The organism is Vibrio sp. RC2502, from assembly GCF_054850435.1.
The window spans coordinates 807,402-922,744 of sequence record NZ_CM141453.1 but is presented as its reverse complement, the minus strand read 5'-3'; the positions used below and the strand labels follow the sequence as shown (position 1 = coordinate 922,744).

The window sequence follows — 115,343 nt, the reverse complement described above, 5'->3', positions numbered from 1 at the left end:
GTCAGATCATTGGCGTTCTCTTTTACCTGCCAATCAGAATCAGCACGCCCTTGAGCAACATAACTAAAGCCCCCCATGTCCAACCCGTCAGTACGCATCGATTTCAACTCAATCTGTACGGCTTCACCAGAAGCAGCACCGATTTGAAAAGACGATTTGCCGAATGTGCCATTCAACAGTTTGCGTCCACCAAAAGATGTGGTTTCCGCAATGCGGTTTAACTCATCGTTTAACGCGGTGACTTCTTCTTGCAACGCCGTACGCTCGGCTTGGCTGTTTGAGCCATTAGCCGACTGAAGCGACAAGTCACGCATACGTTGCATGATGTTCGTCACCTCATTCATCGCGCCTTCTGCGGTTTGCATGATAGAGATGCCATCATTAGCGTTACGAACCGCCACATCCAAACCACGCATTTGTGATTGCAGACGATTGGAGATTTGCAGGCCTGCCGCGTCATCTTTTGCGCTGTTAATACGCTTCCCTGAAGACAAACGCTCCATGGATTGATTCAGCATATCCGTTGCACTGGTCAAATGACGTTGTGCGACAAGTGCTGCAACATTGGTATTAACGGTGATAGCCAAGAGACACAGACTCCAAATAAATTAAGGCTTTGGATACTTATCGACCAAGCAACAGAAAGGTTTAGTGTTTTTTTATGAAAAGTGATGTAGTTACGCATTTCCTGACGAGACAGCGAATAGCAAAAAGCCTAGTGATGGCGCACTAGGCTTTGCATTTATGAGCAAAGACGACTCAGATTATTTTCTTACTTCGCTGCTTGAGTTGGCCGCAAGAGTAACTGTCACATAACTCACTCGTTGTCCGTTAACGTGCTTGTGCTCAGCAGGAACAGACTGCCCATCAACAACAAGCGTCGGGTAATCGCCATAGAACCAAGCTTCCCACTCTAAGTTTTGCTCAGAGGTATTGGTTAGCGTCGACCGTTCTAATCCATCATGACGCAAAGTTAGCTCGTGCTCTCCCATCGGAAGCTGCTCAACTTGAAGCCAGTCAATATCGGTTGTTAGATGTGACGCGGTTACAACTCGATGGTTTGCCGCATCAGGCTTGATGCCCATCAACCCCTCAATGGTATTCGAAATAAAGGTAAAAGAGATTTCAGGATAGTCACCGTTAGCACCTTGAGTTGGACGCTCATGGGGCTCGTCTTTGATATCCATGATGTACTGCATCCACTTCCATGCTTCCGCATTACGATTGTAAGGGAAGTAGGTTTCAGGGATATAAGTGTAAGCCTCAATGTTGTATGGCGCTTCCGGCGTACTTCCAATTCCATCACCCAGATTTTCTGCAATAAAGTCTAAGTAGCGGTCGTTACGTTCCCCAGGTTCAGTAATCAGCTTCATTGGCATGAACCAACTGTTTTCTTTACCGAAGTCATTCATACGGAAACCATCACGCTGAACGATGTTAACGTAGTTATCCAATGGTTTATTTGGATCCGCAATACTCCATTCTTCATTAAAGAAGTCTTTAAGTTGCTGTGCTTTCTCTTGCCAAAGCGCCGCCTCGCTGTACTCTTCACGAGCCCCAAGCATTGCAGCGTACGCGACCGTCGCTTGGTATTGAGAGCCTATGCCATCACCGGCTTCGATTGGGAATTCGCCACGCTCATTGTAAGTTGCGGAGCCTTCAAAAATACCACCATAACCCTCGGCAATACCGTTAGGATCTTGATCGTCGTGAAGCGCGATATAGTCCGTTAGAACCTTGGTGTAAAAACGCCATAAATCTGGGTCTTCAATGTAACGCTTGTCTCCTGTCCATTGATATTGTTTCCATGCTTTTTCTACAAACTCAAATTGCGCAGGGACTTCACGTACAAACCAGTTGTCATCTTTGTAGTCAATGGTATGTGGCGTGCCATCAAAGTTAACCGCCCACAAGGTATACCATTTTCTCGATTCCGTGGAATGCTTAGCGAAGGTCTTAAACATCGAAAAGTTTTCGGCATCTAGACCTGCGATTTTGGCTCCGCTAGCTTGATGTAAGAAGTCACGAGAGTAGAAAGCCGTTCGGTCAAAATAACCAGCCCAGTAAGATGGAATGTAGTCTGCGGTGCCATCACCATCATTATTGTTCTCATCACGGTTAACCAGATCATGCTGCCCCGTCATAACGAAGCGACGTGTTTTATCAATTGCCCATTCAAACGAATCTTGAAGCTTCTGATTGGACGAAGTGACGACAACCTGCTTCTCTTTTTCAATCGCCGTTAATGTCCATTTTTCTTCTTTACCATTTGCATCTGTTACTACCACTTGCACTGGTTGAGTAAAGTCCACGACTTCACCCACATCCATGCTTGATCGGCTTTGTTCAGAAACCAAAAGTGTACTCACCGTTATGGCACTTAAATCGGTGCCATAAGGGACTTGGAACTCGACGGTTCGCTGAGCTTTATCAATGCCCGTCACACCGACCTGTTGCTCGGCTTTAAATTGGATGATTTGATTAAAACTAACAGGCTGGCTCTTGTTCACTCTTACCAAAGACACACTGTCGACGCTCACCCCACCGACATCAGATCCTGTAAACCAGACTTTAATTTGCTCGCCTTTCTCTAGTGGAATAGCTGGCAGAGTATTTGGCTTATATATTTCACCCTCTGTATTTTCGTCTTTGGTTTTTTCAATCGTCTGGCTGACTAGAACCTCATCGGTCAGATTACTCAAGCCAAGAATGGCGTCATCACTTGGGCTGCTTATGTAGGCGGATAAATCATAAAAACCCGTCTCAGGAATAGTGACTGTTTGGCTTACATGATGGTTAGTTCCGGTGGCAATCCTCGCCATCGACTCACCAACATAAGCGTCTTCATACTTCACATTGGCAAACCAGTAGCTCCATCCTAAACCGTCATTTTCAAAGGTAGAATTTGAGACAAGGTTGTCGCCTTTCGAAGAATCATCATCAGACGAGCTATTACAACCGGACAAAGCAAGGGCGACAAGAATCGCTGAAGCAAGTATTTTCAGTTTCATTTTTTTCTCGTTCGTAGGGATAGCGTGGTTATTGGATAACATTTATTCGGGATGCTGCCGGCGACATGAAATAAAGACGCCGGCATGTTTATTGTTAATTTTTAATAGCTATAAGATGCGTTAAACCGCTTGAATGGATTCTGGAGAAACTTTCGTTTTCTCGTCAGAATCGTTGGCTACGATATGGTCGTATTTCTCGGTCAGATGATCCTGAATTTTTTGGTGGTAAGCACCGTTGAGTTTGTAGAAGCGGAAGTACACAACCAAAGCAATAGCGAAGAAGAACGCAGGCAAACCAACCATGATGCATTGCATGCCAAAAACGGTTTCAGGGCTTTGTTCCATGTTCGGTACATAATCCACTGCAGTCAGTGCGATACCAATGAAGAAAGCCGCAAAAGCTGAACCTGCTTTAACCACCAGCGTTTGTACTGAGTACGCGATACTCTCGCAGCGTGAACCTAGCTTGTACTCACCGTAATCCACTGTATCCGCCACCATAATGACGTTCAGTACCCAAAATAACGCCGTACCAATTTGCAATAACACGCCCGCTGTAGAAATCAGCAGAATACTCTGTTTGTCGTACATGCCTACGTAGATAAGAACTGCACTGCCTAAGATTGGGAAGCTCGATGCACACGCCCACAGCACTCGACGTGAGAACATTTGCGCCAATTTAGGGAACAACACCAATGTAATTAGGTTCGCGATACCAGCGTAAGCCATGTAGTAAGGGAAAAGTTCCTCATTTCCGACCACATAGGTGAAGTAGTAAACCGCAAATGCTGTGATGATGTTGGTAGCGAGGTTGTATGACAGTGCCATACAAAGCACACTCGTTAGCTGGTCATTTTTGTAGATAAGCGAGAGGAGCTTCTTCAGCGAGACCTTTTCTTCAGGTTTCGTCACGTCAAGGTTGCTAGTTGAGTAACGCTCTTTCACGTTACGTAGCGTGATATACGTTGAGACTAGGAAACAACCGACAAGCAAAATCGCAAACACTTGGAAGCCAAATCCTTTGTCGTCCCCACCGACATAATTCACGAACGGCATTGCGATTGCGGCGGTAACAATCCATGCAAGGCTAGCGAAGAATCGAGGGTACGGTACAAGCTCTTCACGCTCACGTTTGTCCAGAGTGAGTGTCGGAACCAGTGACCAGAAAGGAATATCCATTAAGGTGTAGGTCATGCCCCACAAAATGTAAGTCACTGCTGCATAAGCAATAAGCCATGGCCCCTCGATGTGATGCGCACTAAACAACATGAGCAACACCACTGAGTTGGTGATGGTGCCAATTAAAATCCAAGGTTTAAATTTACCCCAACGTGTGCGGGTGTTGTTCACGATCCAGCCCATGATCGGGTCATTCACTGCATCCCAAATACGCGCAATTAAGAAGATGGTTCCCACCACGGCAGCCGAAATACCAACAACATCGGTGTAGTAGAACATCAGGTACATGTAAACGATGGTGATAGCGAAGTCTTTACCAAATGCGCCAAAGCCGTAGCTTAGCTTGGTATTCATAGAGATACTCATTTGTTACTCCTTACGCCCCCTCATCGAGAAGGCGCAGTATATTCACGTTATTGTCGTTTTTATTGATATTGGTTTTGTGATTCTGGACTTACTGATGCACCCATGCTGGCAACCAACCTTCGTGTGCTTCGATCAAGTCATCAACAAGGGCATAAATTTCTTCAATTCCAAGCACTGCTGCTGTATGCGGATCAAGCATGGCAGCATGATAGATACGATCTCGGTTTTCAGTGAGGATGGCTTCCGTCAGCAGAGTCTGAACATTGATGTTGGTCTGCATTAATGCCGCTAAGTGATTTGGTAGTCGGCCTGCTTTGATAGGTTGAACGCCATTTGCGTCGACCAGGCAAGCTACCTCCACACAACAACCTTGTGGCAAGTTGTCAATTAACGCTTCATTCTTCACGTTGCCGTAGATAACACTTGGCGTGCCTGTCCAAATCGAGTTCATGATGGTGCTCGCGTATTCATGCGACTCTTTGACAGTGATTTGCTCCGCGTTTTTGAAGTCTTCGAGGTCTTTTTTCCAGTCTGCAATTTGTTCTACACAACGTTTAGGATATTCATCAAGTGGCACTTTATAACGTTCAATCAGATCTGGGCGATTTGGTTTGATGAAATATGGGGTGTATTCAGAAAAATGTTCCGAAGATTCAGTCACAAAGTAACCCAACTTCTTAAACATCTCGTAGCGGACTAGGTTGGTACAGCGACCATTGTGGTGCAGACCCGGCTTCGGCGCTTTGCCTGATTCAAATGCCTCAAGCAAATCAGGATAAATGTCGACATACTCCCCCTGCTCGTTTTTCTTTTCGAACGTCAGGTAATAAGCCATGTGGTTTATACCAGCACAGGTGTAACGAAGGTCTGAATATTCGATATCAAGGTCGCGAGCGAGCTCTTCCGCCGTCCCTTGCACGGAATGGCACAAGCCCACTTGTTTGATGTGAGGGTATTTCTCATACATGACCCAAGTGTTCATCGCCATTGGGTTAACGTAGTTGAGCATGGTGGCATTTGGACACACTTCAGTCATGTCTTCACACACGCTCCAAAGGTGAGGAATAGTGCGCAGTGAGCGCATGATGCCGCCAGGACCTAAGGTATCGGCGATGGTTTGCTCCAAACCGTGACGCTTACAAACCTCAAAGTCCGTTACAGTGCATGGCTCATACCCACCGATTTGGAATGCGATGACGACAAAGTCTGCGCCTTGCAATGCTTCTTTTTGGTTTAAGTGACAAGTGATCGTCCCCGTCGCACCGGATGATTCCATCAACTTGCTTACTACTAGGTGTGATTCCTCCAAGCGGATTTCATCAATATCCATCAAGGCAATTTGCGCCCCTTTGAAGGCCGGCTTATGGAACACATCGCCAAGAATGTTCTTCACAAAAATCGTAGAACCCGCACCGATGAATGTGATTTTAGGGCTTTTCATAGTTGAATCCTTTTTGCTTTCATACTTTTGTTTCGATGCATTTAAGTTACACCTGTCGCAAGGCCGAATTCGTCTCAGATAAACCAATCACTCTCCCGTTTCCTAATATTTAAAATCAACCAATAAAAAATCTTAGGAAATGGGATATTTTTGTGTAAATCACGGATAAAGAAGGTGGAAAGATACGCTGAAGCTTGCTAGCACGGCGATTTAAGTCACATAACCAAAATCTTATAAAACAGAGTAATCGGTGTTTTTGAAGCTGTTCTGAGTTTTGTTTCAACAGATTTAGTACAAAGAACTTATACAGTTTCCTAAGAGGTGGGCGATGGCGAAGGTAGAGTCCAAGGCAGAGTTAGATCCATTGAAAGTCGTGATTCAAGATAAGTATTCTTCCGAAACGGTTTCTGTAAGCCCACTTTCGCTGTACTCATCTTATGAAAAAATCGATATCGAGCTCAGGCCGCCCCACTCTATGCCGGGTTATCACTGGCACGGACAAGTAGAGGTAAACATTCCTTTTGGCGATGATGTTGAGTACATCATTAATGGCAGCCCAGTGGTGGTGAAAGCAGGCTCGATAGGATTGTTTTGGGCGTCAGTTCCTCATCGGCTCACCAATCCGGGCAAAAGTCATAATATGGGGATCATCAATATTCCGATTCACCACTTTATGTCTTGGACGCTCAATCGAGACTTCGTCAATCAGATCACCCATGGTTGTGTGCTGCAATCAAACGCCAGTTCATTAGTCAGCGAGTTTGAGTTAGCACGCTGGGCAGAAGAAATAAGCCATTCTTCGGAAAGTCGCCAGCAATTAGCGATTGATGAAATTGGCTTGATGTTAAAAAGAATGTGTTTAGATGGCTGGCAACAACTGAGTATCAATCGACAAGAGAAGTCGAGCAAGAAAGGTGTCTCCAAACACTCACAGTTTTACGTCAGTCAAATGCTGGAATACATTGCCACCCATCATAACCAGCCGATCACGATAAAAGACATAGCAGAGCACATTGGGCTGCACACTAACTACGCGATGAACGTGTTCCAACGAACCATGCAGATGACCATCAAGCAATACATCACGGCAATGCGGATTAACCACGCCAGAGCGCTGTTGAGTGATACCGACCGAACAATTTTAGATATCGCGTTAACGGTAGGTTTTAATTCTAGCAGCCGATTTTATGAGACTTTTCAGAATGATATTGGTGTAACGCCAACGCAATATCGCAAGAAGTCACGCGAAGATCATCGCTGGAGCAGTCACAGTACCAGCCCACTTTACGAACTAGAGAAAGGCGCCATTGATGGCAAAAGACCACTGACAGTCAGTTAGTCTTATCAGGCAAGAATGAGGGGAAACAAAAAAGGCAGATCACTCTGCCTTTTTAATCATTAGAGGGTTAGCGAAGAATTACTTAATCGCCAATTCCGCTAGCATTTCTTGTGAAGGAGCGAAGAAGTACGCACCTGTTACTGCTTTAGTGAAGCGAAGCAGTTGGTCTGTTTTACCGTCGGTTACACCGTACATGCTCTCTAGCATCACTTTGATATTGTGAAGTGTATTGCAGTAAGAGATGAACAACAGACCGTGCGCACCAGTCACAGTGCCGTATGGCAAGCTATGACGAACAATCTTCAAACCTTTGCCTTCTTCTTTAATATCAACTCGACCAACGTGAGATGCTGCCGGTACATCTTCTAGCTCGACTGAATCTGGTTTGGTGCGACCAATAACTTTCTCTTGAGCTTTGATATTTAGGCGATTCCAAGCTGGCAAGTTGTGCTCAAAACGTTGAACCATAACATAGCTGCCACCAGCATATGGGCCATCTTTTACCAATGCTACGTCAGCGCGAGCGTCCCCTTTCGGGTTTTCTGTGCCGTCGATAAAGTCCGTCATGTCACGTGCATCTAGGTAGCGGTAGCCGTAAGTTTCATCCACGACCGTCACATCTTCTGCAATATCGGTTAGGAATTTGCGCAATACGTAAAAGTGCAAATCGTGGCGAGTAGAATGGCAGTGAATAAGCACATCAACATCTGTTGTTGGCGCAATAATGTCGCCTTCACCAAGTTGCGGGAAATCAATCAGCTCTTCTGGTGCGTTAATATTTAGGTGCTGCCAGAATGATTTGGTGAATGCGATGGAAATCGTCAGATTAGCGCCCGGTTGACTGTTGTTTAAGTCTTTAACCAGCTCAGGAAGCGCTTTCAGTTTCGCCAATACGTTTTCACGGTTTTGGTTCACTTTTAGTTGAGTGTACAGTGCAAATGGCCCTGCTTCTGGCACGATCGCCGTTTGAGCTTGTGACATTGAGGTATCCTCTATACTTTGCCCCATTGCGGGAAATTATTGTTTTTAATTTTTTGAAGGCTGTTTCGCATCGTGCTCAAGTTGTGGCACGTTAAAACAGTCTTTTACCCATCTTCCGTTGAGAAGATAGATCATAAACCAAGTTAATAAGGTGATGGTTAGAGCATTTGCCCAATTGAATACACCATGTTCTAGGTACACATGATACATGGTCTGAGCGAGTTGAATACCGCACAAGATCAAAGTCATCTCACGGCCATATCGCGTTATTTGATTTACCCAACCACGATCTGGGTGACGCAATCCCATCAGCCACATCAATAACAGGCTTGGAATACCAATCGACAAACCTAAATACAACGTGCTGGAATCAGGATAGACAATGGACAAAAGCTTGCTGCCGCTTTCTCGGCTGACACCCGCCATTGCAAAAACCACCCAAGAGCGAGCCAGAAACATCCATCCTAGCCAAACAAGAATAGGCGCTTTCAAAAATCCATGAGCGTCATATTGGTCAAATGAGTAGCGCACAATATCGTCTTCTTAGTTTCATAAAAACGCCACTTTAACCGATCGATTCAGAGTTGCAAGCAAGCAAAGATGAGAACTAAAGTTCATTTCATCATCTTACGCAGGTAAACTAAACGCAGATTTACAGTGACGTCGATGAGAAACATGAAAAAAAGACCCCCTGCAACCCCAGTTCCTTCTCTAGAAACTCAAACCGAAGCCATGAAGATCGCAAAAGCGACACAGAAACCGGGTCAAACGAAAGAACAAACCAAACTGATTGCTCAAGGTATCGAAAAAGGCATCGCTCAATACAAAAAACAGCAAAAAGAGCGAAATCGTCAAGCAGACAAAGCAAAGAAAAAGCAACAGCGTGAAAAACTGCGCCAGCATGAAGAAGATGTTATCGAGTCAGATAACATCACGGATGATACGCCAAACCACTCCCCAAGTAAGCTGCCTTGGGCGCTACTTGCGTTAAGTTGGATTGGCTTTGCGGCTTACATTATGTTGAGTAAATAACGGATGAAACAGGTATTACTTGGATTTTTTGTCGTACTTCTCTCTGGTTGTACGATGCCTTCTCACATGACTCATGCTCAAAGCCAAGATGTTCATATTCGCATTGACGGTCAGTTCAACCCTGAGCGATGCGAATACAAAGGTGAAGTCACTGGAAGCGAGGGCCATTGGTATAACTACATTTTCATGACCAATGACGCGATGATGCAAGGGGCGATGAATGATTTAAAAAACAATGCTGCGGCCATTGGCGCGGACACTGTGTTCATGGTTTCTCCGCAAGATTTCATCACCTCATTTAGCGTGCTGGGTTCTGCTTACCTCTGCAATGAGTGACGCCTAGATATGAAAAAAGCCAGCGATTGCTGGCTTATGCACGAAATCCAAGACTGCTAGCGATATCTCTCTCCCGATCTAAAACCCATTGGCTATCAAAAGGTCCCCAATCCGAAAGTTGGTAATAGCCGTCATTATGACGTCGGCCATCTTGAACGAATATGAGTTCAATGCCGATCCCCGGTAATGCCTTTAGTACATCTTGAATTGTACGACGAGGCCACCCCGTTTTTTCGATCAACTTTGGCACATTCGGCCTTTCTAGGTTTTCCACCAACAAGGCCAAATATAGCCGCCTTGCAAAAACAGGACTCAATTCCATTGACACCTCCTAAAATTGTGCTGAATCATTATTTCGTTTTTGCCAAGTAAGATGTTGCGTTTGATCAATAACTCGACTTTTCCACTTGATTTAGGCGTTTTTTTATCCGCTTTATGCCAAATTAAGTTCTGTTTTGGCATGTGAGACCAGTTATCCACTTCTATATGAAAATTATTCTCCACAGCGTTTTGTCAGTTTGATTGCTTCTTGATAGGATGCTGAATCAGCCAAGAAATACCTCCCCAAAGCGCGTTGCGCTCTAGAGAGTAAAAACAGAATAAAAAAGGGAAACATTATGACAATTACCATGTTCGGCATTCCAAACTGCGACACCATCAAAAAAGCAAAGAAATGGTTGGAAGCTGAAAACATTGCGTTTGATTTTCACGACTACCGCAAACAAGGTATTGATGCTCAAATGGTGACTGAATTTTGTCAGGCGCTAGGCTGGGAACAAGTTCTCAACAAACGTGGCACCACGTTCCGCCAACTGACTCAAGAACAAAAAGACACGCTTAACGAAGAAAATGCTATTGCGCTGTTGGTTGACAACCCAGCGATGATTAAGCGCCCAATTCTGAACGTAGACGGCCAACTACATATCGGTTTCAAAGCAGACCAATACGCTACGATTTTTAATTCATAAATGTAAGGAAGACTCAAGGATGACAGACAGTCCAGTACTGGCACTTGCAAAAGACCTGATCAGCCGCCAGTCCGTAACACCTGAAGATGCAGGTTGTCAGGACCTAATGATCGAGCGTTTAAAAGCGCTCGGTTTTGAAATTGAAGTTATGGTGTTTGAAGACACCACCAACTTTTGGGCGCGTCGCGGTAACGAAGCGCCATTGTTTGCTTTCGCAGGTCACACAGATGTCGTACCCGCAGGCAAGCTAGAGCAATGGGATACACCACCGTTCGAGCCAACCATCATTGATGGTTACCTTCATGGTCGCGGTGCGGCCGATATGAAAGGCTCTTTGGCGGCGATGGTAGTGGCCGTTGAACGCTTCATTGCCGAGCACCCAGATCACAAAGGCTCGATTGGCTTTTTGATCACTTCTGATGAAGAAGGCCCTTTCATTAACGGTACCGTTCGCGTCGTAGAAGCGCTGATGGAACGTGGTGAGAACATCGACATGTGCATCGTTGGTGAGCCTTCTAGTACAGAAATTGTGGGTGATGTTGTGAAAAATGGTCGCCGTGGTTCGATTACCGGAGACCTAACCGTAAAAGGCACACAAGGCCATGTGGCCTACCCTCACCTAGCCAATAACCCTGTTCACGCATCGCTACTTGCCATCCACGAACTGGCAACAACAGAGTGGGATAAAGGCAATGATTACTTCCCACCAACAAGCTTCCAGATTCCCAATGTTTCTGCGGGTACAGGGGCTTCCAACGTGATTCCTGGCGAATTCAACGTTCAATTCAACCTACGTTTTAGCACCGAACTGAACAATGACATTATCGTCCAGCGCGTAACAGAAACACTGAATAAGCATGATCTCAACTACGATCTACATTGGACATTCAACGGCGACCCGTTCTTAACGGACACAGGTGCCCTACTTGATGCTGTGGTCGCTGCAGTAGCGGAAGTGAACAACACCAAACCAGCGCTGCTCACAACGGGTGGTACGTCAGACGGGCGTTTCATTGCTCGCATGGGCGGTCAAGTTGTTGAGCTTGGACCTGTCAATGCCACGATTCACAAAGTGAATGAGTGCGTAAAAGTGGACGATCTTGAGAAGTTGACTGACATGTACGAAAACACCTTAAAACACCTACTCGCGAAGTAATCGCACGTAGTTAACCCATTGATGAGCATACCATGACTCCTGCGCAACTCACCGGAACGACCGATTCTCACCTTCAATCAACCATGGTTGGTCAGAAGGCTTTTTTAATGCATCCCGATGTCGCGAACGATCTGATCAATATGATCGAAGCAGCAACAAAAGCGGGATTTAAAATGGAAATTGCCAGTGGCTTTCGAGACTTTTCTCGCCAGCGAGCAATTTGGAATGGGAAGTTCGAAGGTGAGTTGCCGATTTTAGATTCTAACTCGCTGCCTTTAAATAAGGCTGCGTTAAGTGACGAAGAAAAACTAAAGGCCATTCTTCGCTGGTCGGCTTTGCCAGGAGGAAGTCGCCATCATTGGGGATGTGATTTCGATGTGTATGCTCGCAATTTACTTCCACCAGACACCAAGTTGCAATTGGAACCTTGGGAATATTTAGAAGGTCATCAGCTGGCGTTTTATTGTTGGCTAAAAGATCACATTGATGAGTTCGGCTTTTTCTTCCCTTATCTGCAAGATTTAGGTGGCGTCGCCATTGAACCTTGGCACATTAGCCACAAAGCCATCGGTCAACAATGTGCTGCTCAACTGAACGCCGAAATGCTAAAAGATGAGCTGGTTCGACAAAATCAACAACACAGCATTGCAGGGCTAGAATCGATACTGAATAATTTAGATAGCATCTTATCTACCTATATTCGCAATATCACCCCACCACCGGAGGCGTTATGATCGAATTTCTTACCAACCCTTGGGTGATCATCATTGTGGTCTTGAGTGTGATCATCGGGAACATTGCCGCTCTGAAGTACACCGCCAAAATGAAGTTCAACCAGATGGATAAAGGTCGCAAGAACGATTTGGATCGTCTAAATGAGCTAGATAAAGAACGTTACGGCGACGATGAAAGTAACAAGCACGAACAAAAATAAGCGGCTTTTTAGTCGCTCTTGCTAATTGAGTTAAGCATCAGAATGCTGTGATTTGGACTGTGCTCCGAGCAACGAAAAACGATCAAAAAAGGGACCGAATGGTCCCTTTTTAATTCAACTATCTAACTTACTCTTTCACCACCGCACCAAGGACTGGCACCAGTGATTTCAAGAACTCTTCTTCAACAGGTTTGCCTGATGAATCGGTAATGTTGATAGAAGTGCGGTTGCCCAAGTCCCCTAGCAAGAAGGTGTATTTACCTGCTTTTAGGTCGACTGGTTTCACGCCAATTTCATTCCAGAACTCATCATCTGGAGATGCATACTTCGCTGTTACCGTACCTTGTGACTGGCTGCGCTCTTCAATCGTGAAGCCCATCTTAGGTAAAATGTTCGGTAAACGCTGCCACAATACATTGTATTGCGCACGAGCGATGATAACAGGCAGACCACTGCGGTCTTTGCCCATCGTGACAGGAATCTGTTTCACCAACTCTTGAGCTTTACGCTGCGCTTCTTCACGAACTTCTTGATCGTAACGAGCCGTTACTAAGTTAGTCATGAACACGTTGTAACGCTCGCGGTTAGTCGCAGTCACTTCCTTAACTTGATCGCCTTCACGCCAGTCAATTAAGCTCACTTTGAAACCGTGTCGGCCATTTGCTTCTGCACGAGAGATCTCGTATCGGCTACCAATTTCTAGCTCTTCGTCAGGAGAGTTCCACGTTACCCAACCTGTCTCGATTCGAGAATCGGTTTGGCTTTCCACTGGAATTTTTCTTGCTTCAACCATGCCTTGCACAGTTTGCCAAACTTTATCTAGCTCATCTTTGCGCAATAGCCAAAGTGTCACTTCACCGTTACTACTGCGATCTAGGCGCGCACCAGGAATCAACTCAAGTACTTGCTGAGGTGGACGGATATCAACCGACTTCCCTAAGCCACCCGCATAATTGCCCTGAGGGATGTCATAGTTTGGGTAGAACTGAGGTTGAGCTCCTTGCGGAACGTTCCATGCTTCTAGAGCTGGTGTGTTCAAATACTCGAAATCGTCTTTTGCTTGACGACGTTGGTTGGCACCACCTGAACAGGCAGTCAATACGAATACAGCTAATGAACTTAACACTAACTGGCTTGAAAGCTTCATCTATACTCCTAAAACACTGAGGGCTTAATCGCCCCCAGTATGAACTTCAATCCTAGTAAATACCTGCGTCTGTCAACGCCTGTTCCACGATCGGCTGCGATTTTTCAGAAAGTGCGGTTAAAGGAAGACGCAAGCCACCTTCTTCAATCAAACCCAGCTTATGCGCTGCCCATTTTACTGGGATCGGGCTTGATTCAACGAATAGGTTTTTATGCAGAGTCATCAAACGTTGGTTAATGATTTCTGCCTCTTCGAATTTACCTTCACTTGCCAAATGGAACATGTCTGCCATGTCTTTCGCTGCAATATTGTTCGTTACCGAGATAACACCATTGCCGCCTAGTTTCACGAATTCCAAGCCCGTCGCATCATCACCACTTAGTAAGATAAAATCTTCGCCACAAAGTTCACGGTGAAGTGCAATTCGGCTCAAATCGCCCGTCGCATCTTTTAGAGCAACGATATTATCAAGCTTTGACAAGCGTGCCACTGTCTCAGGTTGCAGATCTACGGCAGTACGACCCGGTACATTGTACAAAATTAGAGGTACGTCACTCGCTTCTGCGATCGCTTTGTAATGCTGGAACAAACCTTCTTGTGTTGGTTTGTTGTAATAAGGCGTCACACTCAAGAAACCTGCGATACCAGAATCCGCGAGTAATTTGCTAAATGTCACGGCTTCGTGGGTTGCATTTGCACCCGTGCCGGCAATCACGGGGATGCGACCGTTGGCAAACTCAACAGTTTTATTAACGACCTTTACATGCTCTTCAATGGTCAGTGTCGCTGACTCACCTGTCGTGCCTACTGCCACAATACCGTCTGTACCCGCTTCGATGTGGTACTCCACTAGCTTTTGTAGACCGTCGAAATCTACTTCACCATCTGCTTTGAATGGTGTAATCAGCGCTACGATACTTCCTGAAAACATGTTTATCTCCCTCATTTAACTCTTTCTGCATGGTACTGTAATGCGATTGAAAAACACAAGAGCGTAAACTCGCTTACAAAGTACAAATGAATGAATAATTATCAGTTGTTAGAGGTCTAGCAACTTAATTGCGCAATTTGGTCTTATTCCCAGCAATTTTGATAATCGTCTTGGTTATCTGGTTCTGTGCCTTAGCAGCCTGAAAGGCTTGTTTTAGCGAGAATGACTTGGATATGTGCCCTTTAATTATCTAGGCGACAGGCCACGGGTAACTTCACCAAAGAATTTTTGCGGCCTATTGTTACGCTCAGAAATATACGCTTTAGCGACATTTATCAAGTCAGGTTTTAGTGAATAAAAAGGCTAGTTTAGCGCCAAATAAACCACTGATAGAGGCTCGCAAAGTTTTCACTGCTCATATTGTACTTATTTTCGGCATTTTCCCTGCTCGATGGCCTTCTGTGTCCCAGTCTACCCCATACTCACTGCTTAGCACTTCACCTTTTTTAATCTCAATTATCCTGCGAACTAAAAAAAGAACTCACTCGATATTTCTCTTCGATATCTGTGCTAACATCTCTCTATTGAAGAAAGGACAAGAAGCTTATTTATGAAGCAACATCTGGTACTTACAGCAGTTGGAACGGATCGTCCGGGCATTTGTAACCAAGTGGTTAAGCTCGTGACTCAAGCTGGTTGTAACATCGTTGATAGCCGCATCGCTATCTTTGGCAATGAATTTACTCTGATCATGCTACTGACTGGAAATGCCAGTCACATCACTCGTGTTGAAACACAGCTGCCACTATTAGGGCAAGAACATGACCTAATCACCATCATGAAGCGAACGTCTGCGCATGAGCTGCTCGACAACAGTTACACGATGGAAGTCTTTATCGAATCTGAAGATCGCCCAGGACTGACAGAGAAATTTACTCAGTTCTTCGCAGACCAACAAATTGGCTTAGACTCGCTCAGCGCACAAACCATTAGCAAATCCAAACTGCAACTTGATGCTGACCAATTTCATATTGCGATCACCGCATCAGTCAGTGCCGATTGCAACCTGATGCAATTACAAGAAGATTTCGATGAACTTTGTAAGTCGCTCAACGTACAAGGTTCTCTGAATTTCATTAAAAACACACTATAAAGTAAAGGAAATTATAATGAATACGCTGACAGCAGGCTCGCCAGCGCCAGCCTTCTCTTTGCTCGACCAAGACGGCAATACTGTTACTCTTGATGACTTTAAAGGCAAGAAAGTCCTTTTCTATTTCTACCCAAAAGCCATGACTCCAGGCTGTACCACGCAAGCAAAGGGCCTGCGTGATGTAAAAGCAGAACTAGATGCGCACAACGTGGTTGTTCTGGGTGTCAGTATCGACCCAGTTAAGCGCCTAGGAAAGTTCATTGAACGTGATGAGCTAAACTTCACGCTACTGTCTGACGAAGACCACGCTGTTGCTGAACAATTCGGTGTGTGGGGCGAAAAGAAATTTATGGGTAAAGTTTACGATGGCCTTCACCGCATCAGCTTCTTAATTAATGAAGAAGGCGTGATTGAGCACGTATTCAACAAGTTCAAAACGAAAGATCACCACGAAGTGGTTCTGAACTACCTAAACGAAAACGCCTAATGCGAGCTCGTTTAGAGTCATACGTTAAGAGTTAACGTTCTAAGAATCGAAAAAGCCCAGCATTGATTGCTGGGCTTTTTATTCAATCGAATAATCACTGAGCTTTGCTCAATGTCGAACGCGTTACTCTTGGACGGGTTCGCTCTCTTCGGTGCTTGGTAGCGCATTCCAAACGGCTTTCACTAACGTCGCTAATGGGATCGCAAAGAAGACTCCCCAGAATCCCCATAAACCGCCAAACACCAGTACCGCAACAATAATCGCAACCGGGTGAAGGTTAACCGCTTCTGAAAATAGAACTGGCACAAGCACATTACCATCTAGCGCTTGGATGATGCCGTAAGCCAGCAACAACCAGTAGAATTGTGGCGTCATGCCCCATTGGAACAAACCAACAATCGCAACCGGTACGGTTACCGCAGCTGCACCAATATATGGAATCAATACCGACAAACCTACAGCAACGGCCAATAATGCGGAGTAACGTAGGTCTAGAATCGCGAATGTTACGTAGCTCACGCCACCAACAATCAAGATTTCCAGCACTTTCCCGCGAATGTAGTTCGAGATTTGCTCGTTCATCTCGTGCCAAACTTTGTTCGCCAGCTTACGGTTTTTCGGCAAAATGCCGCTCGCCATTCTAAGCATTTCTTCTTTGTCTTTAAGTAGGAAGAAAATCAGCAGCGGCACCAAAATCAAGTACACCGCCAATGTGGCAATACTAACTAACGATGCAAGTGAGCCTTTTACCACGCTTTCACCCAAACCTAGTGCTTGGTTTTTCGCGTTGGTCACGACGGTTTCTACAATTTGTAGGTTCGCCAGTTCCGGATGGCGCTCAGGCAACGTCATGATGAACTTTTGCAGCCCGTTATACATGTTCGGAATATCGTTGATTAAGTTACCAACCTGAGTCCAGATCGTCGGAACCAAGCCAAATAAGGCGATCAACATGATGCTGATAAAAATCAGCAGAACAATAATCACTGATAAGGTGCGAGGCACACCCATACGCGACAATTTAACCACTGGCCATTCTAGGAGATATGCTAATACGATCGCCACCAGCAATGGCGCAATCAAATGCCCAAAGAAGTAAATGGTGATAAAACCAAACAGCAAAATGGCGACAAGGCTTACTGCGTGGGGATCTGAGAAGCGGCGTTGATACCAACGACTTACCATTTCGAACATCTTATGCGGATTCCTTATTGAAAACAGTCAATGTGTAGTGCTCTGGTGTAGATTGGCAATCAACCACGTACCCTTGGGTACGAAGGTAATTCACAATGTCTCGTTTAGAGCTGTTATCCACCACTTGAATGACAAGGTGATGATACTGCAATTCTTCATCCTGAAAGACCTCAGCAGCGTGACGCTTGGCAAGTAACAGCGCCATTGGGCAGCGTTGCTCGCGCAAATCAAGTAACATGGATTCCATTGTATTGCTCTGCACTTATGATAGGGTTGTATTGTAACGGCTTTTTGAGCTGGTGCTAGCACTTCTGACATGATTTGACCGCATGCTGAAATGACTCGGATATAAAACAATTTACGAAACCAATTCATTTATTTTTGGTCTTAGTGCTAGCCTATTCATCCTAGAGGATGACCATAAAGTATAGTGGTGATGTTGTGAGGTACTCGACCTCCAACCACGTACTTAGGTATTTTGGAGAATCTTTAAACCGTATGTTAAAACGCACTCGCTCGCTCGTTTGTTTGTGCCTTGCCGCTGCAATCAGTTCACCAACAACTTACGCCAATAGCATCGACTTGCCTGATATTGGTACGGCAGCTGGCGGCACGCTTTCTATAGACCAAGAGTTGATTTATGGCGACGCGTACATGCGCATGCTCAGAGCCAGTAAGCCTATCGTCAACGATCCGGTCATCAACGAATATATCGATTCCCTCGGACACCGCCTCGTGGCCAACGCGAACGATGTAAAAACGCCGTTCCACTTCTTCATGATTCGTGATCGTAATATCAACGCCTTTGCCTTTTTTGGCGGTTACGTTGCATTGCACTCAGGGCTATTTCTTCATGCTCGTAGCGAAAGTGAACTCGCATCCGTTGTCGCGCACGAAATTGCACACGTAACACAGCGCCACCTAGCGCGCAGTATGGAAGACCAGGCAAGACGCTCTCCAGCGACTTTAGCCGCGCTTGCTGGTGCATTATTACTTTCGATTGCTTCACCAGAAGCAGGCATGGCAGCGATTACCGCCGCAACAGCAGGCAACATGCAAAGCCAAATCAACTACACTCGCTCAAACGAGAAAGAAGCCGACCGCTTCGGCATCGCAACCTTGGCGAAAGCAGGATTTGATGTGCAAGCAATGCCGCGTTTCTTTGGCCGTTTAGCCGATGAATACCGCTACGCGAGCAAACCGCCACCAATGCTACTGACTCACCCTTTACCAGAAGACCGTGTAGCAGATAGCCGTCAACGTGCACAAGCCTATCCCCCAATGCGCATTGCACCTTCTATCGATTACCATTTGGCGCGCGCGCGCATTGTGGCGCGATATGCCGGTATCGACGGACAAGCCGCACTAGGTTGGTTTGAGCGTACTCAAAAGAAAGCTTCAGCGGACATCATGCCGTCATTTGATTACGGCCGAGCGCTGGTTCATCTGGACAACAAACGCTTATCACAAGCAGAACCGATTTTGAAAAAACTGTTAGCGCAAGATCCGGGAAACCCATTCTATTTAGATGCAATGACCGATCTATACATCGAGAAAAAACAGCCACAAAAAGCCGTTGAGTTGCTAAATAGCGCGCTAAAGCGTAATCCTCAAAACAAAGTATTAACCATTAACTACGCCAACGCGTTGCTTGAAGCAAACCAAAATGATCAAGCGGTGCGTACGCTTCAGCGTTATACACACGATAACCCAGAAGATAGCAATGGCTGGCAGCTATTATCGAAAGGCTATCATGCCCTTGGACGTAGTGATGAAGAGCTTGCAGCTCGCGCGGAAATTCTGGCACTAAGAGCAAACTGGAATAAAGCGATTCAATATTACAGTGAAGCAAGTAAAATGGCCGAATTGGGTAGCTTAGAACAAGCGCGATACGATGCTCGTATCGACCAACTCATGATCCAACGAGATCGATTCATGGCATTACAATAACGAAATGGAGAAAACCATGTCAGTCGTGATTTATCACAACCCACGTTGCTCAAAGAGCCGTCAAACTCTTGAGTTACTTGAGCAAAATGGTGTTACACCGGAAGTCGTAAAATACCTAGACACGCCACTAAATGTGGATGAACTAAAAGCGCTATACGCTCAACTCGGTTTCTCATCAGTACGTGAAATGATGCGTACAAAAGAAGACGTTTACAAAGAACTTGGCTTAGGCGAAGCATCAGTAAGTGATGAACAACTGTTCGAAGCGATGGCGCGAAACCCAAAATTGTTCGAACGTCCCGTTGTTGTAGCAAACGGCAAAGCTAAAATTGGTCGCCCACCAGAGCAAGTGTTGGATATTCTATAAATGGATTGCCAGATCCTTATTTTGTACTTCAGCCGTCATGGCTCAACAAAACAACTGGCAAGACAGATAGCAAGAGGAGTCGAATCGACTCCTCAATGCCAAGCAATTTTGCGTACAGTTGAAGAATTGTCACCTCACTCACATACCCCTTCCGATCCAATTGTTACTCTAGAGGAACTGAAAAAGTGCGACGGTCTAGCGTTCGGTAGTCCCGTTTGGTTTGGCAATATGGCAGCACCTTTAAAGCACTTTTGGGATCAAACCACCCCTTTGTGGGTTAGCGGTGACTTAATCGATAAGCCAGCTTGTGTATTTACCTCATCATCTTCGATGCATGGTGGTCAGGAGACCACACTTCAAAGCATGATGACGCCACTACTGCATCACGGGATGATGGTACTTGGTATTCCTTACGCTGAACCAGAGCTGCATTCGACCCAATCTGGTGGCACGCCCTACGGTGCCAGCAGTGTAGGACACGAACCAAGTCTCACAGCAGAGGAGACTCGTCTGGCACAACAATTAGGTAAACGACTAGCAACAGCAGCGTTAAAGCTCAAAGCTTGTCACTAATACCAATATTAATAATCAGTAGAATTGGTATCAATTCAAGGATAGAGAATCGATGTCTGACTCTTTCGAAGAACAACCACCTCTTGGTGCTCAAGCAAAAACGTATCGCTACCTCGCTTTGTTCGGCAACTTAGCTTTATTAGCATGGGTCGCGATCTGGCAACTCGCTTTATCTCCTCATCCTCATCTGAGTAGCACAACACTCGCGATTGCATGGTGTATTCCGTTATTGCTACCGTTACCTGGCATCTTAGCGGGCAAACCTTACACGCATGCGTGGGCGAACTTTGTCTTGATGCTGTATTTCTTGCACGCCCTCACTATCTTGTACGTGGACGGTGGTGAACGGTGGTTGGCAGCGGTTGAGCTGGTGCTTACCTCTCTTGGTTTTGCTGGCAATATTTTGTTTGCTCGTGCTCGAGGAAAAGAGCTAGGCCTTAAACTCAAACGCTTGTCACAAGTAGAAAAAGAAGAAAAAGCGAAGTTCAATAAGTAACTTCTCTGATTCAAAAACAAAAAGAGTCGCAATTGCGACTCTTTCTTTATTCTATGCCCAAACGCGGATTAACTTTGCGAAGTAGAATTCCACTCATAAATCAGATCGTATTGATCTTGCACTTGAGGAATCACAACAGGCTGTTGTACTTGCGCTGCTGGCACAGTTTCCTCAACGGCTTGAACCACCGTTTTTGGTTGCCCTTCTACAGCTTGAGCCTCTGAAGGTAGAGTTTCTACCGATTGATCTTCCGATGGCGTCACTTCTTCAACGTCACCGAGTGGATCTTCAAATTCCATCAATTGTGAGATAGACGAAGCCTCTTGCTCAAATGCTTGTTGTGAAGCAAGCAAATGAATAGTCAGCGTTAACTCACTGCCTTGTACACGCTTGATTTCTGTGCCCGCCACTGAATTCAATTTGGTAAGTGCATTTTCTAAACGGAAGAAATCAGCAGCAGACGTTACATTTAACACTTTCACGGTCACAGCTTTAGAAGACTTGCCTGAGACAACAACGGCGTTTTTACTTGCGTAGTAATCAGCAATACCATCCACCATTGCGGAAATAGCGTCTGCACCGGTTGCCGACCCGCTGCGTGGAGAAGTTTGCGCATCAATAATCTTTGCAGGCGCTTGGTCATACAAAGTCCAACGAATTTGCTCGCCTTGCGCACGAATAATTAATACCGCGTCCGCTGGGTAACGCTGGCTGGCTTGGCTAATCGGTTCAATGAAACCGCCCCAAAGATCAGACGTGTTCACGCCCGTGACGTCGTCAAAATCCCCAACAGGAATCGTAATTGGAAGGCCACGAGCTTCCGTTGCTTTTTTCAACGCAGCAACGTTGGCAGAATCAGAATGTTCCCATGCAATTGCGCGGTCGTAATCTTGCTCTTCCACCAGCCAAACCAAAATATTGGCACGATTCGGTGACCATGAAGGCAACTGAGCTTGAGTCAAAAGCGATTGAATTTGCCCACTGTTAAACAACATTTTAAGACTTGCTTTGCCTTCAACTTGGCTTTTCCCAAGCTGAGAAATATAGCGAGAGCTAGAACTCAGCGCCTTTTGGATAACAGGGTTGCTTAGAGAAGATTGAGAACCAGTCGCTCGAACAATCACATCTTTCATACCTTGTTCACGAGCCGCAGACTCACCGTCGTTCTGCTCACTGTCGATAACCACTTCGGCACGATAGATATCTACCTGAGTTAATGCATACACCGGCAGGGACAACCAACCGATCAGTAAGAGAGCTAAATAGCGCATAGTTTTCATAATCCTCTAAACAAGAACCCGCATAATAAGCAACTATCAAATCTTGAGCAAGGCGCGTACTGAGTGAATTGTTTGTAGTTTGACCAAGTTAATGCCGTTTTTTGCATCACTAGGTGATTAATTAACGTTACCCCATCAACATGAACTCATATCGATGCATATTGAAAGACATAAAACCTGATATTCATTGCTCTTGAAGCTTCATTTTAAAGAGCGCTTATTAGATCACAGCACATCGATATTCTTTGAATGGCTTAATTTGGACTCGTAAAATCGTCCATTTTGCAAGCAACCAACTCTCAAAACATTCGTTTGGGTGATAAATTCATTCGAAAGTTTGATCTAATCAACGTTGCAAACGATTGCAGGATGATAGAATCCGTCGGATTTGTCTGCGTATCTTTGAAATAGGGAATTATTATGAAAAATGCGTTACAAGGCGCTCAAATGCTCTTTGTCGCTTTTGGTGCTCTCGTGCTCGTGCCGCTTCTGACTGGTCTCGATCCAAACGTAGCCCTCTTTGGTGCCGGTGTCGGTACTCTCCTCTTCCAATTAATCACTAAACGTTCTGTCCCAATCTTCCTTGCCTCTTCTTTTGCGTTTATTGCTCCTATTATGTTCGGTATCCAAACTTGGGGTATTGGTGCAACTATGGGTGGCTTGATGGCGGCAGGTTTGGTTTACGTTGCACTTGGCGCGATGATCAAAGTGCGTGGTGTAGGGTTTATCCATAAGATTTTGCCACCGGTTGTAGTTGGCCCAGTGATCATGGTTATAGGCCTTGGCCTTGCGCCAACGGCAGTTAACATGGCGGTAGGTAAAACGGGCGACGGTGCGGTTCAGTTAGTAAATGGCGATGCTGCGGTCATTATCTCTGCGGTTTCGCTGCTAACGACGATTGCACTTAGCGTGTTCGCAAAAGGGTTCCTAAAACTGGTTCCTATCGTGGGTGGTATTTTGGCGGGCTATTCAGTATCCCTATTCTACGGTGTGGTTGACTTTACACCTGTGGCTCAAGCAGCTTGGCTTGCAATGCCCAACTTCACCATGCCTGAGTTCAACATCAACGCGATTCTATTCATGATCCCAGTTGCAATCGCTCCTGCGGTAGAGCACGTGGGTGACATGTTGGCTATCTCAAATGTAACGGGTAAAAACTACCTGAAGAAACCAGGCCTACACCGCACTATCGCGGGTGACGGAATCGCGACAATTGCAGCATCAATGGTTGGTGCGCCGCCAAACACTACTTACAGTGAAGTAACAGGCGCGGTAATGCTGACCAAAGCTTTCAACCCAGTGATCATGACTTGGGCTGCCATTACCGCTATTGTTCTTGCGCTGGTAGGTAAGCTAGGTGCGATTCTGCAAACCATTCCTGTGCCAGTAATGGGCGGCATCATGATTCTTCTGTTCGGTTCTATCGCAACCGTCGGTTTGAATACGCTGATTAAAAACAACGTTGATCTACACAAGTCTCGTAACCTGGTGATCGTTGCAGTAACACTGGTATTTGGTATCGGTGGTATGGCTTTCGGTATCGGCGAGTTCAGCCTACAAGGTGTAAGCCTATGTGGTATCGTGGCAATCCTTCTTAACCTAGTGCTGCCACACGACCTTGGTGAAAACCACGTGGTTGATAACGCTCAAATGGAAGAAGAAAGCGCGAAGTAATTCGACTGCGCGACTTTTAAGTGGCGCACTTTAACCTTTCTAAATAAATAAACAGCAACAAAAAAGGCTTGGTGAAAACCAAGCCTTTGTTTTATTCGGAGTAACTAATTACTTAGTACCGAAAATCTTATCACCTGCATCACCAAGACCAGGAACGATGTAGCCTTTGTCGTTTAGCTTCTCATCGATTGCCGCAGTGTAAAGCTCAACGTCTGGGTGCGCTTTTTCTAGTGCTTCAATACCTTCTGGAGCAGCAACTAGAACAAGAACTTTAATTGACTGACAGCCTTTCTCTTTTAGTAGGTCGATAGTTGCGATCATAGAACCGCCAGTTGCTAGCATTGGGTCAACAACTAGAGCAATACGCTCATCAATGTTAGACGCTAGCTTGTTGAAGTAAGGTACTGGCTCAAGTGTTTCTTCATCACGGTAAATACCAACAACACTGATACGAGCGCTTGGCATGTGCTCAAGAACGCCATCCATCATACCTAGACCTGCACGTAGGATTGGCACTACTGTTACTTTTTTACCTTTGATTTGGTCAACTTCTACCGGACCGTTCCAACCTTCAATGGTTACTTTCTCTGTTTCAAAGTCTGCTGTCGCTTCGTAAGTAAGTAGGCTACCGACTTCTGTCGCTAACTCACGAAAACGCTTTGTGCTGATATCACCTTCTCTCATTAGACCAATTTTGTGTTTTACAAGAGGGTGCTTTACTTCAACAACTTTCATGTCCATCTCCGGCTATAGTTGGCAATATTTAAACAAACCTTCAGATTATACATGATTTTCACAGGGATTTCAGGATATATCACTAAAGAAAAAAACCGACGCAAACGTTTGCTATCTGTATTTAACCACTGGTAGAATAGCGCCGTTTTCATATCCAACTTAAATACCGAGGACTTCCCTGTGAGTGGTAACAACTCTTCTCTTAGCTATAAAGACGCTGGTGTCGATATTGATGCAGGCAATGCGCTTGTAGATCGTATTAAGGGTGCGGTGAAACGTACTCGTCGCCCTGAAGTGATGGGTGGTATCGGTGGTTTTGGCGCTTTATGCGAATTGCCAACCAAATACAAACAACCTGTACTGGTTTCTGGTACTGACGGTGTAGGCACAAAACTTCGCCTAGCACTGGATATGAACAAGCACGACACTATCGGCATCGACCTAGTGGCAATGTGTGTAAACGACCTAATCGTTCAAGGTGCCGAGCCCCTATTCTTCCTAGATTACTACGCGACTGGCAAGCTAGATGTAGACACAGCAGCAGACGTGGTTTCTGGTATTGCTGATGGCTGTGTTCAAGCTGGTTGTGCACTTATCGGTGGTGAAACCGCTGAAATGCCAGGCATGTACGAAGGCGAAGACTACGACGTTGCGGGTTTCTGTGTAGGCGTAGTAGAAAAAGAAGACGTGATTGACGGCACTAAAGTAGCAGCAGGCGACGCACTGATCGCTGTCGGCTCAAGCGGTCCACACTCAAACGGTTACTCACTGATCCGTAAGATTCTAGAAGTTTCTGGCGCAGATAAAAACGAAGAGCTAGCAGGTCGCACTATCGGTGAGCACCTACTGGAACCAACGAAGATTTACATCAAATCCGCACTTAAGATGATTGAGAAACACGATATCCACGCGATTTCTCACATTACGGGTGGTGGTTTCTGGGAAAACATCCCTCGCGTACTGCCTGAAGGCACAAAAGCCGTTATCGACGGTAACAGCTGGGAATGGCCAATCATTTTCAAATGGCTGCAAGAGAAAGGCAACGTTGAAACGCACGAAATGTACCGTACGTTCAACTGTGGTGTTGGTCTAGTCGTTGCACTACCAAAAGACCAAGCAGACGCGGCGGTTGCACTTCTTAAAGAAGAAGGCGAAAACGCATGGGTGATTGGTGAAATTGCTCAAGCAGAAGCAAATGAAGAGCAAGTTGAAATCAACTAACTTGTGAATCACGCTAAAAAATAAAATGAATGAGGACGCCACGTCCTCATTCTGCTATCTGGAACATCGAAAACCATTCTAATAGTAGGTAATTTATAGAACCTACAATATCAAGGCAGTCCCAACATCATGAAAAACATCGTGGTCCTAATTTCAGGTAACGGCAGTAACTTACAAGCCATTTTAGAAGCTTGTGAAAACAACATGCCTAACGCACACGTTGCAGCAGTATTTTCTAATAAATCTGACGCATACGGTCTAGAACGTGCAAAACAGTTTAGTGTTGATGGCCACTTTGTTGACCCTAAAGCGTTCGAGTCACGCGAGGCATTCGATGCCGAGTTGATGCAACAAATTGACAAGTATCAGCCCAATGTTGTCGTTCTTGCTGGGTACATGCGCATTCTTAGCGGTGCATTTGTTTCGCACTATCTCGGTAAGATGATCAACATTCACCCTTCTCTTCTACCTAAATACCCGGGTTTACACACCCACCAGCGCGCGATTGACGCCAAAGACAAAGAGCACGGTACAAGTGTTCACTTTGTCACAGAAGAGTTAGACGGCGGTCCCGTAGTTCTTCAAGCAAAAGTGCCAGTATTTGAAGATGATGATGCAGCAGCACTCGCTGCGCGTGTACAAACTCAAGAGCACACCATTTACCCTATCGTGACTAAATGGCTCGTTGAAGAGCGTTTAATCATGCAAGATGGCAAAGCTTGGTTAGATGGCAAAGAACTCGGTCCTCATGGCTACGCAGCCGCTGAAGAAGAATAAGTACTTTTTAACGCAAAAAAGCCTGGCAATGCCAGGCTTTTTATTTTACGAGTCAGAAATTACCAACCAGTTACTTCACGTAGACCTTGACCGATGTCTGCTAGAGACTTAACTGTCTTAACGCCTGCCGCTTCTAGTGCAGCAAATTTATCTTCAGCAGTACCTTTACCACCAGAGATAATCGCACCAGCGTGGCCCATACGCTTACCCGGAGGAGCAGTTACACCAGCGATGTAAGAAACAACTGGCTTAGTTACATTCTCTTTAATGAACGCCGCCGCTTCTTCTTCTGCTGTGCCACCGATTTCACCGATCATTACGATCGCTTCAGTTTCTGGGTCTTCTTGGAACAGTTTTAGAATATCAATGAAGTTTGAACCTGGGATTGGGTCACCACCGATACCAACACACGTAGACTGACCGAAGCCTTCATCTGTAGTTTGTTTAACTGCTTCGTAAGTTAGAGTACCAGAGCGAGATACGATACCTACTTTACCTTTCTTGTGGATGTGACCAGGCATGATACCGATCTTACACTCATCTGGAGTAATAACACCCGGACAGTTAGGACCGATCATACGAACGCCAGTTTCTTCTAGCTTCACTTTCACGTCGATCATATCTGTTGTAGGAATACCTTCAGTGATGGTTACGATTAGCTCGATACCCGCATCAATCGCTTCTAGGATCGCATCTTTACAGAAAGGTGCTGGAACGTATATTACTGTTGCAGTTGCACCAGTCGCTTCTACTGCTTCGCGTACTGTGTTGAATACAGGTAGACCTAGGTGAGTTTGGCCACCTTTACCTGGAGACACACCACCTACCATTTGCGTACCGTATGCGATAGCTTGCTCTGAGTGGAAAGTACCTTGACCACCAGTGAAACCCTGACAGATTACTTTAGTGTCTTTGTTAATTAATACAGACATTATTTAGCCTCCGCAGCAGCAACAACTTTCTGAGCAGCATCCGTTAGCGACTCAGCAGCAATGATATCAACATCAGAATTAGCAAGCACTTCGCGACCTAGGTCTGCGTTAGTACCTTCTAGACGAACAACAACAGGTACGTTTACACCTACCTCTTTAACTGCACCGATAATACCTTCTGCGATCATGTCACAACGAACGATACCACCGAAGATGTTTACGAGTACCGCTTTCACATTGTCATCAGATAGGATGATCTTGAATGCTTCAGCAACGCGTTCTTTAGTTGCGCCGCCACCTACATCTAGGAAGTTCGCTGGTTTGCCGCCATGTAGGTTTACGATATCCATCGTACCCATTGCTAGGCCTGCACCGTTAACCATACAGCCAACGTTGCCATCTAGTGCTACGTAGTTCAGTTCCCACTGAGCTGCGTGCGCTTCACGCTCATCTTCTTGTGATGGATCGTGCATTTCACGTAGCTTAGGCTGACGGTAAAGTGCGTTTGAGTCGATGTTGATCTTACCGTCAAGACATAGCAGGTTGCCTTCAGCAGTAATCACAAGCGGGTTGATCTCTAGTAGAGCAAGGTCGTACTGAGAAAACATAGTGCCAAGACCCAGAAAGATCTTAACGAATTGTTTGATTTGGTCACCTTCAAGACCAAGTTTGAACGCAAGCTCACGACCTTGGTAAGCTTGAGGGCCGACTAGTGGATCGATGGCTGCTTTGTGGATTAGCTCCGGCGTTTCTTCCGCAACTTTTTCGATTTCCACACCGCCTTCTGTAGAAGCCATGAAAACGATCTTACGGCTAGCACGGTCAACTACCGCACCTAAGTAAAGTTCGTTGGCAATGTTTGACGCTTCTTCAACAAGGATTTTTGTAACTGGCTGACCATTTGCATCTGTTTGGTAAGTTACTAGATTTTTACCTAGCCACTTTTGCGCAAACTCTTTTACACCTTCTTTAGTGTCGTGAAGCTCTACGCCACCCGCTTTACCGCGGCCACCAGCGTGAACCTGACACTTGACTACTTTCTTTGCTGTGCTGATACGGCCTGCTGCTTCAAACGCTTCTTGTGGTGTATCACATGCGTAGCCTTCTGGCACAGGCAAACCGAATTCTGCAAACAGCTGTTTGGCTTGGTATTCATGCAAATTCATTTCGATATTCCGTTTGTTTTTCCCTTGAGGGATTTATTATTTCCATAACGCTGCAGTCTTGGCTGCTTGTACGTCTGTAGGGTCTTCTCAAGTAAATCACTGAGTGATTCAAATGAAGGCCAGACGTTGAGCTAGTCTAGCCATTGAAATTTTCAACGTCTAGCCACCCTAGGTAACTAGACGTTTTAGCGATATTAAACGTCTAATAGGAGACGCGCTGGATCTTCTAGTAGCTCTTTAATCGTTACTAGGAAGCCAACTGACTCACGGCCATCGATCAAACGGTGGTCGTAAGATAGCGCTAGGTACATCATCGGTAGGATTTCAACTTTACCGTTTACAGCCATCGGGCGTTCTTGGATTTTATGCATACCAAGGATTGCCGATTGCGGTGGGTTGATGATAGGCGTAGACATTAGAGAACCGAACACACCACCGTTAGTGATAGTGAAGTTACCCCCCATCAACTCATCTACTGTTAACTTGCCATCACGACCTTTGATCGCTAGCTCTTTGATGCCTTTTTCAACATCTGCAAAACCAAGCTTGTCACAGTCTTTTAGCACTGGAGTTACTAGACCACGTGGCGTTGATACCGCCATGCTAATGTCAAAGTAATTGTGGTAAACGATATCATCACCATCGATTGATGCATTTACTTCTGGGTAACGTTTTAGTGCTTCTGTCACTGCTTTCACATAGAAAGACATGAAGCCAAGACGAATACCGTGACGCTCTTCGAACTGGTCTTTGTATTGCTTACGAAGATCCATGATTGGCTTCATGTTCACTTCGTTAAACGTCGTTAGCATTGCGGTGCTGTTTTTCGCTTCCAATAGGCGGTTTGCAACCGTCTTACGTAGGCGAGTCATTGGCACACGCTTCTCACTACGAGCGTTTGCTGGTGCTTCAACTGCTGGAGCATCAGCTTTTGGAGCCGCTTTAGCGTTTGCTAGATGCGCTTCGATATCTTCACGAGTAATACGACCGCCAACACCAGTACCTTTAACTTGGTGTGCTTCTAGACCATGTTCCGCAAGTAGACGACGAACGGCAGGGCTAAGTGCATCATTGCTTTCTTCAGTCAGTGTCGCTTTGTGACGCTTATCTGGAGAAGCTTCTGTTGCTTCTGTTTTGTCTGCGGTTGGCTCGCCCGCAACAGCGCCGGCTTTCAATTTAGCAAGAAGTTGCTTTGAAAGTACCGTAGCACCTTCTACTTCAAGAATGGCTTCTAAAACGCCGGCTTCTGGAGCTGGCACTTCTAGTACAACTTTGTCAGTTTCAATATCAACCAGAACTTCATCACGCTCTACGGTGTCGCCTGGTTGTTTGTGCCATGTCGCCACGGTTGCATCAGCAACTGATTCAGGTAAATCTGGAACCAGAATTTCAATTGTCATATCTGTTTCTTCCTTTAACTTCTAGTTCTTAGTCCGAAGTTTTTGAGTTCACGTTCAGAGCGTCTTCAACCAACGCTTTTTGTTGTTTCAAGTGCACCGACATGTAGCCAACTGCTGGCGAAGCAGAAGCTGGGCGACCTGCGTATTTAAGATCTGCACCTGCAGGAATAGCGGCACGGAAGTTATGTTGACTACAGTACCAAGCACCTTGGTTCTGAGGCTCTTCCTGACACCACACGAAGTCTTCAACGTTAGTGTATTGAGCAATAGCTGCTTGTACTTCTTCCATCGGGAATGGGTAAAGCTGCTCAATACGCACGATTGCTACGTCTTCTTGCTCATTGTTGCGACGCTGCTCAAGAAGGTCGAAATACACCTTACCCGAACAGAACACGACGCGTTTCACTTTGCTTGGCTCCAAGTTATCCACTTCAGGGATCGCTGCTTGGAACGTACCTTCTGCAAGGTCTTCTAGAGTCGAAGTACAAAGAGGATGACGAAGCAATGATTTAGGCGACATTACAATCAATGGTCGACGCATTGGGCGTACTACTTGACGACGAATCATGTGGTACACCTGAGCTGGCGTTGACGGTACAACGACCTGCATGTTTTGCTCAGCACACAATTGAAGGTAACGCTCTAGACGAGCAGATGAGTGCTCCGGACCTTGGCCTTCGTAACCATGAGGCAGAAGCATCGTCAGGCCGCACAAACGTCCCCACTTTTGCTCACCAGACGAAATGAATTGGTCAATAACCACTTGTGCGCCGTTAGCGAAGTCACCAAACTGCGCTTCCCAAATGGTCAAACCGCCAGGTTCAGCTGTTGCATAACCGTACTCAAATGCAAGAACAGCTTCTTCCGACAACACAGAGTCAAAAACTTGGAAAGGCCCCTGCTTGTCATGGATATTCGCTAGCGGGATGTAAGTGCTTGCATCTGATTGGTTGTGAAGAACTGAGTGACGATGGAAGAAAGTACCACGACCTGAGTCCTGACCAGAAATACGGATACGCTTACCATCGTCTACCAATGTCGCGTAAGCCAATGTTTCAGCCATACCCCAGTCAATAGCCTTCTCACCTGTCATCATTGCTAAGCGATCGTTGTACAGCTTGTTTACTCGGCTTTGCAGCTTGTGGCTTTCCGGGTACTGACACAAACGATTACCTAGTTCGACAAGGCGTTGCTTATCGTAGGTCGATTCCCATTGCATATCCCACTCGTGTCCCAAGTAAGGAGACCAGTCTACAGAATGCAATGCCATCGGACGCCACTCTTTCACCACGACTTCACCGCGGTCAAGTGCATCACGATACTCGTTCACCAACTGCGTTGCAGTTTCAATATCCGACTCATTCTTATCAATCAGAACATCGGCGTACAGTTTACGAGGAGTTGGGTGCTTTTTGATTTTTTGGTACATCAACGGCTGAGTCGCGTTCGGTTCATCTGCTTCATTGTGACCATGACGACGATAACAAACCAAATCAATCACGACATCACGCTTGAACTCGTTGCGGTAATCCAATGCAATGCGAGTAACAAAAGCAACCGCTTCTGGATCATCGGCGTTAACGTGGAAAATCGGCGCCTGAACCATCTTAGCGATGTCAGTACAATACATGGTTGATCGAGTGTCACGCGGGTTAGACGTTGTAAAGCCAACCTGGTTGTTTACAACAATACGAACCGTACCGCCAACGCAGAAACCACGAGCAAGTGACATGTTGAACGTTTCAGCCACTACACCTTGGCCAGCAATCGCAGAGTCACCATGAATAGTGATAGGAAGAACTTTGCTGCCGTGGTTGTCACCCAAACGGTCTTGGCGTGCACGCACGGAACCGATAACCACTGGGTTTACGATTTCTAAGTGAGATGGGTTAAACGCAAGCGCTAAGTGAACATCGCCACCTGGAGTTGCGAAGTCTGCAGAGAAACCCTGGTGGTATTTAACGTCACCGGTACCCCACGTTTCATCGTGCTTACCCGCGAATTCATCAAATAGATCTTGTGGTTTCTTACCCAGTACGTTCACCAGCATGTTCAAACGACCACGGTGAGCCATACCAATAACCACTTCACGCATGCCACTCTTACCCGCATGACGAATCAGTTCTTTCGTCATTGGGATAAGCGCATCACCACCTTCTAGAGAGAATCGCTTCGCACCAGGGAATTTTGCGCCTAAATAACGCTCAAGGCCTTCCGCTGCAGTCAACTCTTCAAGGAACGTGCGTTTTTCATCTTGGTTGAATGATGGCTGGCCTACGACAGACTCAAGACGTTGTTGGATCCAACGCTTTTGCTCTGTGTCAGTCATGTGCATGTATTCAGCACCGATGGAACCGCAGTAAGTTTTCTTGAGGGCTGCGTAGATGTCTTTCAACTTCATGGTTTCTTGCCCAACAGCAAAAGAACCTACGTTGAAAGTTTCTTCGAAGTCGTCTTCGGTAAGATTATGAAATGCTGGGTCTAGCTCCGCCACAGGTGGACGTTGCCACAGACCTAGTGGATCCAATTCTGCAGCCTCGTGTCCGCGGAAGCGGTATGCGTTGATAAGCTGTAGAACTTTTACTTGTTTTGCATCGACATCTGGATCACTAACTTGGACATTGTAATGCTTTGTTTCTCTAGCGAGTCGTCGGAAGTAGTCACGGACACGTGAATGCGGCTGTTCTGCCACTTCTTCTGATGGCTTAGGCAAGCCCTCAAAAACACGTTTCCACTCCTCACTTACCAGATCGGGATCACTTAGATACAGTTCGTAGAGGTCCTCTACATACGTTGCATTGGCGCCAGCCAAGTGTGAAGACTCGAGCCATGCCTTCATCACGCCGTTGTGCATATTTTCCCTTAACCAGTAGTTTTCACGTTTGCTTCGGTCTTACGCCGAGCTAATAAAAGCCGACCGAAATAGCCGGCAATTTTAGTATCCTTTTACTCGTGCTTGGAGGCTGCAGCAAAGTCAGTACGTTGCGTGCTCACTTTACTGCAACTTTATGGCTTGCGAGTAATTAAACCGAGCGATTCACCAGCATCGACTTAATGTGACCGATGGCTTTCGTCGGATTTAGTCCCTTAGGACAAACACTTACACAATTCATGATGCCATGGCAACGAAAAACGCTAAATGCATCATCAAGATCAGACAAACGTTCATCTGTTGCCGTATCTCGGCTATCAATCAACCAGCGGTAAGCCGCAAGTAGGCCTGCAGGGCCAATAAACTTATCTGGGTTCCACCAGAATGACGGACAAGAAGTTGTACAACATGCACACATGATACATTCGTACAATCCATCTAAATGCGCACGCTCATCTGGAGATTGCAGGTTCTCGCGTGATGGCGGTAGAGCACCGTCATCAATTAAGAAAGGCTTAACTTTCGCATAGTTATCATAGAACTGCGTCATGTCAACGATAAGATCGCGCACTACAGGTAGACCCGGTAGAGGACGAATGACGATCTTGTCACCTTGTAGAGCCGATAATGGAGTGATACATGCCAGACCATTTTTGCCGTTCATGTTCAAACCATCAGAACCACACACACCTTCACGACAAGAACGACGGAATGCGATGCTTGGATCTTGCTCTTTTAGCAGAATCAATGCATCAAGCACCATCATGTCTGAGCCTTCGTCTACCTCAAGTGTGTACTCTTTCATGTAAGGCTTAGTATCTACGTCCGGGTTGTAACGGTACAAAGAGAAGTTCAGTTTCATATTCATATCCTCCCTTAGTATGTACGTACTTTCGGTGGGAACGCGTCACGGTGTACTGGCGTCATGTTTACATCACGCTTAGTCATCGCTTCGGTTTCCGGGTTGTAGATAGAGTGGCATAGCCAGTTCTCATCATCACGATCAGGGAAGTCGAAGCGAGCATGAGCACCACGGCTTTCTGTACGGTAGTTTGCTGCAACTGCTGTTGAAAACGCGGTTTCCATCAGGTTATCTAGTTCTAGACACTCAATACGTTGCGTGTTGAACTCAGAAGATTTGTCGGCTAAATGAGCATCTTTCAGACGTTCACGAATTACCTTCAACTCTTCTAGGCCCGTCGCCATTGCATCACCTTCTCGGAATACCGAGAAGCTGTTTTGCATACAGCGTTGTAGGTCTTTACGGATTTGTACTGGATCTTCGCCACCAGTGCTATTTTCCCAACGCATAGTGCGCGCTAGAGAAGCTTCGATGTCTGATTCAGTTGCAGGGCGAGCTTCAACTTGAGCAGCAAGAGTCTCACCTAGGTGTAGCCCTGTTGCACGACCAAATACCACCAAATCAAGCAGTGAGTTACCACCTAGACGGTTTGCACCGTGTACAGACACAGAAGCAATTTCACCACAAGCGTATAGACCTTGAACTTCCGCTTCGCTGCCATCCGCAAGTTGCTTAATCGCTTGACCAGAAACTTGAGTTGGAACACCACCCATCATGTAGTGACAAGTTGGAATTACTGGAATTGGTTCTTTCACTGGATCAACGTGTGCGAATGTACGAGACAGTTCACAGATACCTGGCAAACGTGATTCAAGTACTTCTTTGCCAAGGTGATCAAGTTTCAACTTGATATGTGGACCCCAAGGGCCATCACAACCGCGGCCTTCACGGATTTCAATCATCATAGAGCGAGCAACAACGTCGCGACCAGCAAGGTCTTTCGCGTTTGGAGCGTAACGTTCCATAAAGCGTTCGCCGTCTTTGTTTAGAAGGTAACCACCTTCACCACGACAGCCTTCTGTCACAAGAACACCCGCGCCAGCAATACCCGTTGGGTGGAACTGCCACATTTCCATGTCTTGCATTGGAACGCCTGCACGAAGTGCCATACCAACGCCATCACCCGTGTTGATGTGCGCGTTAGTTGTCGATGCGTAAATACGACCTGCACCACCAGTAGCTAGAATTGTTGCTTTCGATTTGAAGTAACAGATTTCACCCGTTTCCATACAGATCGCAGTACAACCCATGATTGCGCCATCTTGGTTTTTCACAAGATCCAAAGCGTACCATTCAGAAAAGATGGTTGTCTTATGTTTGACGTTTTGTTGGTAAAGCGTATGAAGAAGAGCGTGACCTGTACGGTCTGCTGCAGCTGCTGTGCGCGCCGCCTGCTCACCACCAAACTCTTTTGACTGACCGCCGAATGGACGTTGGTAGATTGTACCGTTATCAAAACGAGAGAATGGAAGACCCATTTTTTCTAGCTCGATAACTGACTCAGGACCATTTTTACACATGTATTCAATCGCGTTCTGGTCACCAATGTAATCAGAACCTTTTACTGTGTCGTACATGTGCCATTGCCAATCGTCCTTATGCGAGTTACCAAGCGCAACTGTGATACCGCCTTGAGCAGATACAGTATGAGAACGGGTTGGGAATACTTTAGACAACAAAGCACAAGAAAGGCCTTGTTCCGAAATTTGTAGTGCAGCGCGCATACCTGCACCACCAGCGCCGATTACTACGGCATCAAACTCACGAACTGGAATAGACACTTACGCACCCCACAGAATAAATAGACCAGAGAAGACATAACCGAATAAAACGGCAATCACACCAAGTTGAAGTGCTCCACGAAGTTTCGCGCACTTAATGTAGTCGGTGAACACTTGCCACATACCGATCCATGCATGAACCAGAACAGATGCAAGCGCCAACATGGTGAAGACTTTAGTGAAAGTACCACCAAAGAATTGGGTCCATGATGCGTAAGAGATATCTGAAAATGCACAGAAGCTAACCAGATAAATCGTGTATAGCGTCATAATGATGGCTGTTGCACGAATCAGTAGGAAATCGTGTACACCATTACGACCAAATGAAGATACGTGTTTTACCATACCAAGATCCCCGCCAATAGTGATAATACTGCAGTTGCACCAAAGGCAACTTTCGCGCTCATCGCGCCTGAATCTAGTTCTTCAAAATGACCTAGATCCATCAGCAAATGACGAATACCACCAGCGATGTGGTAGGCAAGTGCAGTCAGGATACCCCACAGGATGAATTTTACGAAGAAGCCATCAACGATATCTGCGGCTTCCATAAAACCCATAGGGGATGACAGAGAAATGGACAGTAACCAAAGTAATATACCCACCGCAACAAACGTAATTACCCCAGACACACGGTGCAGGATCGATGCGATTGCTGTGATAGGAAAGCGAATGGTCTGTAAATCTAAATTAACAGGTCTTGACTTTCTTTCTTTCACGGGCTTGCTCACTCAGCTCCATTGAGCATTTATTGTTATAACCAATTTCAGCTTCCAAACGTACAAAAGTTAACATTTGATTAACAAATTATCGCAATAAGCTCAGAGATAATTGTAAACACTTTGTTAACAACCGGAGTCCACAAACAAACCTCACTTTTGTTTCTAGCCCCGAATTTATAAGGATTTAACTAAAATTTTCTTTGCCAATATACGGCGAGCAACATTCTAATACAATTGGTGTAACAAATTATGCTACATAGAACAGATTTTTAACGATTTTCATGAGAAAAATCATAACAAGTGCACACAAAGATGGAGAAAAATTGACTTTAAGCTTTAACAACAGTACAAAAATGGCACATAAACATCCTGGACGGATTAAATAATAAACAAAGGAGATTGTTATGGCGGATAAGAAAGCGACCCTTCATGTTGAAGGTCAAGCGCCAATCGAACTGCCAATTATGGACGGTACGCTAGGTACACCTGTAATTGACGTTCGTAAACTGGGAGCCAATGGTTACTTTACTTTTGACCCAGGTTTTCTTGCCACTGCATCTTGTGAATCATCAATCACTTACATCGATGGCGGCAAAGGTATTCTTTTGCACCGCGGTTACCCGATTGATCAATTAGCCAATAACGCAGATTACCTAGAAGTATGTTACATCCTTCTTTACGGTGAAGCCCCTACCCGAGAACAATACGAGCAATTCAAAACGACAGTTACTCGTCACACAATGGTACACGAGCAAATCGCAAGCTTCTTCCATGGCTTCCGTCGTGATGCTCACCCAATGGCAGTAATGTGTGGTGTGGTTGGTGCTCTTGCTGCCTTCTACCACGATTCACTTGATATCAATAACGACGAGCACCGTGAAATTGCGGCCTATCGTCTGCTATCTAAAATGCCAACTCTGGCTGCAATGTGTTTCAAATACTCTGTTGGTCAGCCATTTATCTACCCACGCAACGATTTGAGCTACGCGGAAAACTTCCTACACATGATGTTTGCTAACCCATGTGAAGAGTATGAAGTGAACCCTGTTGTTGCTCGTGCGATGGATAAAATCTTCACACTTCACGCAGATCACGAGCAAAACGCGTCGACATCAACAGTCCGTTTAGCAGGTTCTTCTGGTGCAAACCCATTCGCATGTATTGCCGCTGGTATCGCATCACTTTGGGGCCCAGCTCACGGTGGCGCAAACGAAGCATGTCTGAAGATGCTAGAAGAAATCGGCAGCGTGGATAACATTCCAGAGTACGTGGAACGTGCGAAAGACAAAGATGACCCATTCCGTTTAATGGGCTTCGGTCACCGTGTTTACAAGAACTACGATCCACGTGCGACCGTAATGCGCGAAACATGTCACGAAGTTCTAAAAGAGCTGAACATTAAAGATCCTCTGCTGGACGTAGCAATGGAACTTGAGCGTATCGCTCTTTCTGACGAATACTTTGTTTCTAAGAAACTGTACCCGAACGTAGATTTCTATTCAGGTATCATTCTGAAAGCGATCGGTATTCCTGTATCAATGTTTACGGTTATCTTCGCGATTTCTCGTACTATTGGTTGGATTGCCCACTGGAACGAGATGCACAGCGACCCACTAAACCGTATCGGTCGTCCACGTCAGCTTTACAAAGGCGAGACGCAACGTGAATTTTCGCCGCTTCATGAGCGCGAATAATCATTACTAGAGTTATCAGATAAACAAAAGGGTTGAGATGTTAGTCTCAACCCTTTTTTAGTTTTAACGATAAAAATACACGCTACACTGGATTATCAATATCCACAAACTCGACATCTAAACCGTATTCATCGGCTAACCACTTACCAAGTGCTTTGATGCCATAACGCTCTGTTGCATGGTGACCCGCAGCAAAATAGTGGATATCCATCTCACGAGCGGTGTAAGTTGTTCGCTCCGAAATTTCGCCAGAAATGAACGCATCTAATCCATGCTGAACCGCAAGTTCAATGAAATCTTGTCCACCGCCAGTACACCAACCAACGGTTTCGATCATTTTCTCCGCATTATCTGGAGCGATATGTAGAGGCTCTCGATTAAGTGCTTGGTTGATCTTGCTCGCAAATTGAGAACCAGTCATCGGTTTTTTCAAGCGTCCAAATAGGGCGACAGACTGCGGATGACCTTCTAACCCACCGTCGATTTCAATATCAAGAAGACGAGCAAGCTCTGCGTTGTTGCCAAGTTCAGGATGAATGTCGAGCGGTAGATGGTAGCCGTACAGATTAATGTCACTTTTAATTAGGCTACGAATGCGCTTACCTTTCATACCGCGAATGGGTTCTGGCTCCCCTTTCCAAAAATAACCATGGTGGACCAATAACGCATCGGCTCTGAGTTCAATCGCTTTATCAATTAATGCTTGAGAAGCAGTTACTCCAGTAACTACGCGCTTGATCTGTGGACAGCCTTCAACCTGTAAGCCATTTGGCGCGTAATCTTTAATTAACTCGGGCGAGAGTTTGCTGTTGAGAATCTTTTCTAACTGTAAATTATTCATTATCACTTCCAATTTCGAGCGAGTACCTCAAAGTGTATATCGAACTATGACACTGATGCTAGCTACCCTATTCTACTAACCAAATTTAGTTACAATAACGAGGCTCGCTGCTTTATCAACATCACTAAGGAATCAGGATGAATCAACTGCAACGTCTTTATCAATGGATCACCTCTTCTCCTCCTCTTTTTCAGTTGCTCCCTCCTTTTGCTACATTGGAAGACTTATCGATTAAACCTCTGGATGAATCTGAAGAGTACCAAGGGAACCCGAGACTGGGTTTTTTGTATCAGCATTTATGTACCGCTGCACTTGCTAATTCAGAACAATATGAAATTCTTGCAGAAGAAATTCAACTCAACGATAGCGACGGAAAAACCATTGGTGCGATAGATCTCATACTCAAAAATAGAACATTGGACCAACTAGAACATTGGGAAGTAGCGATTAAGTTTTATCTTTTACATGAAGGTGTTTGGTATGGCCCTAACGCGCACGATCAATTGCATACAAAACTGGATAGAATGCTCTCCCACCAATTGAAAATGAGCGAAAGGCCTGAATTTAGACAAATGCTTCCTCTGGATCAGTCTCCAAAGGAACGCTTGTTAATGCAAGGGCGACTTTACATCAATCCATTTTCTAATGAAGTACCGCCGAAAGAGTGCTTAGGCTTTGCTCTCAATCCAAGCCAAATCAGTGGATATTGGTGTTATCAAAGCCAATGGAGTTTGATCAATAAACCGCTTTACCACTTAAGCAAACCCAACTGGGCTATTGGTACGGATGATTTTTCTCAGCCGATTGAAAAACCAATGGAGCGATTTGAGCATGCACAAACAGCAGATGGCGAGTTCTGGTTTATCGTGCCAGATAATTGGCCACAAAATCCAAAGGCTCATAAATAGAGAGTTAACGACTAGTTGGAAAAAAAGGCGACCATCTGGTCGCCCTTTTGTCAGAGTAGGTTTAATTACAAACCTGCAGCTGCAAATACTTGATTCACAATCTCTTGTGCTTCAGCTTCAATTTGTTTTAGGTGTTCTTCACCCTTGAAGCTTTCACAATAGATTTTGTAGATGTCTTCCGTACCCGATGGACGAGCAGCAAACCAACCATTTTCAGTCGTCACTTTCAATCCGCCAATCGCCGCACCGTTACCAGGAGCGTGTGTTAGACGCGCCGTAATCGGATCACCTGCCAGTGTTTCTGCTGCAACCATTTCTGGCGACAGTTTCTTCAACACATCTTTTTGAGGTCCATTCGCTACCGCTTGAATACGATTGTACTTAGACTCACCGTGTTTAGCGGCAAGCTCTTCGTAGTACTCTTGTGGGTTTTTACCCGTTACCGCAGTAATCTCAGCCGCTAACAAACATAGTAAGATGCCGTCTTTGTCTGTTGACCATGGTGTTCCATCTTTACGTAGGAAAGAGGCACCAGCGCTCTCTTCACCACCAAAACCAAACTTGCCAGTGTAAAGGCCATCGACAAACCACTTGAAGCCGACAGGCACTTCACACAGTTCACGACCCAAATCGGCTACTACTCGGTCGATAAGTGCACTTGAAACCAGCGTCTTACCAACCGCAACATCTGTACTCCACGCATCACGATGACGGTATAGGTAGTCGATACAAACCGCTAAGAAATGGTTCGGGTTCATCAAACCTTTCGGCGTCACGATACCATGACGGTCATAGTCTGGATCATTACCAAACGCAAGATCGTATTCATCTTTCAGGGCTAGCAGACCAGCCATTGCGTATGGAGAAGAACAGTCCATACGAACCACGCCGTCCTTATCAAGCGACATGAACTGGAATGATGGATCAATCGCTTCGCTGACCAAGGTCAGATCTAAGTTGTATGCTTGGCCGATTTGACGCCAGTAATCAATGCCGCTGCCACCAAGTGGATCCACACCAATTTTCAACTTCGATTTCTGGATCGCTTCCATATCGATAACATTTACTAAGTCATCGATGTAAGGCTTCACCAAATCCATCTCTACGAATAGCTCAGATGCTTTCGCTTCTGCTAACGCTAGACGCTTCACATCTTTTAGGCCACCAGCAATGATCTCGTTCGCACGATCTTCAATCGCTTGAGTCAATTCTGCTTCTGCTGGACCGCCATGTGTTGGATTGTACTTAATACCGCCATCTTGTGGTGGATTATGAGACGGTGTGATAACGATGCCATCCGCTTTCTCATCATGCTTTAGATTGTAAGTTAAGATAGCGTGAGAAACGCCTGGTGTTGGTGTGTAGCCATTATCCTGCTGTACGATGACTTTTACACCATTCGCAATCAAAACTTCGATTACGCTTGAAAACGCAGGTTCTGACAACGCGTGGGTATCTTTGCCCACAAACAACGGCCCTGTAGTCCCCTGCTTGGCACGTACTTCTGCAACTGCTTGTGCGATAGCAAGAATGTGGTTTTCATTAAAAGTTTGCTTGTCTGCTGTGCCACGGTGACCAGAAGTACCGAATTGAACCTTATGTTCCGCATTATTAGCATCAGGCTGAAGTAAGAAGTAGTTAGCAACTAACGCTGGAATATTATGGAGATCTTCCTGCTGCGCTTTTTGCCCAGCACGAGGGTGCATAGCCATGTTTGACATCCTTTCTTTTAAAAATAATAAAATTACAAAAAAGCCTCATAATATCCGCTAACTGCGACGCATTATGAGGCTTCTATCAGGTTTCTTAGATTGAACCTGTTACTTTTTCTATCAAGTCAGGTTGGAACTCCATGTGCGTCATCACTTGTTCAACCATTTGTCTCTTACGACTGGTATTGTTGTTTGTGATAACCCAAAACGGCGTACCTGGAATGGCTTTAGGCTTGGTGGTGTTACCATTGGCCAGTAAGGTTTCTTCATTGTCTGCAAAGTAAACGCGTTTGCGTCCCTTTACGTTTGTCGCTTGTGCGAAGCCTTCTGGATTTAACTTATGTAAGGTCGATAGTACTAACATAAAGCGATCAATCGCTTTTTTTAGACCGGCAAACTCATCAGAAATTAGCAGCGAACGCATCTCTTTCACTACATCAATAGATTCTGCTTTGCCCGCATCTTTACTTACTACAATCCCTTGTGGCTTCTCTACTGCTGGTGCCGATTCTGCTACCTGCAACTGACCATCAAGGTTTAAAAGGCGTCGCAAAATATCCGAGGCGCTTTCACCGATATGCTTAGTTTGGCTAGCAATGTAACGGTATAGATCCTCATCAACCTCAATTGTTTTCATTCGCTTTTCACATTCTCAATGTTTAAACTCTGGGGGATTATAACGAGATCCTTTCGGATACTCCACGTTAAACCCATCACGAATAAGATAAAATGTCAGCATTACTCAACTATAAGCAGGAAGGCCAAGGCCAAACAGTTGTTTTGATTCACGGATTGTTTGGTAGTTTAAGTAATCTGGGCCTATTGGCTCGTGATCTTGTTGAAGATCACTCAGTGATCAGTATCGACCTGCGCAATCACGGTCTCTCTTTCCACTCTGATACTCATAACTACACTGACATGGCACAAGATGTCGCGACGCTTCTTCAGCACTTAAACGTTGAGCCATCGATAATCGTCGGCCATTCAATGGGCGGTAAAGTCGCGATGAAACTCGCTGATATAGCACCAAATCTTGTGAAACAGTTGGTCGTATTGGACATGGCTCCAGTAGCTTACCAGACCAATCGTCACGACAACGTATTTGATGGTTTGCTGGCCGTTATCAAAGAAAAACCTGCGAACCGTCAACAAACGTTAGAAATCTTAGCTCAACACATTGAGATGGATGGCGTTAGACAATTTCTCTCAAAATCTCTGTTTAAAAATGAAGACCATATGGCTTGGCGATTTAACGTCGACAGTTTATTAAGTAACTATGCTGAGATCATTGGTTGGCAAGATATTGCTCCTACCGAGATCCCGACACTTTTCATTAAAGGCGGAGATTCGGACTACTTAATGCCAGAGCACCAACCGTCAGTACAACGACAATTCAAACAAGCTAAAGCACACATTATTGCCAACACTGGCCATTGGTTACACGCAGAAAAACCTGCTGAAGTGATGCGAGTGATCCGGAAATACATTTCGAGTTAACAAATTCGAAAAGCAACGATAGATTATTGAAATAACCCTCCTTGTAGTGCATTAACAATACTGTGTAACAGTGGTATAGTGCGCCCAAGATTTTTCGGCATGAAGGACCAAAATGCTTTACGACTATATGGATATGCTCGAGTCTATTGGGCTCGATCTTCTTTTTGCTGCTATCTTCTTTTTCATCGGGATGGCAATAAAAGATGTGCTAAAGCAAGGCAATGTACCTGTTTTTGGTCGTCGTATTGTATGGTTAGTCCTTTTCCTAGGCTGTGCTGGCTTTATTGCAAAAGGTATTATTCAGCTCACTTGGGAAGGCTCGGGGTTAGGTTAAACCCTCAGTACCATTGCCCATAACAAACAATGTAAAGGTATAGACTCTATGGCAAGTGTAGGTATCTTCTTCGGTAGCGACACAGGTAATACTGAAGCCGTTGCAAAGATGATTCAAAAGCAACTAGGCAAACATCTAGTTCACGTTCAAGACATCGCGAAAAGCAGCAAAGAAGACATTGATAACTTTGATCTTCTTCTTCTAGGTATCCCTACTTGGTACTACGGTGAAGCACAATGTGATTGGGATGATTTCTTCCCTGAACTTGAGCAGATCGATTTCTCTACTAAGCTAGTGGCTATCTTCGGCTGTGGCGACCAAGAAGACTACGCAGAATACTTCTGCGATGCGATGGGTACAGTGCGTGACATCGTTGAGTCTAAAGGCGGCACAATTCTTGGTCATACTTCAACTGAAGGCTACGAGTTTGAAGCTTCAAAAGCACTTGTTGAAGGCGACGACAGCCAATTCGTAGGTCTATGTATTGATGAAGACCGTCAACCTGAGTTGACTGACCAACGCGTCGAAAACTGGGTTAAGCAGATTTACGAAGAAATGTGCCTAGCTGAGCTAGAAGGCTAAGTAAGTATTAAAAAAGACCTCCGATTGGAGGTCTTTTTTATAGCATTAAATTAAGGCACTTCCGTTACCGCCTCTTCTTCTCGATATTGAGGCTTCTTTCTCACATATAACTTGCGCTGAACTTCAGATACCACATTCCCTTGTTTGTCTTTTACATGCGTAATGAATTCAGGAAAGCACTTTTCGCCGTTTCGAGTCATCTGATAGATCTCGTCTAGCATACCATCCGTGATCTCAAACTCAGCAAACAAATCGCTTTGTCCTGGCTTGATAAAGTTGATGCTCGCCTCTTTATCCCACACGTAATACTCTTCACGTAGAATACCCATCAACATGAGAGAGTAAATGGGATCTGTTAAGGAAAAAATACTGCCTCCATACTGCGTACGATTGGCATTTTTGTTCCACCAGCGAAGTTTCAAACGAACTTTAACCGTTCGGAAGTCTTCAGAAATATGTAAGATTTTAATTCCGGCCCCCCAAAATGGTGGCCATACATTCAATGCAAATTTCACAATCCCTGGTTTATAAATCTTCGCGAGTCGCTTATTCATTGCAGTCCATGCCCTCTCTAAGCTCATGTTACAAAATTGTAACTGGTCAGATCTGTAATATAATCGACCCATTTCCAATTTACAAAAAGATTCTATTAACCCTTTGAAGTTCGTGGTTTAATGTTTTTAGCGCTTCGCCTATAATGGTAGGAATATTGAATTCTGTTAAATCGCTGCAGATGATCCAACGGGAAAGTATATGTCAGATAATAATCAGGCGCTGAAGGATGCGGGTCTAAAAGTTACCCTTCCAAGGCTAAAAATTCTAGAAGTACTTCAGCAGCCAGACTGCCAGCACATCAGTGCTGAAGATTTGTACAAAAAGCTGATTGATCTAGGTGAAGAGATAGGTCTAGCAACTGTTTATCGCGTTCTAAACCAATTCGACGATGCAGGTATTGTTACTCGTCACCACTTTGAAGGTGGCAAGTCAGTCTTCGAATTGTCAACTCAACATCACCACGACCACCTAGTATGTCTAGACTGTGGTGAAGTAATTGAGTTTTCTGACGATATCATTGAAGAGCGCCAACGCGAAATAGCAGCTAAGTACAATGTGACGCTAACAAACCACAGCTTATACCTATACGGTAAATGCAGTGACGGTGGTTGCAAAGAAAACCCAGATGCGCACAAACCTGCAAAATAATTTGCTTGTAGATTAAAAATAAACGCCAGTTAAAGCTGGCGTTTTTTGTATCTGTACTTTTTGTTTTGCTTAATCCAAAAACAAAAATGCCAGCAATTGCTGGCATTTTTCTATAGGTAACGATTGAGATTATTGGTTCTCAATTTTCGCCCATGTATCACGTAGGCCAACCGTGCGGTTGAACACTAGGTTATCTGCAGTTGAATCTTTAGAATCCGCACAGAAGTAACCCATACGCTCGAACTGGTAGCCTTGCTCTGCTTCTGCAGATGCCAGGCTCGGCTCAACGAAACCGTTGATCACAACGAGTGAATCAGGGTTAATGGTTGAAGCGAAGTCTTCTGCTGCTGCAGGATTTGGAACAGTGAACAAACGATCGTATAGGCGAATTTCTGCTGGTAGCGCTTTATCCGCAGATACCCAGTGAATTACGCCTTTAACTTTACGACCATCTGCTGGGTTTTTGCCTAGCGTTTCAGGATCGTAAGTACAGTAAATCGTTGTGATGTTGCCTTCCGCGTCTTTTTCAACACGCTCAGCTTTGATCACGTAAGCACCACGTAAACGAACTTCTTTACCAAGAACTAGACGCTTGTACTTTTTGTTCGCTTCTTCACGGAAATCTTCACGCTCGATCCAAACTTCACGAGTAAACGGTACTTCACGCTCACCCATTTCAGGTTTATTTGGATGGTTAGCCAGCGTTAGATTTTCTACAGCGCCCACTTCAAAGTTCTCAATAACAACTTTAACAGGGTCCAACACAGCCATCGCACGAGGTGCATTTTCATTTAGGTCGTCACGAATACAAGATTCAAGCGAGCTAAACTCGATCATGTTTTCTTGCTTCGTCACACCGATACGCTTACAGAATTCACGGATTGACGCAGGTGTGAAACCACGGCGACGTAAACCAGATACTGTTGGCATACGAGGATCATCCCAACCGTTAACCAATTTTTCGGTTACTAGTTGGTTTAGCTTACGCTTAGACATCACTGTGTATTCTAGGTTTAGACGGCTGAACTCGTATTGATGAGGACGACAATCAATTGTGATGTTGTCTAGTACCCAGTCGTACAAACGACGGTTGTCCATGAACTCTAGCGTACAGATAGAATGTGTAATGCCTTCTAGCGCATCAGAGATACAGTGTGTGAAGTCGTACATTGGGTAAATGCACCACTTATCACCCGTTTGATGGTGAGTAGCAAAACGTACACGGTATAGAACTGGATCACGCATAACCATGAATGACGAACCCATATCGATCTTCGCACGAAGACACGCTTTACCTTCTTCAAATTCACCTGCGCGCATTTTTTCAAATAGCGCTAAGTTTTCTTCAACAGAACGGTCGCGGTATGGGCTTGGCTTACCTGGCTCTTTTAGCGTGCCACGGTACTCACGAATCTGCTCTGGACTTAGCTCATCTACGTACGCTAAGCCTTTGTTAATCAATTCAATTGCATATTCGTAAAGCTTGTCGAAGTAGTTTGATGAGTAACATACTTCACCATCCCACTCGAAGCCTAACCAGTTTACATCTTTCTTGATAGACTCAACGTATTCGATGTCTTCTTTTTCAGGGTTTGTATCGTCGAAACGTAAGTTACATTGACCCTGGTAGTCCTGAGCAATACCGAAGTTCAAACAGATAGACTTAGCATGACCGATGTGCAGGTAGCCATTTGGCTCCGGCGGGAATCGAGTATGCACGCTAGTGTGTTTGCCATCCGCTAGATCCTTATCAATGATCTGGCGAATAAAGTTTGATGGACGAGCATCAGCTTCACTCATCTATAGCACCTCAAAAATATAAGTATTGTCAGAGAAAACGGAACTCTGTATCCGATATGGTTTTACAGAGTGCATTGTTTCTAATGATCCACAATTCTAAGCCATTAGACAACAAGAACTCGCGCTAAAACGGCAATATTTATCGAGTTCGCGTGAATGCACAGCAGATTCAAAGCACTAAAACAAAAAAAGACCTCCCGAAGGAGGTCTCTAATCAAATATTAGTTCGATGTAATTATGGTAGTTTTACATTCGATAGGTCTTCGTTTGCGCCGATTGCTTTCATTTCACCAGCAACGATTTCTGCTAGAGGACCAAGGATAACTTGAAGGTTGTTTTCACCTAGTTTAACAACACCTTTCGCACCTAGTTTCTTCAACACTTCTTCATTAGCTACTGAACGATCTTTCAGAGTTAGACGTAGACGAGTGATACATGCGTCAATTGAAGTTAGGTTGTCATGACCACCTAGCGCTTTTAGGTATTGACGAGCTAGGTCACCACTTTTTGCTTCACCTGCTGGTGCTGCTGCTTGGCTATCATCATCTTCACGGCCTGGCGATTTTAGGTTAAACGCGCGGATTGCGAAGCTGAATGTGAAGAAGTAAAGAGCACCGAAGCCAAGACCAACTGCACCTAGTAGTAGAGGTTTAGTTGCTAGACCGTAGTTCAACAAGTAGTCAATTAGACCAGCAGAGAATGTGAAGCCGTGTAGCGTACCAAGCATGTTAGCAACAACTAGCGATAGACCAGTGAACACTGCGTGAATCGCGTATAGAGCAGGAGCTAGGAATACGAACATGAACTCTAGAGGCTCTGTGATACCAGTTAGGAATGAACAGAATGCAACAGAGAACAATGCACCACCAACTTGGCTACGTTTCTCAACAGGAGCCGCTAGGTACATAGCAAGTGCTGCACCTGGTAGGCCGAACATCATTACTGGGAAGAAACCGTTCATGAATACACCAGCGCTCTTATCGCCGCCGAAGAAACGGTGTAGGTCACCAGATTTAACTGTTTCAGTTACTTCTTTAACAGTTGCTGTAATTTCTGGAGTTACTGAGTTAGCGAATTCAAATGTGTGAGTTTGACCAGCAACAAGAGTCTTAGCTAGAGCTGGGTCAACACAAAGTTGTTGTAGTGCAGGAAGAGCTTGACCAGCAGCTGTTGCGCCAGAAACTAGCACTTCTTGACAAGAACCCATACCAAACCAGAAGAAAGAGTTCAGTACGTGGTGTAGACCTACAGGAATTAGAGCACGGTTAAGCGTACCGTATACAAACTGACCGATTGCGCCAGAAGTAGAGATACCGTGAGCAAGTGCATCTAGACCACCTTGGATTGTTGGCCATACAATACCTGAAACAGCACCAGCAACTAGGGCGAACAAACCAGCCATAATTGGCACTAGGCGCTTACCAGAGAAGAATGCTAGCCACTCAGGAAGGCGTGTAGCATGGAAAGCGTTGTAAGAATGGCCAGCAATGATACCTGCGATGATACCACCGAAGAATGACATGTTAACTGACGCATCGATTGTTGACGCTGTCGCAGTAAGTACGAAGTACGCAACCGCACCAGCAAGACCTGCAGCACCTTGACCGTCTTTTGATAAGCCGATCGCGATACCTAGACCAAATAACAATGGAAGGTTAGAGAAGATTGAGTTACCGGCTTGTGCCATAAACGCGATGTCAAATACATCAGGTTGGCCCAAGCGCAGTAACAAGCCTGCGATTGGCAAAGTCGCGATAGGAAGCATAAGAGCTTTACCTAACTTCTGCGCGTATCCGAGAATATTCACCTTAAGTTCCCCCTATAGGATTCGATGTTATGTTGAATAACTTATTTCAGTCGTTCAATTTAGTCATCGTCAGTTTATGACATTAATTTTGCTCCGCAAATTAAAAGCTCATTGTTTGTGATCATAATCACCACAATTTGGCCTTTCTAAAGGTTTTTGCTAGCGAGATCATAAAACTTATTTTATTATACGAAAAAATGGCGTTTTAAAGATAATATTCTCGCACTTTATGCAAGGCAGAATCAGTGTTATTTTGGTATCTCGGCGGGTAATTCTTCGCAACTTTGCTCTGAAAAAGAATCATAAAAAACAATTCATTTATTATTTTTCAGTTAGTTACTCTGACAATAACATCGATAAAACGCAACTTGCTGTATGTGACTCGTTATCTAATTCAGTGATACAAACTAAGTACCCACATGACTCATTCAGTCGCCGATTAGATAACGATACAGAAATTGAATTCTCATCTATAAGGACTAGCTGACTATGTACGCGCTAAGTAACTGTAAAATCTATACCGGTAGTGATGTTCTTACCGATCATGCGGTCATCGTTGAAAACGATCTAATTCAATCCATTGTGCCCGTTGCTGAACTACCGAAAGGCATTGAAGTAAAAGATCTGAATGGAGCTAACTTAAGTCCTGGTTTTATCGACCTGCAACTGAACGGTTGTGGCGGCGTCATGTTGAACGATGCTATCACAGCAGAAACGATGCAAATCATGCACGAAGCAAACCTAAAGTCGGGTTGTACCAGCTTCCTTCCTACGCTTATTACGTCTTCTGATGAAGATATGCGCGCGGCAATCTCCGCAGCTCGCGAATATCACAAAAAATACCAAAACCAATCGCTTGGCTTACATCTTGAAGGCCCATACCTTAACGTCGCGAAAAAAGGTATTCATAGCGTTGACTTCATCCGTCCATCCGATGACGGCATGATTGACCTTATTTGCTCAAATGCAGACATCATTGCCAAAGTAACTCTTGCACCAGAGCAGAACGACCCTGAACATATCGCACGCCTAAAAGCTGCAGGCATTGTGGTATCAATCGGTCACACAAACGCGACCTATGCTGAAGCACGCAAAGGTTTTGAAGCCGGTATTACTTTTGCCACTCACCTATTCAATGCGATGACTCCTATGGTTGGTCGTGAGCCAGGAGTGGTTGGTGCTATTTACGATACACCAGAGATCTACGCAGGCATCATTGCTGACGGCTTCCACGTAGACTACGCAAACATTCGAATTGCTCATAAAATCAAAGGTGAAAAGCTTGTTTTGGTGACCGATGCCACAGCTCCGGCAGGTGCTAACATTGATCACTTTATTTTTGTCGGTAAGAAAGTATATTACCGAGATGGTAAGTGTGTTGATGAAAACGGCACACTAGGCGGCTCAGCTCTGACTATGATTGAAGCAGTTCAGAACACAGTTGAGCACGCAGGTATCGCTTTAGAAGAAGCTCTACGAATGGCTACACTGTACCCAGCGACTGCAATTGGCGTTGAGGACCGTCTCGGCCGTATTCGAAAAGGCATGGTTGCAAACCTGACTATTTTCGATCGTGACTTCAACGTTAAAGCGACGGTTGTTAACGGACAATACGAGCAAAATTAAGCATGAATGGCGGACAGATTGGTAATGTAGATTTAGTAAAACAGCTTAACAGCGCTGCGGTATACAGGCTGATTGATCAGCAAGGTCCTATCTCCCGAATTCAAGTCGCGGATGTTAGCCAGCTTGCTCCAGCGAGTGTTACCAAAATCACCCGTCAACTATTGGAACGCGGCCTCATTAAAGAGGTCGCCCAACAAGCTTCAACAGGTGGCCGTCGAGCAATCTCACTGACCACTGAAGTGAAGCCTTTTCACTCTATCGCCGTTCGCTTAGGCCGAGACTACGTTCAATTCTGTCTCTATGACTTAGGCGGCACTGCACTGGCAGAAGATCAACACGAACTTCACTACACCAACCAAGCCGATTTGATTGCAGGTCTTATTGATTTATTAAAAGACTTCGTAAGTCGTTGCCAAGATAAAATTGACCAGTTGATTGCTATCGGTATTACGTTACCAGGCCTAGTTAACCCTACGACAGGCGTCGTTGAGTACATGCCAAATACGGATATTGATAACCTTGCGCTTGGTGAAATTATCCGAGAGAAGTTCAATACGGCTTGTTTTGTCGGTAACGACGTCCGTGGTATGGCACTTGCAGAACATTATTTCGGTGCTAGCCAAGATTGCCAAGACTCTATCTTAGTCAGTGTACACCGCGGTACTGGCGCAGGCATCATTGTTAACGGCCAAGTGTTTCTAGGTTTTAACCGTAACGTAGGTGAAATTGGCCACATTCAAATTGACCCTCTTGGTGAGCAATGCCAATGTGGCAACTTTGGCTGTCTTGAAACGGTTGCTGCTAACCCAGCGATCATCCAACGCGTTAAACAGCTCATAGCACAAGGCTATGAGTCTAGCTTAACGCAATTGGAGCACATTACGATTGAAGATGTATGCACTCATGCTATGAACGGTGATGAGCTCGCGAAACAGAGCTTAGTACGTGTTGGTAACCAGTTGGGTAAAGCCATCGCTATCACCATCAACTTGTTTAACCCACAAAAAATCGTGATTGCAGGTGACATCACCGCTGCACAAGACATTGTTTTCCCTGCAATTCAAAGAAATGTAGAAAACCAGTCACTGAAAACATTCCATAACGATCTTCCAATTGTGGCTTCTCACATTGATAAGCAGCCAACAATGGGCGCTTTTGCCATGATAAAACGAGCGATGTTAAATGGCGTTTTGTTACAAAAGTTACTAGAAGACTAAGTTTATACAACTAATTGAGTTACAATCTCGGGCTGTGTTTTCACAGCCCGTTTTCGTATATCAGGAATCTAGCTCAACAGTATGGAAATTATTCTAATTACAACGGCTTTTTTAGCAGGCTTCATCGCGCTCAAATGCAGCCTTCCCCCTCTAGTCGGTTTTCTACTAGCGGGTTTTGGCTTACATGCCTTTGGCTATCAAAGTAATGACGTTATTGTCACTCTGGCTGATCTCGGCGTTACTCTTTTGCTTTTTACTATTGGCTTAAAGCTCGATGTAAAAACATTGCTCTCCAAAGAAATTTGGGGCGGCGCAACAGCGCACAATATTCTTTCAACCGCTTTTTTTGCCCTTGCGTTGTCAGGGCTGAAACTGCTTGGATTAACGTCCCTTGCAAGTATGGAAAGCGGGCAGATATTGCTCCTAGCCTTTGCACTTTCCTTCTCTAGCACTGTTTTCGCGGTAAAAACACTGCAGGAAAAAGGTGAACTCAACGCGACATACGCCACACTGGCCATCGGTATTTTGGTTATGCAAGATATCTTCGCGGTCGTGTTTCTGACTGTTTCAACAGGCAAAGTGCCAGAATGGTACGCCATAGGTCTATTTGCTCTTCCTCTCCTGCGCCCGCTGTTTTACAAGTTATTGGATAAAGTAGGCCACGGCGAGATGTTAGTGCTGTTCGGCATTTTCTTCGCGCTTGTTGTGGGTGCCGGACTGTTTGAGTTAGTTGGAATGAAACCAGACCTTGGCGCCTTGATTCTTGGCATGATGCTCGCTGGTCACCGTAAAGCGTCAGAGTTGTCTAAATCGCTATTTAATATGAAAGAGCTCTTTCTCGTCTGCTTCTTCTTAAATATCGGCTTATCCGCATCTTTGAGTCTAACGGGTATCGCACTAGCGCTTTTATTCATTGTCCTTCTACCTATTAAAGGGTTGCTATACTTCCTCACAATCAACCACTTTAAGTTTCGCGTGCGTACTTCCCTACTCGCTTCTTTATCACTGTTTAACTACAGCGAATTCGGGCTCATTGTCGGTGGCCTGGCGTACAAAATGGGGTGGATGCCGAGTGACATGCTCGCAGCCATCGCTGTAGCGGTTTCACTATCCTTTATTATCTCAGCACCTCTAAATCGCTTGGGCCATAAAATTTATCAACATTCCGGTAAATGGTTACAAGAAACGGCTGCAGAGAAACTCAACCAACGTGACCAGTTGATCAACCCGGGACATGCTCAAGTACTTATTCTAGGTATGGGGCGAATTGGTACCGGTGCATATGACGAGCTACGCGCACGTTACGGCAAGATTTCTCTGGGGATTGAGATCCGTGAAGAAGCAGCGCAACAACACCGTTCAGAAGGACGTAATGTCATTTCAGGGGATGCTACCGACCCAGATTTTTGGGAACGAATCCTAGATACTGGTCATGTAAAGTTAGTTTTATTGGCAATGCCACACCATCAAGGTAATCAGACGGCACTAGAACAACTTCAGCGTAGAAACTACAAAGGGCAAATTGCCGCTATTGCAGAATATCCAGACCAACTAGAAGGTTTGTTGGAAAGTGGTGTGGACGCTGCCTTTAATATATACAGCGAAGCAGGTAGTGGTTTTGCGCGACACGTGTGCAAACAACTAGAACCTCAGTTCACTTCGATAAAATAACCATAAAAATACGCAACAACGCTACTACCAATTAAAAGCCTTTCTATCAATAGAGAGGCTTTTTTTGTTTGATTTTCATACCAAACCTTAATTCCATTCATCAAAACAACAAATAAATTAAATATTATTTAATCAACAAGGCTTTTTATCATTTTTTTAATCACAAAACGTTGCTTTTTTTACTCAGAATGGCAAATTGAATCCATACCGATTAGAAATTGTTTAGTTTAGAAAGGATGTTGTATGTGTTCAGTATTTGGGATTTTAGACATTAAAAGTGATGCAGCGGCACTGCGTCCTATCGCGTTAGAAATGTCGAAAAAGCTTCGTCACCGTGGCCCTGACTGGTCTGGTATCTACTCTTCAGAAAGAGCAATCCTAGCTCACGAGCGCTTGGCTATCGTTGGTCTAAATAGCGGTGCTCAACCACTATACAGCCCTGATAAAAAACTAATCCTTGCCGTTAACGGTGAGATCTACAACCACAAAGAGATTCGCGCTCGCTACGAAGGCAAGTACGAATTCCAAACAGACTCTGACTGTGAAGTTATTTTAGCGCTGTATCAAGACATGGGTGCTGATCTTCTTGAAGAGCTAAACGGCATTTTTGCTTTCGTACTGTACGATGAAGAAAAAGATGAGTACCTAGTAGGTCGTGACCATATCGGTATCATTCCACTTTACCAAGGTTACGATGAACACGGTAACTACTACGTCGCTTCCGAAATGAAAGCACTCGTACCCGTTTGTAAAACAGTCAGCGAATTCCCTCCAGGTTCGCACTACAGCTCAAAAGATACAGAACCTCAGCGTTACTACATCCGTGACTGGAACGAATATGCAGCTGTTCAAGGTAACAGCACGAGTAAAGAAGAACTAACAGAAGCACTGGAAGCCGCTGTGAAACGTCAACTAATGACTGACGTACCATACGGCGTACTACTATCTGGTGGTCTGGATTCATCCATCACATCTGCGGTAGCAAAACGCTATGCTGCGATGCGTATCGAAGACGATGAAAAATCAGAAGCATGGTGGCCTCAACTTCACTCTTTTGCGGTTGGTCTTGAAGGCGCTCCAGACTTAAAAGCAGCACGTGAAGTGGCAGAAAAAATTGGCACCGTTCACCACGAAATGACATACACCATTCAAGAAGGTTTGGATGCTATTCGTGACGTGATTTACCACATCGAGACTTATGACGTAACAACGATTCGTGCCTCAACACCGATGTTCCTCATGGGCCGTAAAATCAAGGCAATGGGCATCAAAATGGTGCTTTCTGGTGAAGGCGCTGATGAAATCTTCGGTGGCTACTTGTACTTCCACAAAGCGCCAAACGCAAAAGAGTTCCACGAAGAAACGGTTCGTAAACTGCTGGCTCTAAACATGTTTGACTGTGCTCGTGCGAACAAATCGTTGGCAGCATGGGGCGTTGAAGGCCGTGTACCATTCTTGGATAAAGAGTTCATTGACGTCGCAATGCGCCTAAACCCTGCAGACAAAATGTGTGGCAACGGTAAGATGGAAAAACACATTCTTCGCGAATGTTTTGAGCATTACTTACCAGACTCAATCGCTTGGCGTCAAAAAGAGCAGTTTTCTGATGGCGTAGGTTACAGCTGGATTGACACTTTGAAGGCCGTAGCAGAAGAGAAAGTGACCGATCAACAGATGGAAACGGCTCAGTACCGCTTCCCATACAACACACCAACAACTAAAGAAGGTTACGTATACCGCGAAATTTTTGAGGAGTTGTTCCCATTACCATCAGCTGCAGAATGTGTACCAGGTGGTCCTTCTGTAGCGTGTTCATCAGCGAAAGCGATTGAGTGGGATGAGTCATTCAAGAACTGTGTTGACCCTTCAGGCCGTGCAGTGCAAACCGTTCACAACGACGCTTACTAAGTAGAATTGGGCTGGAGCAGCAATCCAGCCCAATTATTTAACTTGTTGACGTTAAGATCAAAAAGAGGTGCGTGCGCACCTCTTTTTTGTGTTGGTGTTATTAGCGACTACTTTAAGTCTAAATCGGTGTTATCAATGCTAACTGGCACTCGCTTCGAGATCATTTGCACCAACATGATTGAACGCTTCTCTCCGTCTTGTTCTTGGAAAATGGCATCAATACCTGCAAATTGTCCGCTCTTAACACGAACCTGATCACCTGGTTTAGGCATGCATTCGGATATGTTTTTTTCTGTGCAGCATTTCTCTAGCTGCTTCAACTCAAACACAAGATCGCCTTGAACTTCTTTTGGTTGGGCACCAAATCGAACAAAGTCGACAACACCGCGCGTCGACCGAACCGACGTAAAGTTCGGGCCTTGTTCATAATCAAAACGTGCAAATACATAACAAGGAAACAACGGTTCTTCGACCTTTTGTCGCTTACCGCGCAAGATTTTTTCGACTTCTACAGTTGGGTAGAAGCACTCAACACCTTGATTTTCAAGATGCTGCTTAGCCCTTATTTGTTCTCCACGCTTACAATAAAGTAAATACCAACGTTTCATTTTATTACTAGCCAATTATATTTTTGTTTCATCCTAGCATTAAGCTAAAGGTGAGTCATGAATATTCAAATTATCCATAAGAAGAACATTATACATTGTTCGCATAACTTACACTTTTTCAAAAGGTTAAGAAAATAAGTCCATAGGCAAAAATGAAAATTAAGTTTGTAACACACACCAACCACCAACAAAAGCTCCACAAAATCAAAAATAAACAGTAACTTAACAATGCTATTTAGTCGTAAGGCAAAATTTTATTGTTTGTAAGCAGTTAAATTGCAATGTATACGTAGGTGTCGTTAAAAAATGTAATAACTACTATTAGAAGAGCTTATGTCAAACCAACATCAATATTTCGGTCACCCTCGTGGCTTGTTCTTATTGTTCGGCACAGAACTCTGGGAACGCTTTTCCTACTACGCAATGCGTGCCATTCTAGTACTCTACTTAACTGATACCACAATGAATGGTGGTTTGGGCTGGTCAACGAAAGACGCGCTCGACCTTTATGGCATTTACACCGGCCTTGTTTACATTACCCCATTGATTGGTGGTTACCTTGCCGATAACTACCTTGGCCAACGCCGCTCAATTTTGCTTGGTGGTGCATTAATGGCTATCGGCCAGTTCACACTGGCACTTCCGGCTGACGCACTAGGCTTCGGAGCACTTCACACTTTCTATTTAGGTCTTGCTCTGCTTATTTGTGGTAACGGTCTATTCAAGCCAAATATCTCTACCATGGTTGGCGACCTATACAATGAAGGTGATAATCGTCGTGATGGCGCTTTCACTATCTTCTACATGGGTATCAACCTTGGTGCTCTGCTAGCCGGCGTGGTTTCTGGATCTGTAACGAACTCATTTGGTTGGAAAGCAGGTTTCGTAGCAGCGGGCGTGGGTATGATAATCAGCCTTGTCATGCAAATGTCGCTTTCACAGTCTTGGCTTGGTGATATTGGCCGTGAGCCAGCCGCGAAACGCGACCTAAACAATAAGAACGCCAAAACAAAACAGCCTCTTACCAAAGAAGAAGTAGATCGCATTAAAGTTATCTTGGTGATGAGCCTGTTTACTATCGTATTCTGGGCTGGTTTCGAGCAAGCTGGCGGTCTGATGAACATTTACACTCAGCAGTACACCGATCGTATGATTGGCGGCTTTGAAGTACCTGCAGCTTGGTTCCAGTCACTAAACCCATTCTTTATCATTACGCTTGCGCCTGTCCTTGCGGTTCTATGGGTGAAACTAGGTAAACGTGAACCAAACTCACCAGCGAAATTTGCTTTAGCCATGTTCTTCTTGGCACTAGGCTTCCTATGCATGGTTGGTGCAGTAATGGAGCAAGGTGGTGATACTAACGTGAAAACATCCATGCTATGGCTAGTTGGCGCGTTCTTCTTCCATACTTTGGGCGAACTGTGTCTATCCCCTATTGGTCTGTCTCTTGTAACCAAACTGGCTCCGCTACGTCTTGCATCGTTGATGATGGGTGCATGGTTTGGTTGTAACGCTATTGCGAACTATGTCGCTGGTTACGTGGGTTCTCATGTGGGTGAACTTGGTGCAATGGCTATCTTTAGTGGCATCGCAGTAACCGCATTGATCAGTGGTGTGATTCTAATGTTATTCTCGAACACGCTTGTTCGTTGGATGCACGGTGCAGAAAACACTCACAGCACTGCAGAACAAATTGAAGAGCAACAAACACAAGTTGCTTAACATGGTTTCAAAGTTATTAAAAAGGGTTGCAATCGCGACCCTTTTCTGTATTCATTCAGTGCAGAATACCAAAGCTCTACAGCTTGCTGCGTACTAGTTCTGCCATCATATCGATATGCATGTCATCGTCATTAAGGCATGGAATATAGTGGAACTGCTCACCACCCGCTTCCATAAAGATCTCTTTGTTCTCTCCCGCAATTTCTTCCAAAGTTTCTAAACAATCAGATGAAAATGCAGGAGTCATGATATCAATTTTCTTCACGCCTTTACTGGTGATGGTTTCCAATGTTTTATCAGTGTAAGGCTGTAGCCACTCTTCTCGGCCAAAACGAGACTGATAAGACATACCAATCTGATCCGATGATAAACCAAGCGCCTCACCGAGCAAGCGAGTGGTCGCTTCACAATGCTGAGGATAAATATCGCCATTGTCTGCATAACGTTTAGGAATACCGTGATATGAACACAGCAAGTAATCCCCTTTGCCATACTCTTCCCAGTATTGTTGAACCGAGTGCGCAAGCGCTTCGATGTACATTGGATGATCGTGATAATCGCGAATAAAGCTGAATGCTGGCATCACTGGCAGTTGCTTAAACGCTTTTGTGATTCCATCAGACACGGCTGCGGTGGTTGTCCCAGAATATTGTGGGTACAACGGTAGCACAATAACCTCTTCCACACCTTGAGCGATAAGAGCTTCAAAACCAGATTGAAGGCTTGGGTTGCCATAAGTCATGCCGAGTTCCACAGGCATATCGAGATGCTGAGCAAGTTTCTTTGCCTGGCGTTTGGAATACACCATTAAAGGTGAGCCCTCTTCCATCCATACCGATTCATACAACTTAGCGACCTTTGGCGAGCGCATTGGAAGAATCACACCATGTAAAATTGGACACCAAAGCCATCGTGTCATATCGACTACACGATGATCATGAAGAAACTGACTTAAGAAGCGCTTAACCGCTGGAGCGGTAGGTTCATCAGGTGTTCCTAGGTTAACCAGTAACACACCTTGTTTATTTTTAGTTTGCATTGCGTCCCTTTGTTTTCCCAGCATATAAAATGTATAAAAAAAGCGACCTTACGGCCGCTTCACTATAACAAAATTATTAAAAATTTTGATAATAGGTATTACCTATTATGCTAATGCCTTCTCGATATCAGCACTTACTTCAGCAACTTGCTTAGTACCGTCAAATTTTAGGTACTTAGTTTTGCCTGCTGCAGCTTCTTTACCGTAGTAATCGATAAGTGGTGCAGTTTGCTCGTGGTAAACACCTAGACGTGCACGTACTGTTTCTTCTTTGTCGTCATCGCGAACAACAAGATCTTCACCCGTTACGTCGTCTTTACCTTCCACTTTAGGTGGGTTGTAAACAACGTGGTAAGTACGACCTGAAGGAAGGTGAGCACGACGACCAGCCATACGCTCAACGATCACATCGTCAGCTACGTCGAATTCGATAACGTAATCTACTTCAACGCCCATTTCTTTTAGACCATCAGCCTGAGGAATAGTGCGTGGGAAACCATCTAGTAGGAAACCTTTCTCACAATCGTCTTGAGCGATACGCTCTTTGATAAGACCAAGGATGATTTCATCAGAAACTAGCTGACCAGCGTCGATAACAGCTTTAGCTTGTTTGCCAAGTTCTGTACCTGCTTTGATAGCAGCACGAAGCATATCACCAGTAGAGATTTGTGGAATACCGTATTTATCCATGATGAAGTTTGCTTGTGTGCCTTTACCTGCACCTGGAGCACCTAGAAGAATGATGCGCATGATTTATCCTCTTTTATATTTAAGATTTATACCGAAGCTCACAATAGCTGTGCTTCGCAGGCATAAACCCTAGAAGCGCTCGCAACGATAAGTTTCGGTATAAGGTATATAGGCGGGCAAAAATACACGCCTTATTACTCACATTCAAGTCACAGATTCTATCACAGGTTCACAGAGCAAAGAGTGAATTAAGACTAAAGAATGTTAACAACACCCTCTTTCTGCAGCTATTGATCATTAACTCAACACCTGTAATGCAAAATTTTGCGACAACAAACAAAAAGCTCGCATAATGCGAGCTTTTCGATATTGATGACTTATTAAACCTTAGTCAAAAGCTTGTTGATAGCACCCACGAACTGCGTTGGATCTTCCATCGAGCCGCGCTCTGCTAACATGGCTTGACCAAGTAGCACTTCGACCCAGCGGCCAAACGCTTCTTCATCCGCTTCATCCGCCATGCGCTTAACAAGTTCGTGCTCTGGGTTGATTTCAAAGATGTATTTCACTTCTGGCACAGCTTGACCTGCGGCAGCAAGCAGCTTCGCCATCTGAGTCCCCATCTCGTAATCATCCGTCACAACGACTGCAGGTGTAGATGCAAGTTTAAAGGTCGTACGCACGTCTTTCACGCGGTCACCCAGGTAAGACTTGGTACGCTCAACAACCGATTTGAACTCTTCTTCGGTTTCTTTTTGCTTTTCTTTATCGGCTTCGTCTTCAAACTTACTCAAGTCAAGGCCAGCTTTGGTAATCGATTGGAACTGCTTACCATCAAACTCAGTTAGGTAGTTCATCAACCACTCGTCAATGCGGTCGAACATCAGAATGACTTCGATGCCTTTCGCTTTAAACTGCTCTAAGTGAGGGCTGTTCTTCGCCGCCGCGTAGCTGTCTGCAGTTAAGTAGTAGATCTTATCTTGGCCTTCTTTCATGCGCTCAACGTAGGACGCAAGACCAACGGTTTGTTCCGCTGAATCAACTTCTGTTGAAGCAAAACGCAATAGACCTGCAATTTTCTCTTTGTTCGCAAAGTCTTCCGCTGGGCCTTCTTTCAACACTAGACCAAACTCTTTCCAGAATGATTGGTATTTTTCTTCATCATTCTTCGCCATGCGCTCAAGCATAGTCAGTACACGTTTCGTGCATGCATTGCGTAGCGACTGAGTCACTTTATTGTCTTGTAGAATTTCACGCGAAACGTTGAGTGGCAGATCGTTTGAATCAATCAAGCCACGTACGAAACGCAGGTAAGACGGCATAAACTGTTCAGCATCATCCATAATGAACACACGTTGCACGTACAGTTTCAGACCTGACTTGTGATCACGATTCATCATATCCCATGGCGCTTTCGATGGGATGTAAAGTAGGCTAGTGTAGTCGTTTTTACCTTCTACGCGGTTGTGGCTCCACACCAATGGATCAGCGAAATCGTGTGAAACGTGTTTGTAGAATTCTTGGTATTCTTCATCTGAGATATCTGCTTTATTACGCGTCCACAACGCTTGAGCTTTGTTGATTTGCTCCCACTTCTTCTCATCTGTCTCTTTACCGTCTTCATCACGCACTACAGTTTGGATAGAAACAGGAATGCCGATGTGATCCGAGTACTTGCTGATGACATCGCGCAAGCGCCATTCATTTAAGAACTCTTTACCTTCGTCACGCATGTGAAGAATAATGTCGGTACCACGAGATTCTTTAGTGATGTTTTCAATGGTGTACTCACCTTCACCAGCAGAATGCCATTGCACTGCTTCGTCTGCTGGCAAACCTGCTGCACGAGTGCGCACGGTCACCGCATCAGCAACGATAAATGCAGAGTAGAAGCCAACACCAAATTGACCGATCAATTGCGAGTCTTTGCTTTGCTCTTCTGAAAGCTTTGAGAAGAATTCCGCGGTGCCTGATTTTGCGATGGTGCCTAAATGTTCGATAACGTCGTTGCGGCTCATACCGATACCGTTATCAGAAATCGTTAGGGTATTTGCACTTTCATCAAATGACAGCTTAACGCCAAGATCTGCGTTACCTTCATATAAATCAGGATTCGAAAGTGCCTGAAAACGCAATTTGTCTGATGCATCTGATGCGTTAGAAATCAGCTCGCGCAAAAAGATCTCTTTATTGGAATAAAGAGAATGGATCATTAAATGAAGTAGTTGTTTTACTTCTGATTGAAAACCACGAGTTTCTTTATTTTGAGATACGGTTTCGCTCATGTGTGCTCCATAACATCTAAACTAACAGGCTTTTTCAGGGACGACTTTGTGATTTAGCCCCATGAAATCACCACACTAAGATGTCATTTAACATGTGGCTGACAAATGTAAATTCAAGGTCAATATTGCTAAAAACGGTGTTTTTTTAGAAAAATTTAATTATCCTACCCCCCTAAAAGCATCTAAAACGTCGCGTATCTCCCATGCGCAAACGTAATTTTGTGATATAAATCACCATAATTACAACATCATCCATCTAAGAAGAACTAAATGACTAACATCGGCACCAAATTTCTACTTGCTCAAAGGTTTACCTTTGATCCAAATAGTAATTCGCTCGCTGACCAACAAAGCGGCAACGAAGTTGTACGATTAGGAAGCAACGAAAGCCGTATACTCCTGATGTTGGCGGAGAGACCAAACGAAGTTTTAACCCGTAACGAGCTTCACGAGTTTGTTTGGCGTGAGCAAGGTTTTGAGGTGGATGACTCAAGCCTGACTCAAGCGATTTCTACTCTGCGTAAGATGTTGAAGGATTCAACAAAATCTCCAGAGTTTGTTAAAACCGTTCCAAAACGAGGCTATCAACTCATTTGTACTGTTGAACGCCTAAGCCCACTTTCTTCAGACTCAAGCTCAATTGAAGTTGAAGAGCCAGCTTCTGATAACAATGACGCCTCTGCTAATGAGGTAGAAACGATCGTAGAGCCGTCTTTAGCGACGCCTTCTGACGCAATCGTTGAACCAGAAGCGCCAGTAGAACCTGAAAAAGCACCTGTGGCTTCTGCTGTGAATCCATGGATTCCACGCGTTATTTTATTTTTGGCACTATTACTACCGATTTGCGTACTGCTATTTACAAACCCTGCGGAATCTCAGTTCCGTCAGATTGGTGAGTATCAGAACGTACCAGTGATGACACCTGTAAATCACCCGCAAATCAACAACTGGTTGCCTTCTATTGAGCAGTGCATTGAACGCTACGTTAAGCACCATGCAGAAGACTCCTTACCAGTGGAAGTGATTGCCACTGGCGGACAAAATAACCAGCTGATTTTGAACTACATTCATGACAGCAATCACTCGTATGAGAACGTGACATTGCGTATTTTCGCAGGTCAAAACGATCCAACAGACATCTGCAAATAAAGGAGGCCAGCATGAAGATTAAAGTAGCATCTGCGGTTTTGGCCGTATCTATCCTTTTCAGTGGTTGGTTGTACTGGGGCAGTGACCTTAAAGTTGAGCAAGTGCTTACATCAAATGAATGGCAGTCAACCATGGTGACTGTGATTACTGATAACTTGCCAGACGATACCGTAGGCCCGTTACGTCGAGTGAATGTGGAGTCGAACGTTAAGTACCTGCCGAATGGCGATTACATTCGCGTGGCAAACATCAAACTGTTCGCACAAGGCTCGACGGCTGAATCGACAATTAATATTTCAGAGAAAGGTCGCTGGGAAGTGAGTGATAACTATCTGCTTGTTTCTCCTTCTGAGTTCAAAGATATTTCTTCTTCTCAATCCAAGGATTTTTCTGAAGCGCAACTACGTTTGATTACTCAAATCTTTAAGCTAGATGCAGAACAAAGCCGCCGAATTGACGTGGTTAATGAGAAGACTCTGCTATTAACTAGCCTAAATCACGGTTCTACGGTACTGTTTAGAAACTGAATTTAATTAGTGATAAGGGGGCAAGATGCCCCCTTAATTTTTTCTCATGGATTGGTTAGACACTTTCACTCTCTTTTTCGGCTCGCTCGTTGCAAATACCTTGGCATCTCTTTCTGGTGGCGGTGCCGGTTTGCTACAGTTTCCTCTCCTTATTTTTCTTGGCTTACCGTTCTCCGTTGCACTAGGCACTCATAAAGTGGCTTCTGTTGCTTTAGGCTTGGGCGCAGCAAGCACTCACCTCAAAGCCGGCACCGTTAAATTGCCCATCGCCCTTTATCTGATTTTTGTTGGCAGTATAGGTGTTGTGATTGGCGCAAACCTCATCGTTCATATCCCTGATGGTATTGCGGAAAAGATGCTAGGCAGTATGATTCTGGCACTCGGTATTTATTCCCGCTTGAAAAAGCAGCTGGGGCAAATCGAAATCATTAAGCGTCGCAATCAGTTGGGTTGGATTCTTGGTGGTATTGGCATCATGTCGATAGGCATCGTCAACGGGTCTTTAACCGCTGGTTCTGGGTTGCTTGTCACTCTCTTTCTTGTGCGTTGGTTTGGGTTCGATTACAAACAAGCGGTCGCCTACACCATGATTTGTGTCGGACTGTTTTGGAATGGTATTGGTGGCATCACGGTTGTACAAGCAGGAGCACCGATTCACTGGGCTTGGTTACCAGTATTGTTGTTGAGCTCTTTTCTTGGGGGCAGTTTGGGCGCGTGGGCCGCAACTCGCTATAGCAACCGAGTGATTAAAATTGCGTTCGAAATTCTCACGTTTGCCGTGGGCATCAAATTGCTGGTTTAACCCAGTTAAAAGGAAATTTTCATGGATAAAGCAATCATTGATATTTATTACTGCCGCCAGTGCAACTGGATGTTGCGTTCGACTTGGTTATCGCAAGAGTTGCTGCATACTTTTAGCGAAGAAATCGACACCATCAGTTTGCATCCAGACACAGGTGGTCGATTCGAGATTTTCTGCAATGGCCAGCAAATTTGGGAACGTAAAAAAGACGGCGGTTTTCCTGAGGCAAAAGTACTAAAACAGCGCGTAAGAGACATTATCGACCCAGAGCGCGATCTCGGTCATTCCGATACAAAATAAGGGAACGCTCGGTTCCCTTATTTAAATCATTTTCGTAGCGACTAACCTTAGTTGGCCGTTAAATCGTCGTCTGCGCCAGCACTTCACCTTCTGGCGTTTGAACACTGAGCATATTCCCATCCAGTAACCCAAAGCTTCTTGGTAAACCGTTACGCGGGAAGGTCATTGAACCGGGGTTAAAGATCACCACACCCTCTTTCATTTCGGCTACGGGAACATGCGTATGACCGTGAGCGATGATGTCACCCTCTCGCAAAGGTGGTCTTTTATCGCTGTTGTACAAATGGCCATGCGTCAGAAAGATTCGCTTACCAGACTCTAGCAATACCCATGCGTAATCCATCATCATTGGGAAGTTCAGCAGCATTTGATCTACTTCGCTGTCACAGTTACCGCGTACGGAGATGATTTGCTGACTGTATTGGTTGAGAAACTCCGCCACTTGGGGCGGGTTATACCCTTCCGGAATCGGGTTGCGTGGTCCGTGGTTCAACGTGTCACCCAACAGCACCAAATGCTTTGCACCTGATGCTAGGAATAACTTGATGGTTTCTTCGGTTGCTGGCAAAGAGCCATGCAGGTCTGAGGCAAAAAATAGTTTCACGACGTTGTCTCCTCAAAATATATGAGGCTATTCTACGGCATTCTGACGTATGCTCAACCGACTTCCAGATTACTGATGACGCACAGCCTCAATCAGCATTGGTAGCAAATGGAACCAAGCAAAATATCCGGCACCGACTAAAACTAATGTCCAAAAAACCATCGAAATGAACTTCGACTTCGCTAAATGGTGTAACGGGTCCGGTTCCCCACACCCTGGACATGTGTGAGCACGTTTCGATATTTGTTTCTCACACACAGGGCAAGAGACTAAAGGCATGATTTAAATTCCTCAACTATATGCTTAGGGCACAAAGAATAGCGCCTGTGAAAATATATGCAACATCACTAATAATCAATATCTTAGAGATTGACGCATGTCGCTGACTTGAGAAAAATATTACGCATGTTACTTACACAGTTTAGCCATCCTCTCTGACCATGCCATTAATTACGATATTGTTGTAACTCACCATGCCGATCACTTCGCCATCTTCAATCACGGGCGCGCGGCTGATCCCAAATCGCTCAAACAGACGAGCACAGTATTTGACGTTCATATCTGGATCGACACACAAAGCAGGCTTAGTCATGATTTCGTAGATATTGGTGCGCTGAGGGGCACGGTTATTTGCCAACACTTTCTTCGCAATATCATTCATTAATACAATGCCGTATTCATCGTTGTCATCGCGCTTTTTGACCACCAGCGCTTTCACTTGATATTTCTTTGCCAGAGTAATGCCTTCGTATACGGTCATCAGGCCATCTACCATAACGTAAGTAGCAGCCATGACGTCCCTTACTCGTACTATCGTTTGATTACTCATAGTTCATCCTCAACCACCTTGGTCAACGTTTCGACTTGATGCGCAACACCTACGGCATCCTCGATATCAATTTGAATCGCAATCCCCTGCCCCGACTCTCGGTCGAACTCTCCCACTTCATTAATGGTCTCAAGTATGTGCCGAGAAAGGTGCTCTTCCACCACAAAAAGCAGAACATCCTTTTGCACTTCTAGGGTTAATCCAAAAAACGTCCGCTTCTGATTTAAACCTTGACCACGAGCATTATTGATCACGGTCGCCCCCGTTGCTCCTGCATCACGAGCCGCATCGAGCACCTTGTCTGTTTTGCTGTCTTCAACAAACGCGAGTATCAATTTAAAGCGCATTTTCTTCGTCCTCCGAGGTGTCTTTATTAAGCCACTGAGTAATTTGCGCATACCCCATTACGGATATCATTGGAAACAAACTGGCGAAGGCGATAAGCCCAAAGCCATCAATCATCGGATTCCTGCCTGGCACAGTTGACGCTAATCCTAGCCCAAGCGCCGTCACTAAAGGCACTGTCACGGTAGAGGTGGTGACACCACCTGAATCGTAGGCAAGTGGAATGATCAACTTAGGCGCATAAAAGGTTTGAATCACCACGACGATATACCCCGCAATGATGTAGTAATGAATCGGGTCGCCCACCACAATACGATAACTGCCAAGCGCGATACCTATCGCTACGCCTAAAGCAACCGCAACTCGTAAGCCATTTACACTAATACTGCCACCAGACACTTGATTGGCTTTGATGGCCACTGCAATCAAAGATGGTTCAGCAATGGTCGTACTAAAGCCGATAAAAAAAGCAAAGGTGTACACCCAATAATAGTCGACCCACTCTAACGCCTGCCCAATAGAGACTTTAAACTCTCGGACGAATTCAGGAGCGGTCAACTGCACCGCCATTGTTTCGCCCAACGGAAACAATGCCATCTCCAAACCGAGTAAAAATAACGATAACCCAACAATGACATACGCAAAACCGAGCAACACTTTTTTGAGGTTATTCACTGGGCGGCGCAGCACAGCCAATTGAAAGCCAAAAATAATCGCCGCAATCGGGAGCACATCACGAATGGTGGACAGCAACGTATCTAAGAAATGTTCGAATGAAATCATGTAACGGCCATCCCATAAATCATGACAAACATCATTGGCAGTAAAGAGGCAAACGCAATCAACCCAAAACCATCCACCATAGGGTTACGCCCTTTAATGGCCGAAGCTAACCCTACTCCTAATGCCGTCACCAAAGGGACGGTAATTGTTGACGTGGTCACGCCACCCGAGTCGTAAGCAACGCCGATGATCGACTCTGGCGCAAACCAAGTGAGAGTCACAACGCCAACATAACCACCGATGATCATGTAATGAATTGGCCACCCTTTTAAGATGCGCAGCACCCCAATCACAATCGCAATCCCAACAGAAAAAGCCACCGTTATCCGCAGGCCAACGCCATACTCCGTCATGGATTGTTCGGAATTGGGGATCATCCCGCCTTCAGCCGCCACCTCTGAGGCCTCTTCTGCAACAGCAGTCAATGCTGGCTCTGCGATAGTGGTTCCAAACCCCAAGCAAAACGCAAAAATCAATAACCAAAACACACTGCCCTTTCGAGCAAAGGCTTGTGCCATATTTTCGCCAATGGGGAACAAGCCGAGTTCTAGCCCGAAAATAAAAAACGTCAGGCCTAAAATGACCAACAACAAACCAAAAAGAATCGAGACCAAGTTAGGTAAAGGCTCTTGCAGAACCACCAATTGGAAGAAGGTAATAACAATTACAATAGGAAGAAGATCGCGGGCACTGTTAAACAGAGCGCGGAACAAAGCAGTGAGTGCTTCCATGCAAATCCTCCCTTTGACGAACAAGTTATTGGCTCTGAAGGCGAGACCTGTCCGGTGATATCCTTATCATCTACTCTCAGTGTGGCATAAATTTCTACTCACAAACGTGAACAATCTTATGTCACCACTAACATTTGGTTACATTTTCCTAATATGTGAACTGGATGAGCCACCACGAAAATTTATCTGAAAGATGGGAGAACACATGATAAGCAGCGCTGAACTGATCAAGCGAGGCGCAAAACGACTATAATGTTCTAATATATTGACATTCAAAGAGATGCTATGAAGATATTACTTACAGGTGGAACTGGGTTTATAGGGGCTGAGTTACTCAAACTGCTCACCACTCATCAGATAGTGTTACTGACCCGATCGCCAGACCAAGCCAAACAGCACTTGCAGTACGCTGATTTAGGTAATATCGAGTACCTTGCTTCTCTTGATGAACTCGCCGATCTCAACAACATAGATGCCGTCATCAACCTCGCAGGAGAACCAATCGCAGACAAACGTTGGACGGAGCAGCAAAAAGAGAAAATTTGCGACAGTCGCTGGAAAATTACCGAGCAAATTGTTGAGCTGATTCACGCCAGTACCGAACCGCCCTCTGTATTTCTTAGTGGATCTGCTGTCGGTTATTACGGCGACCAGCAGGATCATCCGTTCGATGAGTGTCTTCATGTGAATAACGACGATTTCCCGCATATGGTTTGCGCTAAGTGGGAACAAATCGCCAAACGAGCTGAGTCCGAACAAACCCGCGTTTGCTTTCTCCGGACAGGCGTCGTACTCGGGCTTAATGGCGGAGCACTCGCGAAAATGCTCTTGCCTTACAAATTGGGGTTAGGCGGACCGCTTGGCAATGGCAATCAATACATGCCTTGGATTCATATCCTCGATATGGTTCGTGCCATTATGTACCTGCTTGAAACCCCTCACGCGCATGGTGCCTTCAACATGTGCGCCCCTCACCCTGTGACTAACCGGATATTTAGCCGCACGTTAGCGAAAACACTCAAACGTCCTCATATTCTATTCACACCTAAATGGGTCATGGCATTGGCGATGGGAGAATCGGCATGTTTGCTGTTTGACAGTATGCGAGCCAAACCTAAGAAACTCACCGAGCTTGGCTTTAAATTTAGTTACTCAAGAATAGAACCAGCACTGAAGCACTTGCTTCAAGATAGAAGCTGTTGAATGATAAAGCTTATCTGTCTCTCGCATTAAGCTAACACATGAATAAATCCATCCTCATTACGGGTTGCTCAACGGGCATCGGGTACGTTTGTGCTCATGCACTCCATAAACAAGGCTTTCACGTCATCGCCTCTTGTAGAAAGCTCGATGACGTTCAACGACTCCAATCAGAAGGGTTAACCTGTATCCAGCTCGACCTCGACGACCCAATAAGCATCACTAGTGGCGCAAAACAAGCGATTGAATTGGCTCAAGGCCAGCTTTATGCCCTGTTCAATAACGGCGCATATGGTCAGCCCGGTGCATTAGAAGATCTGCCTACCGAAGCATTGAAAGCGCAATTTCAAACCAACTTTTTTGGTTGGCACCAATTGGTTCAAGAGGTACTACCCACTATGCGTGCTCAAGGTGAAGGACGCATTATTCAAAACAGCTCCGTCTTGGGTTTTGCCGCAATGAAGTATCGTGGGGCGTACAACGCCTCAAAGTTTGCCCTAGAAGGGTGGACAGATACATTACGGCTCGAACTTGCTGATACCGACATCAAAGTGGCGTTGATAGAGCCCGGCCCCATTGAAACGCAATTTAGACACAACGCTCTGCACGCTTTTGAGCAATGGATTGACGTAGATTCAAGCCCTCACCGTATCGCGTATGAAGGACAGAAAAAGCGTTTAGATAACGATAAATCGAATAATCGATTCGTGCTGCCCGCAGAAGCTTGTATCGAACCCGTTCTTCACGCACTAACCAGCAATAAACCTAAAATTCGCTATCGCATTACGACACCAACCAAGTTGTTTGCGATTTTGAAACGATTATTACCCACTCGTGTCCTCGATAAAATTTTGCGACAAGCCGCATAGAAATATTTTGTCGTAATGTAATTTCATCGTAACAATGTGATGTCATTATGAGCACGTAGGTTAAAAAAACCTCACGCGCTCGAATCAATTTCTTATTAAGTTTATCAATTAAGACTTCCTCTTAAGATTTTGAACTTAAAAAGATTTGGTATCGCCACCCAGTATGTTTTGTACGAATGCGAGGCAACAATGACATTAAATCAGCTGAACTGGCTTAGTGTGGGTGTAGTGTTGACGATGTTCATCCTATTTTGATACCACACCTTGCACGATGCCATGCTCTGCTATCTAACGTGCGAGAACCTCCAATTTAATTGCACTTTCGCTTGCAAATAGGATAACGCTGCTTCGGCAGCGTTTTTCCTAATATGCTCGACCCGCTTGATTTTCCATTCAATTAGCTCCATATCTACAGACATCGACCTGAATTAAAAGCAAGGACACTCAGATGCAATCCCCATTTATCGTTGAGTTAACAGAACAGAATTTTAGAGAAGTGCTTGAAGGATCAATGAACACGCCCGTTCTGATTCATTTTTGGGCCAACGCTCAACCAGAAAGCGCACAAGTGCTACCTGAGTTGCAAGCTCTCACTCAACAGTACAATGGTGCTTTTACATTGGCTCTGCTGAACTGTGAAGATCAACCAGCGCTTGCTTCCCAATTTGGTGTGCAAGTACTGCCAACAATCGCGTTGTTTGTTAATGGACAAGCGGTCGATGGCTTAGGCGGGCCTCAACCAATCGAAGCGATTGGCGCAATGCTACAAAAACATTTGCCAAGCCCTGACGAGCAACTATTGAAGCAAGTAAGCGAACTGCTTCAACAAGGCGAACATGCACAAGCTCTGAACGTCATTCAAACGCTGTCAGATGAACTGCAATCACGCGGTGATGTAAAATTAGCGAAAGCCGATTGTTTGCTAGAAACCAAACAATTCGAATTAGCACAAGAGTTGTTAGCAACCATCCCACTGGAGTATCAAGACAACTCTTACAAAAGCTTAATCGCGAAACTGGAACTGCATCAGCAAGCGGCTGAAAGTCCAGAATTAAAGCGCTTGGAACAAGAGTTGGCAGCTAACCCAGACAATTTCGAATTGGCATGTGAGCTAGCAGTACAATACAACCAAGTGGGTCGTGATGAAGAAGCGCTAGAGCTACTTTGGAACATTTTAAAAGTAAACCTAGGCGCGCAAGATGGCGAAGTGAAGAAGACCTTTATGGATATCCTAAGCGCCTTAGGACAAGGCAACGCTATTGCAAGTAAATATCGTCGCCAGCTGTACTCCATCTTGTACTAAGCGCAGAACACCTCTAAAAATAAGACAATAAAGGCCGGAATTTCCGGCCTTTGTTTTTTGTTAGAAGTCGCTATACAGCATTGGCGCTGCTGGTGGATATTCTATTGGTTGCCAACGATCATTAAAGGTGTATTTGGCATAAAGCATGAAATGGTTTGGAGTATAAAACTCAGAACGCTGCACATCGACTAATGCGCCAAGATACCAACGTTTACTGACTCGCTTTTCCACCGCTGCTTGCAACGATGTACCAAAACCACCACCTTTGTCTGACGTCGCTACTGTCGATAAGTATGGTGCGTCTTCCGTAGTCCAAGAGTTGGAGACGGACGCACTCAACTGATATGACCAAGAGCTGTTGTATCGACCATAAAAGTTGATAGGTAAAGACACCGAGAAGTAACTTTGCGGGCTGTAGTAGCCACCGTGACCTAGCGTGTACTCACCCAAATTTTTGTCGTAATCCAGGTACATTAAGTTCGTACCAATACTTAAACGCTGGTCATCCGTTGCAATTAACTTATAGTACGCCCCACCTAACACGCCTAAACGAGTGTTGTCTTCAACCTTTTCACCAGTCAAACTATGATACTGCAAGCTACTCCAAAAACCGTAAGGGCCACCGGTGTCCCAGCTTGAGTTCAACTTCACACCAGTACGGATAACCCCACCCCATTTAGTCCCTTGAGGGTCAGTCGTGCCACTAGGGACAGACATTCCAGCATAAGAAAGCGTGCTGCTAGTCTCTGGGCGACGCGAAGCTTCTGCAGTCCAACCTAACTCACCTAGATCCCCATTGATGCGCACACCACCAACCCATGTGGTATGGTCGAAACCAATTGGTGTCGTGCCGATATCGACCAACCAATCTTCAGCTTGCCAGCCCACTCCAAATGCCATACCTGATGCGTCATTTTGGAACGAAACGCTGTCAGAATCGGTGGTTTTTTCATAGTAGTCCAACTGACCTGAATCGATAGAAACATAATCGGCTTTTAGCAACAGATGCCCATCCCAGCTCTCAATCGGGATTCGTGCTTCTATGGGCACTTGATTCGAAGTATTACGACCATCTCGTGCACTGTAATCCCAGCCAATTATGACATGACCATCACTCCGATCATGCAGTTTATCGATGTCCGATTTGACGTTACGAGTCAACCAGTAGTCGTCAGCAGTATCATATAGCTCACGTAAGCTTGGGAGCTCTTTTGTCGCCTCTTCAGGTTCACGATTTTTATCCATTCGGTCAAGATTTAAGGCTTGATAGGCGCGTGTTTCAGCTAACGCCCACTGTTGATTTTCCATTGCTATAGACATGCTATTGCGAAACGCTAATGCGTCGGCATCAGGCATCGCATCCAACAACTGATTTAGCGCATTAGCGTCATTTCGATAGCCTTGTTGATTAAACACCGCGGCCACTGTCATCAACTGTGCCGCAGTTAAGCTATCGCGCTTTTTATTCAAAATGAGGTGCATATCGTGATACGTCGCTTCATCTCCAGTCAAAGCACTGGCTTGCAACATGCCAATTTCTGCTTGAGTTTTAAATGGCTCAGGCTTTAAAGAAACTTGTTCATACAAATCCAACGCAAGCTTAGGCTGTTGATTAACAAGCATCAGATCCGCTTGACTCAACAGTCGACGGGTTTTGAGTTCATCAAACTGTAATGCTTCCGAAGCACTTAAATCTTGTGTTGCGGAATTTAATGCTAAGCTCGCATACCAACTATCAAAATATTCAAAGTGATTCAAGCTTACCATCATGCTGCCGTAAGCCAGTTTGTCATCGGTTGACCAATCTTCTGCAAACGAAATGCTTTGGAAAAGCCTCTCAGCTTCCTTAACTTCATCAATGTCTAACCACGCACTAACTAGACGAGCGAGCGGTTGAATTTGACCTTGATAATCCGACTCTAGCGCACGTAATGTCGCCGTTACTGATTCAGGAGAGGCTAAGTAACGCGTTTGAATGTCTCTCAACTGAGCATCAAGCTTCAAGCGGGTTAAATTGCGCTGTATTGCGTCTGTCATGTCATGTTGTGCGATGCTCTCTAGCTCAGCGATAGCCTCATTCACTTTGAAGTCCTGCGCGAGATAAAGCGCGTAAGCAAATTTCATTTCAGGGTCATTACTAGATGTAGCCCAATTGGACATCAGCGTATCCGCGCGTACTTTGTCGCCCATTGAATGAATAACATCAGCAATATCAAGCCTTAACCATGGGGAGGTTGGTTGTAGCGCAATCAATTCCTCTACGGACGCTTTCATCGTTGCCTGATCATTTTGAGCGATTGCGATCCGCAGACGAGTCAAAATAACTTCCGACTTGATGCTCGCTATTTTTTCAGCGACCACTTTCTGCTGTGGGGCAGAGTAACTGCGCGCGAGTGCTTCCGCGCCAGACCAATCTTGCTGCTGAATACGAACATCTAAACGACCACGCAATGCAGAGCTATTGCTACTGTCCAGTTGCAAAGCTTGTTTGAAAGCCTTCTCTGCCGCGGCATAATTTTCTCGAACAAGATACAAAGAGCCTAATGATGCATAAGCATAAGGTTGGGATTTATCTACTTGAATCGCTTTGTGATAAACGCTTTCTGCTTGCTTAAACTGGCCTTTTTCGACCAAGGCATCACCTTGATCAAGATACGCCCAATATTGAGACGTCTCGATTAGCGCTGCCCATTTTGAGGCCGAGTCAGGATTATGATCTAAGCGCTGAGCCTGTTTAAAGTATTCGAGCGCTTTTTGCTGCTGCCCTCTACGTAGATAAACCTTGCCCATAGCACCGAGCAATTCAGGATCTCGCGGACGAGTCGTCAACGCATAACGCAACTGAGCTTCTGCTTGGTCGGTTTTATCTTCCTCGAGCAACGTTAACCCTTTGAGCTTAGCGAGATAGGTGGGGTCTTTTCGTAGTTCCTTTTCCTTTTTCCAGCGCTCTTTCGCGCTTTGATTCGCTCTTTGAATCTCCATGTCAGACGGGTAGTAGCTAGCTAAAATGGCATATTGCTGAACAACTTGATCTGAAATAGGCAATTGATCCAATGCACGCAACCACGACGTTGCCGCATTTGTTCCAACCGAAGGAGCAAGCGCTAACTTTTTATAGGTATCGAGAATCCATGGATCGGCAGGATTCTCTTTGCGAATGTGGTTGGCTAACGCGAGTTGAAAAGACGGAACACTAGGATAATTTGCATTTAAACGTTCCAGTCCCTGTTTTACCGAGCTCCAACTGCCAGGCAAATTACTTTGCAATTGTAGGAATTCAAGTTGTAACGCTGGTGATGGCATTCCATTTGGAAAAAGAGCTTTGTAAGCTTGAATCGCTTCATCGTAACGACCAGATTTTGCAAGCAACTGAGCGCGCTGATAATCCGCTCTTTTCTCTCCCTGAATGGCCATAATCGATGACAAGTTTTTCGCTTGAGGCGAATGAGGCGCCTGCCTGATTAAGCGCTCAAATACGGGTTTTGCTAATTCTGGCTGCTTACGTTTCAGATACATATTTGCTTGATAGAAAAGCCCCGTTGGATTGCTTTCTTCAATCGCGAACAGCCTCTCTAGAGTACTCTCGACAATATCATCTCGGCCAATCGCATCTGCTAGTTTTAGCTGCTCAACTAACCATTCAACCGAGTCAACTCGTGCTAATGATGTGGAAAATTGAACCAGCTCGATAGGCTTGTAGACCTGTGCGAGCTGCGACTTTGTCAGAGGTTTTGAACTAAAGCTTTCTGCATGCACAGTGCCGATGCCACCAGCCGCCAAAGCAACCAGTGGAATCCACCTTAACACGCGTCCTGTTACTGACATCTCTCGCTCCATGCAGGAAGCAATTCACCTTGCACATCAAAACGGTAACGTTCTGCATGCCAACCAAGCCCAAATAGACTTAATACGTTGTCGTAATAATGATCGTTTTTGTCCATCACAAGTTCATTTTGAGCACGACTGAACTGCGCCTCCAACAGCGCAGATTCACCAGAAGCCGCGAGCAACGGAAGAGCCGCAGCAGAAAAACCTGCACTTCCTGATTGGGTATATTTACCCGTTTCAGTATTTACTTCTCTCGCGGGCGCACCAAGGGCTTTGGTTGCCGCCACAAACGGCTGCATTTTTTGCACTAATACTGCTTTTTCTGAAACTTGGTCATTTAACATGCCCACCCAAAGATAAGTGCGGATCGCGTTGTAACTGCCTATCGGCCCAGTGACCCCATCTGAGCTATAACGACCATTTCTCAATGTTGCCCAGTCTGGGCTAAAGCCAGCTGGCATCGTTTTCTCTAGCATGTGAACACTTGCCTTATACATTGAATCCCAGTTGTATTGCGGGTACAGAGACTGCATACGAGCAATCAGTTGTAACGGAACATAACTCGGATTCACACGGTACTGGCCGTCGGCACCAAAGCCAGTTGGAGCTGGCAACAATACCGTTCCAACTCCTTCAACGTTGACGGTTTCTTCACGTAAAATACGACTCGCAATAAGATGTCCAAGGGTCTGATAGTAATAGTTATTCCATAATCTTCCCGCCTCAACGAGGGAGTACGCTATCCACAAATCAGAATCTGACGCTGGATTAGAATCCAAGACTCCGAACTGACCATTTTCTTTTCTTCCCCACAACCAAGCAGGAAGCCTTGCCGTCAAATCCCCACCAGCCAAATGTGATTGAGTCCATTTTAAAACCTGATCGAAGGTTTTAGGGTCATTGGCAACCAAGGCAAAGAACAATGCGTAAGATTGACCTTCCGAGGTCGTAATCATACGCTCATCACTGCCATCAACGACTCGGCCTTGCTCCATGTATACCGACTTAAATGTTTCCCATTGTGGCCACTCGCAGGTGTTAGCCCACAAGTAAGGAGACACCAACAACATAAGGAACGAGATGAGTTTTTTCATTATTCCTCTTCCTCAGTTTTTTCTAAACGTCTAGACGCGACTTGACGTAATACGCGCCAAAGCACAATGGTTACGATCACCACTAGCAAGGCGGCAAAGCACGCAACGATGACTGGGTGATTAGAGAAGTGATACCAAACGAGCTGCCACACAGGAAGCTTACCGACATAGTAGTGCGAACCCACGTTGTAGCTTGCTACTTCGTTATTTCTCAACGTCACCACCGAGCCAAACATGTGCTCCACTTTACCGGAGTCAGCCAACGCGCGATCAACCGACGAAAAATCTGACGGGTGAGCCGCCATAATAGAAATGACGCTGCGTTTTTTCGTAAATGGCGATTCTGCACCATAAATAGCAGCAAAAGAGCCCTCAGCCTCAACAGAAACATAATCCGCGGCCACTTGACGAGTATCACTTGGACTCATCCAGTTCATTCCGAGCTGCTTTTCATTTTTGCTTGGCAGGCGAATCTGTCTCTGACCCTCTTTAACCACTAAGTTAACTTGGTCTGGATTATTAGCGGCTTCTTCTAGTGCATCCACAACACCGATCGTCAGGATGTCTTTATCTTTTAGTTGCTCAGCATTCCATTTGTCTGTCAAAAGCACCTGAATACCCGGGTACCCAGAATCACGTCCTAACGACCCCATGACGTTTAAGAAGGTCTGCAACACTTCTTTTGGAGCTCTCTCTGGAACAACAATCGCAGTTTCTGACAAATCGGCCATGCGAGTGTAAGGAAAACCAGAAGTAGCAAAAGCGCGCATATTTGGCATTTCGATGTAGTGAGGGAAGCCACTAAAATCAACCGTAGAGTCACCATCAATGACCGCGTATTGCTTACTTGGTTGCGTCACCTGACATTGCCCATCGGTCACCGACGCAAAGCCAAACTCAAACTCGATTTGGTTTTTACTGCCAACTTTAAAGGCCGGAATACGAACAAGCGCATCACCACTCAGAATACTGTCATCTAATAGAGGAACACGCACACGGTTAGACTCACCACCTTGGCCTTTTGTGGTTAAGTTAAACGCCTCAATGAACTGGTCATTGATGCTCAAAGTCAGGCGAGAACCAGAATGATCCGCAGCAGGTGGCGAATACCGATAGTTAAGATCCATCGGTATACCACGGCTCTGCCAAGTAAAGAGATCGGGTGGTAAGCGCAAACTCACGTTGATTGGAGGAGGCGTTCGACCTTCCACTTGCAACATGCTTTTTTGTTCGACTAATTCAGATAATGCAACGGGACGAGCCGTACTCACCCAGTTTGGCGCATCGTACGGGACTCGTGGTTTGATTTGTTTGACTTCATTAATCTTCGCGATTGGCCCAGTAAGAAGTTGGTTTCCCAACGCCAAACCTTGTACCGCAACGTTAAGATCCTTACTGTCACGGCCTATCACTAGAAGAAGCTTCACGTACGGGTCAGTTGGGTGAGTGATAACTTGAAGACGAGGGCCATCCGTGTCTGGAAAATCTCTCAGAAACTCAGGTTTGTTGTCATTGGTAACAAAGACAATGGCGTTGCGCTTAGGTAACGTGTCGACACTAAAAGGGAATTGAGCACCACGCCAACCCGCTAGAGCACCAAAGTAAGAGCTCAAGACACCAGCTGCTTTGACATCATCCAGATCGTATTTGCCACCCATAACGACGGGCAGATTTAACTGGCTAAAATCACGGACATCAAAAAACGGCGCTGGCAACAAGCTCAAGTCACTTTCCAGCATTGTCTTTTGGGCAAACATTTCAATTCGACTGCTTTGGCTGATCTCGGCCCAAATGCTCGAGTCATTTGGGTTGGCACAGTCTTTCTGTGTATTCCCAATCAACTCAAAGCGAATTTGGTTGTAGTTACTGAAGTAACGAGTATCCAGCGGCATCGATAAACTCAACTTTTTACCTTGCTGACCATCGACGATTGACGCCACTCCCATAAGCTCATTGTTCAAATACACTTTGACGTGAGAAACCAAAGAGAGCAACGCTGGTGAAGGTGTGATGTCAAAGTACAACGTGGCTTTAGACACCACCTCATCGAGTCGCGAACCGAAACCAATATAAGCACTGGCCTCACTGCCTTGAATAGCAATTGAACCACTGTAACCCAATTGACTAAATGGAATGACACGCTTAAATACGGTCGAATTTTCAGCATCTTGCTGTGCCAAAGGCGTTGGTTGTTGCTGACTTACTTCTTGTGCCGCGAGACTGCCCGACATACACATGAGAGTGATAGCCGTCGTCAACGCCGTTAGTTTTTTATTATTTAGCATGACTTGAGGTCCTGATTGGGACATAACGAGGTCTTAGTGACCAAATAAATTCGATACAAAATAAAAGTGCATCCACACTGGCCTGAACAAACTTAGGACAATGTTGCAGCAAGCGTTTGTATCCATTAAAGCCGACTTGCAGTACAGCCTGCATACTCGATAGAGGCTTATCTGATTGATAGCCTTGTTGCCATTTCGCCCACGTATCTGCACGTGCAAATGTACATTGGACGTATTGGATTTGTTGTTGATGAGACAATTCGTTGAGTTGTAAACCAAATATCCCCTTATGAGCATAGGCAACCGTCATCGGGAACACGAATTCTTGACCACCGCGATTGAGGATCACTTCTAAGGTTTGGCCAAGTAGGTACGCACAGGTTGGTTCATCGACTCCGTCTATTTCAATGCGCACGCCACCCAAAGAGAAATCCTTCATCTGCGCTTGAATCAAGTGCCCTGAGTGAAGCCTTACCGCGACAGGAATCGCTACCTCTACTCGGTGATCTTTTCGCACTTGCTTGGCTTCTACCGCAACGGCGACAGCTGCACCTAAAATCAACAAGTTGTACATCGTCCAAACGAGGTTCACGATAACCGTACCGATTTCGTCTTGAGGCCCCCACCCCATTCGGTAAATCCCTACAGCAAAGCCCAGAATGTTGAGTGCAACCAAAACCAAATATGGTCGGGAGATCACCCAATCGTAGTGAGATTTTTCAACCAAACCGCCTTTTGCCGTTACGTTGAATGTCCCTTTATGGGGTGCAAACAAAGCCACCGTTGTTGGCCTTGCGATATACCAAGCAAGCACGGTTTCGTATACCTCACCCCAGAACGAATAACGGTAGTCACCCTGCATACGAGAGTTGGTCATGCTCGCGTGGATCATATGAGGCAATACGTACAAAATGATCGCCAGCGCTGGCGCATAAATCACGTAGGAATGCAGCAACAAATAAGCCAATGGTGCGATCAGGAATACTATCCTCGGGATGCCAGATAGAAAGTGCAGCATGGCATTGACGTAACAAAGCCGTTGAGAGAGCTTAAGACCCTTTCCTGTCAATGGATTATCTACCCTAAATATCTGCGCCATCCCGCGAGCCCAACGAATGCGTTGCCCAACGTGTGCAGACAATGTCTCTGTCGCCAAACCAGCAGAAATCGGCTGCTTAAGATACGCAGAACGATAGCCTAAACGGTGCATGCGCAAAGAAGTGTGCGCATCTTCCGTCACGGTTTCGACTGCAATACCACCGACTTCCTCTAAAGGCTCTCGACGTAAAATAGCGCACGAGCCACAGAAGAAAGTTGCATCCCATAAGTCGTTACCATCTTGAATCAAGCCGTAAAACAAGTTGCCTTCGTTTGGCACGTTACGAAAGTTCGATAAGTTACGCTCAAAAGGATCCGGAGAGAAGAAATGGTGCGGCGTCTGAATAAGCGCCAACTTTGGATCTTTCAGGAACATCCCCATTGTGAGCTGAAAGAATGCTCGTGTAGGAATATGGTCACAGTCAAAAATCGCAACAAACTCACCGCTGGTCTGCTTCAACGCATAGTTAATGTTACCGGCTTTCGCATGTTCATTCGTTGGGCGGCGGATGTAGTTCACCCCTACACTTTTGGCGAAATCTCGGAAGCTATCACGCTTGCCGTCATCCAGAATGTGGATGTTGAGTTTGTCTTTCGGCCAATCGACACCTAACGAGGCATAAACCGTCGCTTTCACGACATCAAGATCTTCGTTGTAAGTAGGGATCATCAAGTCAATAGTTGGCCAAGTTGACTGATCCGGTGGCATCGATACTGGTTTGCGATTCAATGGCCAGATATTTTGGAAATAGCCAAGCATCAGCACAATCCAAGAATACGTCTCAGCTAGAAGTAAAACGCCCCCTAGAAACAAAGCAACAGGATCGTCCCAGTTCAGGGTAGACGAATAACGCCACCACAAGTATCGACATGAGGCCGTAACCGACAAGATGATCAAAAGCATGGTAGGAAAACGACCCGGCATGCGACGAACCATCATCGCTAATGCCCAGAGTAACAACACAAAGACAGTCTGAGCCTGATAACCAAATGGCACCGTAAAACACAGCAAAGCGATTAACACCACGAAAAACAGCAAGGTGTAGTTCAACGCCATCGCTGACTTACTTGCTTTAATACGCTCTCGAACTTGTGGATCTTTGATGTTGTTCGCTGTCTGTTCTAACCAGCGGACGCTTTTTGCAACCAATTCAAATGGCAAGTAGAACGCATTGCGAATTTGTTCGGCTAAAGTCATCGCTAAGCTGCTGGTTTTTTTGGACCATGCTGTATTTACGTTTTGCTTGAAGCAAAGTAACCACACGCTTTGGATAACAAAACGCACAGGATCAAACCATCTCGGCGCAGCAAAATTAACGTTTGGATAGTAAACCAAAGGCAGTTTCCATGAGGGAACACCCGAAATAACCGGCTTTAAAAATACAAAACTCAATGAAAACCAAAAAGACAAAGCACACTCACCAACCCAGTTTGTTTTGCAATTCCAGGCTTGCTCGTAAGCTTTCTTCTGTAGTCTGAATTGGTCCACTACCCAGCGTTGGAAAATCAAATTAAGACTTCGCATAAATTAGCTTTGGTCCTGAGCGCTTGATAACGCTGATACACACCAAAAAGCAAAAGACTGAAAATCTTTTGCGGCTTGACTCGATGGCGAATAGTGTTGAACGGTCGTCAGGTTTGCCACACATTCAAGCAATGCCGTATCTCGATGAATCGAAACAGGAATCAACGATTCGCTAAGTTCCTTTTTCAGCACCAACATGAAATCACGACCAATTTCGGTTTCTGGCTGATACTTATTCACCAAAAAACGTAATTTGTCAGAGCGAAGCAATCTCGATAGCTCTTCATGTTGTAGCCAAGATTGAAGAGTGAGATAACTCAGGGCATCTGCCGTTACCACCAACACAATCATATCCATTGAGTCGACAAAAGATCGCACTTCAGGATCAGTAAGCTCTGCTAAGTCGGCGTGAAAAAGCAGCCACTGCTCACCACGGTTTTCGCTCACTTGCAACGTCATTTCACCTAGCATTGATAGGTAGTGAGAACGCTCGTTAAAGAACGCTTTTAACTGCTCAGAATTCAGATGGCCAAACGGTAAAAAAAGTGCACCTTGTGGGCTTTCATAACCAGCCTGGGTCCAAGGTTTATCTGAAAGAAGTTGTTTCGCCCAGCCATCTTTCTCTTCCTGCGGCAAGCCAAGATGAGTTTGCAGTAAACTGTTAGGCACCACCTCAATGGCCAGAACCTGTTTGTTTATCTTAACTAATGCTTGTGCCAAGTTCGCAGCGACGGTCGTTGAGCCACAACCACCTTTTAAACTAACAAAAAGAAGGCGTTTCATATCGCTTCCGTTTCTAAACCTTTCTGCTTATTACGCACTTGAGGCAGAGCATTACGAGCACTGTTGGCTTGAAAGACCAACCACTTATTTTTAGCTTGCACGTAAGACTCGTTTTCTGTTGTTTCAATATACTTATGTTGAGTTAAGTTATAAGAAGAGTAGATCGAATTAATATCTTTTGCAGACTCAGTCATAACATTTTTTCACAATATAACGGTGTTTAAACTGCGGTAATGGCAATCCCGCCAGTTACTCTTTGCAGTATAAATTCCATTGTTGAAAAATTGACGCATCGACCTATGCGTCTCATATTTACAGAACGCTAATGAATGTGAGCAGGGTTATTTATAGTTCACATAATTAATAAATCCCTAAATGATGTTTGACTTCAGAAACAGGGGTTATGAAGATGAATTGTAATTATCCATTTACGATATATAAGCACAAAGAATAATTTACTAGTAAATCATAGACTTGCAAATTATTGAGTTTAAACTTATAAACACCATATGAAGCAATGCTATAACTATTTTAATTTTTGATCAATTTCGTTTAATATCTCGGCGTCATTTTCTTGTCGCCAAGAAAAGTAACATTGTAACGATTAGCATACAGCGGATTGTAAGCCACAACGCACAACAACAGTAAACCATTGATTATAAGGCCTTTTGATGTCAGCAATCTCCGGGTTATCCGCAATTACTTCTGAACGAGAGATAAATTCTGTTTATGTAAACTTATTTACACATAAGCAAATGGTTATTGATTATTTGTTCAGTACGCTACCAGCAAATAACAACACTTCACTTACAAGCTTTACAGACAAGGAAACTTTTTTGTCTGCATTGAATGATGAGGCCTTATGCAAATTCAATGACTTATCTAAAAATCATCTTGAACAGTGTTTTTTTCTTAGCCACAAATTCACAAATAAAGCGCCAAACGCTATAAAGCTTGCAAAAGATATTCATCAAACAAATATAAAGAAACTCTCTACATATATATTAGTAGTTCCAGATTCACTGGTATCATCAAGTGACGATTATTTTGTAAGTATTTTCCTACAAAACTTAAATGAACTGGCAAATAATAAAAAACTCACTATTAGTGTTTGTATATATGGGCATCTGACGACTTCACTATTAAAGCCCATTCTGATTTCTCACAATAGATACATTGCAGGTTTGGCGACCATGACATCATTAGATGATGCTCGCTACTGCTATCTTGTGGATTTTTGGTCCAATAAACACGGTGTAATTTCCCAAGACGAGTACCTTCTCTCTAGCACTAAAGATAAGAAGCTAAAAGCAACGCCTTACGAAACGCATCAATCTCGTGTCATACCGGAAGACAAATCGGATAGTGATAGAATATATATCAGTAGAAGAGCCTTCAGAGAAAACGAGAAAGCCCCAAAAGGGATGCGTATGGCCGAGAGTAATCAAGAACTCATAGCGATGTTAAACAACCCTCGCTCTTCAACTATTGTTTTCAGCTGTGATAACCAAAGCGAAGTTCAACAAATCGCGTTAGATTGCTACCGTTTAAGGTCCGCATATGGTCGTCAGCTAAAGATTATTGTCAGGGAGACCCAACAATGTCTGAGATATGCAGATGAAAAGTTCTTACTCCGCGCGGGGGCGAACTTCATTTCACATGCGCAGATCCCCCATATGCGCTTTATGACTCAGGTTGAAGCAATTCAAGGCCAAATGCTTACACGCCCAATTCCTGACAATTTAGAGGCGCTCTTAAAGCATGACTTTAAGTTTGGTAGCAAAGGCTACTTACAAAACCAGGACTTTAACCAATACTGTATTGACGTCATTTCCCATTCAACACACTCAAGTGTGAACTTTGCGCTCATCAAGCTGAACTTATTGCCAGGCATGACGGCAGAGGAATGTTTACGTCTTTGCCATATTCGAAGAGATGGCGACGTTGTGACAGCCTGCAAAAAAGCTCTATATGTCTTGTTCAGTGCTATTCGACAAAGCGATATTGATATTGCACTAAACAATATATTTGAGTTTCCAGTGAGAGACTTGTTTCACTCAACTCACACGTTTGATACTCAATTAGATATCGAAACAGAGCTAAAATTCATCGTTCAAGATGAAGCCGTCATATCCGATGACGTTTCAACCTTGACGACAGAGAGGGAAATATTCCATACCACCACCAATTCCATGGTTGATGTTCCCCCTTTGTTTGCTGTCAAAAAGGCCATTGAGCTTAAGGAAAGTTCATGAATATTAACGACTTTTTACTGACTTCGAGTATCAGCTTAGGTATTGGCCTACTCCTAGGATACTTTCTTCGTGACCTAGTAAACGCAACCACACGCTTTTACCACAAGCACTTAAAACGCTCGCGCTATTTTGAGCTAGATACATCAGCCACTAACACCAAGAAGCTTAAGTAATGACATCGCATTCTCATGACTCTACCCCCTTCACTATAGGATTGGGCTGGTGGAACATTTACTTTATCGCAAAAATAGCGCTCTATTTTCAGGGAATCATCGATTTCCATCCAATGGAAAACTTTGCGCTGTTGATCTTCATCCTGCTGCCAATCTCGATGAAAAGCCTAAATACGGTGCGTCATATCGTTGTATTTGTCGCCGCAGCGTGGCTCTTGCATTACGATTCTTATCTCCCTCCGCTAGACCGTCTTTGGGCTCAAGCGGGACAATTAATGCAGTTTGAATTGAGTTATCTGGTCGAACTTTTGGGACGATTTTTATCATTCCAAGCAATTCTCGGATTGCTCGCTTTGTGTGGTGCGTACTTTATTTTGAGCAAGTTCGTTAGAGTTTCAGTCTTTGTGGTTATTGCTATGATCTATATAAGTATGCCAATGACGACGGAACCTCCGACAACAGTGGCTGCAGAAGTAACTCAACAACAGCCACCAACCGAGGTTACTGCTAGCAAACAACCTCAAATAACGGAAATTAACGATGCAAGTCTCAACACATTAACTGCAGATTTCTTTTCTAAAGAAGCTTCCCGACGTGTGACATTCGATACCAGCAGCGCAATGGATGCTCCTTTTGATTTGTTGTTCTTGAGTATTTGTTCGGTCGCGTGGGATGACATCGAAATTGCAGGACTGGCCGATCATCCTCTGTTCAAAGAGTTTGACATCATGTTCGACAATTTTAGTTCCGCTACGTCATACAGCGGGCCTGCGGTCATTCGTCTGCTACGAGCCAATTGCGGTCAACAGGAACACAGTCAACTGTTCCAACCAGCACCTTCAAAACAGTGCTACTTGTTCGAAAGTTTGAAAGAGCTAGGCTTCAAAGAAAATTTACTGATGAACCACAATGGTGTCTTCGATAGCTTCCTTGAATTGATCAAGAAAGACGGTGATTTACAAGCGGCTCTTATGTCTCAAGAAGGTTTAGCTCCTTACCAAAAATCTTTTGATGGCTCTTCGATCTTCCGCGATAAGCAAGTACTGGATAACTGGTGGCAGCAAAGACTTAACAGTAGTGACGACAAAGTCGTGGCACTCTACAACTCAATTTCACTACACGATGGCAACCGGATCATCAATACGAATTCAAGCACATCCATTGCTAGCTACAAAATGCGCCTTAAGAATTTGCTTGATGATCTCTACGCGTTCTTTAAAACCTTAGAGTCCTCAAAGCGCAACATTGTTGTGGCCTTGGTACCGGAACATGGTGGTGGTATGCGAGGAGACCGAATGCAGATTTCAGGTATGCGAGAAATTCCTGCGCCAACGATCGTTCACACCCCGGTAGGAATTAAAATCTTCGGAGAAGGAATTCAACGTCAGGGCAGCACAGAACACGTCAATGCGCCATCTAGCTATCTGGCGTTGTCACAGCTCGTGTCGAATATTCTGGATAAAAACATTTATCAAAGTAAGACGTTTAGCCCTTCAATATTGACGGAGAATCTACCAGAAACACGCATTGTCGCGCAGAACTCCGGTTCTACTGTGATTGAAGTACAAGGGAAGTATTATGTTTCTCTTGATGGTTCTAGTTGGATTGAATACCCAACAAAGTAGTCCCAACTAAACCATACAATGCAGTCTAAGGCCGGAACTTCCGGCCTTTGTTTTGCCTAAAATCGCACCGCTATCGTTTCTTCTCAACATCTTCGATTGTCTACAACTCAAAAATGCGTGAAAATGAATCAGTTATTATGCACTCAAGGGAATAAATCATGCCTATCGATTCACTGATCACTATCGGTATTTTCGTCGTCCTCGCTGTCGTTATCTTGTCTTCAGCCATCAAAACGGTTCCACAAGGAAACAACTGGACAGTTGAGCGCTTTGGACGCTACACCCACACATTAAAGCCGGGTTTAAACTTGATCATTCCATTCGTTGATAAAATTGGTCAAAAAGTAAATATGATGGAACGTGTGCTTGATATTCCAGCACAAGAGGTCATTTCAAAAGATAACGCAAACGTGGTGATCGATGCGGTTGGTTTCGTTCAAGTTATCGATGCGGCTAAGGCGGCTTACGAAGTAAACGATTTAGAACACGCGATTCGTAATCTAACGCTAACGAATATTCGTACCGTACTTGGCTCGATGGAACTCGATGAAATGCTGAGCCAACGTGACATGATCAATACCAAGCTGCTAGCGATCGTGGACCAAGCAACAAACCCTTGGGGTGTAAAAGTCACGCGTATTGAAATAAAAGATGTTCAGCCACCAGCCGATCTAACTGCTGCAATGAACGCTCAGATGAAAGCAGAGCGTAATAAACGTGCTGAAATTCTCGAGGCTGAAGGTGTCCGTCAGGCAGAAATCCTCAAAGCAGAAGGTCACAAACAATCGCAGATTTTAAAAGCAGAAGGTGAAAAACAGTCTGCTATCCTCCATGCTGAAGCGCGTGAGCGTGCTGCTCAAGCGGAAGCAAAAGCGACTTACATGGTTTCCGAAGCCATCGCAAAAGGCGATATGCAAGCCGTTAATTACTTCATCGCGCAAGGCTACACAGAAGCTCTCAAGAGTATTGGTCAAGCTGAAAATGGAAAAATCATTATGCTACCTTTGGAAGCAACCGGACTCATGGGCTCTGTTGCGGGCATCGCAGAAATGTTTAAACAACAAAATAAAGATTAGGACCCAATTATGGACTTGTTCAACCTGCTTGATGGCATAACATTTTGGCACTGGCTTGCATTCGGCTTTGTGCTGCTTGCCGTTGAGCTACTTGGTACAGCGGGTTACTTTCTGTGGTTGGGGTTATCGGCGTTATTAGTGGGAGCGTTATTGGCAGTGCTCCCTTTCGGCTGGCAACTTCAATGGTTATCTTTCGCGACTTTCAGTTTGCTGACAACTTGGTTATGGTGGCGACGCCAGTGGTCAAGAGACAAACAAGATGATCAAACAAGAGATCTCAACCAAAAGTACAAGCAGTTGATTGGCCGCAGCGTGATACTCGAGGAAAATTTTTCAATTGGGTTAAACAGAATTCGCATCGCCGATACCACCTGGTCAGCACAATGTGAGCAAAATATCCCAGCCGGTACTCGCGTAAAAATCGTCGCGATCGATGGAATAATCCTCATTGTGGAGCCTATTTCTGAGTAATTTATGTCAAAGTAATGAAGTAAAGACTGCTTCATTACTTTCTTTTCTCTCAACTCTTTTTATTTCATCGTGTTATTCAATTTGTCCTTAAAAAATAAGTAATATAAATATTATTAAATTCCATCTTGTAAATCCTATTGATATTCATCAACTAAGAATTAATCAAAAAGATAGTTCACTGCTTCCTGTCATTTTCAATCTAATTTCAATATAAAAAATAAAACAGTGTTGAATTAATTTTTGATCTTTCCAACTCCCTATACATACTTAATCCATAAGCATAAAGGTAAATGCTTATATTTTAGGTAAGTAGAAAAGTCTTTCCTACCGTTTTATTGATAACTGAGTTGGTCCTCACCACACCAAAGGTAGAGCTTGTTCCAGCACGGTTGGGCACACAATGGGAGACACCATTTACTGCGGTATGTGTGAGCGGTATTAAGGTAGTGAGACATGTTTTTGTTTGAGCACTTAGCACGCCAAATACACAAATTTTGGGTAACAGGCGTAATAAAGTCTTAAACATATGAGGGTGATCGTTATGAAATTATTAGCCGGAATACTATTAATATGTTCAGCTACAATTCCATTTACTATTCAAGCAAATGGCGCTTCAGGAGGAAGAACATTAGCACCTGAAGTGAAATGTGAATTACCAAATGGCAATGTCCACATGCTGCCACCGTTATATTGCAAAATGTATGACGGCAGAGAAGTAAAATAGAAAAAGGAGCCATTAGGCTCCTTTTTATTATTCACTAATTGATTAGTGGAAGCTGTAAGGGATAAGAACTTGTAGACGTAGGTCTGTCTCGTCCGCGTCGCCAGCACCAGCGTACTCGTCACGCTCTAGGATTGTACCGTGTAGACGGATTGTAGAGCCTTTAAGCGCACCACTCTGTAGAGAGTAAGATACTGTTGCGTTGAATGCATACTCGCTTTCGTAATCCCAGTCACCAGATGCACCGCTTGCAGCTGAGTCGGCACCAGAACCGTAACCAAAGCCTAGGTAGTAGTTCCAGCCGTTACCTTGGTTGTAAGATAGACGGTTGTACCATGCTAGCTCGCCCGCTTTGTTCCAGTCAGATAGAGCATCCCACCACTGAGACCAAGTACCGTTGTTCATACCGTAAGTATGGATAGTACGTGGAACGAAGTCAGAACGGTTGTCTGTGTCTGTGTAACGTAGTTCAGACATCCATGCTAGCTTGCCGAAAGACTGGTTCAAAGATAGACCAGTGTGGAAACCTAGACCATCGTATTTCACATCGTCATCAACACCGTAGAAGTCAAATGCAAGAGTTGTACGGTCACTTACTGTGTACTTCAAGTAAGCTTTGTAAGATGTGTTGTCAGTTTCGTTGTGGTAGCTAGTCACTTGACCTGCGCCCCAGTCGATACCATTTGCGTATTTAACGCCAGTCGCTTGACCAAGACCAACTTGGAAGAACAAGCTGTCAGTTAGGTTACCGTTTAGACCTAGAGAGTGTAGGTAGCTCCATGAAGTGTCAGACCAAAGCGCTGGTGCGTAGTCATCTTCGTGAAGTAGCCAAGGTGCTGTGAATTGGTCTGCACCGAAGTAGCTTAGGTTGAAGTCGCCTAGCTTAGCGTTTAGTTCGAAGCCACGGTAAGTACCAGGTACAAAGCTCCATACGTTACCAATAGTACCGTTACCACCAGCTTGTAGCATACCTACACGAGCGTTAAAGTTTTCGTTTGCTTTGAATTTAAGCGCAGCTTTGTAAACTTTAAGTTGTTGGCCGTCACCTGCACCCCAGTCTAGGTTGTTACAGGTTGAGATTTCGTTACATAGGTAGCCTTCGTTTGAGTTGTAAAGGCTGTCGTTGTAAAGATCACCAGAGTAGTAAGCCGCAACATCTGCACCAACCCAACCATCGTGGTAGCCAGAAGTGAAGTCTAGGATAGCGTTGTAAGAAGAGTAGTTTAGACGGCTCCAACGGTCACCGTTCTCACCACCAGGTTTACCTGTAGTACGTGTACGTGAACGAGTGTCAACTAAGAACATTGCATTAAGACTAGAGTCATGCATAAATTCGTTCACTTTCTCTACGTATTCACCACCCGCTGCACTCTCAGTCGATGCAGTAGCTGGAGCAACAGCAACAACACCAAACATTGCTGCAGTTAACGCTGAAACCTTAAAAAATTTGTCCATGGAAAAACTCCTAAAAATGGATATAGCTGTATTTTTCTATCTCACCTTTAGTTGGCCGCCGAAGGAGAGAAGTAAATTCCTGATTAAACCTCATTATTTCTAATTTGGTTTTTTTTAGTTCCTGCATACACACCGTGTATCCACGCCATTAAGACTAACTTCGCACCTAAAAACATCCAAACGGAACTTATTTTTTTTCTAAAAAAATATGAGCCACGCCAAAGTTCCATATAAGTTATTGATCCAGATCTTATTTTTAACACCAACACCGCAACATTGAATATATACATTTAAATTCAAACACTTAAATAACCACGCAAACATTCAACATGAAGTGCATCGCAGACTTGAATACAAATAGATTCGGATATTCGAAGGGGAGATCCTGATCACTGAAACGCAGAAAACACAAAACCAAGACATACAAACACACTTAATATGCGTAAAGAAAAAGCCCCACAAGCTTTGCCTGTGGGGCTTTTAGTTATTTTTTATCTTTTTTGATAGTGCTTAATTTATCAATTCAAGCAAGTCTTGCTCAGTTTTTATCTCGATACCCAATTCTTGGGCCTTAGTGAGCTTAGAACCTGCATTTTCACCAGCAAATAAAATATCGGTTTTCTTGGAAACACTGCCAGTGACTTTTGCACCCAAAGATTGCAACGCCTCTTTTGCTTCAGTACGTCCAAGTTGAGATAGTGTACCCGTTAGCACGACAGTTTTACCTTCTAGTGGCAGTCCTGCGCCTTGCTCAGGTGCACTAACTTCTGGCCAGTGGATACCTTGCACAAGGAGATCTTGAACAACAGCTTGGTTTTGCTCTTCTTCAAAGAAAGTCGTAATGTGCTTCGCAACTACCACACCAATATCTTGAACAGCAATAAGTTGTTCTTCCGTTGCAGCTTGAATCGCTTCCAGTGATTTAAAATGTTGAGCTAGGTTTGCCGCCGTTGCCTCGCCCACTTCTCGAATACCTAGCGAGTATAAGAAACGTGGCAAGGTTGTTAACTTCGATTTTTCTAATGCATTAACAATGTTTTGAGCAGATTTTGGCCCCATGCGATCCAATACGGTTAACACGCCAGCCGAAAGCTTGAACAGATCGGCAGGGGTTTCTACCATTTCACGATCGACCAATTGCTCGATAACTTTGTCACCTAAACCATCAACATCCAACGCTTTACGTGAGACGAAGTGCTTGAGCGCTTGCTTACGTTGAGCTTGACAGACCAAACCGCCAGTACATCGAGTCACCGCCTCCCCTTCGATACGCTCTACGTGCGAACCACAAACAGGACACTGAGTTGGGAAAATAATATCTCGCGCCGTTTCTGGTCGACGCTCTTTGATGACAGAAACCACTTGAGGAATCACATCGCCAGCACGACGAATCACGACCTGATCACCAATCTTTACTTGAAGGCGCTCAATTTCATCCGCATTATGCAGCGTTGCGTTACTCACCGTCACGCCACCAACAAACACGGGCTCTAACTTAGCAACCGGAGTGATAGCTCCCGTTCGGCCAACTTGGAACTCAACTTCATTCAATGTGGTGATTTCTTCTTGAGCCGGGAATTTGTATGCGATCGCCCAACGTGGAGCGCGAGCAACAAAACCCAGGCGCTCTTGAACGGCAATATCGTCAATTTTGATCACGACTCCGTCAATTTCGTAAGGTAATGCATCACGACGCTGCAGAATGTCTTGATAATAAGTTTTTACGTCTGCCAAACTGTCGACTCGCTTGGTCTCTGGACACATTGGCAGTCCCCAAGATTTTATCTGTAGAAAACGCTCATAGTGACTGGCTGCCAAATCAGCCCCTTGCACAACTCCAACACTGTATGCGTAGAAGCTAAGTGGACGCGAAGCCGTAATACGCGAATCTAATTGACGTAAACTGCCTGCTGCTGCATTGCGAGGGTTCACAAATACTTTTTCGCCCTTCTGACGCGCAAGCTCATTCAACTTTTCAAAGCCCGCTTTCGGCATAAATACTTCACCACGAACCTCAAGACGAGCTGGCCAGTCATCACCCCTCAGCTTCAGAGGAATGGCATTAATGGTGCGCACGTTTTCAGTGATGTTTTCACCCGTAGTACCATCACCACGCGTTGCCGCTTGAACTAAAATACCGTTTTCATACAGCAGACTCACGGCTAAGCCATCTAGCTTTGGTTCACAACAATACTGCTTAATGCTTTCTCCACCGATTCGGTCTTGAGCACGTTTATGGAAGCTGTCGAGTTCACTGTCGTCGAATGCATTATCTAATGACAACATTGGGACTTCGTGTGTCACCTGACTAAATTCAGAAAGCGGCTTACCACCCACTCGCTGACTTGGCGAATCAACCGTCACTAAATCAGGATGTTGAGCTTCAATTTCTAGCAGTTCACGCATTAGGCGGTCGTATTCTGCATCTGGAATCTCTGGATTATCTTCCACGTAGTAGCGAACGGCGTGGTAGTGCAACGACTCTTTGAGTTCTTCTAGCCGTTGATGTACTGATTCAGACATAGTAAAGCCCCGTATATTGTCAATCGATGAGGTTGGGAATCCATGAAAAAGGGCTCCAATCGGAGCCCTTTTATAATTGGGTAGTAAGATTATGCGTTAGCCGCATTAAACTCAACTATTTGGCGTCGATAAGCAGCTAAACGGTCAGGAGTCATTAAGTTTCTCTTGTCATCGAGAACATTTCCTCCCATATCATCCGCAATCTGCTGCGCAGTTCTCAACATCAAGTTGAAGTTTTGCTCAGCTTCGCCATAGCAAGGCAACGTCATAAAGAAGGAAATGCCTTTCGTCGAAAACTCTGCGGGATCACCATGCTCAAGTGTGCCCGGATGCATCATGTTAGCCACACTGAACAGCACTTTACCGTTTCCAGATAAATCAACATGACGATGAAAGATATGCATCTCGCCATAGATAAGACCATTTTGCTGCATACTGTCAAAAAGTTCCGTGCCAATAAATGGCTCTTCGCCCGCACAATGAACATTCAACACGATCACTTGCATTTCCGGCTCTGGCTTTGGTTCTTCTGCTTGTTCAACAACGGCAGGAGCCACTTCTTCAACCATTTCCATCTCTTGTTTAGGCGCATCAAATGCAGAAGGCATGATCTCTTCTTCAACCACCTCTTGCATTGGCTCTTCGACTTCAGACGGCTGAATTGCTACATCTTCAACATCGTTTTTCATCGCGACAAAAGAAGGGATTTCCTCAGCTTCTTCTTTTACAGAAGGCTTTTCTTCTGTCACACCACCAAGCAAGGGATCTGCCTCAAACTTACTATCAAACGTATTTTCCATCCCAAAGTCTGGTTCTTTGCGATCTTTACGGATGATTTCGAAATCGTCTTCAGGGGCAGGAGCGAAACTGCGCTCTTGCTCAACCGAATCTTTATCTCCTTGGTCAACATCCAGCTTACCAAGTGGCTTGTTGCCAAATTTTGCTTTGCCTTCTTTCTTACTGCTCCACAAACCATGAAACAGCAATGCCGCGATGGCTAATGCGCCAACAACAATGAGTACGAATCGCAATTCCTGCATTATTTACTCTCAATATACCTGTTTTTACTACTCGCAATTCCTTGAGCAGCAACCCAAGTGCAATAAATCTGAATGATACGTTTACTTTACCAAAACTATATGTAGGTTTAGAACAACTTAATGCAAGAAGTTCCGTTTTTTGTTGTGATTCTTGCCACGATTCCACTTTGCAAGACCCTAATTGTTAGGGCATTGAAAGAAAATCATCGACAGGTACAATGAGTTCTCACTCACACGAAAATATTGGATATGAAGATTAACAATCAGCAACGAACCGGATTCGGTTACTTCCTATACGGAATTCAATTGGCGCTCTCTCCAGAGATAAGACGTTTTGTCGTGTTACCACTTTTAGCAAATATTATTCTCGTGGGTGGGGCTATCTTCTATCTATTCTCCCACTTGAACATGTGGATTGAAGGTTGGATTGGACAGTTACCAGAGTTTCTCTCTTGGCTCACGTATATCTTGTGGCCCCTACTTGCTCTAACGATACTGGCCACCTTCTCTTATTTCTTTAGCACGTTAGCCAACTTTATTGCCGCTCCCTTCAACGGGCTGTTAGCAGAAAAAGTTGAAGAGACGCTAACCGGAAAAAAAATTAATGACGACGGCTTTACGGCTGTTCTAAAAGATGTGCCTCGTGTACTTGCTCGCGAATGGAGAAAACTGCTTTATACACTGCCTAAAGCAATTGGCTTGTTTTTGCTCTTACTTATCCCAGCACTAGGGCAAACTGTCGGCCCGGTTTTATGGTTTATCTTTACCGCGTGGATGCTCGCTATTCAATATTGTGATTACCCGTTCGATAACCACAAAATTCCGTTCAACGACATGCGTTACAAATTGAAACAAAAGCAAGGTAAAGCCTATGGCTTTGGTGTGTTGGTTTCAGTATTCACAACGATTCCAATTTTGAACCTTATCGTCATGCCTGTTGCAATATGCGGTGCGACCGCCATGTGGGTGGCAGAGTTTAAACATCAGCGCTAGGTCAAATTTAGTGAAAGGGAAGGCTGTTCGATGCGCTTCCCTTTCTTTTTACTAAATTCTCGGCCAACCTAATAAGATATAACTTTTTAATCCTTTTCCCTTTTTTTTATACCGCATATTCTTCTATCCATATTCACACAACGTGTAATGAAGGAACATCACTATGAGCAAAATCTACGAAGATAACTCTCTTACCATTGGTAATACGCCCCTAGTTCGCCTAAACAAAGTGAGCAAAGGTAACGTTCTAGCGAAAATTGAAGCACGCAACCCAAGCTTCAGTGTTAAGTGCCGTATCGGTGCAAACATGATTTGGGAAGCAGAAAAAGCTGGCACTTTAAAGCCAGGCGTAGAGCTAGTAGAACCAACCAGTGGTAACACAGGTATCGCATTAGCGTTCGTAGCAGCCGCTCGCGGTTACAAATTGACTCTAACTATGCCTGAATCAATGAGCCTTGAGCGCCGCAAGCTACTTAAAGCACTAGGCGCAAACCTTGAGCTAACTGAAGCAGCGAAAGGCATGAAAGGCGCAATTGCTAAAGCAGAAGAGATCGTAGCAAGCAATCCTGAAAAATACCTTCTTCTACAACAGTTCAACAACCCTGCTAACCCGCAAATTCACGAGAAAACCACAGGCCCTGAAATCTGGGATGCGACAGACGGTGAAATCGATGTTCTAGTAGCAGGCGTTGGTACGGGTGGCACTATCACTGGTACAAGCCGTTACATTAAAGGTGAGAAAGGTAAAGCGATCACTTCTGTTGCTGTAGAACCTGCAGAATCACCAGTAATCGCGCAAGCACTAGCAGGCGAAGAAATTCAACCAGCACCACACAAAATCCAAGGTATCGGTGCAGGTTTCATTCCTGGAAACCTAGATTTGGACATTATCGACCGAGTTGAGCCAGTGACTTCTGAAGAAGCAATTGAGATGGCTCGTCGACTAATGGAAGAAGAAGGCATCCTTGCGGGCATCTCTTCAGGCGCCGCTGTCGTTGCTGCGAACCGAATTGCAGAACTACCTGAATTTGAAGGAAAAACCATCGTAACAATTCTGCCAAGCTCTGGTGAACGCTACCTAAGTACGGCGCTATTTGCTGGTATCTTTACCGAAAAAGAGAACCAACAATAATATGTGGTCAAATCAATTTTTCGTCTAAAAAAGCCCCGTTCAGGGGCTTTTTTGTTGATCCCTGCCCTACCTTTGGTAATATCAGGGTGTTTTATTTCTAGCTTCAAAATAAAGAAGCAGAACACAAAAAGGTTTCAAAGTAATTGCGCACGCAAACAGTTGCGTAGTTACCAAACTTTTGACTAGTATCAGAACTGACACGCTTTGAACTCTCCCGTGCTAGCGCACAAGATATAAAGCAGTTAAGCTAAATCTAGTCACAAACTAACAAAAAAATACATTTATTGGGGTATATCACATGTACGAGAAGCAAGTAGAAATCACAGCAGAAAACGGTCTTCACACTCGTCCAGCTGCACAGTTCGTTAAAGAAGCTAAAGCATTCGACGCGGACATCACTGTGACTTCTAACGGTAAAAGCGCTAGCGCTAAGAGCCTATTCAAACTACAAACACTAGGCCTAGTAAAAGGTACTCTTGTTACTATTTCTGCTGAAGGCCCACAAGCTCAGCAAGCTGTAGACCACCTAGTTGCTCTAATGGACCAACTACACTAATCCGGTCTCCTACTCCAGAAGCCATTTTGTGAAAGCAAAATGGCTTCGTTGGAAATAGGCTCAAAACTAAGCTAAAACTATTCGTTAGCGCACCCATTATTCTCCCGTTTTATAAAGTTGACCAAACTTAAGGTAAGGCTATGATTTCAGGCATCCTAGCATCTCCTGGTATTGCAATCGGTAAAGCACTACTACTTCAAGAAGATGAAATTGTCCTAAACACAAACACTATTTCTGATGATCAAGTAGAAGCAGAAGTTGCACGTTTCTTTGACGCTCGTAACAAATCTGCAGCTCAGCTAGAAACTATCAAGCAAAAAGCGCTTGAAACTTTTGGCGAAGAAAAAGAAGCGATCTTTGAAGGTCATATCATGCTTCTTGAAGACGAAGAGCTAGAAGAGGAAATCCTAGCACTTATCAAAAACGACAAGATGACTGCTGATCACGCTATCCACTCAGTGATCGAAGAGCAAGCATGTGCTCTTGAGTCTCTAGACGACGAATACCTAAAAGAACGTGCAACTGACATCCGTGATATCGGTTCTCGTTTCGTGAAGAACGCACTAGGCATCAACATCGTTTCGCTAAGCGACATCAATGAAGAAGTTATCCTAGTTGCTTACGACCTAACGCCATCTGAAACAGCGCAAATCAACCTAGACTACGTGCTGGGTTTTGCTTGTGACATCGGTGGTCGTACTTCACACACTTCTATCATGGCTCGCTCTCTTGAGCTTCCTGCTATCGTTGGTACTAACGACATCACTAAGAAAGTTAAGAATGGCGACATGCTGATTCTTGACGCGATGAACAACAAGATCGTTGTTAATCCATCAGAAGCTGAAGTAGAAGAAGCGAAAGCAGTTAAAGCTGCATTCCTAGCTGAGAAAGAAGAGCTAGCAAAACTTAAAGACCTACACGCAGAAACAACAGATGGTCACCGCGTAGAAGTTTGCGGCAACATCGGTACAGTGAAAGACTGTGACGGTATCATCCGTAACGGTGGTGAAGGCGTTGGTCTGTACCGTACTGAATTCCTATTTATGGACCGTACTGCGCTACCAACTGAAGAAGAACAGTACCAAGCGTACAAAGAAGTTGCAGAAGCAATGAACGGTCAAGCTGTGATCATCCGTACTATGGATATCGGCGGCGATAAAGATCTACCGTACATGGATCTACCTCAAGAGATGAACCCGTTCCTAGGTTGGCGTGCAGTACGTATCAGCTTGGATCGTCGTGAAATCCTTCGTGATCAACTACGTGGCATCCTACGTGCGTCTGCACACGGTAAGCTACGTATCATGTTCCCAATGATCATCTCTGTTGAAGAAATCCGCGAGCTTAAGAACGCAATCGAAGAGTACAAAGCAGAGCTACGTGCTGAAGGTCTTGCATTCGACGAAAACATCGAAATCGGTGTAATGGTTGAAACACCTGCAGCAGCAGCGATCGCACACCACCTAGCGAAGGAAGTATCTTTCTTCTCTATCGGTACAAACGACCTTACTCAGTACACTCTAGCGGTTGACCGTGGTAACGAGATGATCTCTCACCTTTACAACCCTCTATCACCAGCTGTACTAACCGTGATCAAGCAAGTTATCGACGCTTCTCACGCTGAAGGTAAGTGGACTGGTATGTGTGGTGAGCTTGCAGGCGATGAGCGTGCAACACTTCTACTTCTAGGTATGGGTCTGGATGAGTTCTCAATGAGCGGTATCTCTATCCCTAAAGTGAAGAAAGTTATTCGTAACTCTAACTTCGCAGAAGTGAAAGCAATGGCTGAAGAAGCACTTTCTCTACCTACTGCAGCAGAAATTGAAGCAGTAGTTGAAAAGTTCATTGCTGAGAAAACTCAATAATCAGTAGTACCAAGTTATTCAATACTTAATGGCCATTAGACGGCGAAAAAAGTCGTCTAATGGGCTATATTGGTATACTATAATTCGACAGAATAAAACCAAACCTTAGGAGCATGACACAATGGGTCTGTTTGACAAACTTAAGAAGCTTGTATCTGATGACAGCGCTGACGCTGGTGCAATCGAAATCATCGCACCACTATCTGGTGAAATCGTAAACATTGAAGATGTGCCAGATGTTGTTTTCGCTGAGAAAATCGTTGGTGACGGTATTGCTATCAAGCCAGCAGGCAACAAAATGGTAGCTCCTGTAAACGGTACTATCGGTAAGATCTTCGAAACTAACCACGCATTCTCTATCGAGTCTGACGACGGTGTTGAGCTTTTCGTTCACTTCGGTATCGATACAGTTGAACTTAAAGGCGAAGGCTTCACGCGTATCGCTGAAGAAGGTCAAACTGTTAAAGCTGGCGACACTGTAATTGAATTCGATCTAGCTCTTCTAGAAGAGAAAGCGAAGTCAACACTAACTCCAGTTGTTATCTCTAACATGGACGAAATCAAAGAGCTGAACAAGCTTTCTGGTTCTGTAACTGTTGGTGAAACTCCAGTTCTACGTGTAACTAAGTAATTTTTACTTATCCGAACACGAAAAAACGCTGCCAATGGCAGCGTTTTTTATTATCTGAATTTTTTCTGGCCGATGCGCATCGCTGAAACACGTTCAACTGAGCAAGCCTAGTGCAGAGCTCGGCCTTTGCTTCGCTTGAGCGAGTAATGCAGTTGTCGCATCCTGCAGCACCTGAGAGCGCACCATTACTGTCGACTCCCGAGCAAAGTCTGTATCTCGAATTCGCCCTTTTGATTCCGAAACACTCCGGTTAATGGTGTTTAAATTATCGATCGTGCCACTCACACGATTCTGAAATCCACCGATTTCACTGCGATGAGAATCAACATACTTTATCGCCGCATCCACCACACCAATAGCAAGCTGAGCGCCTCCTACTGTCGACATATCGAGATCATCAACGGTCACCAACTCACCGGAACCTATATCCATCTCATCGGCAAAATTGCCTTTCCATGTGACGCCTTCTGGCGCATTCAGTGTCGAGGTAAAAAACTGCAGTTGATGATCTTGCGTTACGGAAGCATCGACTACCGATTGCTGGGCATTAATGTAGGTTGCCACTTCTTCAAGGTTATCGCCTACTTTGAGTGTTAATGCTTTAGATTGCGCTTGGCCTTCATTGTCTCGATATTCAAACGCGAACTGTTGGTTATCTCTCGTCACCCGCCAGTCTTTGTCTAAACTGTCACCCAGATAATGTTGCCCGCCCATTTCAGGTATGTGCGTACGCATGTTTCTGAGCGTCAATGATATAGAGTTCGCATTGGCGCCAATATGAAAACTCTGAGAACCATAAGAGCCATTGAAGAGGTTTTTATCCGCGAATGTCGTCGTGATTGCCACACGATCCAATTCATCTTGTAGTGCAATCACTTCTTGTTGAAGACTTTTACGATCATCCTGTTCATGGCTGCCATTTGCGGCCTGAAGTCCGAGAGAGCGTAGCCGTTGCAGAATATCACTGCTCTCATGCAACGCGCCTTCTGCGGTTTGAGCGACCGAATAGGCATCGTGAGCATTCCTTAAGGCGACATCAATTCCTCTCGTTTGAACATGGAGAGTATTAGATATTTGTAGGCCTGCAGCATCGTCACTTGCTGAGTTAATCCGATATCCCGAAGACAGGTTTCTCTGTGACTCAACGTTTTGATCAGCTGCTTGGCTAAGATGTCGCTGCGTCATCATCGCGGCAACATTGGTATTTAAAGAGACCATCTAATCGATATGAATGCCTTGTCGAACATCCTGTTAGGACGCATCTAAATCGGTATAGCCGATAAGCAAAAAGCCAGGGATGAGCCTGGCTTTTGTATCTTGTCGTGTTAGGTAGATTAACCTAGAAGACTTAGCGCTGAGTTTGGCGCTTGTTTCGCTTGCGCAAGGATTGAGCTTGACGCTTGCGATAGAATTTGTGACTTGGTCATTGCCGTCGTTTCTTTCGCGAAGTCGGTATCTTTGATACGGCTCTTCGACGCGTTCACGTTTTCATTAATGTTGTCCAAGTTGCTGATTGCATGGTTGAAACGGTTCTGGAATGCACCCAGCTCTGCACGGTGGCTGTCTACGTATTTCAGTGCCGCATCAATGATTGCTACTGATTCTTGTGCGCCGCCAACTGAAGTTACGTCGATAGTATCAACCGTAACGTTTTTCTTGTCGTCGCCTAAGCCTAGTTCACCAGACAGACTGCCAGAGAATGACACTTCGCCTTCTACTTTGTTGTTACCAGCAAAGATTTGCAGTTTGCCATCTTGGTCTACTGACGCTTTCACTAGGTCTGTTTGACCGTTGATGTACGTTGCTAGCTCTTCGATGTCATCGCCCGCTTTCGCGTTGATGTTGATTTCTTGCTCTTGACCAAAGCTGTCAGTTAGGCTGATTTTTAGGTCGTTTTTGCCTTGTGCAACGTTCCAGTCTTTACCTTTACCGCTTTCAGCTTGGTAGCTCACACCGCCCATCATTTTGTTGTCTGAGCGCATGTCTTTAAGCTCAAGCATTACTGCTTCACCGTTATCAGCACCGATTTGGAACGATTTCGCACCATGTGTGCCGTTTAGTAGCTTGTTACCACCAAAAGATGTGGTTTCTGCGATACGGTTTAGTTCGTCGTTTAGTGCTGTCACTTCTTCTTGAATCGCAACGCGCTCTGCTTTCGAGTTTGAGCCGTTTGCTGATTGTAGAGATAGGTCACGCATACGTTGTAGGATGTTGGTTGTCTCGTTCATTGCACCTTCAGCAGTTTGTGCAATAGAGATACCGTCGTTCGCGTTGCGAACAGCCACATCCAGGCCACGGCTTTGTACGTTCAAACGGTTCGAGATTTGTAGACCCGCAGCGTCATCTTTTGCGCTGTTGATTTTGAAACCTGAAGACAAACGCTCCATTGAGGTTTGTTGTGCTGAGTTTGCGTTGTTTAGGTAACGCTGAGCGGTCATCGCTGATACGTTAGTGTTTACATTCACTGCCATGGTGATTTCTCCAATTGATTTTCCGATGTAGCGGTTTCCGACGTCTCGGAAAACCAAGTAGTTCTCTCAAAGTTACTTCTATTAACGACACCAAATTCAGAAGCTTTAGAAAAAAATTTAAAAAAATTACATTGCGAGATTTGGCTAAAAAAATTGAAGAAAAGTCAGAAAAAGTGCTCAAGTTTCTACAAATTGAGCCGAGAGGGCCAAATTGTACAGAAAAACATCAAAAATAAGAGATAAGGAAATGAATAGAGAAAATAAAAGAAGGAAAATGCAGAAAAGAAAAAGCCCCTTTTCCTTTGAGAGAACTGGGGCTAGGTTGGTCGCCAGAGCCTATGTGGAGATCAAGAGAAATGAACACATTTCCGGCATACCGGGTGCAACTCTACATTGAAAATGATTGGCAGGTGAGAGATGAGAGAGCCATTCATTCTATTATAAAGTTGCTTGCCAAGCCCGCATTCCCATCCACGTCTGAATGTATTGAATACAGGCTAGAGGATACCAATCGTAGTAAATAACTGCCCACCCTAGCTTGCTAAAATGCTCGATAACCACGTTAAAGTTTTTGACTGTAGAATGACTACTTATCGAAAAACCTTGCCTCGTTCTCAAGCATTGAATCTACGCTATTTCTGAACTCTTATTCACTGTAATTGGTATAAACTACTGCAATAGTGACATTGCAGAGTTTGGCAACTGTTTCGCTTGAGCAAGAATCGAAGTACCTGCTTGTTGCAAAATTTGTGCTTTGGTCATTTGCGTTGTTTCTTTCGCAAAGTCCGTGTCTTTAATTCGGCTGTTCGACGCGTCAACGTTTTCTTGGATATTTGCCAAGTTGTTGATACTGTGGCTCAGACGGTTTTGTTTCGCACCAAGATCCGCACGTTGTGAATCCACGTATTTCAGTGCAGAGTCCAGTACAGAAATCGCGTTCTGAGATCCTTGAACCGTTGTCATATCAATATCTTGTACTGATGTTCTTACTGGCTCATCACTTAGGCCTAGCTCAGAAGCAAGACCACCAGAGATCGAGATGTCACCCTGAACGTTTGGATGAGCAACAAAAATTTGCAGCTTGCCATCTTCGCTTACAGACGCGTTGATCATGTCTGATTGACCATTGATGTACGTTGCTAGCTCTTCGATGTCATCACCCGCTTTCGCGTTGATATTGATTTCTAGATCATCAACATTACCATCTTCGTCTTCACCCATGCCAGGAAGCGTGATTTTTAGATCGGCTTTAGTTGGATCAACACCCCAATCTTTACCTTTTCCTACTTCAGAGAAGAATGTCACACCGCCCATACGAGTGTCATCTGCACGAATACTGGTTAGACCCATGATCATCGCTTCACCAGAGCTCGCACCGATTTGGAATGCCGCTTCACCGAATGAGCCGTTCAATAGACGACGGCCACCGAATGATGTGGTTTCTGCGATACGGTTCAGTTCGTCAACCAACGCCATTGATTCTTCGTTGATTGCCTGACGCTCAGCAGGAGAGTTAGTACCGTTTGATGACTGGATAGCCAAGTCACGCATACGCTGCATCACTGACGTTGCTTCGTTCATCGCACCTTCAGCCGTTTGAGCGATAGAGATACCATCGTTCGCGTTACGCATTGCCACATCAAGACCACGAGACTGTGCCGTTAGACGGTTAGAGATCTGTAGACCTGCTGCATCGTCTTTTGCACTGTTAATTTTATGACCTGATGATAGACGCTCCATCGAGGTATTAAGCTCGTTGGTCGCTTTATTTAAGTAACGCTGCGCGGTCATCGCGGAGACGTTAGTACTAACTGTTACAGCCATTTTGCTCTCCTTTTGAGTTCGCAAGCTTTTGCGAAGCGGCCAGCTTTACTCTCATTTGGATAAGCACTGACCGTAAAAATTACTTGCTAAATCTGCCTTTAACGCAGGGTTTAGAATCTCGAAATCTGTTCTGACATTATTCAATACAATTTGTGTGCCAACTTATTTAAGATATCGATTCCAAATTAAAATAGATAAATAAACAATAAGTTAGATAACACACTCGCTGTTTTCGACCTCTTTCTCTATGAGATGAAGATATTTTCACACCAAGAGAAGCTTGCCGCTCACATTGCCACTGGTGCCTTTGCCGCATTCGGTAAAAACATGCCGCTCACTCACCTCAACGACATTTGAAATTTCTCGCACTTAAGGCTTGGCACATAAGGCATCAAAATCTCTCGTTGTCGTTATTCGCCGCTGGCCGTCAAATCATTAAATGTAGTTAAACAATGTCAGGTCTTTTGTTTTGCCAAAAGCTTGTTGCGAGGCCTGCAATGCACGCGAGTTCTCACTGAACTCGATCACGGCTTTGGAGTAATCCAAATCCTCAAAATTGCTCTTTGCTTTTGCCAAAGACAAGTTAAAGTCTTCGTGGTTTTGCTCTTGAATATCGAGCGTGCTCAGCCTTGCACCCACGTCGGTTCGAGCTTTGTTCAAATGGATGAACGCGGCTTGAAATTCCTCAGTCATTTGGTGCAACTTCGCGGTCGCTGATGTATCGGAAACGGATTTATCCGACCAAGACATCGCTTCCTTAAAGGTATCGAAAATACTGAAGGACTCACGTTTTTCGATGCCGATGCTGTCTCCAGGGGTAATTTGCCCTTTCACATGCACTTTAAGTCCTTTGTACTCGATGCCTTTTTCTGGCGAAAATTCGTCAGCGTCCACCACTTTGCCGTTTCGCTCCAATTGGTAGCCAAACTTGCCGTTATTCATATCGACAAACGTCACGCGATAAGAAGCGGTGTCCTTCGCATCCACATTGGTTGCTTTACTTAGCAGTAAGTCAGAGCCGCTTTGTAAATCGTAACTAGGCTGGTAATCACCAAACGGGTTTGGGATTTCCATGAACAGTTTGCTACCAGGATCGTTCATCGGCATATCCAGCATGCTGGACACTTTCATTTTGCGTTGGTAATCATCACCAGCGTATTGCACGCTGCCATCTTTATCACGATAAAATGGCTGGCTTTTCGGCTTTGTCCCCGCAAACACGTAGTTGCCCGATTCATCTTGCGCATTCACTAAGTTAAGGAAGTTATTTGCAATTTCTTCCAACTCACGCTTTTTCGCTTGTCGGTCTTCGGCAGAAAACGCACCGTTGATCATTTCCATAGTGAGACGTTTCGATTCATCAGCGAAACTTTCTGCGTTCGCGATGTTCACTTCGTGGTTTTCTAAACGGTTACGCACCAACACAATCGAGCTTAAATATTGCTTTAACTGCTCTTGCTGCTGGCCAATATTCTGAATGTAATGCGCAGCCAGCGGATCATCACTTGGTTTAAGCAGCTTCTTACCTGAGGCAAGTTGCTCTTGGTTGTGATGGATCTTGTTCTCTTGGCGACGCAAGTCATTTTGTACAGACTGATAGTTATGGAAACTAGAAATTCGATTTAACACTTATCTCTTCTCCTTACCTCAGTTGCAAAATGGTGTTGAAGGTGTCATTTGCCGCCTGCATCACGCGTGATGAAGCCATGTAAGCTTGTTGAAACTTCATCATGTTGGCGGCCTCTTCATCGAGGTTCACACCCGCAATCGATGCTACACGCTCTTGTGCGGCTTCATGCTCTAAACGCGCAACCGATGCTAAGCGGTTAGCCGTTGCCGATTTCAAACCCACTTCAGTATTAAGATTGTGGTAAACGTCAATCAAGGTGCTCGATTTACCATCCATCATTTTGTTGGTTTGTAATTGCTGCATCTTTCTCAAGTTGCCGTTACCACCTTCTGACGGCACCAAGTTGGCAGTAAATTTGTCGTTCAGCAGTGCGCCTTCTGTCAGTTCAAAGATGGTTGCATCGCCATTTTTGTATAGCGGATGACTTTTCGGCACTGAGATTTCAATCAGCGGAGCATCTTTGTCTAACGGATAAGAGTATTTATCGGACAGTAAGTTACCTTTGTTATCGGTAATCTTTAGCCACGCTTTGTCGTGCTTTTCATCAGGTGGCTGGACCGTCACTTCAAACTCTTTTACATCACCCGCTTCACGAATATTGAATTTCGCACTGCCTTGAGCAAACGTCGTAGACGCTTCATAACTTTGTGCGGCAATGGATTTAGCGTCATTGGTTTCCATCTTGATGATGGCAGCACCACTGCGAGTAGGACGCAGCAGCACTCGTTCGCCAGCGGCAAGGCCTTCGCCGATTTGCACTCTCATGCCATCCAATACGAAGGTAGAATCCGACTGGTCTATATCTATCTGAACTTGCTCGCCTTTCGGTGTTGTCACGCTGTAGCGATCACCATCGAAGCGCAGCGCATATTCGCCACCTTTCAACGCCGAAATATCATCGACATAAACGGCAACGTCCGCTTTCGAGTTTGGTGCAGTAAACACTCGTGATTTAGCCACCAGCTCAGAATTCACATCGGTGAAAACGTCTTTACCGATTTTGCCGTTGAGATCCAAGCCTTGCGATTGTAGTTGGTTAACCTTGTAAGAGAATCCGGTAGCTAAGCGCCCCATTTCATCCAGCAGTTGCGGAATGTGTTTGTCACGCATGTCGAGTAGCGCGCCGATTTTGCCGTCCATGTCGTCGGCCTTAATCGCTTTGATGCCATCGCCTTCGACCATCGCTAGACGTCGTTGGTGCACGTCTGGGTAGCCATCAATCATTTTTAATTGGCTTGCCTCTGTGCCCGACACCAAGGTATGACCATTGCCGATGTGTACGTTGAAGCCTTCAGCGTTTTTACGTGGGGTCACGGTGACCTTAGTGTATTCCGACAGCTCGGTAATCAGCTTTTCATGCTGATCCATCAAATCGTTATGTGGACCAGGAGTGCGCATCATCAAGCGGTGGATGTCACGAATTTCTAGCGCCAGTTGGTTAATGCGCTCAATGCCCATGTCCAATTTTTTATTGGTCACGTCTGATTGCAGTCGCACCGTTTCGTGAAAGTCGTTTAATGTGTCTGAAAAGATTTTTGCCTTTTCCAACACAACTTTACGCGCACCTAAATCGTTTGGTGTGTCCGCCATGGTTTTCACAGCATCAAACCACTCGTTGAGGTTTTCTGGGATCTTCTTCGATGCAACAGAGCTCAACATGCTAGAAAGCATGTCTAAGTTATCTTGGGTATCCGTTTTATTCGCATTGCTTGTAGAGGACAGGTTGAGTTCATTAACGGCAAATTGGTCCCACGAGCGGCGAACATTTTCCACATGCACACCCATGCCGTAGGTCGAACCACCAAACATACGTGGATCGTTGGTACCCTGAATCACTGACTGACGGCTGTAACCTTCTGTATTAACATTAGAAATGTTATGACCAGTAGTATTTAACTGCCTCTGAGCAGTAAGCACACTTTGAGTACCTACATTCAGAAGATCTGACGCCATACCTGCCCCCAAAAACGAAATAAAATCGGTAAATACCGATCACCTAGACAAGTAAAAGCAAAAAATGTGCCAAGTGAAATTTAGAGTAGTAAATTCAGGTAAAATAAAGGCTTGCACGATGGCAAGCCTCAATGATTCGCGTACGCGGTAACCCCAAAAGGTTACATACTTTCGATTTTCTGCTTCACTTGCAGAACTTTGTCGGCGTAGGTTGGATCCGTCGCATAACCTGCTCGATGAATACCGCGAATAAAGGATTCAGAATCTCCACGTTGCTGCAATGCCGTCTCGTAACGTGGATTGTCATTCAAGAAACGGACGTAGTCGTTGAAACTATCTTGATAGTTCGAGTAAGAACGAAACGCTGCCGTCTCTTTCACTGGCGTATTGTCATGAAATTCCAATGTTTGCGTGGTGACTTTATCACCTTGCCAGCTTCTGTCTGCTTTGATATTGAACAAGTTGTTACTGCTACCACGAGCATTTTGCACCACTTTTTGTCCCCAGCCAGTTTCCAGAGCTGCTTGAGCAAGAAGCAATGATGGTTCTACACCCAACGCTTTCGCCGCCTTTTCAGCGTATGGCTTCATGGAGTTCACAAAAGATTCTGGCGAATCAAACTTAGCAGGAGTATGGCTGGTACGGGAAAGTTCGCCGGATTCAATCAAACGCTTTTCAATTTCACGCGCTTTTTTAGGGTCCACGCGACGATATTCTACCGCGCTGTTTGCCGCGTCGCGCATTGCCGTTTCGCTCTTATCATTGCCTTGGCCAGCCGTCAGCTGTGCCACTATCATATCTGCCAAGCCCATAGAGCCATTTGCGCTCAGTTCACTCGCCATCTGCTCATCAAGCATCTGGCGGTAAAATTTCTCATTTTGGCTATTCATGATGTTCGACTCGAAGCCTTCGTTCGCTTCGCGCATCGACTTCAGCATCATGGATGTAAAAATAGACTCAAACTGACGAGCAGCCGCATGCAGTGCTTCTTGCTCGCCATCTTTGCCCTCTTTAACCGCTTTCTGACGCAGGCTATCGAGTGAGCTAATGTCGTGAATAAAACCGATATCGTTAGGATTCTTCATCATCGCAACCTCCTAACCATTAAATGATGATCAACTGGCCTTCGATGGCACCAGCTTGTTTCAATGCTTGTAAGATGGCCATCAAATCAGAAGGTGCTGCGCCCACTTCATTCACCGCACGTACGAGGTCATCCAGCGTCAAACCCGGCTCGAATTTGAACATCTTGCCTTTTTCTTCCGTCACTTCGATATCTGAATCGGGCACCACGACCGTTTGGCCGCCAGAGAAGCTGTTTGGTTGGCTAACGTTTAGATTTTCTTTGATGGCGACAGTCATGCCACCATGCGTCACTGCCGCAGGCTTAAGACGCACGTGTTTGCCAACGACAATCGTGCCAGTACGGGAGTTAACAATGATCTTCGCCGCGCCATCAGCTGGGTCAAACTCTAAGTTTTCAATCGCGGACAAAAACGCCACACGCTGGCTGACATCACGCGGGGCACGCACGCGTACCGACGTCGCATCTACTGCGCTAGCCATTTGTGGGCCAAGGAAGTTGTTTACCGCATCCGCCATGCGTTGTGCGGTCGTGAAATCAGATTCAAGCAAGTTGAAAGTAATGTAATCACCACGACCGAATGGGTTTGGAATTTCGCGCTCTACCGTCGCACCACTAGAGATAAGACCAACAGTTGGGTTGTTACCAACAATTTTTGAACCGTCAGCGCCTTCAGCACTGAAACCGCTCACCACTAAGTTACCTTGTGCAACCGCATAAACTTGACCGTCTAGACCTTTAAGGAACGTTTGTAGAAGCGTACCACCACGTAGACTTTTCGCACTACCGATTGACGATACAGTCACATCCACTTGTTGACCCGGCTTAGAAAATGGCGGCAACTCTGCCGTGACCATAACCGCGGCAACGTTTTTGATTTTTGGCTTGGTACCCGGCGGCAGTTGAATGCCGAAGTTTTGCAGCATGGCCGCGAAACTTTGCTCAGTAAATGGGTTCGCTTCGCCCGTACCTGGTAAGCCTGAAACCAAACCATAACCCACGAGTTGGTTGCTTCGCACGCCTGCCACTTGCGCGACGTCTTTGATTCGTGCGGCTTGGGCGGCTGTAGAAAACAGAGCAACGCTCATCAGTAATAAAACGATTCTTTTCATGCTTACTTAATCTCTTGCAGTCAATTTGCCGTCAGTACGGCGTCTTATAGCGCTACATTAAAGAATCGTGCCAAGAAGCCAGGCTCTTGCATATCTTGCGACAGACCGGTTCCTGAGTATTGAATTCTTGCGTTAGACACACGATTTGACGCAATTGTGTTGTCGAAGTTGATGTCATCAGGACGAATTGTGCCGCTTAAGCGAATGTACTCGTCACCCGTATTTAGCGTCATCCACTTCTCACCACGGATCACGAGGTTGCCGTTTGCCAGCACTTCGATAACTTCGACCGTAATGTAACCACTGATGCTGTTACTCTGCTTCGCAGAAGAGTCGCCAGCAAAGGTGTTGGTGTTGTTTAAGTCATAAGAGAAGTTGTACTTGCCGCCTACTTTCAACTCTTCACCGCCCACTTGTAACGGATCCATTTGCGCTTCGTTGGTTTTCGACAAGTCCGCGTTAGCGCTCTTCGTCGCACTGGTGGTTTCATCTAACGTGACTGTGATGATGTCGCCAATGCCGCGAGGTTTAGAATCATCATACAAATCGGTAATGTGCTCTGGGCTAAACAGAGAACCCGTCGCCGCCGCATAATGCTCAGGCTTTTGTTTTGGATGGATTGGAGCCCACGCTGGATCACCAGCAACCGGATCATTTCTGCCACGCAGTGTATCAACGATGCCGCTACTCTCGTCTTTCGACTTATCGCCTTCAACCGCATCCACAACGGTAGTCGCTTGCGTCACTTCATCCGTTTCGATGGGTTCTAACATCGCACAGCCAGACATGGTTGTGATCAGCGCAAGTAAACAGATACGTTTCATTATGAGCTCCTTAATGGCTAACTTTCGCCGTTACAACTGCTGGTTAACGAAACTCATCATCTTATCGACAGATGAGATCACTTTAGAGTTCATTTCGTACACGCGCTGAGCTTCGATCATGTTGACCAATTCTTCTGTCACGTTTACGTTGGAGGCTTCTAGCATCGATTGGCGAATTTCACCCAAACCGTCCAAACCCGGAACACCTTCTTGCGGGTCGCCACTTGCGCCTGTTGGCAAGTAAAGGTTCTGACCGATTGGCTCTAGGCCACCTGGGTTAACAAAGTCTGTAATAGTCAACTGGCCAACGACTTGGTTATCTTGCTGACCACGTACGCGCACAGATACTTCACCGTCCGTACCGACAGTGATAGAAATCGCATCTTCAGGAATCACAATTTCAGGTTCTACTGGATAACCAGAACCAGATGTCACTAGCGTGCCTTCACCATTTAGCGTGAACTGGCCGTTACGGGTGTAACCGATGTTGCCGTCAGGCAGAGTCACTTGGAAGAAACCATCGCCTTCCACCATCATGTCCAATGCGTTGGTGGTGGTTTGCGCATTACCGTGCGTGTGCACTTTTTGCGTTGCAACCACTTTAGAACCAGCACCAAGCATCAAGCCACTTGGCAGCTCGGTGTTTTGAGAAGACTGACCGCCCGGCTGGTTGATGTTTTGGTAGAACAAATCTTCAAAGACCGCACGGCTTTTTTTGTAGCCCACGGTCGAGGCGTTCGCCAAGTTGTTCGAAATCGTAGCGATGTTGGTTTGTTGGGCGTCTAGACCTGTTTTACTTACCCATAGTGCTGGATGCATAGTGAACCTCTAACTCTGTTAACTCATACGAAGCAATGAATCTGAAGATTTATCCATCTCTTCAGCGGTGCTCATCATTTTGACCTGCATTTCGAATTGACGTTGAAGGTCAATCAGCGCGGTCATTTCACCTACGGCATTCACGTTACTACCTTCAATCGCACCAGTTTGGATGCTGATAGTGCCGTCTGCTTCGTAAGGCTGGTTTGGAGTTTTATGGCGAAATAAGCCATTGGTGTCTTTAAATAAGCTTTGATCGTCAGTTTTCACAAGCTTGATACGATCAACGATTTGTAATTCTTCAGCCGGCGCACCTTGTGGAAGTACAGAGATGGTGCCATCACGACCGATTTCGATTTTGGAGAGTGGGATTGGCAGGGTGATTGGCGCATCGTTCTCCCCCAAAACGGCATGACCGCTTGCGTTGGTTAGCATGCCATTTTGGTCAATTTTGAGGTTACCGTTACGGGTCAAACCTTCTTTTCCAGTGTGATCCAATACAGAAATCCAACCGCTGCCTTCGACGGTAATGTCCAAATCGCGACCAGTCGTGATCACGCTGCCTTGAGCAAAATTATGTCCCGGACGCTCTGTCATGCTAAACACGCGTGACGGTAAACCATCGCCATACGCTTGCATTGAGCGAGCCTGTGCTAAATCCGCACGAAAACCCGTCGTGCTGACGTTAGCCAAGTTGTTAGCGCGCAATTGCAAAGCCTGCATATTTTGCTTGGCGCCACTCATTGCGAGAAACAGTGCGCGATCCATAATCTACTCCAAAAAAGTCTCTGTACTTCGGAGTAAAAGCAATAGTTATGCCAAGATAAAAATAGACTTATTTATCAAAAACTTGAATAAAATTAAAGACAATCAAGAAGGATATTCAATGAAAGAAAACTGCAAAGGGAGGCAAGATTTTGATCCATGTGGCGGCAACAGCGGCAAACCAGAGATCAAAGCATGCTTAGCCTGAACTGAGGTGTTTTCAGGCTAAGCATCAGATGAATGTCATGATGTTATCAAGCCAAGCGGCGAAAGCACGCCTAACTTGATGATGCAGATTATCGAATCTGCAGGATATTTTGTTGTAGCTGGTTATGTACTTCTAGCGAACGTGAGTTTGCTTGGAAGTTACGCTGAGCAGAGATCAGATCCACCAGCTCCTGAGTCATATCAATGTTTGACTGTTCCAGCATACCGTTGTTGATAGTACCGAAAGAGCCTTTGTTTGATTCACCCCAAATCTTGTCACCAGAGAACTGAGTCGAATCCCATTGCGTACCGCCCTTCTTATCCAGACCTTGTTCGTTAGGAACACGAACTAGCGCCACACGACCCAATGTTACGTTTTCACCGTTTGAGTAAGTACCCAATACGCTGCCGTTTTCATCAAAGTCAACTTTGGTTAGGAAACCCGTTGTCGCACCATCTTCATCGAACTTAGTCAGCTCAAATGGGGCGGCAAATTGTGTCGCTGCACCCAGACCAAAGTTAAGCGTCTGAGCAGGATCTGCACCATTCATATCAAGCGGCGTGGTGTTTGTTGCAGGATCACCCAATGCAACAGAAGTAATCGGGTTACCGCTGTTTAGGCTTGCCAACGTACCATCGTTGTTGAACTTCATGGTGTGACCAATATGACCTGTTGGTGTTTGCGCATCACCACCAGCAACGTTTAACGGCTTCTCACCACTCTTGTCTGTTACTGTGTAGTAAGTGTTCCACGTGTTTGGCTGAGTCTGATCTTTCAAGTAGTACGTTGTTAACTTGTAAGATTGACCCATCGAGTCATAAATGGTCGAAGAGGTTGAACGGTTGTATGTATCTGGGTCTGAAAAATCAAACTGAGTTGGATCTTTCAAATCACCGTTAGCAGGTAAGTTCACGCCCACTTCAATATTCGCTGTTTGTTTTGGCTTACCAAATTCCGCAGGAATATTGATTGGTTGTGGCTCGTAAGATGAAACCTCACCAGACTCTGGGTTTACTTGATAACCAAGTAGGAACTCATCGTTCGCGGTTACCATGTAGTTTTCTTTGTTCAAATGGAATGCACCGTTACGTGTCATTTCATTTTGTTGAGGGATGAGACGATCTTTCGCTACCGCGAAGAAGCCAGTACCCGATACACGCAAATCCATTGGGTTGTTGGTGTAAATGCTTGAGCCTTCGTGGAACTGTTGTGCCACTTGGCTTGCTTGTGCACCGCCACCCGGAGTGGTTTTTGCGTTAGTAAACAAAGAGTTTGAGTAAACATCAGCAAATTCCGCACGAGACTCTTTAAAGCCGTACGTGTTGGCGTTCGCAATGTTGTTACTGGTTGTATTTAAATCCAGTTGAGCCGCGGACAAACCGCTTAAAGATACATATGACATTCCAAAATCTCCTAATCTAGCGTGTTATGGATTACGCTTTGCCAACTTCCAGTACTTCTGCAAGTCGAACTGGTGATTCAAAACCAGCCAGATTGAGTAATACGTTTCCGTCACCTTTACCCAGCAATACACTGTTTACGTTGGCGTAAGTAGAAACTGGGAACTCTTGTGACTCCCCATCCACTAAGCCAGACGCTTTCACTTTGTATTTGCCAGCAGGCAATGGATTACCGCTTTCATCATTACCATCCCAAAGTACGCGTGTGTCGCCGGCTGGTTTCGCACCTACCTCAAAAGTACGAACCAATTGGCCAGCTTCGTCTTCTACACGAACAAACAAGTTGTCGAGAGATTTCGAAAGCTTAACCATTGCCGCCATAGGCGCATCGTCTTGCTTCACACCCGCCGCACCTGGGACCAATACGTCGCGCCCTACCAAAGAGGAAGCTTGCAACGCTTGGTTCGATGTCATTGACGAGTTCAAACTCTCAAACTGAGTGTTCATCTTACCAATGCCATCTACGGTCGCAAATGACGCCATTTGCGCAATCATCTGGTCATTACTTACCGGCTTAAAAGGGTCCTGTTGAGACAATTGCTTCGTGAGCAACGATAAGAAGTCTTCCTGTTTTAGGTCCTGCTTACCTGTGCTCCCTTCCGCTTTTTTGTTCTCTTGAAGACTTTTAAGCTGGTCGATATAGGACAAGCCGCTTTGACCAACGTTGTTAATTCCGGCCATACGCTACCTCCTTATCCTTATTGACCCATCTGCAGCGTACGCAGCAGCATTTGTTTACTAGAATCAGCGACCTGCACATTCGTTTGGTATGCGCGAGAAGCCGAAATCATGTTGGCCATTTCTTCCATTACATTGACGTTTGGCTTGTAGATGTAGCCTTCGTCGTTTGCAAGGGGATGATCAGGGTTGTACTCCGCACTAAGCGGCTTATCACTTTCTACAATTCCCAGAACTTTCACTGGCACAGTATCACCGCCACGCATGGCGTTACTTAACTCAGCACCAAATACAGCATGACGCGCTTTGTAGGTGTCTTTCGCAGAGCTGCTGACACTGTCGGCATTCGCCAAGTTGCTCGAGGTAGTATTCAGACGAACAGACTCAGCGCTCATTGCGGAACCTGTCACATTGAAAACGTTAAATAAGCTCATCTAAATTAATCCCCTTTGATTGCCTTGGTTAAGTTCTTGAATTTGCCGCCTAGAAAGTCGAGTGATGCTTGGTGTCTGATTTGGTTTTGCATAAACAAGTTACGCTCTAAATCCAAGTCAACGGTGTTGCCATCACCCGTGTCTGGTTGCGTAGGAAGACGATACAGTTTGTCCCCCATCAACGTTGTAGTGGCAGGAATATGCCGACCATCTGTTCGGCTAAGACCAATGCTTGCCCCAGATGTTGCCGCTTGTAACTCCTTGGCAAAGTCTAGACCTCTTGCTTTGTAACCAGGCGTGTTTGCTTGCGCGATGTTGGTGGAAATCACCTCTGCATTGCGCTCACGTACGCCCACCGTGTGCTGGTGGATGCCTAGTGCCTTGTCAAAAGATATAGCCATGTTTGCCTCTACAATTAAGAACTGACCGTTATTAATAACTAAATAGCAATTAGCGTGCCAAAAACCGGAAACGCTAAAGCACCTATCAGCTATTGACGTTTTAGATTGCAATAAGCAAGCCAAAGTAACTGGAATGTCGTATCACTTCGCTTACTTGAATAAAGATACACCCTGCAGAGGGAACAGGGCAAAGTCCGACAACAGATTAGCGAGGGGAAACTCGAAAGCTCATCTCATGTAGACAAAAGAAAGGATGCAGAAAAAGAAAAGCCTGACACGAGGTCAGGCTTTGTTTTCAAATAAGAGATACCGCTATTTAAGCTTGTAAATGATACCTGGATTACAGCGCACCATTTCAAATTTATCAGTCAGACCGGTTAACGACTCTGACGCACCCAGCAATAGGTAACCACCAGGGTTTAAACTACTCGCCATTTGGTTAAGCACTTTAGATTTCATCTCTGGAGAGAAGTAAATCAGCACATTACGACAGAAAATGATGTCGAATTTACCCATCAGTGCGTAGCTATCCATCAAGTTTTGAGGACGGAAGTTCACCAAACGTTTAACGTTGTCTTTCACTTTCATACGGCCATCGCCTGCATCTTCAAAGAAAGTGCGGCGACGCTCAGGCGAAAGACCACGACCTAAAGCTAGGTTGTCATACACACCTGCACGACACATTTCGAGCATGCTTGCAGAAATGTCCGTCGCTGTGATGGAAACACTTGGCAGCAAACCTGGCTTACGCTGTTGCGTTTCCAGAATTGTCATCGCGATTGAATAAGGTTCTTGACCAGATGAACTGGCCGCAGACCAAATTTTAATTGGACGTTTATTTGCCGCAACTTCTGGCAATAGTTTGTCAGCTAAAACCGTGAACGGATAAGTATCTCGAAACCACAATGTTTCGTTAGTCGTCATCGCATCCACAGCAGCAATACGCAGTTCACGATTGCGGCCAGCAACAACATCGCGTAGCAAATCAGACAACGACGCAAGCTTGAACTTAGTCACTAGAGGACTCAGTCGGCTGCGCACGAGGTATTGTTTGCTATCGCCTAATACGATGCCACATTGCGATTCTAGAAAACGGCTAAAGTCACGATACTCTTGATCACTGATTGTAATAGCAGTCATTAATGTCTCTTTTATTGTGTTAATGCAGATTTAACCGCGTTACCCAATTCGTCTGGGTTAAATTTCGCAATGAAGGTGTTTGCACCTACGCGCTCAACCATGGCTTGGTTGAAAACGCCACTTAATGAGGAATGAAGGATAACATAAAGATCTTTCAAATCTGCATTTCTGCGGATTTCAGCCGTTAATGTGTAGCCATCCATTTCTGGCATTTCGATATCAGAAATCACCAAAGAAATCTGATCGTAAATGCTGCCTTCTTGAGCCATTTCAAGCAACTTATTGTACGCTTCTTTGCCATCTTTGACAGATACGACCTCGAAACCAATCGAAGTAATCGCGCGCTCAACTTGCTTACGTGC

The 115,343-nt window shown here is 45.0% G+C and carries 106 protein-coding genes and 2 pseudogenes (2 of these 108 cut by a window edge); 45 read left to right on the top strand and 63 right to left on the bottom strand.

The window, feature by feature from the left end; all coding sequences use genetic code 11:
- The 4 genes from ACYJZR_RS04355 to melA all read right to left on the bottom strand — a co-directional run.
- A protein-coding gene (locus ACYJZR_RS04355; protein WP_406966423.1) for a flagellin crosses the window boundary here: on the bottom strand, positions 1-587 show its 5' portion. 547 nt of this gene lie to the left of the window's left edge; 587 of the gene's 1,134 nt are visible here — the first part of the coding sequence; its start codon is at positions 585-587; its stop codon lies beyond the left edge, outside the window.
- 177 nt (positions 588-764) lie between these two features.
- Positions 765-3,011: a hypothetical protein gene (locus ACYJZR_RS04350; RefSeq protein ID WP_406966422.1), complete on the bottom strand. Its 2,247-nt coding sequence runs from the start codon at positions 3,009-3,011 to the stop codon at positions 765-767.
- A 120-nt stretch (positions 3,012-3,131) separates the two neighbouring features.
- Complete coding sequence (gene melB / locus ACYJZR_RS04345) at positions 3,132-4,556, bottom strand: melibiose:sodium transporter MelB (RefSeq protein ID WP_045480582.1); 1,425 nt, start codon at positions 4,554-4,556, stop codon at positions 3,132-3,134.
- A gap of 88 nt (positions 4,557-4,644) precedes the next feature.
- Entirely contained in the window at positions 4,645-5,997 is a 1,353-nt protein-coding gene (gene melA, locus ACYJZR_RS04340) for an alpha-glucosidase/alpha-galactosidase (RefSeq protein ID WP_025627630.1), read from the bottom strand.
- A 328-nt stretch (positions 5,998-6,325) separates the two neighbouring features.
- On the opposite strand from melA, the gene melR reads away from it, so the two are divergent.
- Complete coding sequence (gene melR, locus ACYJZR_RS04335) at positions 6,326-7,336, top strand: transcriptional regulator MelR (protein WP_140076618.1); 1,011 nt, start codon at positions 6,326-6,328, stop codon at positions 7,334-7,336.
- Positions 7,337-7,414: 78 nt separating this feature from the next.
- Here melR and ACYJZR_RS04330 read toward each other — a convergent pair whose 3' ends face one another.
- Together ACYJZR_RS04330 and ACYJZR_RS04325 are read right to left on the bottom strand one after the other, a co-directional pair.
- A complete protein-coding gene (locus tag ACYJZR_RS04330) occupies positions 7,415-8,317 on the bottom strand; it encodes a Dyp-type peroxidase (RefSeq protein WP_017447782.1) in 903 nt (300 codons plus the stop codon).
- Between the two features lie 45 nt (positions 8,318-8,362).
- The gene (locus ACYJZR_RS04325; RefSeq protein ID WP_005484554.1) at positions 8,363-8,848 is read right to left on the bottom strand and encodes a DUF2919 domain-containing protein; all 486 of its coding nucleotides are present in this window, start codon (positions 8,846-8,848) and stop codon (positions 8,363-8,365) included.
- 144 nt (positions 8,849-8,992) lie between these two features.
- On the opposite strand from ACYJZR_RS04325, the gene ACYJZR_RS04320 reads away from it, so the two are divergent.
- Positions 8,993-9,349, top strand: a complete 357-nt coding sequence (locus tag ACYJZR_RS04320; RefSeq protein WP_406966421.1) for a DUF2956 domain-containing protein — start codon at positions 8,993-8,995, stop codon at positions 9,347-9,349.
- 3 nt (positions 9,350-9,352) lie between these two features.
- Positions 9,353-9,685, top strand: coding sequence for a DUF4156 domain-containing protein (locus ACYJZR_RS04315; RefSeq protein ID WP_025592199.1), 333 nt, complete (start codon positions 9,353-9,355; stop codon positions 9,683-9,685).
- 34 nt (positions 9,686-9,719) lie between these two features.
- Here ACYJZR_RS04315 and ACYJZR_RS04310 read toward each other — a convergent pair whose 3' ends face one another.
- Positions 9,720-10,007, bottom strand: coding sequence for a winged helix-turn-helix domain-containing protein (locus tag ACYJZR_RS04310; protein WP_005494336.1), 288 nt, complete (start codon positions 10,005-10,007; stop codon positions 9,720-9,722).
- Between the two features lie 295 nt (positions 10,008-10,302).
- Between ACYJZR_RS04310 and ACYJZR_RS04305 the strand changes: the two genes are divergently transcribed.
- Genes ACYJZR_RS04305 through ACYJZR_RS04290 form a run of 4 tightly spaced genes read left to right on the top strand, consistent with a single transcriptional unit; the run spans position 10,303 to position 12,743 of the window.
- Positions 10,303-10,653 (top strand): ArsC family reductase, encoded by a 351-nt coding sequence (locus ACYJZR_RS04305; protein WP_005484501.1) that lies wholly within the window; start codon positions 10,303-10,305, stop codon positions 10,651-10,653.
- Between the two features lie 19 nt (positions 10,654-10,672).
- Entirely contained in the window at positions 10,673-11,809 is a 1,137-nt protein-coding gene (gene dapE / locus ACYJZR_RS04300) for a succinyl-diaminopimelate desuccinylase (protein WP_406966420.1), read from the top strand.
- Positions 11,810-11,841: 32 nt separating this feature from the next.
- Positions 11,842-12,543 (top strand): M15 family metallopeptidase, encoded by a 702-nt coding sequence (locus tag ACYJZR_RS04295; RefSeq protein WP_406966419.1) that lies wholly within the window; start codon positions 11,842-11,844, stop codon positions 12,541-12,543.
- Complete coding sequence (locus tag ACYJZR_RS04290; RefSeq protein WP_005494327.1) at positions 12,540-12,743, top strand: DUF2897 family protein; 204 nt, start codon at positions 12,540-12,542, stop codon at positions 12,741-12,743. Before ACYJZR_RS04295 ends, ACYJZR_RS04290 begins: the two co-directional genes overlap by 4 nt.
- 127 nt (positions 12,744-12,870) lie before the next feature.
- Here ACYJZR_RS04290 and bamC read toward each other — a convergent pair whose 3' ends face one another.
- Together bamC and dapA are read right to left on the bottom strand one after the other, a co-directional pair.
- On the bottom strand, positions 12,871-13,890 hold the full coding sequence (bamC, locus tag ACYJZR_RS04285; protein WP_005494324.1) for an outer membrane protein assembly factor BamC: 1,020 nt from the start codon (positions 13,888-13,890) through the stop codon (positions 12,871-12,873).
- Positions 13,891-13,942: 52 nt separating this feature from the next.
- A complete protein-coding gene (dapA, locus tag ACYJZR_RS04280) occupies positions 13,943-14,821 on the bottom strand; it encodes a 4-hydroxy-tetrahydrodipicolinate synthase (protein WP_005457716.1) in 879 nt (292 codons plus the stop codon).
- A gap of 610 nt (positions 14,822-15,431) precedes the next feature.
- Here dapA and ACYJZR_RS04275 point away from each other — a divergent pair.
- Together ACYJZR_RS04275 and bcp are read left to right on the top strand one after the other, a co-directional pair.
- Positions 15,432-15,974 carry a glycine cleavage system transcriptional repressor gene (locus tag ACYJZR_RS04275; RefSeq protein WP_005465166.1) on the top strand — a complete coding sequence of 181 codons (543 nt, stop codon included), beginning with the start codon at positions 15,432-15,434 and terminating at the stop codon, positions 15,972-15,974.
- Positions 15,975-15,990: 16 nt separating this feature from the next.
- Positions 15,991-16,461 (top strand): thioredoxin-dependent thiol peroxidase, encoded by a 471-nt coding sequence (bcp, locus tag ACYJZR_RS04270; RefSeq protein WP_005481097.1) that lies wholly within the window; start codon positions 15,991-15,993, stop codon positions 16,459-16,461.
- 123 nt (positions 16,462-16,584) lie between these two features.
- On the opposite strand, the gene ACYJZR_RS04265 is transcribed toward bcp, so the two are convergent.
- Positions 16,585-17,655 (bottom strand): AI-2E family transporter, encoded by a 1,071-nt coding sequence (locus tag ACYJZR_RS04265; protein WP_005457764.1) that lies wholly within the window; start codon positions 17,653-17,655, stop codon positions 16,585-16,587.
- A 1-nt stretch (position 17,656) separates the two neighbouring features.
- Positions 17,657-17,893, bottom strand: a complete 237-nt coding sequence (locus ACYJZR_RS04260) for a sulfurtransferase TusA family protein (RefSeq protein WP_005494320.1) — start codon at positions 17,891-17,893, stop codon at positions 17,657-17,659.
- A 260-nt stretch (positions 17,894-18,153) separates the two neighbouring features.
- Between ACYJZR_RS04260 and bepA the strand changes: the two genes are divergently transcribed.
- From bepA to ACYJZR_RS04240, 4 genes are read left to right on the top strand one after another with little or no spacing between them, the layout of a single operon-like run.
- The gene (gene bepA, locus ACYJZR_RS04255) at positions 18,154-19,605 is read left to right on the top strand and encodes a beta-barrel assembly-enhancing protease (protein ID WP_005457720.1); all 1,452 of its coding nucleotides are present in this window, start codon (positions 18,154-18,156) and stop codon (positions 19,603-19,605) included.
- Between the two features lie 16 nt (positions 19,606-19,621).
- Positions 19,622-19,972: an arsenate reductase (glutaredoxin) gene (arsC, locus tag ACYJZR_RS04250; protein ID WP_031853939.1), complete on the top strand. Its 351-nt coding sequence runs from the start codon at positions 19,622-19,624 to the stop codon at positions 19,970-19,972.
- On the top strand, positions 19,973-20,545 hold the full coding sequence (gene wrbA / locus ACYJZR_RS04245; RefSeq protein WP_005457725.1) for an NAD(P)H:quinone oxidoreductase: 573 nt from the start codon (positions 19,973-19,975) through the stop codon (positions 20,543-20,545).
- 52 nt (positions 20,546-20,597) lie between these two features.
- Positions 20,598-21,041 (top strand): DUF2069 domain-containing protein, encoded by a 444-nt coding sequence (locus ACYJZR_RS04240; RefSeq protein ID WP_005457718.1) that lies wholly within the window; start codon positions 20,598-20,600, stop codon positions 21,039-21,041.
- A gap of 68 nt (positions 21,042-21,109) precedes the next feature.
- On the opposite strand, the gene ACYJZR_RS04235 is transcribed toward ACYJZR_RS04240, so the two are convergent.
- Positions 21,110-22,312: a DUF2066 domain-containing protein gene (locus ACYJZR_RS04235; protein WP_406966418.1), complete on the bottom strand. Its 1,203-nt coding sequence runs from the start codon at positions 22,310-22,312 to the stop codon at positions 21,110-21,112.
- 429 nt (positions 22,313-22,741) lie between these two features.
- On the opposite strand from ACYJZR_RS04235, the gene ACYJZR_RS04230 reads away from it, so the two are divergent.
- A complete protein-coding gene (locus ACYJZR_RS04230) occupies positions 22,742-23,995 on the top strand; it encodes a uracil-xanthine permease family protein (protein WP_005457676.1) in 1,254 nt (417 codons plus the stop codon).
- Positions 23,996-24,103: 108 nt separating this feature from the next.
- Here ACYJZR_RS04230 and upp read toward each other — a convergent pair whose 3' ends face one another.
- On the bottom strand, positions 24,104-24,730 hold the full coding sequence (gene upp, locus ACYJZR_RS04225; RefSeq protein WP_005457783.1) for a uracil phosphoribosyltransferase: 627 nt from the start codon (positions 24,728-24,730) through the stop codon (positions 24,104-24,106).
- A gap of 180 nt (positions 24,731-24,910) precedes the next feature.
- On the opposite strand from upp, the gene purM reads away from it, so the two are divergent.
- Together purM and purN are read left to right on the top strand one after the other, a co-directional pair.
- A complete protein-coding gene (gene purM / locus ACYJZR_RS04220; protein WP_005457724.1) occupies positions 24,911-25,951 on the top strand; it encodes a phosphoribosylformylglycinamidine cyclo-ligase in 1,041 nt (346 codons plus the stop codon).
- 129 nt (positions 25,952-26,080) lie between these two features.
- Complete coding sequence (gene purN / locus ACYJZR_RS04215; RefSeq protein WP_406966417.1) at positions 26,081-26,728, top strand: phosphoribosylglycinamide formyltransferase; 648 nt, start codon at positions 26,081-26,083, stop codon at positions 26,726-26,728.
- 59 nt (positions 26,729-26,787) lie between these two features.
- Here the strand turns inward: purN and sucD are convergent, their stop codons facing one another.
- The 8 genes from sucD to sdhC all read right to left on the bottom strand — a co-directional run bounded on the left by sucD (position 26,788) and on the right by sdhC (position 36,472).
- Positions 26,788-27,660 carry a succinate--CoA ligase subunit alpha gene (gene sucD, locus ACYJZR_RS04210; protein ID WP_005486020.1) on the bottom strand — a complete coding sequence of 291 codons (873 nt, stop codon included), beginning with the start codon at positions 27,658-27,660 and terminating at the stop codon, positions 26,788-26,790.
- Positions 27,660-28,826, bottom strand: a complete 1,167-nt coding sequence (gene sucC, locus ACYJZR_RS04205) for an ADP-forming succinate--CoA ligase subunit beta (protein ID WP_080524738.1) — start codon at positions 28,824-28,826, stop codon at positions 27,660-27,662. Before sucC ends, sucD begins: the two co-directional genes overlap by 1 nt.
- Positions 28,827-29,020: 194 nt before the next feature.
- Positions 29,021-30,226: a 2-oxoglutarate dehydrogenase complex dihydrolipoyllysine-residue succinyltransferase gene (gene odhB, locus ACYJZR_RS04200; protein ID WP_024702833.1), complete on the bottom strand. Its 1,206-nt coding sequence runs from the start codon at positions 30,224-30,226 to the stop codon at positions 29,021-29,023.
- A 28-nt stretch (positions 30,227-30,254) separates the two neighbouring features.
- Complete coding sequence (gene sucA, locus ACYJZR_RS04195) at positions 30,255-33,080, bottom strand: 2-oxoglutarate dehydrogenase E1 component (RefSeq protein ID WP_005496076.1); 2,826 nt, start codon at positions 33,078-33,080, stop codon at positions 30,255-30,257.
- 169 nt (positions 33,081-33,249) lie between these two features.
- Positions 33,250-33,960 carry a succinate dehydrogenase iron-sulfur subunit gene (locus ACYJZR_RS04190; RefSeq protein WP_005455467.1) on the bottom strand — a complete coding sequence of 237 codons (711 nt, stop codon included), beginning with the start codon at positions 33,958-33,960 and terminating at the stop codon, positions 33,250-33,252.
- A 14-nt stretch (positions 33,961-33,974) separates the two neighbouring features.
- Complete coding sequence (gene sdhA, locus ACYJZR_RS04185) at positions 33,975-35,741, bottom strand: succinate dehydrogenase flavoprotein subunit (RefSeq protein ID WP_015296395.1); 1,767 nt, start codon at positions 35,739-35,741, stop codon at positions 33,975-33,977.
- On the bottom strand, positions 35,742-36,086 hold the full coding sequence (sdhD, locus tag ACYJZR_RS04180; protein ID WP_274013060.1) for a succinate dehydrogenase, hydrophobic membrane anchor protein: 345 nt from the start codon (positions 36,084-36,086) through the stop codon (positions 35,742-35,744).
- Complete coding sequence (gene sdhC / locus ACYJZR_RS04175) at positions 36,080-36,472, bottom strand: succinate dehydrogenase cytochrome b556 subunit (protein WP_005496079.1); 393 nt, start codon at positions 36,470-36,472, stop codon at positions 36,080-36,082. The genes sdhD and sdhC overlap by 7 nt, the downstream gene beginning before the upstream one ends.
- Before the next feature lie 395 nt (positions 36,473-36,867).
- Between sdhC and ACYJZR_RS04170 the strand changes: the two genes are divergently transcribed.
- Entirely contained in the window at positions 36,868-38,157 is a 1,290-nt protein-coding gene (locus ACYJZR_RS04170) for a citrate synthase (RefSeq protein WP_005455487.1), read from the top strand.
- Between the two features lie 82 nt (positions 38,158-38,239).
- Here the strand turns inward: ACYJZR_RS04170 and ACYJZR_RS04165 are convergent, their stop codons facing one another.
- Positions 38,240-38,998: a Nif3-like dinuclear metal center hexameric protein gene (locus ACYJZR_RS04165; RefSeq protein WP_021449633.1), complete on the bottom strand. Its 759-nt coding sequence runs from the start codon at positions 38,996-38,998 to the stop codon at positions 38,240-38,242.
- 137 nt (positions 38,999-39,135) lie between these two features.
- Between ACYJZR_RS04165 and ACYJZR_RS04160 the strand changes: the two genes are divergently transcribed.
- Positions 39,136-39,906, top strand: coding sequence for a DUF1853 family protein (locus tag ACYJZR_RS04160; RefSeq protein ID WP_025517402.1), 771 nt, complete (start codon positions 39,136-39,138; stop codon positions 39,904-39,906).
- A 65-nt stretch (positions 39,907-39,971) separates the two neighbouring features.
- On the opposite strand, the gene pgm is transcribed toward ACYJZR_RS04160, so the two are convergent.
- Complete coding sequence (gene pgm, locus ACYJZR_RS04155) at positions 39,972-41,618, bottom strand: phosphoglucomutase (alpha-D-glucose-1,6-bisphosphate-dependent) (protein WP_031416629.1); 1,647 nt, start codon at positions 41,616-41,618, stop codon at positions 39,972-39,974.
- 94 nt (positions 41,619-41,712) lie between these two features.
- Positions 41,713-42,255, bottom strand: coding sequence for a replication initiation negative regulator SeqA (gene seqA, locus ACYJZR_RS04150; protein ID WP_005489857.1), 543 nt, complete (start codon positions 42,253-42,255; stop codon positions 41,713-41,715).
- Positions 42,256-42,347: 92 nt separating this feature from the next.
- Between seqA and ACYJZR_RS04145 the strand changes: the two genes are divergently transcribed.
- The 3 genes from ACYJZR_RS04145 (at position 42,348) to fldA (ending at position 44,031) form a co-directional block, all read left to right on the top strand.
- Positions 42,348-43,115: an alpha/beta fold hydrolase gene (locus ACYJZR_RS04145; protein WP_005496087.1), complete on the top strand. Its 768-nt coding sequence runs from the start codon at positions 42,348-42,350 to the stop codon at positions 43,113-43,115.
- A gap of 112 nt (positions 43,116-43,227) precedes the next feature.
- Positions 43,228-43,449, top strand: coding sequence for a DUF2788 domain-containing protein (locus ACYJZR_RS04140; protein ID WP_005461613.1), 222 nt, complete (start codon positions 43,228-43,230; stop codon positions 43,447-43,449).
- A 48-nt stretch (positions 43,450-43,497) separates the two neighbouring features.
- The gene (fldA, locus tag ACYJZR_RS04135) at positions 43,498-44,031 is read left to right on the top strand and encodes a flavodoxin FldA (protein WP_005489824.1); all 534 of its coding nucleotides are present in this window, start codon (positions 43,498-43,500) and stop codon (positions 44,029-44,031) included.
- A gap of 50 nt (positions 44,032-44,081) precedes the next feature.
- Here fldA and ACYJZR_RS04130 read toward each other — a convergent pair whose 3' ends face one another.
- Positions 44,082-44,585 (bottom strand): DUF4442 domain-containing protein, encoded by a 504-nt coding sequence (locus ACYJZR_RS04130; protein WP_005489865.1) that lies wholly within the window; start codon positions 44,583-44,585, stop codon positions 44,082-44,084.
- Between the two features lie 199 nt (positions 44,586-44,784).
- Here ACYJZR_RS04130 and fcrX point away from each other — a divergent pair, with 199 nt between their 5' ends.
- Positions 44,785-45,234, top strand: a complete 450-nt coding sequence (fcrX, locus tag ACYJZR_RS04125; RefSeq protein ID WP_005489847.1) for a ferric iron uptake transcriptional regulator FcrX — start codon at positions 44,785-44,787, stop codon at positions 45,232-45,234.
- A gap of 129 nt (positions 45,235-45,363) precedes the next feature.
- Here the strand turns inward: fcrX and glnS are convergent, their stop codons facing one another.
- Together glnS and nagE are read right to left on the bottom strand one after the other, a co-directional pair.
- A complete protein-coding gene (gene glnS / locus ACYJZR_RS04120) occupies positions 45,364-47,034 on the bottom strand; it encodes a glutamine--tRNA ligase (protein WP_025500207.1) in 1,671 nt (556 codons plus the stop codon).
- A 235-nt stretch (positions 47,035-47,269) separates the two neighbouring features.
- Complete coding sequence (gene nagE / locus ACYJZR_RS04115) at positions 47,270-48,841, bottom strand: N-acetylglucosamine-specific PTS transporter subunit IIBC (RefSeq protein WP_005496090.1); 1,572 nt, start codon at positions 48,839-48,841, stop codon at positions 47,270-47,272.
- Between the two features lie 489 nt (positions 48,842-49,330).
- On the opposite strand from nagE, the gene nagA reads away from it, so the two are divergent.
- The 4 genes from nagA (at position 49,331) to asnB (ending at position 55,263) form a co-directional block, all read left to right on the top strand.
- Positions 49,331-50,467, top strand: coding sequence for an N-acetylglucosamine-6-phosphate deacetylase (gene nagA / locus ACYJZR_RS04110; protein ID WP_005496091.1), 1,137 nt, complete (start codon positions 49,331-49,333; stop codon positions 50,465-50,467).
- 2 nt (positions 50,468-50,469) lie between these two features.
- A complete protein-coding gene (nagC, locus tag ACYJZR_RS04105; protein ID WP_005454586.1) occupies positions 50,470-51,684 on the top strand; it encodes a DNA-binding transcriptional regulator NagC in 1,215 nt (404 codons plus the stop codon).
- A gap of 81 nt (positions 51,685-51,765) precedes the next feature.
- Positions 51,766-53,355, top strand: a complete 1,590-nt coding sequence (locus tag ACYJZR_RS04100) for a cation:proton antiporter family protein (RefSeq protein WP_005454558.1) — start codon at positions 51,766-51,768, stop codon at positions 53,353-53,355.
- Between the two features lie 243 nt (positions 53,356-53,598).
- Positions 53,599-55,263 (top strand): asparagine synthase B, encoded by a 1,665-nt coding sequence (gene asnB / locus ACYJZR_RS04095; RefSeq protein WP_023585938.1) that lies wholly within the window; start codon positions 53,599-53,601, stop codon positions 55,261-55,263.
- Between the two features lie 107 nt (positions 55,264-55,370).
- Here the strand turns inward: asnB and rfaH are convergent, their stop codons facing one another.
- Entirely contained in the window at positions 55,371-55,871 is a 501-nt protein-coding gene (rfaH, locus tag ACYJZR_RS04090; protein WP_005454588.1) for a transcription/translation regulatory transformer protein RfaH, read from the bottom strand.
- A 333-nt stretch (positions 55,872-56,204) separates the two neighbouring features.
- Between rfaH and ACYJZR_RS04085 the strand changes: the two genes are divergently transcribed.
- Positions 56,205-57,593, top strand: a complete 1,389-nt coding sequence (locus tag ACYJZR_RS04085; RefSeq protein WP_005454549.1) for a peptide MFS transporter — start codon at positions 56,205-56,207, stop codon at positions 57,591-57,593.
- 76 nt (positions 57,594-57,669) lie between these two features.
- Here ACYJZR_RS04085 and hemH read toward each other — a convergent pair whose 3' ends face one another.
- From hemH to htpG, 3 genes are all read right to left on the bottom strand, one after another.
- Positions 57,670-58,632 carry a ferrochelatase gene (gene hemH / locus ACYJZR_RS04080; RefSeq protein WP_193301186.1) on the bottom strand — a complete coding sequence of 321 codons (963 nt, stop codon included), beginning with the start codon at positions 58,630-58,632 and terminating at the stop codon, positions 57,670-57,672.
- Between the two features lie 105 nt (positions 58,633-58,737).
- Positions 58,738-59,382, bottom strand: a complete 645-nt coding sequence (adk, locus tag ACYJZR_RS04075; protein WP_005454556.1) for an adenylate kinase — start codon at positions 59,380-59,382, stop codon at positions 58,738-58,740.
- A 320-nt stretch (positions 59,383-59,702) separates the two neighbouring features.
- Positions 59,703-61,607: a molecular chaperone HtpG gene (gene htpG / locus ACYJZR_RS04070; protein ID WP_005454566.1), complete on the bottom strand. Its 1,905-nt coding sequence runs from the start codon at positions 61,605-61,607 to the stop codon at positions 59,703-59,705.
- Between the two features lie 270 nt (positions 61,608-61,877).
- Between htpG and toxR the strand changes: the two genes are divergently transcribed.
- Genes toxR through ACYJZR_RS04050 form a run of 4 tightly spaced genes read left to right on the top strand, consistent with a single transcriptional unit; the run spans position 61,878 to position 64,385 of the window.
- Positions 61,878-62,756 (top strand): transcriptional regulator ToxR, encoded by an 879-nt coding sequence (gene toxR / locus ACYJZR_RS04065; protein WP_193301185.1) that lies wholly within the window; start codon positions 61,878-61,880, stop codon positions 62,754-62,756.
- An 11-nt stretch (positions 62,757-62,767) separates the two neighbouring features.
- Positions 62,768-63,283 carry a transmembrane regulator ToxS gene (gene toxS / locus ACYJZR_RS04060; protein WP_005454545.1) on the top strand — a complete coding sequence of 172 codons (516 nt, stop codon included), beginning with the start codon at positions 62,768-62,770 and terminating at the stop codon, positions 63,281-63,283.
- A gap of 46 nt (positions 63,284-63,329) precedes the next feature.
- The gene (locus ACYJZR_RS04055) at positions 63,330-64,085 is read left to right on the top strand and encodes a sulfite exporter TauE/SafE family protein (protein ID WP_461715842.1); all 756 of its coding nucleotides are present in this window, start codon (positions 63,330-63,332) and stop codon (positions 64,083-64,085) included.
- 21 nt (positions 64,086-64,106) lie between these two features.
- Positions 64,107-64,385: an Rdx family protein gene (locus ACYJZR_RS04050; protein ID WP_005454560.1), complete on the top strand. Its 279-nt coding sequence runs from the start codon at positions 64,107-64,109 to the stop codon at positions 64,383-64,385.
- Between the two features lie 58 nt (positions 64,386-64,443).
- On the opposite strand, the gene yfcE is transcribed toward ACYJZR_RS04050, so the two are convergent.
- From yfcE to ACYJZR_RS04020, 6 genes are all read right to left on the bottom strand, one after another.
- Positions 64,444-64,989 (bottom strand): phosphodiesterase, encoded by a 546-nt coding sequence (gene yfcE / locus ACYJZR_RS04045; protein WP_025521851.1) that lies wholly within the window; start codon positions 64,987-64,989, stop codon positions 64,444-64,446.
- Positions 64,990-65,058: 69 nt separating this feature from the next.
- On the bottom strand, positions 65,059-65,268 hold the full coding sequence (locus ACYJZR_RS04040) for a hypothetical protein (protein WP_079878844.1): 210 nt from the start codon (positions 65,266-65,268) through the stop codon (positions 65,059-65,061).
- 142 nt (positions 65,269-65,410) lie between these two features.
- Entirely contained in the window at positions 65,411-65,818 is a 408-nt protein-coding gene (locus ACYJZR_RS04035; protein ID WP_005454537.1) for a CBS domain-containing protein, read from the bottom strand.
- Entirely contained in the window at positions 65,815-66,165 is a 351-nt protein-coding gene (locus ACYJZR_RS04030) for a P-II family nitrogen regulator (protein ID WP_005382084.1), read from the bottom strand. The genes ACYJZR_RS04035 and ACYJZR_RS04030 overlap by 4 nt, the downstream gene beginning before the upstream one ends.
- On the bottom strand, positions 66,155-66,946 hold the full coding sequence (locus ACYJZR_RS04025) for a DUF1538 domain-containing protein (RefSeq protein ID WP_005496110.1): 792 nt from the start codon (positions 66,944-66,946) through the stop codon (positions 66,155-66,157). The genes ACYJZR_RS04030 and ACYJZR_RS04025 overlap by 11 nt, the downstream gene beginning before the upstream one ends.
- Positions 66,943-67,677, bottom strand: coding sequence for a DUF1538 domain-containing protein (locus ACYJZR_RS04020; protein ID WP_005478515.1), 735 nt, complete (start codon positions 67,675-67,677; stop codon positions 66,943-66,945). The genes ACYJZR_RS04025 and ACYJZR_RS04020 overlap by 4 nt, the downstream gene beginning before the upstream one ends.
- A gap of 285 nt (positions 67,678-67,962) precedes the next feature.
- On the opposite strand from ACYJZR_RS04020, the gene ACYJZR_RS04015 reads away from it, so the two are divergent.
- From ACYJZR_RS04015 to ACYJZR_RS04005, 3 genes are all read left to right on the top strand, one after another.
- On the top strand, positions 67,963-68,880 hold the full coding sequence (locus ACYJZR_RS04015; protein WP_063517238.1) for a TIGR01777 family oxidoreductase: 918 nt from the start codon (positions 67,963-67,965) through the stop codon (positions 68,878-68,880).
- A gap of 38 nt (positions 68,881-68,918) precedes the next feature.
- Positions 68,919-69,746 carry an SDR family oxidoreductase gene (locus ACYJZR_RS04010; protein ID WP_023585930.1) on the top strand — a complete coding sequence of 276 codons (828 nt, stop codon included), beginning with the start codon at positions 68,919-68,921 and terminating at the stop codon, positions 69,744-69,746.
- A gap of 448 nt (positions 69,747-70,194) precedes the next feature.
- On the top strand, positions 70,195-71,049 hold the full coding sequence (locus tag ACYJZR_RS04005) for a thioredoxin family protein (protein ID WP_005454528.1): 855 nt from the start codon (positions 70,195-70,197) through the stop codon (positions 71,047-71,049).
- Positions 71,050-71,109: 60 nt separating this feature from the next.
- On the opposite strand, the gene ACYJZR_RS04000 is transcribed toward ACYJZR_RS04005, so the two are convergent.
- The 6 genes from ACYJZR_RS04000 to ACYJZR_RS03975 are packed head-to-tail and all read right to left on the bottom strand — an operon-like array spanning position 71,110 to position 81,856.
- Positions 71,110-74,874, bottom strand: a complete 3,765-nt coding sequence (locus ACYJZR_RS04000; protein ID WP_406966413.1) for a cellulose synthase subunit BcsC-related outer membrane protein — start codon at positions 74,872-74,874, stop codon at positions 71,110-71,112.
- The gene (gene bcsZ / locus ACYJZR_RS03995; RefSeq protein ID WP_406966412.1) at positions 74,865-75,971 is read right to left on the bottom strand and encodes a cellulose synthase complex periplasmic endoglucanase BcsZ; all 1,107 of its coding nucleotides are present in this window, start codon (positions 75,969-75,971) and stop codon (positions 74,865-74,867) included. Before bcsZ ends, ACYJZR_RS04000 begins: the two co-directional genes overlap by 10 nt.
- Entirely contained in the window at positions 75,971-78,256 is a 2,286-nt protein-coding gene (gene bcsB, locus ACYJZR_RS03990; protein WP_025622687.1) for a cellulose biosynthesis cyclic di-GMP-binding regulatory protein BcsB, read from the bottom strand. Before bcsB ends, bcsZ begins: the two co-directional genes overlap by 1 nt.
- Positions 78,246-80,879 carry a UDP-forming cellulose synthase catalytic subunit gene (bcsA, locus tag ACYJZR_RS03985; RefSeq protein ID WP_025521180.1) on the bottom strand — a complete coding sequence of 878 codons (2,634 nt, stop codon included), beginning with the start codon at positions 80,877-80,879 and terminating at the stop codon, positions 78,246-78,248. The genes bcsB and bcsA overlap by 11 nt, the downstream gene beginning before the upstream one ends.
- Before the next feature lie 3 nt (positions 80,880-80,882).
- Positions 80,883-81,662, bottom strand: a complete 780-nt coding sequence (gene bcsQ, locus ACYJZR_RS03980; protein ID WP_406966411.1) for a cellulose biosynthesis protein BcsQ — start codon at positions 81,660-81,662, stop codon at positions 80,883-80,885.
- A complete protein-coding gene (locus ACYJZR_RS03975) occupies positions 81,659-81,856 on the bottom strand; it encodes a hypothetical protein (RefSeq protein WP_020840230.1) in 198 nt (65 codons plus the stop codon). Before ACYJZR_RS03975 ends, bcsQ begins: the two co-directional genes overlap by 4 nt.
- 477 nt (positions 81,857-82,333) lie before the next feature.
- Here ACYJZR_RS03975 and bcsE point away from each other — a divergent pair, with 477 nt between their 5' ends.
- From bcsE to ACYJZR_RS03945, 6 genes are all read left to right on the top strand, one after another.
- A complete protein-coding gene (gene bcsE / locus ACYJZR_RS03970; RefSeq protein ID WP_406966410.1) occupies positions 82,334-83,917 on the top strand; it encodes a cellulose biosynthesis protein BcsE in 1,584 nt (527 codons plus the stop codon).
- A complete protein-coding gene (locus ACYJZR_RS03965; RefSeq protein WP_406966409.1) occupies positions 83,914-84,090 on the top strand; it encodes a hypothetical protein in 177 nt (58 codons plus the stop codon). The genes bcsE and ACYJZR_RS03965 overlap by 4 nt, the downstream gene beginning before the upstream one ends.
- On the top strand, positions 84,090-85,715 hold the full coding sequence (gene bcsG, locus ACYJZR_RS03960; RefSeq protein WP_021449655.1) for a cellulose biosynthesis protein BcsG: 1,626 nt from the start codon (positions 84,090-84,092) through the stop codon (positions 85,713-85,715). Before ACYJZR_RS03965 ends, bcsG begins: the two co-directional genes overlap by 1 nt.
- A gap of 158 nt (positions 85,716-85,873) precedes the next feature.
- Positions 85,874-86,791 carry an SPFH domain-containing protein gene (locus ACYJZR_RS03955; RefSeq protein ID WP_005454552.1) on the top strand — a complete coding sequence of 306 codons (918 nt, stop codon included), beginning with the start codon at positions 85,874-85,876 and terminating at the stop codon, positions 86,789-86,791.
- A gap of 9 nt (positions 86,792-86,800) precedes the next feature.
- Complete coding sequence (locus ACYJZR_RS03950) at positions 86,801-87,262, top strand: NfeD family protein (RefSeq protein ID WP_020840226.1); 462 nt, start codon at positions 86,801-86,803, stop codon at positions 87,260-87,262.
- Positions 87,263-87,803: 541 nt separating this feature from the next.
- A complete protein-coding gene (locus tag ACYJZR_RS03945; protein ID WP_071651861.1) occupies positions 87,804-87,986 on the top strand; it encodes a hypothetical protein in 183 nt (60 codons plus the stop codon).
- Positions 87,987-88,028: 42 nt separating this feature from the next.
- On the opposite strand, the gene ACYJZR_RS03940 is transcribed toward ACYJZR_RS03945, so the two are convergent.
- The 3 genes from ACYJZR_RS03940 to zipA all read right to left on the bottom strand — a co-directional run bounded on the left by ACYJZR_RS03940 (position 88,029) and on the right by zipA (position 93,001).
- On the bottom strand, positions 88,029-89,438 hold the full coding sequence (locus ACYJZR_RS03940) for an OprD family porin (protein ID WP_005454568.1): 1,410 nt from the start codon (positions 89,436-89,438) through the stop codon (positions 88,029-88,031).
- A 510-nt stretch (positions 89,439-89,948) separates the two neighbouring features.
- Positions 89,949-91,961 (bottom strand): NAD-dependent DNA ligase LigA, encoded by a 2,013-nt coding sequence (gene ligA / locus ACYJZR_RS03935; protein ID WP_140119843.1) that lies wholly within the window; start codon positions 91,959-91,961, stop codon positions 89,949-89,951.
- Positions 91,962-92,050: 89 nt separating this feature from the next.
- Positions 92,051-93,001 (bottom strand): cell division protein ZipA, encoded by a 951-nt coding sequence (zipA, locus tag ACYJZR_RS03930; RefSeq protein ID WP_406966408.1) that lies wholly within the window; start codon positions 92,999-93,001, stop codon positions 92,051-92,053.
- Between the two features lie 249 nt (positions 93,002-93,250).
- Here zipA and cysZ point away from each other — a divergent pair, with 249 nt between their 5' ends.
- The 5 genes from cysZ to crr all read left to right on the top strand — a co-directional run bounded on the left by cysZ (position 93,251) and on the right by crr (position 98,178).
- A complete protein-coding gene (cysZ, locus tag ACYJZR_RS03925) occupies positions 93,251-93,994 on the top strand; it encodes a sulfate transporter CysZ (protein WP_025635848.1) in 744 nt (247 codons plus the stop codon).
- A 163-nt stretch (positions 93,995-94,157) separates the two neighbouring features.
- Positions 94,158-95,126 carry a cysteine synthase A gene (cysK, locus tag ACYJZR_RS03920; protein ID WP_005489833.1) on the top strand — a complete coding sequence of 323 codons (969 nt, stop codon included), beginning with the start codon at positions 94,158-94,160 and terminating at the stop codon, positions 95,124-95,126.
- A 298-nt stretch (positions 95,127-95,424) separates the two neighbouring features.
- Positions 95,425-95,682, top strand: coding sequence for an HPr family phosphocarrier protein (locus ACYJZR_RS03915; protein ID WP_005436894.1), 258 nt, complete (start codon positions 95,425-95,427; stop codon positions 95,680-95,682).
- Positions 95,683-95,822: 140 nt separating this feature from the next.
- Positions 95,823-97,547: a phosphoenolpyruvate-protein phosphotransferase PtsI gene (ptsI, locus tag ACYJZR_RS03910; protein ID WP_005489822.1), complete on the top strand. Its 1,725-nt coding sequence runs from the start codon at positions 95,823-95,825 to the stop codon at positions 97,545-97,547.
- Between the two features lie 121 nt (positions 97,548-97,668).
- Positions 97,669-98,178, top strand: coding sequence for a PTS glucose transporter subunit IIA (crr, locus tag ACYJZR_RS03905; RefSeq protein WP_005382041.1), 510 nt, complete (start codon positions 97,669-97,671; stop codon positions 98,176-98,178).
- Between the two features lie 93 nt (positions 98,179-98,271).
- Here the strand turns inward: crr and ACYJZR_RS03900 are convergent, their stop codons facing one another.
- The 17 genes and pseudogenes from ACYJZR_RS03900 to ACYJZR_RS03820 form a co-directional block, all read right to left on the bottom strand.
- Positions 98,272-99,396, bottom strand: coding sequence for a flagellin (locus ACYJZR_RS03900; protein WP_203505384.1), 1,125 nt, complete (start codon positions 99,394-99,396; stop codon positions 98,272-98,274).
- Between the two features lie 116 nt (positions 99,397-99,512).
- On the bottom strand, positions 99,513-100,649 hold the full coding sequence (locus ACYJZR_RS03895; protein WP_193298006.1) for a flagellin: 1,137 nt from the start codon (positions 100,647-100,649) through the stop codon (positions 99,513-99,515).
- A 669-nt stretch (positions 100,650-101,318) separates the two neighbouring features.
- A complete protein-coding gene (locus ACYJZR_RS03890) occupies positions 101,319-102,473 on the bottom strand; it encodes a flagellin (RefSeq protein WP_005462278.1) in 1,155 nt (384 codons plus the stop codon).
- A 435-nt stretch (positions 102,474-102,908) separates the two neighbouring features.
- The gene (gene flgL / locus ACYJZR_RS03885; protein ID WP_461715841.1) at positions 102,909-104,102 is read right to left on the bottom strand and encodes a flagellar hook-associated protein FlgL; all 1,194 of its coding nucleotides are present in this window, start codon (positions 104,100-104,102) and stop codon (positions 102,909-102,911) included.
- A 13-nt stretch (positions 104,103-104,115) separates the two neighbouring features.
- Positions 104,116-104,499, bottom strand: a pseudogene (locus ACYJZR_RS03880) (flagellar basal body rod C-terminal domain-containing protein); the annotation flags it as partial.
- Between the two features lie 92 nt (positions 104,500-104,591).
- Positions 104,592-106,056, bottom strand: a pseudogene (gene flgK, locus ACYJZR_RS03875) (flagellar hook-associated protein FlgK); the annotation flags it as partial.
- Between the two features lie 161 nt (positions 106,057-106,217).
- Positions 106,218-107,144: a flagellar assembly peptidoglycan hydrolase FlgJ gene (gene flgJ, locus ACYJZR_RS03870; protein WP_005454015.1), complete on the bottom strand. Its 927-nt coding sequence runs from the start codon at positions 107,142-107,144 to the stop codon at positions 106,218-106,220.
- A gap of 16 nt (positions 107,145-107,160) precedes the next feature.
- Positions 107,161-108,252, bottom strand: coding sequence for a flagellar basal body P-ring protein FlgI (locus ACYJZR_RS03865; RefSeq protein ID WP_005454020.1), 1,092 nt, complete (start codon positions 108,250-108,252; stop codon positions 107,161-107,163).
- A 44-nt stretch (positions 108,253-108,296) separates the two neighbouring features.
- Positions 108,297-109,076, bottom strand: coding sequence for a flagellar basal body L-ring protein FlgH (gene flgH / locus ACYJZR_RS03860; RefSeq protein WP_005462288.1), 780 nt, complete (start codon positions 109,074-109,076; stop codon positions 108,297-108,299).
- A 30-nt stretch (positions 109,077-109,106) separates the two neighbouring features.
- Complete coding sequence (gene flgG / locus ACYJZR_RS03855; RefSeq protein ID WP_005382032.1) at positions 109,107-109,895, bottom strand: flagellar basal-body rod protein FlgG; 789 nt, start codon at positions 109,893-109,895, stop codon at positions 109,107-109,109.
- Positions 109,896-109,913: 18 nt separating this feature from the next.
- Positions 109,914-110,663 (bottom strand): flagellar basal body rod protein FlgF, encoded by a 750-nt coding sequence (locus ACYJZR_RS03850; RefSeq protein WP_005462290.1) that lies wholly within the window; start codon positions 110,661-110,663, stop codon positions 109,914-109,916.
- 293 nt (positions 110,664-110,956) lie between these two features.
- The gene (gene flgE, locus ACYJZR_RS03845) at positions 110,957-112,270 is read right to left on the bottom strand and encodes a flagellar hook protein FlgE (protein ID WP_005462291.1); all 1,314 of its coding nucleotides are present in this window, start codon (positions 112,268-112,270) and stop codon (positions 110,957-110,959) included.
- Positions 112,271-112,301: 31 nt separating this feature from the next.
- Positions 112,302-113,009, bottom strand: coding sequence for a flagellar hook assembly protein FlgD (flgD, locus tag ACYJZR_RS03840; RefSeq protein ID WP_005462292.1), 708 nt, complete (start codon positions 113,007-113,009; stop codon positions 112,302-112,304).
- A gap of 17 nt (positions 113,010-113,026) precedes the next feature.
- Entirely contained in the window at positions 113,027-113,440 is a 414-nt protein-coding gene (gene flgC / locus ACYJZR_RS03835; RefSeq protein ID WP_005462293.1) for a flagellar basal body rod protein FlgC, read from the bottom strand.
- A gap of 5 nt (positions 113,441-113,445) precedes the next feature.
- Positions 113,446-113,841, bottom strand: a complete 396-nt coding sequence (flgB, locus tag ACYJZR_RS03830; protein WP_005462294.1) for a flagellar basal body rod protein FlgB — start codon at positions 113,839-113,841, stop codon at positions 113,446-113,448.
- Positions 113,842-114,153: 312 nt separating this feature from the next.
- Positions 114,154-114,981, bottom strand: coding sequence for a protein-glutamate O-methyltransferase (locus ACYJZR_RS03825; RefSeq protein ID WP_005462295.1), 828 nt, complete (start codon positions 114,979-114,981; stop codon positions 114,154-114,156).
- Between the two features lie 11 nt (positions 114,982-114,992).
- Positions 114,993-115,343, bottom strand: partial view of a chemotaxis protein CheV gene (locus ACYJZR_RS03820; RefSeq protein WP_005462297.1) — the end only. The gene runs 576 nt beyond the window's last position; only the last 351 of its 927 coding nucleotides appear in the window; the start codon falls outside the window, past its right edge; it ends in the stop codon at positions 114,993-114,995.

Coding starts and splice junctions, on each gene's coding strand:
- ACYJZR_RS04350 (WP_406966422.1), bottom strand. CDS start 3,011: ATGAAACTGAAAATACTTGCTTCAGCGATTCTTGTCGCCCTTGCTTTG.
- melB (WP_045480582.1), bottom strand. CDS start 4,556: ATGAGTATCTCTATGAATACCAAGCTAAGCTACGGCTTTGGCGCATTT.
- melA (WP_025627630.1), bottom strand. CDS start 5,997: ATGAAAAGCCCTAAAATCACATTCATCGGTGCGGGTTCTACGATTTTT.
- melR (WP_140076618.1), top strand. CDS start 6,326: ATGGCGAAGGTAGAGTCCAAGGCAGAGTTAGATCCATTGAAAGTCGTG.
- ACYJZR_RS04330 (WP_017447782.1), bottom strand. CDS start 8,317: ATGTCACAAGCTCAAACGGCGATCGTGCCAGAAGCAGGGCCATTTGCA.
- ACYJZR_RS04320 (WP_406966421.1), top strand. CDS start 8,993: ATGAAAAAAAGACCCCCTGCAACCCCAGTTCCTTCTCTAGAAACTCAA.
- ACYJZR_RS04315 (WP_025592199.1), top strand. CDS start 9,353: ATGAAACAGGTATTACTTGGATTTTTTGTCGTACTTCTCTCTGGTTGT.
- ACYJZR_RS04310 (WP_005494336.1), bottom strand. CDS start 10,007: ATGGAATTGAGTCCTGTTTTTGCAAGGCGGCTATATTTGGCCTTGTTG.
- ACYJZR_RS04305 (WP_005484501.1), top strand. CDS start 10,303: ATGACAATTACCATGTTCGGCATTCCAAACTGCGACACCATCAAAAAA.
- dapE (WP_406966420.1), top strand. CDS start 10,673: ATGACAGACAGTCCAGTACTGGCACTTGCAAAAGACCTGATCAGCCGC.
- ACYJZR_RS04295 (WP_406966419.1), top strand. CDS start 11,842: ATGACTCCTGCGCAACTCACCGGAACGACCGATTCTCACCTTCAATCA.
- ACYJZR_RS04290 (WP_005494327.1), top strand. CDS start 12,540: ATGATCGAATTTCTTACCAACCCTTGGGTGATCATCATTGTGGTCTTG.
- bamC (WP_005494324.1), bottom strand. CDS start 13,890: ATGAAGCTTTCAAGCCAGTTAGTGTTAAGTTCATTAGCTGTATTCGTA.
- dapA (WP_005457716.1), bottom strand. CDS start 14,821: ATGTTTTCAGGAAGTATCGTAGCGCTGATTACACCATTCAAAGCAGAT.
- ACYJZR_RS04275 (WP_005465166.1), top strand. CDS start 15,432: ATGAAGCAACATCTGGTACTTACAGCAGTTGGAACGGATCGTCCGGGC.
- bcp (WP_005481097.1), top strand. CDS start 15,991: ATGAATACGCTGACAGCAGGCTCGCCAGCGCCAGCCTTCTCTTTGCTC.
- ACYJZR_RS04265 (WP_005457764.1), bottom strand. CDS start 17,655: ATGTTCGAAATGGTAAGTCGTTGGTATCAACGCCGCTTCTCAGATCCC.
- ACYJZR_RS04260 (WP_005494320.1), bottom strand. CDS start 17,893: ATGTTACTTGATTTGCGCGAGCAACGCTGCCCAATGGCGCTGTTACTT.
- bepA (WP_005457720.1), top strand. CDS start 18,154: ATGTTAAAACGCACTCGCTCGCTCGTTTGTTTGTGCCTTGCCGCTGCA.
- arsC (WP_031853939.1), top strand. CDS start 19,622: ATGTCAGTCGTGATTTATCACAACCCACGTTGCTCAAAGAGCCGTCAA.
- wrbA (WP_005457725.1), top strand. CDS start 19,973: ATGGATTGCCAGATCCTTATTTTGTACTTCAGCCGTCATGGCTCAACA.
- ACYJZR_RS04240 (WP_005457718.1), top strand. CDS start 20,598: ATGTCTGACTCTTTCGAAGAACAACCACCTCTTGGTGCTCAAGCAAAA.
- ACYJZR_RS04235 (WP_406966418.1), bottom strand. CDS start 22,312: ATGCGCTATTTAGCTCTCTTACTGATCGGTTGGTTGTCCCTGCCGGTG.
- ACYJZR_RS04230 (WP_005457676.1), top strand. CDS start 22,742: ATGAAAAATGCGTTACAAGGCGCTCAAATGCTCTTTGTCGCTTTTGGT.
- upp (WP_005457783.1), bottom strand. CDS start 24,730: ATGAAAGTTGTTGAAGTAAAGCACCCTCTTGTAAAACACAAAATTGGT.
- purN (WP_406966417.1), top strand. CDS start 26,081: ATGAAAAACATCGTGGTCCTAATTTCAGGTAACGGCAGTAACTTACAA.
- sucD (WP_005486020.1), bottom strand. CDS start 27,660: ATGTCTGTATTAATTAACAAAGACACTAAAGTAATCTGTCAGGGTTTC.
- sucC (WP_080524738.1), bottom strand. CDS start 28,826: ATGAATTTGCATGAATACCAAGCCAAACAGCTGTTTGCAGAATTCGGT.
- odhB (WP_024702833.1), bottom strand. CDS start 30,226: ATGACAATTGAAATTCTGGTTCCAGATTTACCTGAATCAGTTGCTGAT.
- sucA (WP_005496076.1), bottom strand. CDS start 33,080: ATGCACAACGGCGTGATGAAGGCATGGCTCGAGTCTTCACACTTGGCT.
- ACYJZR_RS04190 (WP_005455467.1), bottom strand. CDS start 33,960: ATGAAACTGAACTTCTCTTTGTACCGTTACAACCCGGACGTAGATACT.
- sdhD (WP_274013060.1), bottom strand. CDS start 36,086: ATGGTAAAACACGTATCTTCATTTGGTCGTAATGGTGTACACGATTTC.
- ACYJZR_RS04170 (WP_005455487.1), top strand. CDS start 36,868: ATGGCGGATAAGAAAGCGACCCTTCATGTTGAAGGTCAAGCGCCAATC.
- ACYJZR_RS04165 (WP_021449633.1), bottom strand. CDS start 38,998: ATGAATAATTTACAGTTAGAAAAGATTCTCAACAGCAAACTCTCGCCC.
- ACYJZR_RS04160 (WP_025517402.1), top strand. CDS start 39,136: ATGAATCAACTGCAACGTCTTTATCAATGGATCACCTCTTCTCCTCCT.
- pgm (WP_031416629.1), bottom strand. CDS start 41,618: ATGGCTATGCACCCTCGTGCTGGGCAAAAAGCGCAGCAGGAAGATCTC.
- seqA (WP_005489857.1), bottom strand. CDS start 42,255: ATGAAAACAATTGAGGTTGATGAGGATCTATACCGTTACATTGCTAGC.
- ACYJZR_RS04145 (WP_005496087.1), top strand. CDS start 42,348: ATGTCAGCATTACTCAACTATAAGCAGGAAGGCCAAGGCCAAACAGTT.
- ACYJZR_RS04140 (WP_005461613.1), top strand. CDS start 43,228: ATGCTTTACGACTATATGGATATGCTCGAGTCTATTGGGCTCGATCTT.
- fldA (WP_005489824.1), top strand. CDS start 43,498: ATGGCAAGTGTAGGTATCTTCTTCGGTAGCGACACAGGTAATACTGAA.
- ACYJZR_RS04130 (WP_005489865.1), bottom strand. CDS start 44,585: ATGAATAAGCGACTCGCGAAGATTTATAAACCAGGGATTGTGAAATTT.
- fcrX (WP_005489847.1), top strand. CDS start 44,785: ATGTCAGATAATAATCAGGCGCTGAAGGATGCGGGTCTAAAAGTTACC.
- glnS (WP_025500207.1), bottom strand. CDS start 47,034: ATGAGTGAAGCTGATGCTCGTCCATCAAACTTTATTCGCCAGATCATT.
- nagA (WP_005496091.1), top strand. CDS start 49,331: ATGTACGCGCTAAGTAACTGTAAAATCTATACCGGTAGTGATGTTCTT.
- nagC (WP_005454586.1), top strand. CDS start 50,470: ATGAATGGCGGACAGATTGGTAATGTAGATTTAGTAAAACAGCTTAAC.
- ACYJZR_RS04100 (WP_005454558.1), top strand. CDS start 51,766: ATGGAAATTATTCTAATTACAACGGCTTTTTTAGCAGGCTTCATCGCG.
- asnB (WP_023585938.1), top strand. CDS start 53,599: ATGTGTTCAGTATTTGGGATTTTAGACATTAAAAGTGATGCAGCGGCA.
- rfaH (WP_005454588.1), bottom strand. CDS start 55,871: ATGAAACGTTGGTATTTACTTTATTGTAAGCGTGGAGAACAAATAAGG.
- ACYJZR_RS04085 (WP_005454549.1), top strand. CDS start 56,205: ATGTCAAACCAACATCAATATTTCGGTCACCCTCGTGGCTTGTTCTTA.
- hemH (WP_193301186.1), bottom strand. CDS start 58,632: ATGCAAACTAAAAATAAACAAGGTGTGTTACTGGTTAACCTAGGAACA.
- adk (WP_005454556.1), bottom strand. CDS start 59,382: ATGCGCATCATTCTTCTAGGTGCTCCAGGTGCAGGTAAAGGCACACAA.
- htpG (WP_005454566.1), bottom strand. CDS start 61,607: ATGAGCGAAACCGTATCTCAAAATAAAGAAACTCGTGGTTTTCAATCA.
- toxR (WP_193301185.1), top strand. CDS start 61,878: ATGACTAACATCGGCACCAAATTTCTACTTGCTCAAAGGTTTACCTTT.
- toxS (WP_005454545.1), top strand. CDS start 62,768: ATGAAGATTAAAGTAGCATCTGCGGTTTTGGCCGTATCTATCCTTTTC.
- ACYJZR_RS04055 (WP_461715842.1), top strand. CDS start 63,330: ATGGATTGGTTAGACACTTTCACTCTCTTTTTCGGCTCGCTCGTTGCA.
- ACYJZR_RS04050 (WP_005454560.1), top strand. CDS start 64,107: ATGGATAAAGCAATCATTGATATTTATTACTGCCGCCAGTGCAACTGG.
- ACYJZR_RS04040 (WP_079878844.1), bottom strand. CDS start 65,268: ATGCCTTTAGTCTCTTGCCCTGTGTGTGAGAAACAAATATCGAAACGT.
- ACYJZR_RS04035 (WP_005454537.1), bottom strand. CDS start 65,818: ATGAGTAATCAAACGATAGTACGAGTAAGGGACGTCATGGCTGCTACT.
- ACYJZR_RS04030 (WP_005382084.1), bottom strand. CDS start 66,165: ATGCGCTTTAAATTGATACTCGCGTTTGTTGAAGACAGCAAAACAGAC.
- ACYJZR_RS04025 (WP_005496110.1), bottom strand. CDS start 66,946: ATGATTTCATTCGAACATTTCTTAGATACGTTGCTGTCCACCATTCGT.
- ACYJZR_RS04020 (WP_005478515.1), bottom strand. CDS start 67,677: ATGGAAGCACTCACTGCTTTGTTCCGCGCTCTGTTTAACAGTGCCCGC.
- ACYJZR_RS04015 (WP_063517238.1), top strand. CDS start 67,963: ATGAAGATATTACTTACAGGTGGAACTGGGTTTATAGGGGCTGAGTTA.
- ACYJZR_RS04010 (WP_023585930.1), top strand. CDS start 68,919: ATGAATAAATCCATCCTCATTACGGGTTGCTCAACGGGCATCGGGTAC.
- ACYJZR_RS04005 (WP_005454528.1), top strand. CDS start 70,195: ATGCAATCCCCATTTATCGTTGAGTTAACAGAACAGAATTTTAGAGAA.
- ACYJZR_RS04000 (WP_406966413.1), bottom strand. CDS start 74,874: ATGTCAGTAACAGGACGCGTGTTAAGGTGGATTCCACTGGTTGCTTTG.
- bcsZ (WP_406966412.1), bottom strand. CDS start 75,971: ATGAAAAAACTCATCTCGTTCCTTATGTTGTTGGTGTCTCCTTACTTG.
- bcsB (WP_025622687.1), bottom strand. CDS start 78,256: ATGCTAAATAATAAAAAACTAACGGCGTTGACGACGGCTATCACTCTC.
- bcsA (WP_025521180.1), bottom strand. CDS start 80,879: ATGCGAAGTCTTAATTTGATTTTCCAACGCTGGGTAGTGGACCAATTC.
- bcsQ (WP_406966411.1), bottom strand. CDS start 81,662: ATGAAACGCCTTCTTTTTGTTAGTTTAAAAGGTGGTTGTGGCTCAACG.
- ACYJZR_RS03975 (WP_020840230.1), bottom strand. CDS start 81,856: ATGACTGAGTCTGCAAAAGATATTAATTCGATCTACTCTTCTTATAAC.
- bcsE (WP_406966410.1), top strand. CDS start 82,334: ATGTCAGCAATCTCCGGGTTATCCGCAATTACTTCTGAACGAGAGATA.
- ACYJZR_RS03965 (WP_406966409.1), top strand. CDS start 83,914: ATGAATATTAACGACTTTTTACTGACTTCGAGTATCAGCTTAGGTATT.
- bcsG (WP_021449655.1), top strand. CDS start 84,090: ATGACATCGCATTCTCATGACTCTACCCCCTTCACTATAGGATTGGGC.
- ACYJZR_RS03955 (WP_005454552.1), top strand. CDS start 85,874: ATGCCTATCGATTCACTGATCACTATCGGTATTTTCGTCGTCCTCGCT.
- ACYJZR_RS03950 (WP_020840226.1), top strand. CDS start 86,801: ATGGACTTGTTCAACCTGCTTGATGGCATAACATTTTGGCACTGGCTT.
- ACYJZR_RS03945 (WP_071651861.1), top strand. CDS start 87,804: ATGAAATTATTAGCCGGAATACTATTAATATGTTCAGCTACAATTCCA.
- ACYJZR_RS03940 (WP_005454568.1), bottom strand. CDS start 89,438: ATGGACAAATTTTTTAAGGTTTCAGCGTTAACTGCAGCAATGTTTGGT.
- ligA (WP_140119843.1), bottom strand. CDS start 91,961: ATGTCTGAATCAGTACATCAACGGCTAGAAGAACTCAAAGAGTCGTTG.
- zipA (WP_406966408.1), bottom strand. CDS start 93,001: ATGCAGGAATTGCGATTCGTACTCATTGTTGTTGGCGCATTAGCCATC.
- cysZ (WP_025635848.1), top strand. CDS start 93,251: ATGAAGATTAACAATCAGCAACGAACCGGATTCGGTTACTTCCTATAC.
- cysK (WP_005489833.1), top strand. CDS start 94,158: ATGAGCAAAATCTACGAAGATAACTCTCTTACCATTGGTAATACGCCC.
- ACYJZR_RS03915 (WP_005436894.1), top strand. CDS start 95,425: ATGTACGAGAAGCAAGTAGAAATCACAGCAGAAAACGGTCTTCACACT.
- ptsI (WP_005489822.1), top strand. CDS start 95,823: ATGATTTCAGGCATCCTAGCATCTCCTGGTATTGCAATCGGTAAAGCA.
- crr (WP_005382041.1), top strand. CDS start 97,669: ATGGGTCTGTTTGACAAACTTAAGAAGCTTGTATCTGATGACAGCGCT.
- ACYJZR_RS03900 (WP_203505384.1), bottom strand. CDS start 99,396: ATGGTCTCTTTAAATACCAATGTTGCCGCGATGATGACGCAGCGACAT.
- ACYJZR_RS03895 (WP_193298006.1), bottom strand. CDS start 100,649: ATGGCAGTGAATGTAAACACTAACGTATCAGCGATGACCGCTCAGCGT.
- ACYJZR_RS03890 (WP_005462278.1), bottom strand. CDS start 102,473: ATGGCTGTAACAGTTAGTACTAACGTCTCCGCGATGACCGCGCAGCGT.
- flgJ (WP_005454015.1), bottom strand. CDS start 107,144: ATGATGAAGAATCCTAACGATATCGGTTTTATTCACGACATTAGCTCA.
- ACYJZR_RS03865 (WP_005454020.1), bottom strand. CDS start 108,252: ATGAAAAGAATCGTTTTATTACTGATGAGCGTTGCTCTGTTTTCTACA.
- flgH (WP_005462288.1), bottom strand. CDS start 109,076: ATGAAACGTATCTGTTTACTTGCGCTGATCACAACCATGTCTGGCTGT.
- flgG (WP_005382032.1), bottom strand. CDS start 109,895: ATGCATCCAGCACTATGGGTAAGTAAAACAGGTCTAGACGCCCAACAA.
- ACYJZR_RS03850 (WP_005462290.1), bottom strand. CDS start 110,663: ATGGATCGCGCACTGTTTCTCGCAATGAGTGGCGCCAAGCAAAATATG.
- flgE (WP_005462291.1), bottom strand. CDS start 112,270: ATGTCATATGTATCTTTAAGCGGTTTGTCCGCGGCTCAACTGGATTTA.
- flgD (WP_005462292.1), bottom strand. CDS start 113,009: ATGGCCGGAATTAACAACGTTGGTCAAAGCGGCTTGTCCTATATCGAC.
- flgC (WP_005462293.1), bottom strand. CDS start 113,440: ATGAGCTTATTTAACGTTTTCAATGTGACAGGTTCCGCAATGAGCGCT.
- flgB (WP_005462294.1), bottom strand. CDS start 113,841: ATGGCTATATCTTTTGACAAGGCACTAGGCATCCACCAGCACACGGTG.
- ACYJZR_RS03825 (WP_005462295.1), bottom strand. CDS start 114,981: ATGACTGCTATTACAATCAGTGATCAAGAGTATCGTGACTTTAGCCGT.